Origin of the sequence: Rossellomorea aquimaris (genome assembly GCF_008180865.1) — a bacterium.
Lineage (GTDB): Bacteria > Bacillota > Bacilli > Bacillales > Bacillaceae_B > Rossellomorea > Rossellomorea yichunensis.
On the sequence record NZ_VTEX01000001.1, the window covers coordinates 807,401 to 922,743 of the forward strand.

Annotated in this window: 111 protein-coding genes, 1 riboswitch and 5 other annotated features (2 of these 117 running past the window's edge); of the genes, 75 read left to right on the forward strand and 36 right to left on the reverse strand. The window is 39.6% G+C overall.

The window, feature by feature from the left end; genetic code table 11:
* From FZC88_RS03975 to FZC88_RS03995, 6 genes are all read left to right on the forward strand, one after another.
* Window positions 1–226 carry the final stretch of an alpha/beta fold hydrolase gene (locus FZC88_RS03975; protein WP_148969195.1) on the forward strand. 572 nt of this gene lie to the left of the window's left edge, so only the last 226 of its 798 coding nucleotides appear in the window; its start codon lies beyond the left edge, outside the window; the stop codon is at window positions 224–226.
* 290 nt (window positions 227–516) lie between these two features.
* Window positions 517–1,242 (forward strand): YwaF family protein, encoded by a 726-nt coding sequence (locus FZC88_RS03980; protein WP_262371788.1) that lies wholly within the window; start codon window positions 517–519, stop codon window positions 1,240–1,242.
* Between the two features lie 57 nt (window positions 1,243–1,299).
* Complete coding sequence (locus FZC88_RS03985) at window positions 1,300–1,851, forward strand: glycerol-3-phosphate acyltransferase (protein WP_262371655.1); 552 nt, start codon at window positions 1,300–1,302, stop codon at window positions 1,849–1,851.
* Between the two features lie 35 nt (window positions 1,852–1,886).
* On the forward strand, window positions 1,887–2,780 hold the full coding sequence (locus tag FZC88_RS24300) for a GNAT family N-acetyltransferase (protein WP_262371656.1): 894 nt from the start codon (window positions 1,887–1,889) through the stop codon (window positions 2,778–2,780).
* Between the two features lie 19 nt (window positions 2,781–2,799).
* Window positions 2,800–3,498, forward strand: coding sequence for an aminotransferase class V-fold PLP-dependent enzyme (locus FZC88_RS24305; protein WP_262371657.1), 699 nt, complete (start codon window positions 2,800–2,802; stop codon window positions 3,496–3,498).
* A complete protein-coding gene (locus tag FZC88_RS03995) occupies window positions 3,495–5,354 on the forward strand; it encodes an LTA synthase family protein (RefSeq protein ID WP_148993727.1) in 1,860 nt (619 codons plus the stop codon). The genes FZC88_RS24305 and FZC88_RS03995 overlap by 4 nt, the downstream gene beginning before the upstream one ends.
* A 48-nt stretch (window positions 5,355–5,402) precedes the next feature.
* Here FZC88_RS03995 and FZC88_RS04000 read toward each other — a convergent pair whose 3' ends face one another.
* Together FZC88_RS04000 and FZC88_RS04005 are read right to left on the reverse strand one after the other, a co-directional pair.
* Entirely contained in the window at window positions 5,403–5,780 is a 378-nt protein-coding gene (locus FZC88_RS04000) for a hypothetical protein (protein WP_148993728.1), read from the reverse strand.
* Window positions 5,781–5,911: 131 nt separating this feature from the next.
* Entirely contained in the window at window positions 5,912–7,165 is a 1,254-nt protein-coding gene (locus FZC88_RS04005) for an ATP-binding protein (protein WP_148993729.1), read from the reverse strand.
* 409 nt (window positions 7,166–7,574) lie between these two features.
* On the opposite strand from FZC88_RS04005, the gene FZC88_RS04010 reads away from it, so the two are divergent.
* The 6 genes from FZC88_RS04010 to FZC88_RS04035 all read left to right on the forward strand — a co-directional run bounded on the left by FZC88_RS04010 (window position 7,575) and on the right by FZC88_RS04035 (window position 13,142).
* Window positions 7,575–8,477, forward strand: coding sequence for a YitT family protein (locus FZC88_RS04010; RefSeq protein WP_187443370.1), 903 nt, complete (start codon window positions 7,575–7,577; stop codon window positions 8,475–8,477).
* A gap of 205 nt (window positions 8,478–8,682) precedes the next feature.
* A complete protein-coding gene (locus FZC88_RS04015) occupies window positions 8,683–8,994 on the forward strand; it encodes a hypothetical protein (RefSeq protein ID WP_148993730.1) in 312 nt (103 codons plus the stop codon).
* 45 nt (window positions 8,995–9,039) lie between these two features.
* Window positions 9,040–9,861 carry an undecaprenyl-diphosphate phosphatase gene (locus FZC88_RS04020; RefSeq protein ID WP_148993731.1) on the forward strand — a complete coding sequence of 274 codons (822 nt, stop codon included), beginning with the start codon at window positions 9,040–9,042 and terminating at the stop codon, window positions 9,859–9,861.
* A gap of 71 nt (window positions 9,862–9,932) precedes the next feature.
* Window positions 9,933–10,153: a binding site (T-box leader), on the forward strand.
* A 33-nt stretch (window positions 10,154–10,186) separates the two neighbouring features.
* Window positions 10,187–10,410: a binding site (T-box leader), on the forward strand.
* 51 nt (window positions 10,411–10,461) lie between these two features.
* A complete protein-coding gene (thrS, locus tag FZC88_RS04025) occupies window positions 10,462–11,685 on the forward strand; it encodes a threonine--tRNA ligase (RefSeq protein ID WP_148993732.1) in 1,224 nt (407 codons plus the stop codon).
* A 194-nt stretch (window positions 11,686–11,879) separates the two neighbouring features.
* Window positions 11,880–12,608 (forward strand): UMP kinase, encoded by a 729-nt coding sequence (pyrH, locus tag FZC88_RS04030; protein ID WP_148993733.1) that lies wholly within the window; start codon window positions 11,880–11,882, stop codon window positions 12,606–12,608.
* A gap of 45 nt (window positions 12,609–12,653) precedes the next feature.
* Complete coding sequence (locus tag FZC88_RS04035; RefSeq protein ID WP_148993734.1) at window positions 12,654–13,142, forward strand: GNAT family N-acetyltransferase; 489 nt, start codon at window positions 12,654–12,656, stop codon at window positions 13,140–13,142.
* Window positions 13,143–13,290: 148 nt separating this feature from the next.
* Here the strand turns inward: FZC88_RS04035 and FZC88_RS04040 are convergent, their stop codons facing one another.
* The 4 genes from FZC88_RS04040 to FZC88_RS04055 form a co-directional block, all read right to left on the reverse strand.
* A complete protein-coding gene (locus FZC88_RS04040) occupies window positions 13,291–13,584 on the reverse strand; it encodes a 4a-hydroxytetrahydrobiopterin dehydratase (RefSeq protein ID WP_148993735.1) in 294 nt (97 codons plus the stop codon).
* Window positions 13,581–15,308, reverse strand: coding sequence for an aromatic amino acid hydroxylase (locus tag FZC88_RS04045; protein WP_148993736.1), 1,728 nt, complete (start codon window positions 15,306–15,308; stop codon window positions 13,581–13,583). The genes FZC88_RS04040 and FZC88_RS04045 overlap by 4 nt, the downstream gene beginning before the upstream one ends.
* A gap of 93 nt (window positions 15,309–15,401) precedes the next feature.
* Window positions 15,402–15,611, reverse strand: a binding site (T-box leader).
* A 210-nt stretch (window positions 15,612–15,821) separates the two neighbouring features.
* Window positions 15,822–16,046 carry a hypothetical protein gene (locus FZC88_RS04050; protein ID WP_148969181.1) on the reverse strand — a complete coding sequence of 75 codons (225 nt, stop codon included), beginning with the start codon at window positions 16,044–16,046 and terminating at the stop codon, window positions 15,822–15,824.
* 226 nt (window positions 16,047–16,272) lie between these two features.
* On the reverse strand, window positions 16,273–16,740 hold the full coding sequence (locus FZC88_RS04055) for a DUF2062 domain-containing protein (protein WP_187443494.1): 468 nt from the start codon (window positions 16,738–16,740) through the stop codon (window positions 16,273–16,275).
* A 179-nt stretch (window positions 16,741–16,919) separates the two neighbouring features.
* Here FZC88_RS04055 and pssA point away from each other — a divergent pair, with 179 nt between their 5' ends.
* Window positions 16,920–17,594, forward strand: a complete 675-nt coding sequence (gene pssA, locus FZC88_RS04060) for a CDP-diacylglycerol--serine O-phosphatidyltransferase (protein WP_148969179.1) — start codon at window positions 16,920–16,922, stop codon at window positions 17,592–17,594.
* Between the two features lie 127 nt (window positions 17,595–17,721).
* On the opposite strand, the gene FZC88_RS04065 is transcribed toward pssA, so the two are convergent.
* The 3 genes from FZC88_RS04065 to FZC88_RS04075 form a co-directional block, all read right to left on the reverse strand.
* Window positions 17,722–18,906 (reverse strand): chromate transporter, encoded by a 1,185-nt coding sequence (locus FZC88_RS04065; RefSeq protein ID WP_148993738.1) that lies wholly within the window; start codon window positions 18,904–18,906, stop codon window positions 17,722–17,724.
* Window positions 18,907–18,925: 19 nt separating this feature from the next.
* On the reverse strand, window positions 18,926–19,234 hold the full coding sequence (locus FZC88_RS04070) for a PadR family transcriptional regulator (RefSeq protein WP_148969177.1): 309 nt from the start codon (window positions 19,232–19,234) through the stop codon (window positions 18,926–18,928).
* A 174-nt stretch (window positions 19,235–19,408) separates the two neighbouring features.
* Window positions 19,409–21,187 carry a dihydroorotate dehydrogenase gene (locus FZC88_RS04075; protein ID WP_148993739.1) on the reverse strand — a complete coding sequence of 593 codons (1,779 nt, stop codon included), beginning with the start codon at window positions 21,185–21,187 and terminating at the stop codon, window positions 19,409–19,411.
* A gap of 287 nt (window positions 21,188–21,474) precedes the next feature.
* On the opposite strand from FZC88_RS04075, the gene FZC88_RS04080 reads away from it, so the two are divergent.
* Together FZC88_RS04080 and FZC88_RS04085 are read left to right on the forward strand one after the other, a co-directional pair.
* The gene (locus FZC88_RS04080; protein WP_148993740.1) at window positions 21,475–22,956 is read left to right on the forward strand and encodes an esterase/lipase family protein; all 1,482 of its coding nucleotides are present in this window, start codon (window positions 21,475–21,477) and stop codon (window positions 22,954–22,956) included.
* A gap of 254 nt (window positions 22,957–23,210) precedes the next feature.
* Entirely contained in the window at window positions 23,211–24,260 is a 1,050-nt protein-coding gene (locus tag FZC88_RS04085; RefSeq protein ID WP_148993741.1) for a M14 family metallopeptidase, read from the forward strand.
* Window positions 24,261–24,301: 41 nt separating this feature from the next.
* On the opposite strand, the gene FZC88_RS04090 is transcribed toward FZC88_RS04085, so the two are convergent.
* Window positions 24,302–24,982 (reverse strand): SGNH/GDSL hydrolase family protein, encoded by a 681-nt coding sequence (locus FZC88_RS04090; RefSeq protein WP_148993742.1) that lies wholly within the window; start codon window positions 24,980–24,982, stop codon window positions 24,302–24,304.
* A 98-nt stretch (window positions 24,983–25,080) separates the two neighbouring features.
* A complete protein-coding gene (locus tag FZC88_RS04095; protein ID WP_148993743.1) occupies window positions 25,081–25,497 on the reverse strand; it encodes a universal stress protein in 417 nt (138 codons plus the stop codon).
* A 268-nt stretch (window positions 25,498–25,765) separates the two neighbouring features.
* On the opposite strand from FZC88_RS04095, the gene FZC88_RS04100 reads away from it, so the two are divergent.
* The 8 genes from FZC88_RS04100 (at window position 25,766) to FZC88_RS04135 (ending at window position 32,615) form a co-directional block, all read left to right on the forward strand.
* The gene (locus FZC88_RS04100; protein ID WP_148993744.1) at window positions 25,766–27,247 is read left to right on the forward strand and encodes a SulP family inorganic anion transporter; all 1,482 of its coding nucleotides are present in this window, start codon (window positions 25,766–25,768) and stop codon (window positions 27,245–27,247) included.
* Window positions 27,248–27,482: 235 nt separating this feature from the next.
* On the forward strand, window positions 27,483–27,827 hold the full coding sequence (locus tag FZC88_RS04105; protein ID WP_148969171.1) for an ArsR/SmtB family transcription factor: 345 nt from the start codon (window positions 27,483–27,485) through the stop codon (window positions 27,825–27,827).
* A 14-nt stretch (window positions 27,828–27,841) separates the two neighbouring features.
* Window positions 27,842–29,140, forward strand: coding sequence for an arsenic transporter (locus FZC88_RS04110; protein ID WP_148993745.1), 1,299 nt, complete (start codon window positions 27,842–27,844; stop codon window positions 29,138–29,140).
* A gap of 28 nt (window positions 29,141–29,168) precedes the next feature.
* On the forward strand, window positions 29,169–29,588 hold the full coding sequence (gene arsC / locus FZC88_RS04115; protein ID WP_148993746.1) for an arsenate reductase (thioredoxin): 420 nt from the start codon (window positions 29,169–29,171) through the stop codon (window positions 29,586–29,588).
* A 135-nt stretch (window positions 29,589–29,723) separates the two neighbouring features.
* Window positions 29,724–30,086 (forward strand): arsenite efflux transporter metallochaperone ArsD, encoded by a 363-nt coding sequence (gene arsD, locus FZC88_RS04120; RefSeq protein WP_148993747.1) that lies wholly within the window; start codon window positions 29,724–29,726, stop codon window positions 30,084–30,086.
* Window positions 30,087–30,101: 15 nt separating this feature from the next.
* Window positions 30,102–31,874: an arsenical pump-driving ATPase gene (gene arsA / locus FZC88_RS04125; protein WP_148993748.1), complete on the forward strand. Its 1,773-nt coding sequence runs from the start codon at window positions 30,102–30,104 to the stop codon at window positions 31,872–31,874.
* Window positions 31,875–31,886: 12 nt separating this feature from the next.
* Window positions 31,887–32,303 carry a protein-tyrosine phosphatase family protein gene (locus FZC88_RS04130; RefSeq protein WP_148993749.1) on the forward strand — a complete coding sequence of 139 codons (417 nt, stop codon included), beginning with the start codon at window positions 31,887–31,889 and terminating at the stop codon, window positions 32,301–32,303.
* A 36-nt stretch (window positions 32,304–32,339) separates the two neighbouring features.
* Window positions 32,340–32,615 carry an adhesin gene (locus tag FZC88_RS04135; RefSeq protein ID WP_148993750.1) on the forward strand — a complete coding sequence of 92 codons (276 nt, stop codon included), beginning with the start codon at window positions 32,340–32,342 and terminating at the stop codon, window positions 32,613–32,615.
* Between the two features lie 133 nt (window positions 32,616–32,748).
* Here FZC88_RS04135 and FZC88_RS04140 read toward each other — a convergent pair whose 3' ends face one another.
* The 3 genes from FZC88_RS04140 to FZC88_RS04150 all read right to left on the reverse strand — a co-directional run bounded on the left by FZC88_RS04140 (window position 32,749) and on the right by FZC88_RS04150 (window position 37,280).
* Complete coding sequence (locus FZC88_RS04140; protein WP_148994276.1) at window positions 32,749–34,326, reverse strand: M4 family metallopeptidase; 1,578 nt, start codon at window positions 34,324–34,326, stop codon at window positions 32,749–32,751.
* A 369-nt stretch (window positions 34,327–34,695) separates the two neighbouring features.
* On the reverse strand, window positions 34,696–35,910 hold the full coding sequence (locus tag FZC88_RS04145) for a S8 family peptidase (protein WP_148969163.1): 1,215 nt from the start codon (window positions 35,908–35,910) through the stop codon (window positions 34,696–34,698).
* A 554-nt stretch (window positions 35,911–36,464) separates the two neighbouring features.
* Window positions 36,465–37,280, reverse strand: a complete 816-nt coding sequence (locus FZC88_RS04150) for an STAS domain-containing protein (protein ID WP_148993751.1) — start codon at window positions 37,278–37,280, stop codon at window positions 36,465–36,467.
* A gap of 145 nt (window positions 37,281–37,425) precedes the next feature.
* Window positions 37,426–37,671: a binding site (T-box leader), on the forward strand.
* A 53-nt stretch (window positions 37,672–37,724) separates the two neighbouring features.
* Here FZC88_RS04150 and FZC88_RS04155 point away from each other — a divergent pair.
* Window positions 37,725–38,285, forward strand: a complete 561-nt coding sequence (locus tag FZC88_RS04155) for a GNAT family N-acetyltransferase (RefSeq protein ID WP_148993752.1) — start codon at window positions 37,725–37,727, stop codon at window positions 38,283–38,285.
* Between the two features lie 246 nt (window positions 38,286–38,531).
* Here the strand turns inward: FZC88_RS04155 and FZC88_RS04160 are convergent, their stop codons facing one another.
* Complete coding sequence (locus FZC88_RS04160) at window positions 38,532–39,077, reverse strand: GNAT family N-acetyltransferase (RefSeq protein WP_148969160.1); 546 nt, start codon at window positions 39,075–39,077, stop codon at window positions 38,532–38,534.
* A 311-nt stretch (window positions 39,078–39,388) separates the two neighbouring features.
* On the opposite strand from FZC88_RS04160, the gene FZC88_RS04165 reads away from it, so the two are divergent.
* The 14 genes from FZC88_RS04165 to FZC88_RS04230 all read left to right on the forward strand — a co-directional run bounded on the left by FZC88_RS04165 (window position 39,389) and on the right by FZC88_RS04230 (window position 50,302).
* On the forward strand, window positions 39,389–39,655 hold the full coding sequence (locus tag FZC88_RS04165) for a CD3324 family protein (RefSeq protein ID WP_148969159.1): 267 nt from the start codon (window positions 39,389–39,391) through the stop codon (window positions 39,653–39,655).
* Between the two features lie 181 nt (window positions 39,656–39,836).
* Window positions 39,837–40,475, forward strand: a complete 639-nt coding sequence (locus FZC88_RS04170; RefSeq protein ID WP_148969158.1) for a FusB/FusC family EF-G-binding protein — start codon at window positions 39,837–39,839, stop codon at window positions 40,473–40,475.
* Window positions 40,476–40,636: 161 nt separating this feature from the next.
* The gene (gene rlmN / locus FZC88_RS04175; RefSeq protein ID WP_148969157.1) at window positions 40,637–41,707 is read left to right on the forward strand and encodes a dual-specificity RNA methyltransferase RlmN; all 1,071 of its coding nucleotides are present in this window, start codon (window positions 40,637–40,639) and stop codon (window positions 41,705–41,707) included.
* A gap of 143 nt (window positions 41,708–41,850) precedes the next feature.
* On the forward strand, window positions 41,851–42,897 hold the full coding sequence (locus tag FZC88_RS04180) for an ArsR/SmtB family transcription factor (protein ID WP_148993753.1): 1,047 nt from the start codon (window positions 41,851–41,853) through the stop codon (window positions 42,895–42,897).
* Window positions 42,898–42,911: 14 nt separating this feature from the next.
* Window positions 42,912–44,138 (forward strand): MFS transporter, encoded by a 1,227-nt coding sequence (locus FZC88_RS04185; RefSeq protein ID WP_148993754.1) that lies wholly within the window; start codon window positions 42,912–42,914, stop codon window positions 44,136–44,138.
* Between the two features lie 180 nt (window positions 44,139–44,318).
* Window positions 44,319–45,668 (forward strand): NAD(FAD)-utilizing dehydrogenase, encoded by a 1,350-nt coding sequence (locus tag FZC88_RS04190; protein ID WP_148993755.1) that lies wholly within the window; start codon window positions 44,319–44,321, stop codon window positions 45,666–45,668.
* A 513-nt stretch (window positions 45,669–46,181) separates the two neighbouring features.
* Window positions 46,182–46,622 carry a hypothetical protein gene (locus tag FZC88_RS04195; RefSeq protein WP_148993756.1) on the forward strand — a complete coding sequence of 147 codons (441 nt, stop codon included), beginning with the start codon at window positions 46,182–46,184 and terminating at the stop codon, window positions 46,620–46,622.
* 13 nt (window positions 46,623–46,635) lie between these two features.
* Entirely contained in the window at window positions 46,636–46,920 is a 285-nt protein-coding gene (locus tag FZC88_RS04200; RefSeq protein WP_148993757.1) for a hypothetical protein, read from the forward strand.
* A 49-nt stretch (window positions 46,921–46,969) separates the two neighbouring features.
* Complete coding sequence (locus FZC88_RS04205; protein WP_148993758.1) at window positions 46,970–47,431, forward strand: DinB family protein; 462 nt, start codon at window positions 46,970–46,972, stop codon at window positions 47,429–47,431.
* 158 nt (window positions 47,432–47,589) lie between these two features.
* Window positions 47,590–48,324: a hypothetical protein gene (locus tag FZC88_RS04210; protein WP_148993759.1), complete on the forward strand. Its 735-nt coding sequence runs from the start codon at window positions 47,590–47,592 to the stop codon at window positions 48,322–48,324.
* Between the two features lie 63 nt (window positions 48,325–48,387).
* A complete protein-coding gene (locus tag FZC88_RS04215) occupies window positions 48,388–48,579 on the forward strand; it encodes a hypothetical protein (protein WP_148993760.1) in 192 nt (63 codons plus the stop codon).
* A 304-nt stretch (window positions 48,580–48,883) separates the two neighbouring features.
* Entirely contained in the window at window positions 48,884–49,318 is a 435-nt protein-coding gene (locus FZC88_RS04220) for a MarR family winged helix-turn-helix transcriptional regulator (protein ID WP_187443495.1), read from the forward strand.
* 26 nt (window positions 49,319–49,344) lie between these two features.
* Complete coding sequence (locus tag FZC88_RS04225; RefSeq protein WP_148993761.1) at window positions 49,345–49,980, forward strand: nitroreductase family protein; 636 nt, start codon at window positions 49,345–49,347, stop codon at window positions 49,978–49,980.
* Between the two features lie 25 nt (window positions 49,981–50,005).
* Window positions 50,006–50,302 (forward strand): putative quinol monooxygenase, encoded by a 297-nt coding sequence (locus tag FZC88_RS04230; protein WP_148993762.1) that lies wholly within the window; start codon window positions 50,006–50,008, stop codon window positions 50,300–50,302.
* Window positions 50,303–50,385: 83 nt separating this feature from the next.
* On the opposite strand, the gene FZC88_RS04235 is transcribed toward FZC88_RS04230, so the two are convergent.
* Window positions 50,386–52,059 (reverse strand): ribonuclease J, encoded by a 1,674-nt coding sequence (locus tag FZC88_RS04235; protein WP_148993763.1) that lies wholly within the window; start codon window positions 52,057–52,059, stop codon window positions 50,386–50,388.
* A 167-nt stretch (window positions 52,060–52,226) separates the two neighbouring features.
* Between FZC88_RS04235 and FZC88_RS04240 the strand changes: the two genes are divergently transcribed.
* From FZC88_RS04240 to FZC88_RS04255, 4 genes are all read left to right on the forward strand, one after another.
* Window positions 52,227–52,886, forward strand: coding sequence for an O-methyltransferase (locus FZC88_RS04240; protein WP_148993764.1), 660 nt, complete (start codon window positions 52,227–52,229; stop codon window positions 52,884–52,886).
* Window positions 52,887–52,943: 57 nt separating this feature from the next.
* Window positions 52,944–53,155: a binding site (T-box leader), on the forward strand.
* Between the two features lie 249 nt (window positions 53,156–53,404).
* Window positions 53,405–54,652: a tyrosine--tRNA ligase gene (tyrS, locus tag FZC88_RS04245; protein WP_148993765.1), complete on the forward strand. Its 1,248-nt coding sequence runs from the start codon at window positions 53,405–53,407 to the stop codon at window positions 54,650–54,652.
* 154 nt (window positions 54,653–54,806) lie between these two features.
* On the forward strand, window positions 54,807–55,127 hold the full coding sequence (locus FZC88_RS04250; RefSeq protein ID WP_148993766.1) for an ArsR/SmtB family transcription factor: 321 nt from the start codon (window positions 54,807–54,809) through the stop codon (window positions 55,125–55,127).
* Between the two features lie 112 nt (window positions 55,128–55,239).
* A complete protein-coding gene (locus FZC88_RS04255; protein WP_397541165.1) occupies window positions 55,240–56,100 on the forward strand; it encodes a permease in 861 nt (286 codons plus the stop codon).
* A 203-nt stretch (window positions 56,101–56,303) separates the two neighbouring features.
* Here the strand turns inward: FZC88_RS04255 and FZC88_RS24310 are convergent, their stop codons facing one another.
* A complete protein-coding gene (locus tag FZC88_RS24310) occupies window positions 56,304–56,858 on the reverse strand; it encodes an STAS domain-containing protein (protein WP_397541166.1) in 555 nt (184 codons plus the stop codon).
* A 2-nt stretch (window positions 56,859–56,860) separates the two neighbouring features.
* A complete protein-coding gene (locus FZC88_RS24315; RefSeq protein WP_262371668.1) occupies window positions 56,861–57,166 on the reverse strand; it encodes a hypothetical protein in 306 nt (101 codons plus the stop codon).
* A gap of 254 nt (window positions 57,167–57,420) precedes the next feature.
* Between FZC88_RS24315 and FZC88_RS04265 the strand changes: the two genes are divergently transcribed.
* Window positions 57,421–58,383 carry a GNAT family N-acetyltransferase gene (locus FZC88_RS04265; RefSeq protein ID WP_148993767.1) on the forward strand — a complete coding sequence of 321 codons (963 nt, stop codon included), beginning with the start codon at window positions 57,421–57,423 and terminating at the stop codon, window positions 58,381–58,383.
* An 81-nt stretch (window positions 58,384–58,464) separates the two neighbouring features.
* Complete coding sequence (locus FZC88_RS04270; RefSeq protein WP_148993768.1) at window positions 58,465–59,379, forward strand: ferritin family protein; 915 nt, start codon at window positions 58,465–58,467, stop codon at window positions 59,377–59,379.
* 485 nt (window positions 59,380–59,864) lie between these two features.
* On the opposite strand, the gene FZC88_RS04275 is transcribed toward FZC88_RS04270, so the two are convergent.
* The gene (locus FZC88_RS04275) at window positions 59,865–60,482 is read right to left on the reverse strand and encodes an acetate uptake transporter (RefSeq protein ID WP_397541167.1); all 618 of its coding nucleotides are present in this window, start codon (window positions 60,480–60,482) and stop codon (window positions 59,865–59,867) included.
* Window positions 60,483–60,934: 452 nt separating this feature from the next.
* On the opposite strand from FZC88_RS04275, the gene FZC88_RS24705 reads away from it, so the two are divergent.
* The 6 genes from FZC88_RS24705 to FZC88_RS04300 all read left to right on the forward strand — a co-directional run bounded on the left by FZC88_RS24705 (window position 60,935) and on the right by FZC88_RS04300 (window position 67,863).
* Entirely contained in the window at window positions 60,935–61,021 is an 87-nt protein-coding gene (locus tag FZC88_RS24705; protein ID WP_397541018.1) for a putative holin-like toxin, read from the forward strand.
* Between the two features lie 233 nt (window positions 61,022–61,254).
* Window positions 61,255–64,419: a DEAD/DEAH box helicase gene (locus tag FZC88_RS04280; RefSeq protein ID WP_148993770.1), complete on the forward strand. Its 3,165-nt coding sequence runs from the start codon at window positions 61,255–61,257 to the stop codon at window positions 64,417–64,419.
* A gap of 303 nt (window positions 64,420–64,722) precedes the next feature.
* Complete coding sequence (locus tag FZC88_RS04285; protein ID WP_262371669.1) at window positions 64,723–65,343, forward strand: TetR/AcrR family transcriptional regulator; 621 nt, start codon at window positions 64,723–64,725, stop codon at window positions 65,341–65,343.
* Window positions 65,344–65,370: 27 nt separating this feature from the next.
* A complete protein-coding gene (locus FZC88_RS04290) occupies window positions 65,371–66,255 on the forward strand; it encodes an ABC transporter ATP-binding protein (RefSeq protein ID WP_148993771.1) in 885 nt (294 codons plus the stop codon).
* Between the two features lie 6 nt (window positions 66,256–66,261).
* The gene (locus tag FZC88_RS04295) at window positions 66,262–67,053 is read left to right on the forward strand and encodes an ABC transporter permease subunit (RefSeq protein ID WP_148993772.1); all 792 of its coding nucleotides are present in this window, start codon (window positions 66,262–66,264) and stop codon (window positions 67,051–67,053) included.
* Window positions 67,054–67,068: 15 nt separating this feature from the next.
* Window positions 67,069–67,863: an ABC transporter permease subunit gene (locus FZC88_RS04300; RefSeq protein WP_148993773.1), complete on the forward strand. Its 795-nt coding sequence runs from the start codon at window positions 67,069–67,071 to the stop codon at window positions 67,861–67,863.
* A gap of 73 nt (window positions 67,864–67,936) precedes the next feature.
* Here FZC88_RS04300 and FZC88_RS04305 read toward each other — a convergent pair whose 3' ends face one another.
* The 3 genes from FZC88_RS04305 to FZC88_RS04315 form a co-directional block, all read right to left on the reverse strand.
* On the reverse strand, window positions 67,937–68,431 hold the full coding sequence (locus tag FZC88_RS04305; protein WP_148993774.1) for a DinB family protein: 495 nt from the start codon (window positions 68,429–68,431) through the stop codon (window positions 67,937–67,939).
* A gap of 129 nt (window positions 68,432–68,560) precedes the next feature.
* The gene (locus tag FZC88_RS04310; protein WP_148993775.1) at window positions 68,561–70,012 is read right to left on the reverse strand and encodes an MDR family MFS transporter; all 1,452 of its coding nucleotides are present in this window, start codon (window positions 70,010–70,012) and stop codon (window positions 68,561–68,563) included.
* Between the two features lie 130 nt (window positions 70,013–70,142).
* A complete protein-coding gene (locus tag FZC88_RS04315; protein WP_148993776.1) occupies window positions 70,143–73,202 on the reverse strand; it encodes an efflux RND transporter permease subunit in 3,060 nt (1,019 codons plus the stop codon).
* A gap of 212 nt (window positions 73,203–73,414) precedes the next feature.
* Here FZC88_RS04315 and FZC88_RS04320 point away from each other — a divergent pair, with 212 nt between their 5' ends.
* A complete protein-coding gene (locus FZC88_RS04320; protein ID WP_148993777.1) occupies window positions 73,415–74,296 on the forward strand; it encodes a TetR/AcrR family transcriptional regulator in 882 nt (293 codons plus the stop codon).
* Window positions 74,297–74,488: 192 nt separating this feature from the next.
* The gene (locus FZC88_RS04325; RefSeq protein WP_148993778.1) at window positions 74,489–82,051 is read left to right on the forward strand and encodes a carboxypeptidase regulatory-like domain-containing protein; all 7,563 of its coding nucleotides are present in this window, start codon (window positions 74,489–74,491) and stop codon (window positions 82,049–82,051) included.
* A gap of 64 nt (window positions 82,052–82,115) precedes the next feature.
* Here FZC88_RS04325 and FZC88_RS04330 read toward each other — a convergent pair whose 3' ends face one another.
* The gene (locus FZC88_RS04330; protein ID WP_148993779.1) at window positions 82,116–82,550 is read right to left on the reverse strand and encodes a VOC family protein; all 435 of its coding nucleotides are present in this window, start codon (window positions 82,548–82,550) and stop codon (window positions 82,116–82,118) included.
* A gap of 94 nt (window positions 82,551–82,644) precedes the next feature.
* Here FZC88_RS04330 and FZC88_RS04335 point away from each other — a divergent pair, with 94 nt between their 5' ends.
* The 9 genes from FZC88_RS04335 to FZC88_RS04375 all read left to right on the forward strand — a co-directional run bounded on the left by FZC88_RS04335 (window position 82,645) and on the right by FZC88_RS04375 (window position 89,974).
* Window positions 82,645–83,280 (forward strand): RNA polymerase sigma factor, encoded by a 636-nt coding sequence (locus tag FZC88_RS04335; RefSeq protein WP_262371671.1) that lies wholly within the window; start codon window positions 82,645–82,647, stop codon window positions 83,278–83,280.
* A gap of 12 nt (window positions 83,281–83,292) precedes the next feature.
* Window positions 83,293–83,766: a GyrI-like domain-containing protein gene (locus FZC88_RS04340; protein ID WP_148993780.1), complete on the forward strand. Its 474-nt coding sequence runs from the start codon at window positions 83,293–83,295 to the stop codon at window positions 83,764–83,766.
* A 597-nt stretch (window positions 83,767–84,363) separates the two neighbouring features.
* Window positions 84,364–85,014, forward strand: coding sequence for an ABC transporter permease (locus FZC88_RS04345; RefSeq protein ID WP_148993781.1), 651 nt, complete (start codon window positions 84,364–84,366; stop codon window positions 85,012–85,014).
* Window positions 85,015–85,032: 18 nt separating this feature from the next.
* Window positions 85,033–86,025: an ABC transporter ATP-binding protein gene (locus FZC88_RS04350; RefSeq protein ID WP_148993782.1), complete on the forward strand. Its 993-nt coding sequence runs from the start codon at window positions 85,033–85,035 to the stop codon at window positions 86,023–86,025.
* A gap of 4 nt (window positions 86,026–86,029) precedes the next feature.
* Window positions 86,030–86,767, forward strand: a complete 738-nt coding sequence (locus tag FZC88_RS04355) for an ABC transporter permease (RefSeq protein WP_148993783.1) — start codon at window positions 86,030–86,032, stop codon at window positions 86,765–86,767.
* 24 nt (window positions 86,768–86,791) lie between these two features.
* The gene (locus tag FZC88_RS04360; protein ID WP_262371673.1) at window positions 86,792–87,697 is read left to right on the forward strand and encodes a glycine betaine ABC transporter substrate-binding protein; all 906 of its coding nucleotides are present in this window, start codon (window positions 86,792–86,794) and stop codon (window positions 87,695–87,697) included.
* Window positions 87,698–87,851: 154 nt separating this feature from the next.
* Window positions 87,852–88,589 carry a glycosyltransferase gene (locus FZC88_RS04365; RefSeq protein WP_148993784.1) on the forward strand — a complete coding sequence of 246 codons (738 nt, stop codon included), beginning with the start codon at window positions 87,852–87,854 and terminating at the stop codon, window positions 88,587–88,589.
* A 185-nt stretch (window positions 88,590–88,774) separates the two neighbouring features.
* Window positions 88,775–89,347 (forward strand): sugar O-acetyltransferase, encoded by a 573-nt coding sequence (locus FZC88_RS04370; protein WP_148993785.1) that lies wholly within the window; start codon window positions 88,775–88,777, stop codon window positions 89,345–89,347.
* A gap of 129 nt (window positions 89,348–89,476) precedes the next feature.
* Window positions 89,477–89,974, forward strand: a complete 498-nt coding sequence (locus FZC88_RS04375; RefSeq protein ID WP_148994282.1) for a GNAT family N-acetyltransferase — start codon at window positions 89,477–89,479, stop codon at window positions 89,972–89,974.
* A gap of 38 nt (window positions 89,975–90,012) precedes the next feature.
* Here FZC88_RS04375 and FZC88_RS04380 read toward each other — a convergent pair whose 3' ends face one another.
* On the reverse strand, window positions 90,013–90,648 hold the full coding sequence (locus tag FZC88_RS04380) for a glycosyltransferase (protein ID WP_148993786.1): 636 nt from the start codon (window positions 90,646–90,648) through the stop codon (window positions 90,013–90,015).
* Window positions 90,649–90,933: 285 nt separating this feature from the next.
* Between FZC88_RS04380 and FZC88_RS24320 the strand changes: the two genes are divergently transcribed.
* The 3 genes from FZC88_RS24320 (at window position 90,934) to FZC88_RS04390 (ending at window position 93,242) form a co-directional block, all read left to right on the forward strand.
* Complete coding sequence (locus FZC88_RS24320; RefSeq protein WP_262371676.1) at window positions 90,934–91,068, forward strand: hypothetical protein; 135 nt, start codon at window positions 90,934–90,936, stop codon at window positions 91,066–91,068.
* Window positions 91,069–91,379: 311 nt separating this feature from the next.
* Complete coding sequence (locus FZC88_RS04385; protein ID WP_148993787.1) at window positions 91,380–92,795, forward strand: N-acetylmuramoyl-L-alanine amidase; 1,416 nt, start codon at window positions 91,380–91,382, stop codon at window positions 92,793–92,795.
* A 132-nt stretch (window positions 92,796–92,927) separates the two neighbouring features.
* Entirely contained in the window at window positions 92,928–93,242 is a 315-nt protein-coding gene (locus FZC88_RS04390) for a DUF3892 domain-containing protein (protein ID WP_148969120.1), read from the forward strand.
* Between the two features lie 107 nt (window positions 93,243–93,349).
* Here FZC88_RS04390 and FZC88_RS04395 read toward each other — a convergent pair whose 3' ends face one another.
* Window positions 93,350–94,111: an AAA family ATPase gene (locus FZC88_RS04395; protein WP_148993788.1), complete on the reverse strand. Its 762-nt coding sequence runs from the start codon at window positions 94,109–94,111 to the stop codon at window positions 93,350–93,352.
* 99 nt (window positions 94,112–94,210) lie between these two features.
* Window positions 94,211–94,447: a hypothetical protein gene (locus tag FZC88_RS04400; protein ID WP_148969118.1), complete on the reverse strand. Its 237-nt coding sequence runs from the start codon at window positions 94,445–94,447 to the stop codon at window positions 94,211–94,213.
* A 205-nt stretch (window positions 94,448–94,652) separates the two neighbouring features.
* On the opposite strand from FZC88_RS04400, the gene FZC88_RS04405 reads away from it, so the two are divergent.
* The 3 genes from FZC88_RS04405 (at window position 94,653) to spoIIP (ending at window position 97,998) form a co-directional block, all read left to right on the forward strand.
* Window positions 94,653–96,128, forward strand: coding sequence for a flavin monoamine oxidase family protein (locus FZC88_RS04405; protein WP_148993789.1), 1,476 nt, complete (start codon window positions 94,653–94,655; stop codon window positions 96,126–96,128).
* A 131-nt stretch (window positions 96,129–96,259) separates the two neighbouring features.
* Window positions 96,260–96,733 (forward strand): DUF2975 domain-containing protein, encoded by a 474-nt coding sequence (locus tag FZC88_RS04410; protein ID WP_148993790.1) that lies wholly within the window; start codon window positions 96,260–96,262, stop codon window positions 96,731–96,733.
* Between the two features lie 101 nt (window positions 96,734–96,834).
* Window positions 96,835–97,998 (forward strand): stage II sporulation protein P, encoded by a 1,164-nt coding sequence (gene spoIIP, locus FZC88_RS04415; protein WP_187443367.1) that lies wholly within the window; start codon window positions 96,835–96,837, stop codon window positions 97,996–97,998.
* 82 nt (window positions 97,999–98,080) lie between these two features.
* Here the strand turns inward: spoIIP and FZC88_RS04420 are convergent, their stop codons facing one another.
* Entirely contained in the window at window positions 98,081–98,650 is a 570-nt protein-coding gene (locus tag FZC88_RS04420) for a TVP38/TMEM64 family protein (RefSeq protein ID WP_262371677.1), read from the reverse strand.
* A 221-nt stretch (window positions 98,651–98,871) separates the two neighbouring features.
* On the reverse strand, window positions 98,872–99,087 hold the full coding sequence (locus FZC88_RS04425) for a Fur-regulated basic protein FbpA (RefSeq protein WP_148993791.1): 216 nt from the start codon (window positions 99,085–99,087) through the stop codon (window positions 98,872–98,874).
* A gap of 105 nt (window positions 99,088–99,192) precedes the next feature.
* Window positions 99,193–99,300: riboswitch (SAM riboswitch) on the reverse strand.
* Window positions 99,301–99,535: 235 nt separating this feature from the next.
* Here FZC88_RS04425 and FZC88_RS04430 point away from each other — a divergent pair.
* Window positions 99,536–100,933 carry a protoporphyrinogen oxidase gene (locus tag FZC88_RS04430; RefSeq protein ID WP_148993792.1) on the forward strand — a complete coding sequence of 466 codons (1,398 nt, stop codon included), beginning with the start codon at window positions 99,536–99,538 and terminating at the stop codon, window positions 100,931–100,933.
* Between the two features lie 87 nt (window positions 100,934–101,020).
* Here FZC88_RS04430 and FZC88_RS04435 read toward each other — a convergent pair whose 3' ends face one another.
* From FZC88_RS04435 to FZC88_RS04465, 7 genes are all read right to left on the reverse strand, one after another.
* A complete protein-coding gene (locus FZC88_RS04435) occupies window positions 101,021–101,935 on the reverse strand; it encodes an NAD-dependent epimerase/dehydratase family protein (RefSeq protein WP_148993793.1) in 915 nt (304 codons plus the stop codon).
* Between the two features lie 48 nt (window positions 101,936–101,983).
* A complete protein-coding gene (locus tag FZC88_RS04440; protein WP_262371789.1) occupies window positions 101,984–103,252 on the reverse strand; it encodes a glycosyltransferase family 4 protein in 1,269 nt (422 codons plus the stop codon).
* A gap of 29 nt (window positions 103,253–103,281) precedes the next feature.
* Window positions 103,282–104,343: a phosphotransferase gene (locus FZC88_RS04445; RefSeq protein WP_148969111.1), complete on the reverse strand. Its 1,062-nt coding sequence runs from the start codon at window positions 104,341–104,343 to the stop codon at window positions 103,282–103,284.
* Window positions 104,344–104,345: 2 nt separating this feature from the next.
* Window positions 104,346–105,524 carry a carboxylate--amine ligase gene (locus FZC88_RS04450; RefSeq protein ID WP_148994285.1) on the reverse strand — a complete coding sequence of 393 codons (1,179 nt, stop codon included), beginning with the start codon at window positions 105,522–105,524 and terminating at the stop codon, window positions 104,346–104,348.
* Window positions 105,524–106,858 carry a glycosyltransferase family 4 protein gene (locus FZC88_RS04455; protein ID WP_148993794.1) on the reverse strand — a complete coding sequence of 445 codons (1,335 nt, stop codon included), beginning with the start codon at window positions 106,856–106,858 and terminating at the stop codon, window positions 105,524–105,526. The genes FZC88_RS04450 and FZC88_RS04455 overlap by 1 nt, the downstream gene beginning before the upstream one ends.
* Window positions 106,855–107,511: a PIG-L deacetylase family protein gene (locus FZC88_RS04460; RefSeq protein ID WP_148993795.1), complete on the reverse strand. Its 657-nt coding sequence runs from the start codon at window positions 107,509–107,511 to the stop codon at window positions 106,855–106,857. Before FZC88_RS04460 ends, FZC88_RS04455 begins: the two co-directional genes overlap by 4 nt.
* Before the next feature lie 92 nt (window positions 107,512–107,603).
* On the reverse strand, window positions 107,604–109,577 hold the full coding sequence (locus FZC88_RS04465; protein WP_148993796.1) for a hypothetical protein: 1,974 nt from the start codon (window positions 109,575–109,577) through the stop codon (window positions 107,604–107,606).
* 162 nt (window positions 109,578–109,739) lie between these two features.
* Here FZC88_RS04465 and FZC88_RS04470 point away from each other — a divergent pair, with 162 nt between their 5' ends.
* The 3 genes from FZC88_RS04470 (at window position 109,740) to FZC88_RS04480 (ending at window position 111,502) form a co-directional block, all read left to right on the forward strand.
* Complete coding sequence (locus tag FZC88_RS04470) at window positions 109,740–110,834, forward strand: hypothetical protein (protein WP_148993797.1); 1,095 nt, start codon at window positions 109,740–109,742, stop codon at window positions 110,832–110,834.
* 112 nt (window positions 110,835–110,946) lie between these two features.
* On the forward strand, window positions 110,947–111,153 hold the full coding sequence (locus FZC88_RS04475) for a hypothetical protein (RefSeq protein ID WP_113967737.1): 207 nt from the start codon (window positions 110,947–110,949) through the stop codon (window positions 111,151–111,153).
* A 160-nt stretch (window positions 111,154–111,313) separates the two neighbouring features.
* The gene (locus tag FZC88_RS04480; RefSeq protein WP_113967738.1) at window positions 111,314–111,502 is read left to right on the forward strand and encodes a hypothetical protein; all 189 of its coding nucleotides are present in this window, start codon (window positions 111,314–111,316) and stop codon (window positions 111,500–111,502) included.
* A 171-nt stretch (window positions 111,503–111,673) separates the two neighbouring features.
* Here the strand turns inward: FZC88_RS04480 and FZC88_RS04485 are convergent, their stop codons facing one another.
* Window positions 111,674–112,222, reverse strand: a complete 549-nt coding sequence (locus FZC88_RS04485; protein WP_148993798.1) for a kinase — start codon at window positions 112,220–112,222, stop codon at window positions 111,674–111,676.
* An 842-nt stretch (window positions 112,223–113,064) separates the two neighbouring features.
* Here FZC88_RS04485 and FZC88_RS24205 point away from each other — a divergent pair.
* From FZC88_RS24205 to FZC88_RS04500, 4 genes are all read left to right on the forward strand, one after another.
* Window positions 113,065–113,664: a collagen-like protein gene (locus tag FZC88_RS24205; protein WP_222928928.1), complete on the forward strand. Its 600-nt coding sequence runs from the start codon at window positions 113,065–113,067 to the stop codon at window positions 113,662–113,664.
* Window positions 113,665–113,708: 44 nt separating this feature from the next.
* Window positions 113,709–114,143: a hypothetical protein gene (locus FZC88_RS24210; protein WP_222928929.1), complete on the forward strand. Its 435-nt coding sequence runs from the start codon at window positions 113,709–113,711 to the stop codon at window positions 114,141–114,143.
* A gap of 241 nt (window positions 114,144–114,384) precedes the next feature.
* A complete protein-coding gene (locus tag FZC88_RS04495) occupies window positions 114,385–115,230 on the forward strand; it encodes an aminoglycoside adenylyltransferase domain-containing protein (RefSeq protein WP_148993800.1) in 846 nt (281 codons plus the stop codon).
* Window positions 115,231–115,292: 62 nt separating this feature from the next.
* Window positions 115,293–115,343: the 5' portion of a diacylglycerol/lipid kinase family protein gene (locus FZC88_RS04500; RefSeq protein ID WP_148993801.1), read on the forward strand. The gene runs 837 nt beyond the window's last position; only the first 51 of its 888 coding nucleotides appear in the window; the start codon lies at window positions 115,293–115,295; its stop codon lies off the right edge, out of view.

Genomic DNA, 115,343 nt, shown 5'->3' on the forward strand with positions numbered 1-115,343 from the left:
ACAAGAAAGGGCTTCTCATATTCCCAAGCTTTACATATCCGGGAAAGAAGATCACCTATTTGTACAGTCTCTTGATCAGGATACAAAAGGAGACCCATCTGCTACGAAAGTGTTCATTGAAGATTGCGGCCATGTTTGTAATGTAGAGAAGCCAAGGGAATTTAATCGACTGGCACTTGATTTTATTTATAAGAACCAGGGTGTACCATTACGCAAGGTTCAATAAAAACAGATGTTACCCATTTCTTTATCGAGATGGGAATTTTTTTGTTAATGTCTGTATTCCCATGGAATGAATATGAGAGAGTAGAGAAATCTCTGTTAAGTAATCTGATGGTTCTTAACAGGGATTTTTTTGTTCTCTGGTTAAGGAATTAGAGAAAGGGAATAGGGAGGGAGGGCGATGATTAGGTGATATTTCTTTTGATAGTTCCGTCCCTTAAAGGATTTATGAAACATTAAGAGAATATAGTACCTATGGGTGTGCTAAAGGCGGGTGAGGGTTTCTTGAAAGAGATGATGAATTTCAGGTATGAGGAGTATCCTTTTGTGTTGTTTTCCGTATCCCATGTAGCAGCGATGATTGTCTCGTTGGGATGTATGATCGGTTTGTATGTGCTCAGAAATAGATTAAGCTGCAGAGGTAAGGCTGTTTTAAAATGGCTTCTCATGGTGCTCCTGGTTTTGAGTGAAGCATTATTTCAAATTTGGTACATTATCAATGATCATTGGGATGTAGCCATAAATTTGCCGTTTCAATTATGTTCCATCTCATTGTATTTGTGCACGATCATGCTTATTACGAAAAACTATAAAATCTTTGAAATCAGTTTTTTTGCCAGTATGACAGGTGCTATTATAGCCATCGTGACGCCAGAGTTATTTTTTGGTTTTCCCCACTTTCGTTATTTTCAATTCTTCTTAGCACATTTGGGGATTGTATTATCCTGTTTGTACATGGTATGGATCGAAGGCTTCACATTGACGTTCCGGTCAATGGTGAGGGCATTCATTGCTTTAAATCTAATCGCTGTCATCGTGTTCATGGTGAACAGATTGGTAGGAGCAAATTATATGTTTCTTTCTCATAAACCGTATAATGCAAGTCCCATAGACTATTTAGGCGAGTATCCCTACTATCTCCTGGCTCTTGAAGGTGTCGCCATTATATTATTCAGCCTTCTTTATTTACCGTTTTATCTCTTAGAAAATAGGAAAAGTGGAAGAAATGTAAATACATGAAACTTTCCTGGGTTTCAATTCGTCTATTACATATAAGAAAAGTCAGGTGTAGGAATGATGAGTAATAGTATAATCATAAGTATTATCATTTTGGTTTCTTACAGTCTAGGGAGTATGACGGGTGCTTATTATATAGTGAAAATGTTTACCGGTGAAGATATCCGTTTACTTGGAAGCGGAAATGTCGGAGCGACGAATGCAGGTCGAGCTATAGGGAAAAAAGGTTTTCTTCTGACGTTGCTGATAGATGCCGGGAAAGTGATTCTTGCATTAATGATAACGGCACAACTGGCAGAAGGTGAGGGTTATTTTGTTCTCAGTTCTATATTTGTCATGATCGGACATCTGTTTCCAATCCAGCTTGGGCTTCACGGGGGAAAGGGAGTAGTTGCTTATTTAGCAACTGCATTATTTCTTAATCCCCTTACAATTGGGGTTTTCGCCATCACTATGGGAATCTCATATATGATTTTGAGAAAATACACCATTGCAGGTTTTCTTTCAATGGCAACCATTCCGATTACGGCATATGTGATTGAGGGTTCATTCACCATTTTTATCGGATTATTGTCACTTTTTGTGACGGTTCTGTTGGTCCATAAACGATAACTGATGCAATCTGCGGATACATAGGAGGTACGAGAATGGAAAACCTTTCTCTTCATTATAAAATTGCAAGTGAATCAAATGAGTTTCAACAAATCTATACATTAAATTATCAGACCTTTGTAGAAGAAATACCCCAGCACGAAGGAAATCCAGAACGCAAATTGATTGATAAGTTTCACGATGAAAATACATACGTTATTGCTAAAGATGAAGATGAAGTCGTGGGCATGATCGCGGTTCGTGCCAAGCGTCCCTTCTCTTTGGATTTAAAACTGAGTGATCTGAATGAATATTTGCCGGCCAGTGCCGTTCCTTGTGAAATTCGCTTATTATCTGTAAAAGAAGCATATAGAAGTACAAGGGTATTTTATCAATTATGTGAGCGTTTAGTATCTTTTTGCTTGGAGAAAGGATATACGATGGCTCTCATTTCAGGAACGGTTCGTCAGCTAAAGTTGTATAAACGAATCGGCTTTCAGCCTTTTGCTGATCTCGTGGGGGAGAAAGGGGCAAAATTTCAGCCAATGTATTTAACCCGTTATAGCTTCGAAAATTCGACGAAAGCCTTTCAGCGATTAATGATTCGCAAAACAGAAAGTTCAGTTCCGCTTTCCTTCCTCCCAGGTCCGGTTCAACCTCATGAAAACGTAGAAAAAGCTTTCAAAGGTGAAGCCATTTCTCATAGAAGCAGCTCGTTTATTCATGAAATGGAAGAAGTAAGAAGATCATTATGCGAAATAACAAACGCAAACTATGCAGAAGTTGCAGTGGGAACGGGCACCCTATCTAATGATATGGTTGCGGCTCAGCTGAAATCTTTGTCAGGCAGCGGTCTAATTCTTGCAAACGGAGAATTTGGGTTCAGGTTGATTGATCATGCAAACAGATTTGATTTACATTTTCATACGTTAGAAAGGGGACTGGAATGAAGCGATTTCATTAGGCGAAGTGGAAAGTTTACTCCGGGAAAATCAAAATATTAAATGGCTTTGGACGGTTCATTGTGAAACGTCGACAGGCTACTTGTATGATCTGAAAGGCCTACTTTCTCTGTGCAAAAGGTATGGAGTGGAGCTATGCGTCGATGCCTGTAGTTCGGTTGGGACCATTCCGGTGGACTTTAAGGAAGTGTACTTTGCCACAACGGTCAGTGGGAAGGGGTTAGGCTCTTATCCCGGCCTCGCCATTGTATTTCATCGAGATGAAATACAGCCCAGCCCATCAATTCCAAGGTATCTGGACATGGGAATGTACGAGGTGAATGCAAGCATCCCATATACCCACTCATCTAATCTAGTAAGGGCGCTAAAGGAGGCACTGCATTTTATTCAGTTTGAAATGCATGAAAATTTAGCTCAAAGAGTAAGGTATGTGCTAACTCAAGGAGGATTTCATATATTAGGGGATGAAAACTATTCTCCTGGAGTGATTACAATTGCACTGGAGAGGGAACAGTGTAGTAGGCAGTTTGGTGATGTTTGTAAAGATAGAGGTATTTTATTAAGCTACGAAAGTGACTATTTAGTAAAGAGAAATTGGGTTCAGGTAGCACTTATGGGAAGAAAAAACGAACGAAAGGTTTTGGAAGCAATGAACATACTCAACAAAGAATATCAAAGCAATGTCGATTCAAGGGTTGTGAAATGAACAGGTTATCCCGTTTTATTTCTCGCTTTAAGACATATAAATTAATTGGGTTTGCACTCATAACCTTATGGTTGAAGACCGTATTAGTTTCTTTTATTGGGTTTAATTTACATATCGAATCCTTATTGGACTTATTACTCATCATATTCAATCCTCTTGGTTCGTTAATGCTATTAATTGGTTTCAGTTTTTACTTCTCTAAGAAGATAAAACCCGCTGTTGTCATCCTTGTTATGGGGATTGCAACCGGGCTTTTATACGGTGATCTTTTATATTTTCGATTTTACTCAGATTTTGTTACTGTTCCGATTTTATTTCAGTTTAAAAATGTGGGGGGGATCGGACCAAGTACCTTTGAACTGATGAGTCCCTGGGATCTCCTTTTAATTGTAGATTTCCTGATTGTCGGGTGGTTATTAAAAAGAAAGTGGACGGCTACCTCTTCCATTAAGGTCTCAAAGAGGTGGAAACTTTCATATATCGGGTTGAGTCTAGTGTTACTACTTGTAACCGTAGGATTAGGGCTGATGAAATCCCCATATTTATTTGCTGAATCATATGATAGAGAGCAAATGGTCAAATCAGTGGGACCATACAATTATCACCTATATGATATTGGGGTTGAAGCTACGGTACCCTTCACCAAGATGCTTGCCAGTAAATCAGACACAGAAGCGTCCATTAAATATACACAATCCAAGAAACATAACAACTCCGATTTGTACGGTGTTGCCGATGGAAAAAATGTTGTACTGATCAGTATGGAATCTACCCAAAATTTTGTCATCAACCAAAAAGTCGATGGGGAAGAAATCACACCTTTCTTAAATTCATTAATCAAGGATAGCTTTTATTTCAATCAAATTTATGACCAGACAGCTCAAGGGAAAACCTCAGATTCTGAATTCATGATCGATACTGGTTTATACCCATTAGCAAGCGGTTCAGCATTTGTTCGCAAACCGGATAACCGTTATAAAAGTATGCCTCATATTTTGGAAAAGAAAGAAGATTATTATGCGGCAGTTTTTCATGGGAATGATCGCACTTTTTGGAATCGTGAAATTATGTACGAATCGTTAGGCTACGACCGCTATTTTTCAAAGAGAGATTTCAATGTTACGGAAGAAAACTCTGTTAACTACGGATTAAAGGATATCCCGTTCTTTGAGCAATCCATTTCGTATCTTGAGAATTTACCTCAACCGTTTTACACCCGTTTGATTACGCTGACCAATCACTTTCCTTTTTTATTGGAAGAAGAGGATAAACTTATTCCAGAGGCTTCAACAAATGAGGATGTTGTGAACCGTTACGTAACAACCGTACGTTATGAGGATGAAGCGATTAAATCATTGTTTAACAGGCTTAAGAAAAATGGTTTATATAAGGACACGATTTTTGTACTATATGGAGACCATTATGGCATCTCCGAAAAATATGAAAATGGAGTGTTCGAACTTTTAGGGCAGGAAGACACCCCGGTGAATCATGTAAAACTTCAACAAGTACCACTCATTATCCATGTACCTGGTGAAAAGGGAAAAACAATCAAAACGATAGGTGGAGAAATCGATATTCGTCCAACCATTCTCCATTTATTGGGGATTAAAACGAAGGATAATCTTTCCTTTGGACATAATCTGTTCACACGAAAAGAAGATCACCCAGTCATTTTCAGGGATGGTGACTTTGTAACTGAAAAGTACGTCTTTAAAGACAATGTTTGCTATGATAAGAGCAGTGAAGCAACGACTTCTGAATCATCATGTGAGCCATTTAAAGAAACCGTAAGAAAAGAATTAGGCATGTCTGATGATATTATTTATGGAGATTTGTTGAGGTTTTTAGATTAGACGAAGAAAACCCGGCTCTATTGTAGAGTCGGGTTTTGGATTGGTCATTTAATTATCGATAATATTATTATGTAAACTTAAGTCATTCCTTTTAGAATTCATTTCATAGAATCTTCCATTAAACCCGATCACTTCTAGACTAAATATACGGTTCGGGTCATTTAGGCTTATGTAGTGTCTATTTATACGTAATGTAAATAGTCCAGGAGAATAGGCTCCGTTTCCATTTGCAAGTTTAATTCTCTCAGTAATGTTCCCATTACCATTTTCCAATTCAATGATAGAGCAGTCTTTATTGCAATCCATATTGTATTCTTCATGCAGCCAAAGGGTAAAATCTTTTTCTGTAGGCTTATTGAGAATGGTTATTATGCAAAGGGTTACGATTACACCTATTAGAAATAGGAATGTCCATTTTTTACTCATTGTATTTAGCCTCCCACCAGGTTGTAAAGCCCTGGAAAATCTTGATAAATTAAGTGTATCACAGATTAAGAGAGATGAGATTACTCTAATATAAAAGCTTAGGATAAAATATCCTAAGCTTTTGGTTATGTTTATTGTTTGGTTGTGAGAGGGAGAAGAATTTTCACAATGGTACCCTTATTCAACTCACTTTCGTACTCAATCATTCCACCCATTTCACGAATGATTTTATTCGTCACCATGCTTCCAAGGCCGGTGCCCTTTGTTTTCGTGGTGTAAAAAGGTAAGCCGATCTTTTTTAACTCATCCCCAGTCATTCCTTTTCCCGTGTCTGAAATATTGATTACCACATTGTCCCTGAAAGAGTCTTCTTTTATAAAGATGGTGATTTCTCCATGTTCCTCAATGGATTCAATTCCGTTTTTGATGACGTTCATAATCGCTTGCTTCATATGATGTTCATCACCCTTAATATAATGGTTGTCGTTTTGCTGGAATAGTATCGTTGTATTCGAATAGGAGGCAAATGGTCTTAGTAAATCGACACAGTCCTGAATCACTCTTTCCAGGTTGAGTGTAGACAGTTGAAATTCACTAGGCCTTGCTACGCTAAGATAGTCTGTGATGATTTTATTCGTACGATCTAATTCATTCAGAATAAGAGGGGAGTACCTTTTAAACTGTTCATCCTCGGTGTCCTCGCTTAGATGCTGTATGAATCCTCTTACGGTTGCAAGGGGATTGCGAATCTCATGGGCAATTGAAGCCGCCATCTGTCCCACCATATTCAATTTGTCGAGATACACCATTTCTTCGATCTGTCTGTTCGTGTGAATCAAATGTTCAATAATGAATACAAGAGCCACAAAAGTAAAATAGAAAACGGTGAAATAAATAAAATAAAAAGTCAAATGAAGAATAGGAATAAAGCTGTTGATAATCGTGATATAAAACAATGAATGAACCAGGAAAATAATTGTACTGCCTAATAATTTATATTGTGTATTTAAAAGCATCCTACGAAAGAGAATGCCTATTACAAACGCAAGGACCGAGACCGTTATTCCAACCATGACATATGGACCGCCTATTAAATAGCGGAAGATGATCACGCAACCTAAAACGATCGATCCTGATAATAATCCGGCGTAGATCGTTGCTATTAAAATGGCGATCATGCGTAAGTCAAAATGAGTTTTTCCAAGGGTTTCAATCGGATAAAGCATACACAATAAAGCCCCAAAGGATGCTATAAGACCATAAGTGAGTTTATGTTTAAAATGTGGAACTTGTTTTTCTTTAAATGGAAATAATACGTTAGCATTATACGTAAATGAAAACAAAATTGTAATATTGACCAACAAAGTTTTGATTAATGTAATCAAAGAAAAGCCTCCAAAACCTAATTTACCTGGAAACAGAAAACAGTTCCAGCTTATCCAAAATATGAATATACAAGTATTAAAAATACTTCATTTTCCCCTTTGAGTCAAATATAATTGGCTGAGGGACGGACCTTGAAATGATAAATAGAAAATGGCTGGATAACTTGATTAGCATGATTAAAACAAGGTATTCGTTAAGCCAATGGAAGTTGGGCTGTGCTCATTTAGAGGTCCGTCCCTCACTATAAGCAGGTATTTTGGAGGGGATAATAGAATATATAAGTTATACAAGCTTGTTTTAGGGAGCTTTAGGGTATTGGTTTTCTGTTTGTTACATAGATCATTTTGATTCCAGTGAGATGAGTTCAGAAGTTGTCGCGGGATGTTTATCTTTGGAGGAGGAATGAAGATGATTGAAGGACAGGTAATAAATCAATTGCAGCAAGTGAAAGTAAAGCATAAGAAGATTCCCCTTAAAGAGGTAGTGAAAAGAGCTGTCCTCATTACCATCGGGGCGATGATCATGGCGGTTGGCCTTGAAATATTCCTAGTCCCAAACCAGGTCATTGATGGAGGAATCGTTGGTGTCTCGATTATGCTCTCCCATATTACAGGCGTTAAGCTTGGTCTTTTCATCTTTATCCTTAATATCCCCTTTTTCTTCATCGGATATAAACAAATCGGAAAAACCTTCGCATTCTCTACACTATACGGAATTATCATATTATCGATTTCAACTACATTTCTTCATCCGGTAGCTGCCTTCACCCAAGATATTCTGCTGGCTTCTTTATTCGGAGGGATCGTCCTTGGAATAGGAGTGGGTATGGTCATTCGTTACGGCGGATCACTTGATGGAACGGAAATCCTTGCTATTTTATCAAGTAAAAAGCTGCCCTTTTCTGTCGGTGAAATCATCATGTTTGTCAATCTGTTCATTTTGGCTTCCGCCGGATTTGTATTTAGCTGGGATAGAGCCATGTATTCACTTCTGGCCTATTACGTAGCTTTTAAAATGATAGATATTACGATTAAAGGACTGGATGAATCCAAATCGGTTTGGATCATAAGTGAAAATTACAAGGAAATCGGTGATGCCCTCTTACACCGACTGGGGAGAGGAGTGACGTATTTGAAGGGAGAAGGTGCTTTTTCAGGAGATGATAAGAAAGTGATATTCTGCGTCATCACTCGTCTGGAGGAAGCGAAACTTAAAGACATCGTTGCAGAACATGATCCATCCGCCTTTCTAGCCATTGCTGATATAGCAGAGGTAAGAGGTGGAAGGTTTAAGAAGAAAGATATTCATTAGACATGAGAGAAAGCGCCGTAGAGGGGAGCCCTTTACTGTGCTTTTTATTGATTTAAACTGAAAATTGATCGATTATGCTCTTTTCGTGACCATTCAGGCTAATGATTCATTGGAAGTGCTCTGTTCGGTAGCGTCCAATCTCTTATTGTCGTCCCCTTTCCGTTATAGTATGATAAGCTAGATTATCTCGAGAGGGGGGAAGAGAGTGAAGAAAATTATGCTGCTTGTGCTATTTTGCTCTTTTGAATTTTTCCAGCAGATGAACGATATTCAGGCTCATAGGGGAGATGAAGTCATTCAGGATCAAGCTCAGATTGCCTATCTTGACGATGATTCTTTCTCATTAAATCCTTCTCTTGTGATGAAGAAAATAGAAGATAAAGGCAGGATTCCTTTTAAAAGAATTCTGCCTCTAATTCCTCTGACTCTTTCCTATGAAGGACTATATGCCCGTTATCGTGGTGATTCAACCGGGTTTGGGGTCATCGTGAAATATCACTCCAACTATCTTTCATAACTGTCATATTCACAGCATGATTAAAAGATAGAGGAGAAATGATAAATGGACGTCATCATGTTAATAAAAGCATTTATATTGGGAATGGTCGAAGGGTTAACGGAGTTTGCTCCTGTATCTTCCACTGGCCATATGATAGTAGTAGACGATTTATGGATCCAATCGAAAGAAGTATTGGGTAAATATCCAGCAAATACGTTCAAAGTTGTGATCCAACTAGGCTCAATTTTAGCAGTTGTCATTGTATTTAGAGAAAGATTTAAAGATTTACTCGGATTTAAACACCGTACCGCAAATAAATCATCCAACTTAAAATTAACACATATACTGGCTGGATTAATTCCTGCTGTGATTCTAGGCTTGTTATTTGAGGATTATATCGATGAGCATCTTTTTTCGCTTAATACGGTCATGGCTGGTTTAACAATCGGTGCATTCCTCATGATTGCAGCGGATTTGTTTCGTCCCAAGATTGTCACAGTGGAGAACGTCGATCAGATAACACATAAAAAAGCGCTGGTGATCGGGCTTATTCAATGCTTATCATTATGGCCAGGTTTTTCGCGGTCTGGATCGACCATTTCTGGAGGAGTTTTACTTGGATTAAGCTACCGGGCAGCATCAGATTTCACATTCATTATGGCGGTTCCGATTATGTTGGGAGCAAGTTCGCTTTCTCTTATGAAGAACTGGATGTATTTTACCCCTGAGTTTTTACCGTTTCTATTGGTTGGGTTCTTAAGTGCATTTCTATTTGCCTATCTGTCGATACACTTTTTTCTGAAGGTGATTAATAAAATCAAGCTAATTCCTTTTGCGATCTACCGACTTGTTCTAGTCGCAATTATTTTTCTTGTTTTTATTTAAACACTCTTGACAGTTAGAAAATACTACCATATAATTTCAATAACAAATTTATTCTAAATTGAATATACTATACGAAAGCAAAGATGAGGACATGATTCATTCCGTTTTTCTTGATCAGAGAGCAGGGTCACCGGCTGAGAGCCCTGAAGAGAAAAGAATGATTTACCACCTCGGAGCTATTATGGTGAAATGTCAGTATCCATAATCGGGAAAACCGTTATCTTACTTAAGCGAAGAGTAATATTTTACACTTCTGAATTAGGGTGGAACCACGACCGCACTCGTCCCTTGGTTAGGGATGGGTGCGGTTTTTTATTAATTGAATAATAAAGTGATGAAGAGGACACGAATCATTTGCTGTTTTTCTTACCAGAGAACAGGGTCACATGGCTGAGAGCCCTGAAGAAAAGGAAAGGATTTACCACCTCGGAGCTATTATGGTGAAACGTCAGTATCCATAATCGGGAAAACCGTTATCAACTTTGAGCGGAGGGCTTTTGTTTAGCACTCCGGAATTAGGGTGGTACCACGACCGCATTCGTCCCTTGACAGGGATGAATGCGGTTTTTTATATATATAAAATGATTAGGAGGAAACAAAATGTCAATTCAATCTGAAGTGGAAAAACGAAATCACAGGAAATTAGGTCAGGAGTTGGAGCTGTTTGTATCGATGGAGGAGGCACCCGGGATGCCCTTTTATTTACCGAAAGGGATGCTATTACGAAATGAGTTAGAAGAATTTTGGAAGAGGGAACATCGGAAAGCTGGATACCAGGAGATTAGAACTCCCATTATGATGAAGCAGGAGCTATGGGAAAAGTCAGGTCACTGGGATCATTACCATGAGAATATGTATTTCTCAGAGGTAGATGATCAGAAATATGCGATCAAACCAATGAGTTGTCCAGGGGCAGTATTAATCTATAAAAGCAAGAGAAAAAGTTATCGGGAGTTACCCCTTCGATACGGTGAACTGGGATTGGTTCATCGACATGAGCTATCGGGTTCATTAAGTGGATTATTGAGAGTCCGTTCCTTCACTCAGGATGATGCTCATCTATTTGTTAGGGAAGATCAAATTCGGTCGGAGCTTCATAAAGTATTGGATCTGATCGATCTTTTCTATAGTAAATTCGGATTTGACTATAAGGTTGAGCTTTCGACTCGTCCGGAAGATTTTATGGGCTCCGTTGCATTATGGGATCAAGCTGAAGGAGATTTGGAAGATGTGCTGAAAGAGAGAGGTGTCAATTATCATGTTAATAAAGGAGACGGTGCTTTCTACGGGCCAAAAATAGATTTTCATATATTGGACGTCATTGGTCGAAGCTGGCAATGTGGAACAGTTCAACTTGATTTTCAAATGCCTGAAAAATTCGAGTGTGAATATATTGGGGAAGATAATCGAACAGTCAGACCGATTATGATTCATCGAGCGATATACGGTTCAATCGAACGCTTTATGGCAATCATCATTGAACATTTCGGAGGAGATTTTCCGCTTTGGTTAGCCCCACACCAGGTCAAAATCCTTCCGATCTCCGACGCACATTTCCAATATGCTCAAGATGTGAAGTCTCATTTAGAAAGAGAAGGGTTTAGGGTAGAAATCGATGATCGTATAGAAAAAGTCGGTATGAAAATCAGAGAAGCAGAGATGCAAAAAGTTCCTTATATGATGGTAATAGGAGATAAGGAGGTCGAGAGTGATACTATTTCGTTACGTAAGAGGAAGGAAGGAAACATAGGTATGTTGAAGATAAAAGAGGTTATGTTGAAATTACAAGAAGAGGTAAAGGGCTTGGGTGGTAAGGAGAACTAAATGAAAAATCCACTTGAACATTTCCTGTATTTTCTATACAATGAGAGAAGGAAAATTCTGAATAGTGCGAGAGGGGGAGAAGGTATGTTAATCAATCGTCAATCATATTTCAGCATTTCTTCCCCTATAAAAAGAACTAAAAGGGTATTCATTCCCTTTTTAGTTCTTTTTTTATGTCCAGGGGAGGAATATAGATGAGATACAAGCGTGTATTAATTAAATTAAGTGGTGGAGCGTTGGCGGATAAGGAAGGAAATAATTTTGGCACTGAAGAGCTTGATCACATTGCGGGCGAAATCATGTCGATCGTCAATATGGGGATTGAAGTTTCCATAGTTGTGGGCGGTGGCAATATATTTCGAGGAAGTCTGGCAGATACTTGGGGAATAGAGCGGGTAGAAGCGGATAGTATCGGAACTCTCGGAACCATCATCAACAGTTTGATGCTTAGAGGTGTGTTGAAAAGTAAGACCGACAAAGAAGTTCGGGTGATGACTTCAATCCCTGTTTCAACGGTTGCAGAACCGTATATTCGCCTTCGCGCCGTTCACCATCTTGACAAAGGATACATTGTCATATTCGGTGGAGGAAACGGTCAACCCTTTGTGACGACGGATTACCCCAGCGTTCAGCGAGCCATCGAAACGAATAGTGAGGCTATCCTGGTAGCAAAGCAGGGAGTCGATGGTGTTTTCACAAGTGACCCTAAACAGGATAAAAAGGCGAAGATGTACCATAATTTAAATTATGATGACGTTGTAACGAATAATATTAAAGTCATGGATCAATCAGCTCTGCTTTTAGCAAGGGACTATAAACTCCCTGTACACATTTTTAATTTCGACCAGGCAGGAATCATGTTGGAAATTTGCTCCGGTCAGAAGCGGGGGACGCTAATCAACCATGAAGAGACGAGACTTTGAGAATGGCCATTTTATTTACATAAACAAAGATGGGGGCAGTAAAAGATGGATTTCTCTTTTCAAATCATAACTCAGGAGCAAGCTGAGGATATTGCCTACAACTGGAAATATGATGGGGAATATGCATTTTATGATCTTACAGCAGATGAAGAGGATTTGGCAGAATTCTTAGATGGTGATCAACGTGGAAACACAACCTATGCTGTACTTGATCAAGGGGAAATGATTGGTTTTTACACATTTAATGAATTAATTGAGTCGACTATTGATATCGGTTTAGGCATGCATCCGAATCGTACAGGAAAGGGAAAGGGAGAAGCGTTCACGAGGGCGGGAGTTGATTTCTCAATCGCGAGGTATGCTCCTGAAACCTTGACTTTGTCCGTAGCAGCCTTCAATAATCGTGCGATCAAGGTGTATAAAAAAGTCGGCTTCGTTCCCATAGGAGCATTCATTCAAGAAACAAATGGAAGTTGCTATGAATTTATTAAAATGAGTTATCCCCTTAGTAAACAAAGAATAGGGAGAGCATAATGGATATCAAGATTCATAACAGATTTGATCCGGAAAAGCTAGATGAGATATGTGCTGTGTACCAGTCAAAACTCAAGTGTGACGGATGAGTATTTAGAATAAGGTCCTATAAACAAAAGAGACAGCCGCTTGGGACCGTCTCTTTTGATTACACCATTTCCTTATAGAGCTTTTCATACTGATTGGCCATTTCAAAGTCCAAATCTGTCAGACCATTTTCACTCCAGGAAGTCAACTCTACAATAACCAATTTGTATTGAATCGTTAGAAAAGGATGGTGATTCCTTTCCTCGGCTGCCTCTGCGAGTTTGTTGACGAACCGTATTCCTTCAAGGTAATCTCTGAACCGGTAGCGCCGTTCAATCCATTTCTCTTCTTTAATGCGCCATTTCTCAAGAGTTTCAAGTTTATGAGAAATGGCAGCTTCACTTAACTTCTTCATACCATTACTCCTTTCCTTCCATAAATGACATCAAGGCCATTTTGAATGAGACGTGCAAACCGATCCTGCTTACTTAAAGCATATAAGTCTTTCAGAATCTCTTCCTTTAACTGAGATCCTGGCTCGTGAATCTGCAGTAATTCAATAATTTCAAGTCTAAGCAGCCACTCTTCAGGGAAATCATCTTTCAGCCTGCCTACTATACTATGAATAAGATCTCTAGAAAAGGCTACTTCTCTCAGTTCTCTTACCTCTCTGAAGAGACTGTCCAATGGCGTAAAATCATGAGATCCGCCATCCTTTTCTTCGATAAGAGGTGTGTCCCCGAAGAAAGCATCATAATCTGCCGCATGTGGCCGTGCTGAAACGATTTCACTGCCTACTGCCAAATCGTAAGTTCCCCATGAAGGGTGGAATAAAACGTGTTCACCCAAAGTCACCATACATTCATCAATTGATATGAGAACAAGATGATGATGGTGAAAGACGATATTCGTCACATGTCCAGAAACTTCAATCTCACCATCAAATGTGATTTGCACCATTTTATTCATCTCAATGCCAAGCTTCCTTAAATCCGCTTCGGTCTGGTTCTCAAGAATGGTACCATCCTGAAGGATACCAATTGGTGCACCGAAGCCATCAGCATGATGATCTGTCCCGTGATGATCCAGTTGCTCGTTTTGGATGGAAAGTGAAGTAGGTCCTACGGTTTTGACGTAGATAGCTTCACCATGCTCATTTTTTATGACTTCTTTGAAGATGCCGGTGACTTGTAATCCTGAATTGTATTCGATATGAGCAAGTTGATTAGAATGAATCGCTTTATCTATAGCTTCTGTTCCACCTTTACGGAAAGCCATGGTCTCTCCGAATTTCTCGACTTCTTCAATGAGTTGTTCGAAACTTTCACAAACAAATAATTGAGTTTGCATGGAGGTAACATCATAGCTGGTATGGATGGCGTCTTCGATGGAGAACGGCCTTTTGATCACTTCACTTGATAAACAGTGCTTGCTTTCTCCAACCGATGAAAGCAGTCCTGCACCGAAGATCTTCGGTTGATGAAAATCACCAATTAATCCGAATTCGACAGTCCACCAAAAGATTCGTGAAATTTGTTCTGCTTCAGAAAGACCGGAAACGGCCTCTTGCTTTTCAATTAACACCTGCTTTGCTTCTTCAATTTCTTTCTCAGTGGAGCATGGATCCTCCATCACAATGGATAAATGCCTGGTTGCTTCAAATGCTTCGTGTTCTTCTTCAGTGGCAAAAGCGTTCGCTCCGATATTGCCGATTATCTTTACAAATCGGGAATAGGTTTCATCAAACAGAATGGGGGCGTGTCCGGCTGCTTCATGCAATATATCAGGAGCAGGGGTGTATTCGATATTCGATTTTTGACGAATATCTGTTGCTATTGGGAGAATACCGTGAGCTTGGAAATCAAAGAACGCTGTACCAGGGATCAAACCGTCTACAATTGCAGCGCCCCAGCCAATTTTCGCTAAGTGCCGGTTCATATCACTTACCTTAGGAATTTCGTGTATGTTAATACCGGAGGCTTTTAATCCTTCAGTGAAAGCTTCATGTGCGGTATCTTCAAGAAAGTGATGATTCTGTCTCATCACATAACGCCACACGGCATGATCGATAGGGGTATATGAATGATAATGTTGTTCAGCTACAAATTGGCGTAAATGACTTGGAATGGTTTGGTTCATATTAAATTCTCCTTATTTCAAGATATTGTTTAGTGCTTAAACGCTTTTATGCGCGAAAGTAGATACATACAAAAAATCCCTGCTGAATAAATCAGCAGGGACGAAAAAGATCGCGGTACCACCCTTGTTGTAAGCAAATTGCCTACCACTCGAATTGATAACGGACAATAACCGTCTTGTTCCACTACAGAACAAGAAGCTCAAGAAACGTAATTCATGATTTTCCTATGTACTAGTTCCCAGCACCACTAGCTCTCTATAACAGGGAGGAGATCACTACTTCAAATCCATCACAGCTCTTCACAAATATGTATGATCAAGATGCTTTATATCTTAAACGCTTTTATGCGTTAAAGTCAAGGGGGTTTTTTACGTGTATATGATGTTTATTTATGAATGAATAAAGGTGCTGGTAATTTCAATTAAAGGAATATGTCAGAAATAAAACTGAAGTTAACGTGCTTAAAAATAGCCCCTCAGATAAAAAACGCCAGAAAAACCTGGCGCTATTAGTTATAAAATTTGTGTTTTTTCCTGGTGATCCTGAAGTTTCATCTGTTCTAATTCCAGTCTCATTTTCTGGGTTTCAATCACAAAATTTTCGTGTTTCAGTTTTTCCAGTTCGAGTTGGTCTTCTATCATTTTTTGTTTCAGCTTGGATTGTTTTTGGAAATGGTCCGTTATGATTCCGAGGATGGGTATTGAAAAGATCATGATAACAGCAATGGTTCCAGTCATGACAATCCTCCTTTTTCTCCTAATCGTATTCGTTACTTAATAGTTAAATTATAACAAAACACGAGGTGGATTAGTATATAGTGTGGTAATGTTAAGATAGAATCTTCTTAGAAGAATATACGAATAAAAACATAAAAGAGTTTCATGTTTTCTAAATAAAGAGGAGAGTTTCAGTAACAATTATTTTTTCGCAGAGAATATCTGGACAAAGACAAAGTGGAATAAACTATAAGTTCCACTTCTTATGCACATACGTAAGCATCGTCTCCCGGTATTTTCTAACTATTGAATTCATGATGAAGTACGTGAGGATGCCGAAAATGGGGAGATTGATGAACATCCCGATAAAAAATGCTTTCCCCAATTGCAGCCCTACATCTACTGCTTCACTGGAGTAGTCTATTGACGGATCGATTACATCAATGGGGTAGAAGAGATATCCTACAACAAGATTCAAGTAAAAGAAAAAAGGGAAAGCCCAAATCAAGGAAACCCCTCCTACTAATCCAGCGAATGAGTTGCCTTTAAACACCTTTGCAATTGCTGTGGAAATGAATGGACCTATGCCAAAAGAGGGGACGAAGTTGATTAATAATCCAAACGTGAATCCTAATGCAATACTGTGGGAGTTATCTTTAAGACGCAATAGTTTAAGAGTAAGACATTTACATTGACGAAGCTTTTTTCTAATCATGAGATCAACACCCATTATCGTTTACTTTCATACTCAGTAAATAGTATGGTCAACATTCTGTTTTCTAAATATAAAATTTCATAAGGTTTTTTAGAAGTTTTTTCACAACATTTCTTTAAGAAAATCTGTAACATGGTATCCTAGAAGTAATAGAATTTTTGGTAGAGTGAGGATAAAAGATGAAACTAACGAAAAAAATACCCAATATGGTCACGTTGGGAAATCTGTACTGCGGTTTCTTATCAATTGGGTTTGCCGCTAGCGGACAATTTAAAAACGCAGCGATACTAATTATTATTGGCATGATGCTTGATAGCATGGACGGCAGACTGGCGAGGATGCTGCAAGCGGATAGTGTACTAGGAAAGGAATTGGATTCATTAGCCGATATTGTCACGTTCGGAGTCGCACCTTCTTTTCTTGTGTATTATACATATTTCTTTCAATTTGGATTATTAGGATTTATCGTGGCAGGGTTATTTCCATTATTCGGAGCCTATCGCCTGGCAAGGTTCAATACCAGTCCGCCAAAATCGTCTCTTCATTATTTTGTAGGGGTTCCGATTACGGCAGCAGGTGGGATCCTGGCGCTCCTCACCCTGTTTGGAGACTTTATACCGAATATCGTAACAACGGTCATTTTCACAGCAATGTGCTTTCTCATGGTGAGCCGTATTCGAATCCCGAGTCTCAAGGAAGTGCCTTTACCTAAGTACGGAACGATCGTGACTCTCTTCATTGGAGCATTGCTATTTGTCATCTACAAAGGGACCTATGAGCAGTTTCCCTATTTGATTTACATTGCCACACCCCTGTATATCGCATATCTGACGTATCGATTCATAAAAAGATAAAAATAAAAATGATCCAGGCATTCATTGCCCGGATCATTTTTTATTTTCCACTATGCAAAACCGTTTCCTTAAAATTCATAATATCAAAATGCAAGGACCAGGTCCCTTACAAAGTCAACTTAACGACTTATATAAAACCCATAACGAGTCCACCCACTGCTCCTGTCATCACGACGATCCAAGGTGGAAGTTTCCAAAAGACCAGCATGCTAAACAAAACTGAAGCAAAGGCAAAATCCAGTGGAGCAAGGATGGATGAAGTCCAAATGGGGTGGTAAAAAGCTGCTATCAGAATTCCAACGACAGCGGCATTGACTCCCATCAGCGCGCCTTTTATCTTAGGATTTCTACGGAGGGAATCCCAGAATGGAAGCGTCCCTAAAATGAGTAGAAAGGCTGGAAGGAAAATCGCGAAAGTCGCAAGCAATCCTCCCTGCCACCCATCAATCACAGCACCAATATAAGCTGCAAAGGTGAAGAGAGGACCTGGAACCGCCTGGGCTGCACCATACCCTGCCAAAAACGCTTCTTCCGTTAACCATCCGGTAGGAACAAACTCCCGTTCAAGCAGAGGCAAGACAACATGACCTCCACCAAAAACCAATGACCCGGAACGATAGAAGCTATCGAATAAAGCGATCCATTCAAGGGAGGTCAATTCCCTTAAGAACGGAAGAAGAAATAGTAAGCCGAAGAATATAACTAAACAAATCACTGCGAATCTACGAGAAATCGGGAAGTCAATTCGGGCTTCATCGTCGGGTTTATGTTGTTTAAAGAGTAGAAATCCAATGAAAGCTGAAAGAAGAATGACCCCAATTTGTGAAAACGCTGTCTGCCATAATGAAATGACCACTAAAGCAAACAATGCAATCGCTTTTCGTTTTAAATCAGGCGTCAACTTTTTTGCCATTCCTAAAATAGCATGAGCAACGACTGCAACTGCGACAATCTTTAACCCGTGGATCCACCCGGCATCTGCCACATCCAATCCTTGAAGAATAATGGCGAAAAGAATCAATGCAATGACAGAAGGGAGTGTAAAGCCTATAAATGAAACAATTCCTCCAAGAACTCCTGCCCGCATGATACCAATGCCCATTCCGACTTGAGAGCTTGCAGGACCGGGGAGAAATTGGCAAAGAGCGACCAAATCTGCGTAACTTTTTTCATCCATCCATTTTCGTCTCCGAACATATTCTTCATGAAAGTATCCTAAATGGGCAACCGGCCCACCGAAAGATGTTAGCCCCAACCTTGTTGAAATAAACAGTATTTCAATCAGGGACTTTAAACTTCTAGATGTTTTCATTATAATTTCACCTTCTTTGTTAGTCTTTGATTTCTTTAAATAGCTCATAGGCTTTATCACGTGCTTCACTGAGTACTTTATTGCCTTTATCTGTAGTCGAATAATACTTCCTGATCTTTCCCTCCACGTTTTTCTCTTCTTTTGTTAGTAGTCCGTCAGTCTCCATTGAGTGAAGAATAGGGTACAGTGTACCGGAGCTTATGCTATATCCATGTTCTCTTAATTCTTCTAACATCCACGTACCATAAATTGGCTCTTCTTTGGCATGATGGAGTATATGGATCTGGATAAACCCCAGAAAGAGTTTCCGTAATACTTTGTCTTCCAAATAAACACCTCCCAATATTCAAATCGAAATCCAATATCGAAAGTCGATATCAAAATATGATACAAAGACTGTAACATGAAAAGTGTGCTGATTCAAAGGTTTGACGGCAAATTTACAAACTCTTAACAAAAGGTATTTACGAATGTAAAAAAGCCATATCCGCAATGGATACAGCTACCGTTCATCAATATCTATATCTTGATAAAAAAATGAATAGGTTTTGACTAAGCCAATCAAAAATAAGCCAATGGCAAAGTAGGCGGGCAGAAGATGGATAAACGAGGTGTACCCGATAGCAAAATGAATATATATCCCCGAAATAAAGGCAGGAAGCCCCCCTATCAGAAGGGTCCGCCATACCCACTTATTTCCTTGCTGAAAGCCCCAAAGTGAGAGAGTTAAGACTAGTAATCCCACACTTAGTAAAGCACTGCCGAATCCCGCTCGATCATGTGCAATTACGGGAATGAGGTTCTGATTGAACTCATGAAGAATCTCCGGTGGCATACAGAGGTAAAGAAGATCTGTCGGAACAAAAACAGAAGTAACCCCAAAGTAAGAAATGACAAGACCTCCAAGAACAAAAGAAAATCCAAGTACGACAAATGCAAGTTGACCATACAGGGATTGCATCCATATGTTATGATTTCTTCGATTTCGAGATGAGGGAGTTCCTTTTATGCCCCTTGTATGAATCCAGCCATATACGTAAAAGGGTAGCAATATGAGCCAAAATAAAAGATGAAGCCAGTCAAAATAGCCATACCCGATAAATAAGAAAATTCCCAGAAATCCTGTAATAGCGGCAATATCTATGGACTGTTTGGCCCATAGGAGACCTCTCCTGACACCATGGAAGGAGAGCTGCATATACACAATCCCTCCTGAAATCATAGTTCCTGCTAACGTCATCCGATCATGAGCCATAAATTTTACAATACGGTCGTTGAATCCAGCAATCGATTCCCTCTTCATCCCCAAATAATGTTCATCATAGGGCAGAATCACCGACGTTAAACTAAATAGGAAGGCCAAGAGTCCTCCTATAAAAATAAATAAACCAAAATACCAGTAAGATTTCCATCCTTTTTGAGGGGGGAGCTGATCGTTCAAATCATCCAGTAATGCTTCGTTAATGCGTTTGGTTAAACCAGGACCCGAAAAAACATAACCATCTGAAAGAAGAAGGAGGTCTGCACCCGCACTTAGTAGAGATAGTGCCTGACTTGGTTCACGAACTCCACCTGAAGTGATGATTGATAGAGCCGGGATTGCTTTTTTGTATGAACGAACAGTTGAAAGGAGGTCGTTGAATTCATCTTCTTCTACAACGATTCCTGTAATATCCTCGACGTTTAATTCGTAAAGAAGTTCTAACGTTGGATTTAAGATGAAAATCGGTTTGTCACTATGTATAGTAGCGGGGATTTCTTCACTTTCAACAATATAACCATCTGAAAATCCATCTAATTTTTCAATCATAATAGATATTTCCTGGGGTGTCCCCGACAGTCTTATGATGAAGGGCTGTTTTTTTCTAATCTTCTTTAATTTCTTCAGAGTCCTCTCTAACCCAATAGATTCAAGTGGGTCCGAGAACTGTATACGCTGCTCATTATGATCTGCATTAGGGTAAGCGAATTCTGATGGTGTCTGTAAAGTCACCGGACCAATTTCTATAAAGCCAAAGCCTAAATGAATAAAGGCAGAGGTTCCGGTCAGTAAGGGATCAATTTTACCGGAGAGACCAACAGGGTTGGTAAATTCCATCCGTTTGATTTGTCGATACAGGAGAGGGGAACACTCTTCTCTTCCTAGGAAATGGATGATGTTAGGACCCAGAGGGAGAGAAGCGATCGTCCCCATTCCTCTATGTATAAGCTCTCTCGACATGTAAGCAGGGAGTTTGGATAAAGCGGGTTTAAATATTCCGTGATAGGACCAATCAGGCATAGCACATTCCTCGCAATATATTGTAATACCATCATTCTATCAGGGATTTTGATAGAGTGGGTGGTGAATTTAAAGTAGGAGTCAGTTACGTGAACAATTGAATTACTTTTTTGAAGAAAGAACGTGATATAAATAATATTGTGAATAAAGATTTCATAATGATTGTTTATGGGAAAGACCAGAACATTTTTTAGTTCTTTCTTCCTTAATTCCATTAGAGCGGTTATATCTTCTGATTTCCGTCGATATACTTTACAGGTTTATTTCAATGGAAAAGGAGAGAGTGTATGATTAAAAAGATTTGCATGACCGTTTTTGCACTATTATTATTGCTGCCGTCGTGGGGCCATGCAGGTTCATTCGGTAAGGATGATCCTTCTGGAGTTCCCGGGCAGTGGTATGTAGGTACAACTCCCTCGTATGTAGCCCCTTCCAAGCATCCTATCCTCTTTGTACACGGATTAAATAGCTCTTCTAACACATGGTGGAATGAAAATAATATGTATGACACAGCCTATCAAAATGGTTATGAAACCGCTTTTATCGATCTGTATCCAACAAAGAATATGTGGGATAACGGTGCCCTACTTGCCCAGAAAATTTGCGACATATACAATTACTACGGTGAAAAGGTAGTGGTTGTGGCCCACAGTAAAGGGGGAATCGATACGCAATCAGCACTTGTACACTATGGTGCTTATCCGTATGTCTCAAGGGTGATCACCCTTTCCACACCCCATTATGGTTCCCAACTGGCAGATCTTGCTTATAGCAGCTGGGCAGGGTGGTTGACAGGCATTTTGGGAAGTAAGAATGATGCCACCTATTCACTGCAAACAGGGTATATGAGTTATTTCCGCTCTGAAACGGATCATCATTCGAATGTAAATGGAAATCCAATCTATACGTTTGGCGGGACCAAATGGGGAAGCTTCGGAAGCTCACTATATTGGGGAGGATTGTACCTGGGTACTTATGGAAGCAACGATGGTGCCGTTACGGTCAATAGTTCAAGACTTCCCTATGGAACAGAGCTGAGAGTGGGGGATTGGAATCATTCGACCATCAAAGAAGGTTCCTCTACCTTTAATTTGTTCAGAAATTATTTGAATGAAGCGACCAATACCTCGGGGTTTAACCCGCAAAGTGAGGTCGAGACAAATGTTGCAGAGAACGCTGCCTCTTTTGTTAGAGGAGGAGAATATATTGGAAAGAAACATGAAAAGGTCTTTGTAGAACAAGGGGCTCTGTCCGTAACATTTGACTGGATTAGTAATAAGCCTTCGTCACAATTAATCCTAAGAGATCCTGGTCAAAAAACAAGTTCAATCTTCAAGGTGAAAAAGGATGAAAGTGAATACTTTAACGGTGCGTATCACCATACGGTAACCGTAAATGATCCTGCACCAGGGCAGTGGACGGTTGATGCATCGTCGTCTTCAGAAGAAAAATATCTCTTACACGTGTCTTTTGAAAGCACGATGAATGATGTAATGAGCATCCAATTAGCACAGGATGAAATCAATTTGAAAGTTAAGGACAGTAAGGTAAAGCATAAAACTGACATGACAATTGAATATTACAAGAATGGTAAGTTGAAGAAAAGTAAGGTGAAACCAAAAAATGACTCATTAAATCTTCCGAAGCTTGGAGAAGGAATTTATAACGTGACCATTGATGTAGAAGGAAGCAAGGACAAAAATACGTTCCAAAGAACCTTCATTAAAACGATTTACGTTAATGATTCTGGGAAGATTTATGGACAGTAGGATAGGTTGGGATTTTTTGGTGAGAAGCTGATATTTCATTAGCTTCTCTTTTTTTATAGAGGATAGGGACTGAATAATTAGTCTCCTGCTATTAGTTTGACAAAACTCAACCATTTCCGAAATGTCATAGGAACTTATATTCACACTCAGTTCCATAATTCGGTACCATAGTTTCATTTTTGCAAATGGAAAAGGGTTTCAATCCTTTTATCTCTAAATAGATTAGGGAGTCGAAATAAAAGGAGGAATACATAATGAAGAATAAATTAATGGTTGGAGCACTTTCGGGTGTGCTGGTAGCTTCAGGGATCGCTTTCTCTGCACCGGGTGCATCTGTACTTGCAAATGGTCCAGGATATAATGGGAACGAGACGATCAAAAACGAGCGATTACATAATTATGAAGAAATGGTGAGTATGCTTCAACATTTAGATCAGAAATCGGATGCTCTTTCCTTAGAAGTGTATGGTCAATCCGTCAAGGGACGAGATATTTACCTTGCGAAGTTTGGAACAAATGAAAACAATCCTACGATCCTTTATTTAACTCAGCAGCACGGAAATGAAACATTGACGACTGAAGGGGCTCTTCAGTTCATCAAGCACCTTACATCGAACTCAAAAGAAGTAAAAGAAATGCTCGAGAATGTGAATATTTTGGTTGCTCCGAGATTAAATGTGGATGGAGCAGAAGGAGACGTTAATTTCTCCCTTGAGGATTATGTTTCGGGGACTCACACCCGCTACAATGCGAATGAAGTCGATTTAAATCGTGATCACGTGGACCGCTTACAACCAGAAACACAAGCTCTTCATGGTAACGTCCTCCAAAAGTACAAACCTGATTATATGATCGATCTTCATCATCAAGGAGCCGAAACAACGCTTGGAGATACCGATGAACTCGTATCGGGATCTATACTTTACCCTACGAATGAAGAAGTGGATCCTGAAGTAGTGGAGAAATCGAAACGGCTGGGTACTGTTCTTTACAACACGGTGGAAAGTCGTGGATTTGGTACGTTATCAAAATACATCGGTGGCACAGCACCGACGATTAGCCGTAACGGACTGGCGGTTGAATATGGAATAGCAACTCTTCTTTTTGAAATGAGAGGAATGGCTGATCATTATCGCGATGATTATGTTCTGGGTCAAAAGAGTAATGGGTATCTTATTAAGCAAGCGGTCATTAGTTTAGAAGCTACGGCAAAAGCCATTGCTGACGGATCAATTGAAGATGCTGATACTTCTTTCTGGGACACGCTTCCTGAAAGCTCATACAATCGCAGTGAAAGTGAATAAAAATGTTGAAAAGGGGCCCTTCTTGACGGAAAGGGCCTCTATTAAGTTTGGAGCAATTCTTCAATATACTCTCCGTATTTTTCAGCAACGATCATGGCGCCGTGACTATTTAAATGAATACCATCTATTGTATACTTCAATCCCCGTTTATTAGAAAGGTGGTCAATTCGGGGAGGACTCTTATAAAAAAGAGCATCTTTCATGATGCTAAAGATGCTGGTGTTGATAAAATTGCTGCTGTCTCCAGTGGATAAATGTTGAAGGAAAACCTCTTGCATATTTAGAAAATGGATGGAGGGATTGTTGCCCGTGATGAATTGGATTATGAAAGATAGTTCCTTTAATTCCATGTTGAATTCGTTATCGAGACGCTCACCGATTATAGCTGGAGAAACCGCGATGGTGTATCGGGTTGAGGAAGAAATGTTCTTAAGTATGTTTCGATAATAATCTTTAAACTCATCATGATCTTTTACAACTGGCTGCGACTGAATTTTTAACAGCTTGGAGTATACATCGTTCACGCCGATCCAGAGAAATGTAAGGTCATAGTTTTTTTGTAAAGGGCTATCAGTGAGACGGTTATTTAAACTCTTAACAGTTTCACCAGGTTTTCCAAGATTGTCAAAAAGATAATTTGGATACTTTTTTTGAAGAAATGAGACGAATGATACCCCCGGTCTGCCTTCCGTTAAACTATCTCCAATAAGTCCAATTTTCATGGGATGCCCTCCTTTGTTTATATTAGAGCGGGTACTGATGATTTTTGATTATTTGTAAGGTTGAAATAGAGGAAGACTTCCAAATAGGAAGTCTTACTTTATTTCACGATCATCACTGGGCATTTAGCCCTCTTTGCAACTTTATGGCTTACGCTTCCCAAGACCATTTCCTGAAACACATTTAATCCCCGGCTTCCGATGACTACTGCATCGAAGTTGTTTTTGTTTGCATGCTCAACAATGGTTGGCCCCGGTTCTCCGTGTAAAAAGATAATCTCATAGTCGATGCCTTCATGCTTGGCTTTTTGTTCTATCATTTGCAGTTTCTGCTTCCGTTTATCTGCTGCATCCAGTCCCCAATGGTGCAGAACATCTTCCTTGGATTGCTTCCCATCTACAACGTATACAATATCTATTTTAGAGCCTTCATGGCATCTTGCGAGAGCAATCGCTTTTTCTCCTGCCCTTAGAGAGTGTTCAGATCCGTCTGTTGCTAGAAGAATATGTTTGAACATTGCTTTTCCTCCATCCGATGAAAGCGTTTAGTATTTAGTTCTATATTATTATTCAATTTCCTCTTCGGAACTTTAAGATTTATTTACATGTTTTTGAAATGATGCAGATTATCAGTGAAATTAAGAGTAAATGAAAGTTAAATTGTTATGTTTGCGCTTTCATAACCGTTTCACAAATTAAATCATCCATTATATAATGTCCCTTGTGTTAAACGGCCCCGACTTTCATGAGAGTTGAAAGTCATAATTAAACAGGAAGAGGTGCATTATGAGTTTAAGTCAAAAAATTAAATATGAGTGGTTTGGTAATATCCGTGGAGATGTGTTAGCCGGTTTAGTCGTGGCTATGGCATTGGTCCCGGAAGCAATTGCATTTTCTATCATCGCAGGTGTCGATCCAATGATCGGGTTATATGCTTCCTTCTGTATTGCAGTAGTGATTGCCTTTGTAGGCGGTCGTCCGGGAATGATCTCTGCCGCCACGGGTGCTACAGCACTGGTGATGGTGACGTTGGTCGCAGATCATGGATTACAGTATCTGTTAGCAGCGACCATCCTAACAGGTGTGATCCAGATTATCATGGGTGTCCTTAAACTTGGCCGCTTAATGAAATTTGTACCACGTTCTGTTATGGTTGGATTTGTGAACGCCCTTGCCATCTTGATTTTCACTTCACAATTACCACACTTTGTTGGAGAATCGTGGATCATGTATGCTATGGTGGCTGGTGCGTTGGGGATCATATATATTTTACCCCGCTTTACAAAGGCAGTTCCATCACCATTAGTGGCAATTATCGCTGTTACTATTTTCGCGGTGATGACAGGAAGTGGAGTACGTACAGTTGGAGATATGGGGGAGCTTACTCAAGCATTACCTATCTTCTTGATTCCTGATATTCCATTTAACTTCGAGACATTGCAAATCATTTTCCCATATTCTTTATCCATTGCAATTGTAGGGTTAGTAGAGTCTCTGTTAACTGCGTCTATTGTTGATGATATGACAGATACCACAAGTGATAAAAATAAAGAAGCAAAAGGTCAAGGGATTGCGAATATCGTATCCGGTCTTTTCGGTGGAATGGCTGGCTGTGCGATGATCGGACAATCTGTTATTAATGTTAAGTCAGGTGGACGAGGACGTTTATCAGCTTTTGTGGCTGGTACATTCTTGATGACCTTAATCCTATTGCTCAATGATTTCTTGGTTCAAATTCCAATGGCAGCTTTAGTTGGTGTTATGATCATGGTATCCGTTGGGACATTTGATTGGTCTTCGGTGAAAAACTTACACAAAACGCCGATTACAGACTCTCTTGTTATGATTGCAACAGTTGTCACTGTATTGTTTACTCATGATTTATCTAAAGGTGTTCTTGTCGGGATTATCTTAAGCGCTGTATTCTTCGCTTCCAAAATATCAAAAGTGAAGATTACCACGATGGCTTCTGAAGAAACTCATAAGAAGGTATACCGTGTGTCAGGTCAATTGTTCTTTGCTTCTGTTACGGAATTTGTTGAAAGCTTTAATTTCAATGAAGATGTGAAGGAAGTAACACTGGATTTAACTTCCACACATTTATGGGATGATTCAGCCGTAGGAGCTATTGATAAAATCGTTATCAAGTACCATCAGAATGGCGTGAAAGTAAATCTGATTGGTCTGAATACTGAAAGTAATAAATTAATTGACAAATTGGCTGTGCATAATAAGCCGGGTGGATTAGATAAAGCCGTTAACCATTAAGTAAGAATTTGAAAAGTCCTTGGTCAAGTGATCAAGGACTTTTCTAATTATATTTATTTGTACAATTTGCGCCCCAAAACTAAAGAATCATGAAAAAAGGTTGAAATAAGCATATAAGTATTTTATTATATAAGCAAGAACTTATATGAGAGCCTTTTGAAAGGTTCTTATTTTTTCTTATTATATAAGTAAATAATAATATGCTAATAAAATAAGTGTTTGAGGAGGTGTTTACATGCTTAAATCAAAAGTTGATATTGAAAGGGCGGCAACAATGTTAAAGCTTTTAGGGGATAAAACCCGTCTTACCATGGTGAAACTATTAGAATCCAATGACTGCTGTGTGTGTGAATTTGTCGAGATATTCAAAATGAGTCAGCCTGCCATCTCACAGCATGTTCGTAAATTGAAAGATGCAGGACTTGTGAGGGAATTAAGAAGGGGTCAATGGGTCTTTTACTCTCTTAACAAAGAAAGTGATGCGTATCCGTTTGTTCAAAGCTTGATGGAACACTTGCCTAATCAGGATGATCGATTAACAGCATTAGAAAAGCAAGGATTACGCATTTCTTGTAATTAGGAGGAGGGTTTCCCGTGTTATCAGTAATTTTAGCTACCATGATTTTTGTGGCCACATTGGTCCTCGTGATTTGGCAGCCTAAAGGATTGTCCATTGGCTGGTCTGCTTGTGGAGGAGCGATCCTTGCCTTAATTGTAGGGGTTGTCGACTTCCAGGATGTTGTGGCTGTGACAGGAATAGTATGGAATGCGACTTTAGCATTCATTGCTATTATCATTATCTCTTTAATTCTGGATGAAATTGGATTCTTTGAATGGTCTGCTCTACATATGGCGAGAGCAGCAAAGGGGAATGGCGTTAAAATGTTTGTTTACGTCTCCCTATTAGGTGCGGTTGTTGCAGCGTTTTTTGCGAATGATGGAGCTGCGTTGATATTGACTCCAATTGTTTTGGCAATGGTAAGAAACTTGAATTTTGAAGAAAAAATGGTTTTTCCATTTATCATGGCAAGTGGATTCATCGCCGACACGACTTCATTACCGCTTGTCGTGAGTAACCTTGTGAATATCGTATCAGCCGATTTCTTTGATATCGGGTTTGTAGAATATGCATCAAGAATGATCATTCCAAACTTCTTCTCATTGTTTGCAAGCATACTGGTACTGTATCTGTTCTTTAGAAAAAGCATTCCAAAGAATTATGATGCCAGCCAGCTAAAGAAACCGGTTGAAGCGATTAAAGATCAGCGTATGTTTAAGCTATCATGGATTGTACTTGGTATCTTGCTTGTTGGTTACTTTATCAGTGAATCACTGCACATTCCTGTATCGATCATCGCAGGTATCGTGTCAATTTTCTTCTTATTAATGGCTAGGAAAAGCTCAGCTGTCAACACGAAAACGGTCATTAAAGGTGCTCCATGGGCGATTGTATTCTTCTCGATTGGAATGTACGTGGTAGTGTATGGTTTGCGTAATGTAGGACTGACGAATGTGTTAACCGATGTTATCCAAGTTGCCGCTGATCAAGGGCTGTTCGTCGCTACGATTTCAATGGGATTCATTGCAGCGATATTGTCATCGGTGATGAATAATATGCCGACCGTTATGATCGATGCGATTGCGATAATGGATACGAACACTACAGGGGTTATTCGGGAGTCCCTTATTTATTCCAATGTCATTGGTTCTGATCTTGGTCCGAAAATCACCCCAATTGGTTCACTGGCAACCCTCTTATGGTTACATGTCTTATCATTAAAAGGCGTGAAAATCTCATGGGGGCAATATTTTAAAACAGGAATTATTTTAACCGTACCAACGTTACTCATTACCCTTATTGGTTTATATATCTGGTTAATGATCATATCTTAAAACTTACAACAAAAGGAGCTCGATTATTATGTCTAAAAAAACACTATACTTCCTATGTACAGGTAACTCATGCCGCAGCCAAATGGCAGAAGGTTGGGCGAAGCATCATTTAGGAGAAGATTGGGATGTGAAAAGTGCCGGTATTGAAGCGCATGGATTAAATCCTAACGCCGTTAAAGCAATGAAAGAAGCGGGAATTGATATTTCAAACCAAACGTCTGACATTATCGATCCTATCATTTTGAACAATGCAGACTTAGTCGTTACACTTTGTGGTGATGCAGCTGATAAATGCCCAATGACTCCTCCGCATGTCAAGCGTGAGCACTGGGGCTTCGATGACCCGGCAAAAGCCGAAGGAACGGATGAAGAAAAATGGGCATTCTTCCAACGCGTACGTGATGAAATCAGCGACCGCATCAAAACATTCGCTGAAACTGGAAAGTAAACAGAAATAGAGGGACGGACCTCATTGTGAATTGTAAATATGAGGTATTGTACAATAGGTCCGTCCCTCCTTATAAAGCCGAGAGATTCTTCTCGGCTTTTTTCATACAAGCTTAGTAAAGGGAGAGGGATTTTGATGGTTAAGGTTGAAATTTTTGATCCGGCAATGTGTTGTTCGACGGGGGTTTGTGGTCCCAGTATTGACCCTGAGCTTACTCGCGTCGCGAATGCTGTATATTCACTTGAAAAACGAGGGTTTGATATTAGCCGATACAATTTAGCGAATGATCCAGGGGCATTTGCTGACCATGAAGTGATCAACCGTATTTTACACGATAAAGGTCCGGATGCTTTACCTGTCACGCTTGTTGATGGGAAACAAGCCGCTGTTGGAAAATATCCTTCAAATGAAGATTTTTCAAAATGGTTTGAAGTACCGGCTGAGGATTTGAATGAGAAAAGAAAAGTACGACTGACATTGGATATTAATAAGAAATAAGAAAGTTGGGGTAGAATGTTCACATCGTTTCAATTAGAGGCTGTCCATCATACACCATTCCTCTTTTTTACAGGAAAAGGCGGAGTGGGGAAAACGTCTACGGCGAGTGCAACAGCCATTGCCCTTGCTGATGAAGGAAAAAGGGTGCTGATTGTCAGTACAGATCCAGCTTCCAATTTACAGGATGTATTAGAAACCGAACTTACCAATCAACCAAAACAAGTTCCAGGATTACCGAAATTATCCGCTTGTAATCTTGATCCGGAAGAAGCAGCAGCTTCATACCGTGAAAAAGTTATTGGACCATATAGAGGGAAGCTCCCAGAATCTGTAGTAAGTAATATGGAGGAACAACTGTCTGGTGCTTGTACAGTTGAAATTGCCGCTTTTGATGAGTTTACAAGCTTGCTTTCAGACCCTGCCATAGTAAATAAGTTTGATCATATTGTATTTGATACGGCACCGACAGGTCATACACTCCGATTACTGCAGCTTCCAACAGCTTGGACGGGATTCTTGGAAGAGAGTACACATGGAGCTTCTTGCTTGGGACCTCTTTCAGGGCTTGGAGACAAGAAGGATATGTATTCTTCCACTGTTAACGTTTTATCCGATAAGGAAAAAACAGCTCTTGTACTTGTTGCACGGCCGGATTCTTCATCGTTAATGGAAGCTGACCGGGCATCAACGGAACTCAAGGATATTGGAATAAAAAATCAAATGTTGATTGTAAATGGATTAATGGGTAAGCATCAATGGGATGATCCGATTGCATCGGCCTTTTACAGCCGTCAGCAAGAAGCATTACGTTCAATGCCGATTGCTCTTAAGGAAATTCAAACGTATTCGCTACCTTATGTAGCGTATTCCTTAACGGGAACGAATTCTTTGAGGCAATTATTCTCACATGTAGAGGTTAACCCGAATGCCGTAACTGTTGATGACGATGAATCAATTGAAATTCCCGGATTAATAGAAGTGATAGATGACTTCTCCAAGAATAACACCCGAGTCATTTTCACAATGGGTAAAGGTGGAGTGGGGAAAACCACTATTGCTTCTGCCATTGCTGTTGGATTGGTTGAAAGGGGACATAAGGTACATTTAACCACAACAGATCCTGCAGCCCACTTAACTCATATGTTCCAAGAAGAACGAGGGAAGGACGACTTAAGAATCAGCCGGATCGACCCGCAAGAAACGGTTGAGTCGTATAAAAAGTCTGTTCTTTCTAAAGCTGCAGAGGGTCTCGATGAAGAAGGATTGGCGTATCTGGAGGAAGATTTAAACTCCCCTTGTACCGAAGAAATAGCCATCTTTCAATCTTTTGCAGAGATAGTAGGGAAAGCGGATGAAGAAATAGTCGTGATCGATACTGCTCCAACGGGTCATACTCTGCTTTTACTGGATGCGACTGAATCTTATACGAAAGAAGTGTCGCGTTCAAAAGGAGAGGTGGAAGATCATGTGAAAAATCTTCTGCCACGTCTTCGTAATCCAAACGAAACGAGCGTAGTGATAGTGACATTACCTGAAGCTACCCCTGTTTTCGAAGCGAAACGACTCCAGGAAGATTTGCATCGAGCGGAGATTCACCCAAAGTGGTGGATCATTAATCAAAGCCTATCTGCAACGGACACAACAGATCCCGTGTTAAGAGGCAGGTCTGTCTCAGAGCGGGAATGGATACAAAAAGTGCATTACGACTATGCAAACAAGACCGCTCTCATTCCATGGATGAGTGAAGAAAAGATAGGGTACAAAAAACTGATGGACTTCTCTAAGTAAAGGTGGATAACAATGAATTATAATGAATTAGTGAAAGACCGAATTTATATCGGGGGTTTCGAAGATGTGGACTCAGTTCGTGATAAAGTGGATATAATTGTCGACTTACGAGCTGAAGCACCTGGAGTGGAATTTGATGATGTGTCCCGCATGCATCGTCCAATTGTAGAGAATGCTGATCAACAAGAAGAGTCCATAAGGCATGCAATCGATGAAGTGGTAACAGCCTATCAAAATGGCAAAAACATCTACTTCCACTGTAACGGAGGAAGTAACCGGACAGGCACGGTCGCAGCAGGAACTCTACTGTCACTGGGAGAAGCCTCCACACTCGAAGAAGCTGAAACGAAAGCAAAGAATGTCCGACCAAAAATCAACATCAAACCAGAACTGAAAAATGTATTAAAAGAGTTATATCCAAAGAATTGAGGGACGGACCTTAAAAAGAAATGGGGATTGTTTACAATGAATATTACGAATGAAGCAAAAGAATTACTGTTGAATGCAATGGAAGAGAACAGATCGGAAGGTATCAGATTTTTTCTTAATCAAGGGGGATGCTGTGGGCCACAAATTGGCGTTTCTTTAGATTCAGCTCAAGCAACAGATAAAGTGGAAGAAATTAATGGGGTTTCGGTTGCCTTTGATACGAATGTGATTTCTATGACTGATGATATCACATTAGATGTCCAAGATGGGGGATTAGTATTAGTGGGTGTTCCGGATAGCGGCTGCTGTTAAGGTCATCCTAAATAGAATAAGTCTGTTCTGGGTACTTTTGTACTTAGAAACAGGCTTTTTTTGATGATGAAAGAACAATTTCCAATGAAGAAAACCAGCAAAGGACATAATCCCTGCTGGTCTGGCAAACTCTTTAGTTAATTCCAACTGCATCAAATGATAGTTTAACAGCATTGACTTCGGCTGAAGTGCTTCCAAATAAATCGGTTGCAGCTTGGACTGCTGCAGCTCTTGCCTGACTGAAGGTTGAGGAAGCTGTCAGGTACACTGTATTCATACGATAATAAATATCCCCAAGCTTTTCACGGCCAATTCCGGGAACGGTTATTCCATAATGACTACCACCTTCACTTAAAAGGTAAGCCTGCTTATTAATGATTCCACTGTTTGTATGAACACCCCCGTTATCTCCTGTACCAGTATAACGTTTAGAGTAGTGGTCAGGGTCACCGTATTTAGCAGGGTTGCTCATGGAGCGGAGGGCATCACCGGATGTGCCAGGTGTATAAATATCTTCTCCAATTTCGAAATCTGGATTCGATCCATTCTCGTATTCTACCAATGTACCAAAAATATCTGAAATCGCTTCATTTAAGGCTCCCGATTCATTCTGATACACAAGGTCAGAAGTAAAGTCTGTCACCGCATGAGTCAATTCATGGGCAACAACGTCAATGCCGCCTGAAAGTGGGGCAAACGTCGTGCCATCCCCGTCACCATAAACCATTTGAGATCCATTCCAGAAAGCGTTATTGTAGCCGCTGCTGTAATGAACAGAAGACACCAGGCGAGCGCCTTGATTATCATAAGAATTCCGATTGTAGTTATCCTTATAGAAGTCATACGTGACACCTGCGAAATAATGAGCATCAACTGCAGGAGCATCGTATGCAGTATTAAGTACATTATCGCTATCTGACCACAATGTGCCCGGTAAGAAAAATTGTGGGAAGAAGGTACGATTGTTCATGTTGTATGTATACACACCATTTCCCCGAGTATTATCCTGCAAATAGTACTTTCCACTTGAAAGGGTTGTGTTCAACGGTTTAGAGTCACCCAATACGCCTTTACCGGTGCCTACTTGATTCGTTCCTGTGACTTCATGCATGTCATTGTATTTATTTAATATCTTTCCGGACTTAGAATCAATAAAATAGTTCCAGTTACCAGGAGACGGTTCTAAATAATTCAGGTTTACAAAATATGCAAAGGAAGCTGAATCACCATCTGTATAGACGACTAATTCCGGTTTAGCATCTCTTTCTAATTTTGGATGGAGTCCAAGGTCTTTCTTAGCAATCTTTAAGGCTTTTTTCGCGTTCACTTTCTTATTTAATGAGGTTATCTTTTGTTCCAAGTCAGCTACGACAGTACCGGAAAAAGCTTGAAGTGTGCCATCTTCCTTTACAACTGCTGACTGTGTGGAACCCCAAACAGGTACTCCATGGTAGGTTTGCTGAATGCGAACGACTTTATTTCCAAGTTCATCTTTTTCGACAGACAACACCTTGAACTGCTCGTCCGATTTCTTATCAGAAAGCTTGAATTTCGCCTTGTTCTTCTCTAAAAAGGAGAGGACGATTGTCTCCGCTTTTTTCCCGGATGGGGCAGATAGTAGTCCTGAAACAAATTCGGGTGTTCCTTCTTTTTTATTCATTTGAAAGAGAGCAGTGTCCGATGGTGCAGCTAAACTCCCCGTAGCCATCATTCCAGACAGTAAACCAATGGATAGCCCAACGCTAATGATTTTATTATTTTTCAAATCAATTCCTCCTTTTTTCTAAAAATTCTGTCAAAAATAGATTATCATACGAACGAAGAAGAAGGTATTGAGAAAATGAAGGACTTTTTGAGGATATAGAGTAGACCATTAATAGTAGTATTCAGGAAAATTTTCATGAAAACGAATCTTTATATAAGATATAAATCTTTTGTTAGAATTTGTAATTTTTTTAGTGTTAATATAAGCGGGTAGGGTTATAAAAGGAGAGTGGTTTTTTCTATTTTGTTGGGGAAATAGATTCAATCAATGTAAAACACCCCTCAACCAATTGGTTGAGGGGTGTTTTACACTTTTTTAGTATCTTACAGCATCGTAAGAGTTAATTCTTCCATGCTGGAAGTAAGAGCCTGTACCGCTGATAGGATCAGCTGTTTGTTCGATCGCTTGACGGATTTGAACATTGTTTCGTCCTTGCCCTGCAAGTAATCCCGCTAAACCTGCAACGTGAGGTGAAGCCATCGATGTACCTGACATGTATGAGTAGCCGTTGTTAGGTACGGTAGAAGCGATATCAACTCCTGGAGCGGTTACATCCACCCAAGTTCCATAGTTTGAGAAAGAAGCTTTACGGTCTCTGGAATCAACTGCTCCTACTGCAATGGCGTTAGGGTAAGAAGCTGGCTCAAACGTTGTTGATACTCCGTCATTTCCTGCAGCGGCAATGACGACAGACCCTTTGTTCCACGCATAGTCAACCGCACTTTTTAACGTTGTTGTATTACAGTCGCAACCAAGAGAAAGATTTAGAACTTCAGCGCCTTGATCTGCAGCGTAACGAATACCTGCCGCGATATCATCAAGTGATCCACTTCCGTTGGCATCTAATACCCGAACGGCAAGAATCTTTGTATTAGGAGCCATACCGGCAACCCCGGTTCCGTTGTTCGTTTCAGCCGCAGCGGTACCAGCTACATGTGTACCATGTCCATTTAAATCCATCGGATAATAATCATTGTCGACGAAATCATATCCACGAATCGTTTTGCCGTCTAAGTCAGGGTGGTTATAATCTACACCTGTATCAAGAACGGCGATTTCCTGACCGCTGCTCCCGCGTGCAAGATCCCATGCACTAGGTGTATACGTGTTTTGTGGTCCATATTGATATCCTTGGTAGTAATAATCATTTGGGGTCCAGGTGGCTGAGAAAGTATAGTTAGGTTCAGCGTATTCTACATTAGGATTCTTACTTAATGCTTTTACAGTTGCTTCTACATTTCCTACTTTTAACACTTCAAAAGGCTTCTTCTTACTAGCTTTTTCCTTTACTGCAGAAGCATTCACTTTTTTGAGAGTGTTTCCTTTTTCAGACTCTGCCACACCGTCTTTAAATTTTACAATAACCTCACCTTTTGTATAGCTGCCTTTTTCGAGGCTTTTACTGACAACTGTCTTTTTCGGGGCTTTCTCAAGAGGGTTTTGATCTTGTGCAAAGGCACTTCCTCCGAAACTAGGTACGAGAGCAAGTGAAGCAGCTAGAGATAAAGCAGCAATTTTTTTAAACTTCATAATAGCATTCCTCCGATTTTCTTTTTTTGGCTCAACGACAAATGAATGGATTAGTGAAACGTTTGCTTGTGGAATAACCTCCTCTTATGAAAATTCACAAGAATAATTGAGAGTGTGTATGAGAAAGTATGTATATGATTCTTGCTAACTAGGATTCTAGCAGACCCTTCCAAAAAACAGAATAGGTCAACAATTCAGAATATGTAAATTTTTGGGAGTTAAGGGGTGGCCAAATGCAAAAATCACCGAGATTCAAGAAAACTTTCCTCCACACTCCCACAAAAACAAAAATAACCATAGGAAAACAGTCCCGCATTTTCCCAACCTCATTATTAAAATTTTTGAGGGACGGACCTCCATTTTTATTGAAAAGAGTATGGTGATTATGCATAAATGCTAAAAATTGCATCATTAGAGAGATGGATTTAGAGGTCCGTCCCTCTAGGAAGGGGAGAGTGGAGGGCAACATTACTTATATTACTCAACATTACTTATATTACTTATAAGAAAAAGGACTTCTGTCTATGAAGTCCTTTAGGTTATGCTATATCATTTTAATGATTTTCTACTGCTTTATTTAAAGATTGATAGATTTTCAAGCTTGAAATGTTTATTCCCATCTGTACAAATTCGATACTCATTTCTGGGCGCATACCCGATAAAATCGGTTCGATTCCCAATAATTTAAGGCTGTCAATCAATTTCATGATTCCCTGTTGGAACAATGGATTCACTTCATACACACCGGAAAGATCGATGATTAATTTATGAATGGATAGCTTTTTACACTCAAGAAGGACATGCTCAGCCATCATTTCTCCACGTACTTCATCCACTTGTCCAATGAGAGGCAATACTGCCAAGTCGGAGAAGATGGGAACGACTGGAGTGGATAAGGACAAATACTTTTCTTCAGATATTTTCAGCTGTTCTTCTGCATACTCACTATATGCTTCACAAAAAGCAGAAATCATAGTGGTGAATGTGTGATCGATATCGTTTGTGATTTGCAGTAGGATATCTTTAGAAATGGTTGCTTCATTGTGCAAAACGATATTTTCTAATATCACTTTTTTATATAAGGATGATTTACTTATGGACATGTGCAAAGGAACTCCTTGGCCTGAAGCAAGTCTTCCAACTTCCTTTCCCCACTGACTTGATTTGTCTAAGTTATTTTCTCCCCTTAGCAAGCCTTCACCTATAAGTTCGATAAGCTGCTCAAAATAAGGAAGGCTTTCAATTCTTCGTGCTTCCACGTAAATTGTTGGATAAGCAGCTAAAAGCTCTGAGAAAATGTTATTGGCGATTTCATGCTTTCTCTCAATCAGTTGATCCCCAATAGAAGTAGTGATTGTGTGGTGAGTCATTTTTCTCCTCCAGATGTATGATTTTCCTTTATTATAAAGTATTATTAATTTTTAGTATAGGCTGGAAAGACTAGAATAATAGTATACCAGGTATATTGACAATATGATGTCATTACCTTATAATTTCATTAATTTAAAATATTTCCAATTAACGATGAAGAGAAAATTATAATGGAGTAATTGATGTACAGAGAGCTCTATTAGCTGAAAAAGAGCCATCATGTTCATTATGGTAAAAGACTTGGAGTTATGTATGAAGCTCTTTCAGGCAGTGAATACATCGGTTTCTCCCGTTATAGAGATAGGATATACAATGTATCCAAAGAGGTTGGTATGGTGACATGCCAACAAACTGAGGTGGTACCGCGAAAAATAAACTCTCGTCCTCAAGAATTATTTCTTGAGAATGAGAGTTTTTTATTTTGATAAAGAGGAGTGTTTTGTATGAACCCTGTATTACTTGAAGTTCCACCAGTGTTAGAAACGGAGAGGTTAGTACTAAGAATGCCTCAGCCAGGTGATGGCAGGTCAGTAAATGCAGCCATTAAGGCTTCACTATCTGAATTAAAGCCGTGGTTAGGATTTGCACAAAATGACCCTTCAGTAGAAGATACGGAAACGAACACCCGTGAAGCTCATGCGAAATTTCTAACAAGGGAAAGTTTGAGGTACCTCATCTTCCGAAAAGATACAAATGAATTCGTCGGTTCAACAGGCTTTCACAACATTGAATGGAGTGTTCCAAAATTTGAAATCGGTTATTGGATTGATACCAGAATGAGTGGGCATGGTTACATGATGGAAGCAGTTGGGAAATTGACCGATTTCGCCTTAACTGAATTAAAAGGAAAAAGAGTGGAAATCAGGTGTGAATCCACAAATGGGAGAAGCAGGAGAATTCCTGAAAGGCTTGGCTATATACTGGAAGGAATTCTGCGCAATGAGGATCTTTCGGTTGATGGGGAACGGTTAACCGATACGTGTGTGTATGGAAAATATAAATAGATGAAGCATGGTCTTAATTAAGACCATGCTTCATCTATTAACCGTCATTGAATTGACTACTTATTTTTAAGCAGATTCTTATGGTTTCGAAAGAATTTTTCTTATGAATGAATTTATATATTTTAGAAAAAACATGGGGACATTGCACCGGCAAAGGAGGAAGTGAAACCGCCTCGTTTACATATAGCAATTTTTAAAAGAAGAGGCGTTTCTAAAATGAAAACTGCCTATGTAATGAGTGACTCCTTAAGACATCTCCCAATCTTTTCTCAACAAACTATACGTTACAAGGTCTTCATAATGATCATATAACCATTGACCATCCCGCGTGATACCTTCCTTGTCAAATCCCAAACGTTCCGGGATGTCAATGCTTTTCTTATTGTTGATGGCACATTGGATTTCTACCCTGTTGATGCCCATTTCACTAAATAGATAGTTTAATAGAGCAGAAACGGCTCGTGTAATGATCCCTTTTCCTTCTGCTTCTTCCGAAAGAAGGTATCCAATACTGGTGCTCTTGCTTTTCCAATCAATATAATGCAGCCCGATCATACCGACTAATCTCCCTTGATAGCGTATTCCGGCATCGAATCCGTTGTTATCCGCATAATTCCGTATCCAGATGGGTATGATCGACTCTAAATCCTGTGGGGACTTCCGTTTATCGACCCAAAGAAGCCACTGGCGAAGATGATCCCGGTTGGAATCAATCAGTTCGTATAACTCCTCTTTGTGGTGCTGCTGAAATAGCTCGATCGAGATTTCTTGATCTACTTTGAAAGAAAACATGGGAACATCTCCTTTAATATATTTAGAAGATTATACCATATGTATGTTGCTTCTTTCTAGGCTTTTTATCATAATGTGATTCAACCGAATTTATTTTATAATAGAAGAACGAACAACAACTTAAAGGAGGTGGTGACATGGTAATGAAAACAAACTTACCAGAGTCCAAAGCGTCTCATGCAAAGCCTATTATTAGAAAGGCGATACTTTGCATGGGGGGACGCTGACTGATCGCCCTTAAAGTTCATTTCTAGTAAGTCGGCTTTGCACCTTATTTACTTTATTAATCAGAAAATAAGGGGCTGACTGAAATGAAATATGTGAAAGCTGAGAGTGTTTTACCACCATCGCTTCTTGTTGAAGTCCAGAAATATGTACAGGGGGAAACTCTTTATATTCCTAAACCTAAGGTGAAATACCGAAAATGGGGTAGCCGTTCTGGAAGTAGAAAAGAAATTGATGAACGAAATGGTGAGATCAAAGAGGCTTTTTTGAATGGAAAGACGATTCAAGAATTAGCCGAACATTATTATCTTTCAACGGAAACAATTAAGAAAATAGTGTATAGAAAGCGCTGATGATTATGTCAGTGCTTTTTATCTTGTATAGATTGATTCTGAACCAAACTCTACATATATTTTTGACATGTACCGGTTTATAGTAAAAATAGGGTTGCACGGAATAACTGTGCTCCTTGACTCATCTTAAAAAGCCGATTTAAGATGATGATAATGACAAATGTTTTTAGGAGCGATTAACATGGAACCATTTATTCGAAATGATCAATATAATTTCATAACGTATCAGACTCAAGTACTGATCAATGGATATTCAACAGTGAATGATCTAGGTGTCCTTCAAGCTTTGAAAGGACTTGTGAAAGATAAGGTGACAAATTTGTTCGATGAACTGTCTCAAGCTCAACTGCACATACTTGATCCAATCGGGAATATCAGGGATTCTGACCAGGCGGAGGATTATTTAATTGGATTAAAACCTTATGTAATTCCATTTCCAACTGTTTCTGAAGCCTCATTAAAAAAATTATTCCCCAAAGTGAAAAAACTTAAGTCACCTGATTGGGGAAATATCGATTTCAGGGATCTCTCCTATTTAGGCTGGAATGATTACGGACAGGAGCGAAAATATATTGTCGCTATGCATGAGGGTAAATTGAAAGGATTTAAGGGTACCTTCAAAAGCAGCAGCAAGAAGGGAATTTGCACGATTTGCAATACCTTTGGAAGCATCGGATTTTATATGTCTGAATCGAAAACTTCATCTCAAGGAACCTTTGTGAAGAAAGGGAATTACGTCTGCCAGGATAGTCATGAGTGTAATGAAAAGCTTAAAGACAAAGAGAAATTGGATGATTTTATTCAGAGAATTAATCATTAGTAGGGTGCGCCGAGCAAGTGTCTCGGCGTATTATTATTGTATTTATACTAAATTACGGAATTCCAATTCTTCTCAACACTTATAAATCCCTTGAAACATTACCATACTTTAAGTAGTATAGATAAGTAGAAAATTGTAGAGTTTCGAAATGAGGGTTTTAAATGGAAAAGAAATCCATATACGGATTAACATTAGATCAACTGACAACATGGTTGGTCGAGCACGGTCAAAAGAAATTCCGTGCCGCCCAGGTGTGGGATTGGTTATATAAAAAGAGAGTGACAAACTTCGCGGATATGAAGAATCTGAACGCGGACTGTGTACAATTGCTTGACGAACACTTCTATCTTCATACACTCACTCAAGAGGTTAAACAGGAATCCAAGGACGGCACCATTAAATTCCTGTTCAAGCTTGAAGATGGTAACTTAATTGAAACGGTTCTAATGCGATTCAATTATGGACTAAGTGTTTGTGTGACGACGCAGGTCGGGTGCAACATCGGTTGTACATTCTGTGCAAGTGGACTGCTGAAGAAGAACCGTGATCTTTCAAGCGGAGAAATCGTAGAACAGATCATGAACGTTCAACATCACTTGGACGAAGCAGGAAATGGGGAACGTGTCAGTCATATCGTCGTAATGGGGATCGGTGAACCATTCGATAACTACGATAACATGATGGACTTCTTCCGAGTAGTGAATGACCAAAAAGGTCTTTCCATCGGAGCTCGTCACATCACCGTTTCAACAAGTGGTCTGGCAGATAAGATTTATAAATTTGCCGACGAAAACATTCAAATCAACCTGGCCGTTTCCTTGCACGCACCAAACAATGAATTGCGTACGAAGATTATGAAAATCAACCGTGCGTACCCGTTAGAGAAATTAATGCCAGCAATTGATTACTATTTAGAAAAAACAAATCGACGCATTACCTTTGAGTATATCTTGTTAAGTGATGTGAATGATCATAAAGAAGAAGCCATTCAGCTGGCCAAACTGCTGAAAAACAAGCGTCACCTTTCTTATGTGAACTTGATACCTTATAACCCGGTTGACGAACACAACCAATATCAAAGAAGTACGAAAGAAGCGATTGTCGAATTCTACGGTACATTACTTGAACATGGAATCAATTGTGGAGTCCGTGTGGAACAAGGGACGGACATTGATGCAGCTTGCGGTCAGTTAAGAAGTAAGCAGATCAAGAAGGATAAGGTTAAATCTTAATACTTTTTATATGGAGCACATAGATTCCTAAGTGGAATTTGTGTGCTTTTTTTGTTTACTACATTCGAAAGTTATTGAATTAATAATTCTATAAGTATAGAATTATTTACAAGGTACAAATTTTGGAAATGAGGTGTTTCTATATGGATGTGCTCCATTTGACCAGTCGGAAAAGAGAGACGTATGAGGTAAGAATCGAGGCTTCTCTTCTATGGGAATGCGCTTTGGGGATTGCTGCAATCACAAATACAAAGCTTATTGATACATTAGAGAAACCAAAAGAGTCATGGGACCATTTGAAAAAATCTTTATCTGAACCTTTGATTGAGGATTTGAAAATGGTTGAAGAGAACAATACCTGGAAATCTCTACTCCTTTTGCTTCATCAAAGTGAGTTTAGGGATCTATCTGAATTCATTCTGTTTATAGATGCATTGGGCGATGAAAAACTAAGATTTATCTGCATTCCATACATAGGGATGAAATATCAAGAACTTCGAACGCATGCTTCAGAAGGAGATGAGTCATCAAGAAACAGTTTGAAAAAACAGACAGAGAATAACCCGTTTTTTCCAGATTATATTGATTTCATCTGCACGACCAATATTCATGACCTTAGGAAACATCTGACGAGTGTCATGACCCGATGGTATGAAGAAGTGATTTATCCTCAAAAAGAAACACTATCTCAAATATTGTCAAGAGATAAACAATCCAAGGAGAAGATGTGTGGAAATCTAAAGTCCGATGCGTTGGTAGAATGGGCAACGGGCGGTATCACTTATTTGCCTGAGCCAAGTGTGCATACAGTATTGTTGATCCCCCAGTCGATTTATCGCCCTTGGAACGTAGAAGGGGATGTTGAAGGAGTAAAGGTGTTTTATTACCCCGTAGCCAATGAAAGCATCTATCCTGATGATAAGGATATGCCAAGTTATTTTCTGGTTCAAAAACATAAAGCACTTGGTGATGAGGCGCGCCTCCGAATGGTGAAATTGCTGAAAGGTTCAAACCGTACTCTCCAGGAAATCACGAATGAACTGAACATGGGGAAGTCGACGGTCCATCACCATTTGAAAATTCTCAGGTCAGCAAGACTCGTAGAAACGCAGAATGGGAGGTATCGCCTGAAAGAGAATGCTGTTCAAGCTTTATCAAATGAATTGATGCAGTATTTAAATGATTATTAAAAGGGGAATTTGATATGGGAGAGCGTGTGGTCAAGGTGAATCAATTGAAGGATTTCCCACCCTTAAAGAAAAACTATTCTGTTTTCAGATTTATGGGTGGGAACCTTATTTCATTTTTCGGGGATCAAATATATTTAATCGCGATTCCTCTTATGGTATTAGCTATTACTGGATCACCTGTGAGTATGGGAATTGTAGCGGCTCTTGAACGGCTGCCGATTCTATTGCAGCCCTTCGCGGGTATCATGTCCGATAAATTCAACCGGAAGCTCCTGCTCCTTTTGTGCGATTTAGGACGATGCTTACTTGTTGGTGTTATTGGAGTTCTATATATCATGGAGATACTTGAGATGTGGATGGTATATCCGGTAGTATTCGGTATTGGCTTATTAAGCCAAATCTACAATACATCTCAATTTGCTTCAGTACCAAGCCTGGTGAGAAGAGAAGACCTACAGGCTGTAAATTCACTGAATACCGGTATATTTAATTTAGCGGTTTTTTTAGCACCAGGTTTAGGAGGGTTGCTCATTTCCTTTTTTAATCCCGGATATGCTCTGTTGGTGAACAGCGGAAGCTTCCTGGTATCTTTTCTTGCCATTGCGGGTCTTCGCATGAAGATGAAGGAGAGGGTTTCATCTAGCATTTCCATATGGGGGGATATAAGGGAGGGATTCGTATTCGTCGCAAAGACCAAGCCGATCTTGTATACCAATCTTGCCATGATATCTTCTGTGTTCGGAACTACATTATTTCTCACATTATTGGTGTTTCACCTGAAAGATTTCCTCAATGTAAATACGGTCATGATTGGCTGGCTATTATCAATGGGTGGAGTGGGTGCGATTCTCGGCGCTGTTACGTCAAACCTTTTTCGGAAGCGGTTTTCGTATCGGAGCATTTTATTTACAGCCTCTGTCATTGGAGGGCTATCGATCTTGTGTTTCGGCTGGGTAGAAACCTACTTTTGGCTTGTGATCATGAATGCAACCGGGACCTTCTGTGCTTCGATGATGAGCCCGTGCATCATTACGATCCGGCAAACGCTGACACCCGATCACTTATTAGGAAGGGTCCAGGCCACTAGCCGCCTCATGACATGGGTATCCATGCCCCTGGCCGCATTTCTTGCAGGAATATTGGCTGATTCCATAGGTACAGACCTAACCATCATGCTCGCTGGAGCCATCTCTACACTGGCCTCCATCCCTTATCTCCATCACAGTTTGAAAGATAAATAGAGGGACGGACCTCCCACAACTCTGTTTTATGGTAGGATGGAAATGGAAACTAAATTGGTGAGGCGAATGCAGATATGATCACTGAAAGACAATTGAAAGAGAAATTAAAAAAGATCGTTTTTATCCGTTTTAATATAAAGTGGCATAAGCACCATTACAACTAAGAAAGGGGAGCAGAGGATGCAATCGAATCATTATGACATCACGATCATCGGAGCAGGAGTGAGCAGTGTGTTTCTCGCTTACACCTTGATGAAGCACAATGAACATATCTCCATCCACATGATTGATCTCGGCAAAAAGCTGAGTGAACGTACATGCGGTTTAGATGAGGGGCGCGGGTGTACGTGTGAAGGAGTGTGCAGTAAATACATCGGATTTGCGGGTCTTGGAAAATCAGAGGGGAAATTTAATTACACGAATGATTTCGGAGGAGAGCTTGGCAGGAAAATTGGAAATCAAACCACACTTGATTTGATGAAGGAAGTAGACGATATTCTCTGTGAGTTTGGCGGTGACATCATCCCGTCCTATAGCACGAAAAATGAAACAGTATCAAAGCGAGCCAGAATGGTGGATGTGAAGGTTCTTTCAACTGAGGTCCGTCATTTAGGAACACGTTTAGCGAGTGATATTTTTCAAAGAATGTATGAAGTGCTCAAAAATCGCATTACGTTTAGTTTCGAAACTCATATTGATACAATTTCAAAACATGATCCGGGCTTTCACTTGAAATCTAATAGCGGTGACTTTACAACGGAGAAATTAGTGATCGGTACAGGAATGAGCGGCAGCACGTGGCTGAAAAAACAAGCAGCATCACTTGGACTTTTTCCAGGAAAGACACGTCTGGATATGGGGGTTCGGGTGGAAATGAAAGGGGATCAGCTTCAATCGATATTAGAAGATACGTTTGAAACGAAGCTGAAAATCGAAAGGGATTCATTCAGCGCGACGACCTATTGTATGAATCCGCGAGGGAGGATCATACGGAAACACCAACATGGACTCGTGATGCCAGACGGACAAAATGCCCGTGAAGAAGATATACCAAGTGCAAATTTGAACTTCAGTTTGTTCGTTCCACGTTATTTTCATTCCCATGGTGAGGCAATGGATTATGCAGTGAGCACTATAGGAGGGATTAATCAAGGAAGAGAGCGGATTGTCGTTCAGAGATTGGAAGATTTCAAATTACATAGGAATACAGAATCGCTAGAGGGGAACCTGATAGGTCCGTCCCTCAAAGCGGAATGTGGGAATCTTCGGGAAGAGGTTCCGGAATTATATAGTATTGCGCTTAAGGAATTTTTTGCTTCTTTGGAAAGCCTTATTGGGGAACCGATACACCATGATACGCTTCTTTACGGGTTAGATGCGAAGTATTATGAACCGAAATTACCGACGGATAAGAACTTTGAAACAGATGTGTCAAATCTGTATCTCATTGGTGACTGCTCGGGGGAAACCCATTCCTTATCGCAGGCAGCTGCAAGTGGTATTTATTTGGGGAAACATCTGGGGATATAGGGCTTTTACCAGTTAATAATAAATTTGGAATAATTTGAAACCTTTCTGTTTGTTTTTTCGTAATAGTAGAAAAGAACAGGCAGAAAGGATTTTTTTATGGGGTTGCGAGTAGAAAAAAACGTTTTGGAATATGAAACGAATGTAGATAATCATCCAAAAAAGGAGATGAGTATGTACTCGCTCCTACGTTTATTGGGTATTTTTATTTTCGTTGGGTGGGGAGCCATATTCTTCACAGTCCCCCTGGATCTGAACCATAAATTCGAATGGGTTCAAGTGAAGGGCATTCATGTAGATAGGCAAAAAACGATAGAATTCTTTCTATGTCTGATCACTGTTGGATTTATATATTTTGGGTTGCTATATTTATATTTTAAAAAATTGTGGGGAAAAACTTTTTTACTGATCTCTCTGTTATGTCTCGGAGTAATCGATGGTCTCTTTTTTTTCCTTTCATTATAAATTTTTTATTCATAAATATAATCATTTTCTAATGAACGGAGGCAGCTCAAATTGAATTACTATGTCAACCTATTAATAACGATAATCATCCTAATTATTGGAACCGGTACGGCATTCTTCATTGACCAATTCAGCAAACAATTAGAAAAATTTATTTCTTCAAGGTACTTATCCTTCACGATCATCATGATCCTCTTCACCCTAATGACTGGCGCTACGGTAATGACCAGCTCATTAGGAGGGTGGAGCATAATGGATACGGCTTTCATTTCCAGCCTTTGCTTTTTTGCACTGGGATGGCTCACCAATATTTCAAAACGAGCTGGAATTAATCAGGCATCAACGGCCGCTAAGTTCATCACAAATAATCAAATTAAATATGAATATGAATCAGCGAGTTCTTCTAATAAGAGTCCATATTTTATTGCGAGTCTCCTTTTTCTAGTTATGAGTTGGAATATCATTTTGGATGGCTTACAGTTAATTGAATGAGGAGGAATGTTTTTTGTCTGATTGGGGTGTCTTGATTCTATTATTCATGATCATTATGACAGTACTGGCTTTAACTGATTATACGATTATGAAAGTTACCGGACAGGATAAGAAGAAGAGAATTTGGGCGGGAGTCATATGTTTACTCCTTACACCTGTGGTTTTTATCTTGACTGGTTTATCCGTAAGTCCATTTGATCCTTCTGGGTTTGGAACAGGTATGGTCATGATGATATATGGAACTTTTTTCGCATTGAATGCCATAGGAATCATTGTGGTTGGATTGTTCACTGAATGAGGAAGTGGGGCTTTAAGAATTCTTACAATACAAAGGAGAGGTTGAGAGCATGTTAGAACTTTTTTCTTATAATTGGGAAATACGCGAAGAATGGTTTAATTGGTGCAGGGAAATTGATCCGGATGAACTGACGAAAGAGCGTACAGGCGGGATGGGGAGCATTCTGAAGAATCTCTTTCATGTAGTGGACTGTGAGCAAATTTGGATGAATCAATTACAAGGGAAACCCGTGATAAAAAAGGATTTACATACTATTTCGACACTTGACGAAGTCATTGAGTTTTCAGGAGTGACCAGGCAGCAAACGGAAAACTTTCTGTCATTATGGACTCCTGCCTATGGAAAGAAAGAACTCAATATGACAACAAGGTCAGGTGAAACATACCTCTTTACATACCAAAAAGTTTTGCAGCATGTAGTGACCCATGAGATCCATCATATTGGTCAATTATCCGTGTGGGCAAGGGAGATAGGTAAGAAACCGGTGTCGAGTGATTTGATTTTTAGATGAATAAGTGACTCCGAGGAAGAGGTTGGCTTATGAGTTTTTGGTTATGGGTTGCTATTTTCACAGTATTATCTGTAAGTATTGCTGTAGCAATCACTGCTGAAAAAAAGAATTAAACTTGCTTTCAAAGAATTTACATATAGGAAAGAGGAGGATATACAGTGGTAAATCAACGGAATTCACTGATCGAAAAAGTGAAAATCATTCATGGTGACAATTATGCAACCATTGAGGATACAAAGGAATTATCCACAGAAGAAATGAAAGAGCTCGTCAGATTTCTGGAACAGAATCCAGCCTATCATTCCTTGTCTACCCTAAAGATTCTTGTGAATCAAATATTCTCCCGGGAAGTAGATGAATATTTAGTGGAAAAAGGATATGAAATGGTTGATGAATTTGTTACAGTGTATAAAAAGCTTGAGAAGTCGGAAATCGAACACTCTTATACTTTGAAGAATTTACATGAGATTTCAGAAAATGAGTTTGCTCATATCTGGATGCAAACGATGGAGGGCTCCCTTAATGTCCAATCTTCCTTAACCATGGAAGAACATATGAAAAGTGTCACGGTCGAACTGGGTGACAGCTATAAGGATTCCTGTATTGCGATTTATGAAGGAGATCAGGCAATTGGCGTCTTAATGCCACATATAGAACCGGGCACGATAGATGAAGGAAGGTTGTTTTATTTCGGATTGATTCCTGATGAAAGAAGCAAGGGAAAGAGCAAGAATCTGCATAAACTGGCACTTAGTCTGTTAGCTAGTGTGTTTCATGCAAAAAAATATATTGGGGGGACGAGTAAAAATAACGCTCCGATGATCCGAACATTTCTTGCCAATGGGTGTGAAGTGAAGGATGTGAACAGGGTCTTCCTTAAGAAATCCCTTTAGTACTGTGACAAGCAATGTTATACTTGATGAATTGTTCAACAAGAAAAGGGGAGTTAAAGCCTTATGAAATATATGAAATCACAAATGAAACTGTTAATCAAAGATAATAAAGAATTGCAAGCCCGCCTGAAAGTATTGATGGATGAGATGAACTTAGAGCGTACGTTTGCTCTTAAAGCATTGTATCATTCAGAGGTAGCAGAAGGCGGAAAATATCAGGCTGCCTATCAAGCGTTAGACCAACCAAAGGAGTAAATCTTTTTTCTGTGAAATTCCGTATAGTACATTCATACAAATGACATAATCAGCGTTTTTATAGTGCATATAGACGGCAAGGTAAGAGAGGACATTCCCTCATTATCTTGCCTTTTCATTTTTCATTCAGAATAAATCTCCTGTTTTCACTCATTTCAGACTTTCCAAATTTGTAAGAAGGTTCCCTTCAAAATCATTAGGGTTTTCTCCCAAGATCTATATGTTTGACTTATAAAACCATATGTATTATATTAATTGACAGGTCAATGATTGACCCATCAATTAAATTAAGGAGGAGGATGCTTTGTCCATCTCTTGTCGTGAAGAAGAGAAGATAATCGTTCAACTAAATGATATATATAAGCAAATGAGTCCTAAGTTTGAGCGCTGTACCGGAATTAGTCAGTCTCGGTTGGATCTTTTGCACAAGTTGTTCGAAGTGGAAGAAATTAGTCAAACGGCTTTACAAAGAGAAGTGAATATTGATAGTGCAGCCGTGACGAGACACTTAAAGCAGCTTGAAGGAAAAGGGATGGTCTCCCGCCGTAAAAATCCTGATGATAACAGGTTTACATTTGTCCGGTTGACAGAGGAAGGCCGTCAGAAAATAGAAGCTTATCGTGAAGAGAAAGAGATCTTTATCTCTAAAGTCTTTAAAAGCTTTACAAAAGAAGAACGTTCGGTTTTATCCGACATGCTTAATCGTATTCAGGATAATGTACAGGACATTGAATACTAAATTTTACTCATAAAGGAGAATGCATCATGAATCAAACAAAAATCAATGACTTTAACCAAATCATCACAGGTCGTCGTTCCATCCGTAATTATGACCCGTCTGTGAAAATCAGCAAAGAAGTAATGACAGAGATACTAACCGAAGCCACTCTTGCACCATCATCTGTAAACTTGCAGCCATGGCGTTTTGTGGTCATCGATAGTCCAGAAGGGAAAGAAAAACTTGCACCACTTGCGAAATTCAATCAGACGCAAGTCAAAACTTCATCTGCAGTGATTGCGGTATTTGTAGATATGAACAGCCTTGACTATGCGGATGAGATTTACAATAAAGCAGTAGAAGAAGGGTATATGCCTGCAGAAGTAAGAGACAGACAGCTACCATCTATTAAAGGATTACTACAAATGATGACAACTGAACAGTTCAGGGAAATGAACCTCATCGACGCAGGGTTAGTATCCATGCAACTCATGCTTTCTGCACGTGCTCACGGATTTGATACGAATCCAATTGGTGGATATGAAAAAGATCAAATTGCTGAAGCATACGGGATGGACAAAGACCGTTACTATCCAGTCATGCTGATTTCAATCGGAAAAGCGGCAGATGCAGGCTACAAATCTGTTCGCCTGCCAGTAGAGTCCATCACAGAATGGAAATAAAAGATAAGAAAAGAGGAGAAAGTATATGATTATTATTCATGCAGAATTTCATATTAATCCAACAAAAGAACAAGCATTTTTAGAAGAGATTCGCCCACTTGTAGCAGCATCCAAAGCAGAAGAGGGAAACATCTCATATGACTTAATGAAAGATACTGAAAGAGGAAGTGTCTATACTATGGTAGAAGTGTGGAGGGATACTGCTGCCGTTGAGATTCACAATGCGAGTGAGCATTTTACTTCATTTGTTGGGAGAGCACCTGAGTATTTAGCGGCTCCTTTAGATGTGAAGATTTATGAAGGAAATAAGATAGAGAAATAATTAATTTTATGGGCATCTGACTTTTGGTTGGGTGCTTTTTTTATATAAAAAATGCCAGGCGCATAAGCACCCGACATTTCCAACTACACTTCGATAATAACTGGTAATATCATAGGTTTCCTTTTCAAATGCTTGAATAGGTATTGACCTACGTCTTTTTTGATCGCCTGTTTCATTTCTTTCCAGTCGCGAATATTTTCTGCAGACAATTCATCTACAACTTTTTTAACGAGATGGTTTATGTCCTTTAATAGGTCTTCTGAGTTTCGTACAAAAACAAATCCCCGTGATATGGTATCAGGCCCAGAAATAATCGAATGCTCCGACTTGCTAAGGGTAATGACAATGATAAGCATTCCATCTTCAGAAAGCTGTTTTCGATCACGTAACACAATTGATCCGATATCTCCGACGCTCAAACCATCTACAAAGGTGTCTCCTGCAGGAATGGTTCGCGTTTGCCGGGCAACGGAATTCTCGAAATCGACGACTTCACCGTTTTTTATTATAAAAGTATTTCCTGTTTCTACTCCTACCGATTCAGCCAGGATTCTGTGATGATGCAGCATTCGGTATTCACCATGTATAGGAATAAAGTAAGTCGGCTTCATTAATGTTAGCATGAGTTTTAAGTCTTCTTTATACCCGTGTCCAGATACATGCATCCCTGTTGTACTTCCACTTCCGTAAATCACGTGGGCACCAAGTTGAAATAAATTATCCAGAATACGTGATACGTCCTTTTCGTTTCCTGGTATAGGTGAAGCTGCCAGAATGACAGTATCACCTGGATAAACGTATACGTCCCTGAAGCTTCCAGTCGATAGGCGACCCAGTGCCGCCCTGGGTTCCCCTTGACTTCCCGTACATAAAATCGCAACCTTTTCGGGAGGTAATGCATCAATTTCACGGGCATCGATCAGCATCCCGTCAGGCACGGTTAAATATCCCCGTTCCATGGCGACTGAAACTACATTGATCATGCTCCTTCCTAATAATGCCAGCCTCCTGTTTGTCTTGATGGAAGCATCGACTACCTGTTGGACCCGGTTGACATTCGAAGCAAAGGTTGAGACAAAGATTTTTCCAGTGGCTTTCAAGAACGCTTCATCCATATGATTCCCCACCATTTGTTCAGAAGGGGTCAAGCCGCCCCGCTCCGCATTGGTGCTTTCAGAAAGTAAGACCAATACCCCTTCATCACCGATCCTGGCCATTTTATGAATGTCTGAGTATTGATGATTGGCAGGTGTTAAATCGAACTTAAAGTCTCCAGTATGTACGACATTTCCTTCCGGCGTATGAAATACGATACCTAAACAATCCGGAATGCTGTGACTGACCCTGAAGAACGAAACATCGATCGTTCCTAAATTCAGGATGGAATTTGAGTCGATGGTTACAAGTTTTGTATCTCTTATAAGTCTATGCTCTTCTAATTTTAGTTCGATTAAACCCAGGGTGAAATGTGTAGCATAAATGGGCATGTTAATCTTTTTTAGAAGATAAGGTATGCCACCTATGTGATCCTCGTGGCCATGAGTGACGATTAATCCCCGTATTTTATCTTTGTTTTTTTCAAGATAAGTAACATCGGGAATGATTAAGTCAATTCCCAAAAGACTTTCATCAGGAAACTTACCTCCACAATCGATGATGACAATATCATCACGATGTTGAATGACATACATGTTTTTTCCTATTTCATTGATCCCGCCAAGTGCAAAAATGGATAATGCCTGTTCATTGGTATGCAAGAATGAACCCTCCAAGACAAATTGTTTTGGTTATTATGCCCGAATAGGTTGATTTCATTAAGATAAACTTTTTGTTTTGAGAGATAAAAAGTTACGTGAAATAAATATATATATGGTAAATTATGTTATTATTGTTTATGAATGATACATACTAAGGAGTGATGATGATGACATCAACAAATGCATGGGCAGAAGTAGATCAATATTTTACGAGTAAACTTCAAGTATCAGATCCACTTATGGATTCTGTATTGAAAGCAAATAGAGAAGCAGAACTGCCTGCAATCGATGTATCTCCGAATCAAGGGAAGTTTCTCTCGTTGCTTGCACAGCTTAAAGGAGCGAAACGAATATTGGAAATCGGGACACTTGGAGGCTATTGTACGATCTGGCTTGCCCGTGCACTGCCTGAGGACGGCCGCCTTGTAACCTTGGAATATAGTGAAAAACATGCAAAAGTCGCTGCAAAAAACATACAAAACGCTGGAATGGAGCGAAAGGTGGAAATTAAGGTAGGTGCTGCCCTGGATACGCTGCCGACTATTGAAGGTGAATTTGATTTCATTTTTATCGATGCAGACAAACAAAACAATGCAAATTATTTTAAGTGGGCACTCGAGCTTTCTCAACCTGGAGCTGTCATCATTACAGATAATGTGGTACGTGGTGGAAGAGTAATCGATGAAAACAGCGGAGATGAAAGCGTTCAAGGTGTTCGCCATTTTGTTGATATGTTGTCTAAAGAGCCCCGTATTGATTCAACGGCTGTTCAAACTGTCGGGTCTAAAGGTTACGACGGGTTTGTAATGGGGATTGTGAAGGGATAAAAAAATATTATTGTATTTTATGGCATTTTTCTGTAAAATAAATGAAAATTCATAATCATACATGTCATGATAGGAATGAGTAGTGACTTATCTCCCTGGTGAAGAGAGCTGATGGCTGGTGGGAATCAGTACAAAGATAAGCGCGAATTACCTCCTTAAACATTCTCTGTGAACCTTTCTTAGTAGCAGAGAACGGCCGATCCGTTATCCGTATGAAGTGGAAGAGAAATCTTCAATGAGGGTGGTACCGCGTTAACCACGTCCCTTTTTTTGGGGCGTGGTTTTTTGGTGTGATTTTTGGTTGAGAGAGTGGATAACAGCGAAAGGTTCATTTTTACGGCGGAAGTTGAAATATATAGGCGGAATTTTCGTATTAACGGCGAATTTCCGAATATATAGGCGAAATCACAAATTCGTCGTTTCTAATCAGAATATATCAGCGTAATTAAAATGATCTCAAAGAACACGTTCAACCTGACGAATATTTAAACGATCATATTAATCAAGGAGGAATCACCATGCAACACAAATGGGAATCACTTTCACAAGAACAACAGGCAGAAGTGGAAAAGCAGTTAACCGTATACAAAAATGGAGTTCATGAAATCATCCCAGAAGCAGAGTTAAGGCAAAAACTCGTCAAGTCAATTGCCACAGAAGTACCATTGAAAATCAAGCTTGGTCTAGACCCAACCGCTCCCGATGTTCACCTGGGTCATACGGTTGTTCTGAACAAATTAAGGCAGTTCCAAGAGAACGGTCATATCATTCAGCTTATTATCGGGGATTTCACAGGTAAAATCGGTGATCCGACTGGTAAGTCCGTTGCCAGGAAGCAGTTGACTGATGAAGAGGTGAAGAGAAATGCCCAAACTTACTTTGAGCAATTTGGGAAAGTCATCGACAAAGAGAAGGTGGAGCTTCATTACAATTCCAAATGGCTGTCATCGTTGAATCTTGAAGATGTGATTCATTTATCATCGAAGATCACGGTTGCTCGATTAATTGAAAGAAACGATTTTTCTAACCGGTTGTCAACAGGGAAGCCAGTCTCGCTTCATGAGTTTTTCTACCCGTTAATGCAAGGATACGATTCCGTCGCATTAGAAAGTGATGTGGAGCTTGGCGGGACGGATCAGCAATTCAATGTGTTGATGGGAAGGCATCTTCAGGAGCATTACAAACAGGAGAAACAAGTGGTCATATTACTTCCTTTACTTGAAGGTCTTGACGGCGTGGATAAAATGTCAAAATCAAAACATAATTATATTGGAATTGATGAAAATCCTAACCAAATGTTTGGGAAGACGATGTCGATTCCGGATGAATTGATCATCAAGTACTTCAACCTGATAACGGACTTATCTTTAGATGAGAAAACGAAAATAGAGAAGGAATTAATTCAAGGGACACTCCACCCCAGAGACGCCAAAATACGTTTAGGAAAAACCATCGTGTCTATGTACCACGGAGAAGAAGCAGCTGCACAAGCCGAAAACAATTTTAAGGAAGTATTTCAAAAAGGCGCACTGCCTGATGATATTCCAGAGATACAGTGGACAGGTGAACGCAGAATGACCATTATCGACTTACTTGTTAACTTAAACATGCAAGGTTCAAAGAGTGAAGCACGACGGATGATCCAAAATGGAGGAATCAGAATCAATTCAGAAAAGGTTCTGGATATGCAATTGGAAGTAGAGATTGAAGATGGACTGATTGTACAGGTAGGGAAGAGGAAGTATAAAAAGCTGAGAATAAGGTAACTCCGTAAGAAAGTCGTCTAATCAGTATGAATAAGATGACTTTCTTATTTTTTATTAAATCAATTATTTTTGATGTATTGTTGTTGCCTCAATGGAAGATCTTGCATATAATGAGGGTATATCAAATAAATTTGATTTAAGAGGAGCTGATAGCATGAATAAACAAATTCCATTAAAAGATATATCACTGGATTCAACCTTCAGTAATTATGAAAAAAAATTCAAGGCACTAGCAGATCAAAAAAGGTTATTTATCCTGCACCAAATTACTGAAATGGGAGAAGTGTGTGTATGTGACTTATCTGATAAATTAGACTTACCCCAATCTAAACTTTCCTACCATCTGAAGATTTTAATGGACGCTGAGTTGATCTTGAAAGAAACGCGGGGCACATGGAGTTACTATACATTAAATCACACTGAATTGAATCATTTGTTATCAGAACAACTTTGCTGCTTGTTTAGGCGTGAATAAAGTGATTAATTTGCATGGTGACATCTTATGATTTATTCATCAAAAAAAATTGATGTATAATATTCAATAATTAATCAAATAAATTTGATTAATTAAAATGGAGGCAGTCAAAATGACTATGTTTAAAGATTTTATCAGTATCGCCCTTGAACTAACTGTGCTGTTTGTTGGAATATCCTTTGTGATTCATCTACTTCAAGGAGTTATTCCTTATAAAAGGATGGAGGAGCTGATGGATAGAAGCCATCCTCTGTTGAGTGCTCTGATTGCTGTTGGTTTTGCATTCGTCACACCATTTTGCTCTTGTTCAACCATCCCTATTGTCGTAAATCTATTGCGAAACAAAGTTCGTTTTCCAATTGTGATGATTTTCCTTTTTGCCTCACCTGTACTGGATTTAACGATTTTGTCCTTGATGACCTATTTACTCGGATGGAAAGTAGCCATTGCATACACGATTTTAACCACTTCTTTTTCTATAATCATAGGATTTGCGTTGAGTGCATTTGGATTTGAAAGACAACTAAAAAATGTCATGGTAGAAAATTTCTCAGTCCCTGAGAATGGAATCGACATTAAGAAAGCGATAAGAGAAACACTTACACTTATGAGAAATGTCTATCCATTTCTTATTATCGGGGCAGGGATTGGTTCGGTTATTCATGGTTCTGTTCCAACTGAATGGATTACAACCTATTTGGGAGGAGAGAATTGGTGGCTGGTTCCAATAGCTGCGATTATCGGAATTCCATTATATATCCGACTTTCTACAATGATTCCCATTTCCCAAATTCTCGTTGCTAAAGGAATGGCACTGGGACCAGTAATGGCTCTTATGATTGCATCAGCAGGAGCAAGTCTTCCTGAGGTGACGTTACTCCATAGCATTTTTAAGAAGAAGCTTGTACTCGCATTTATTGGCTCTGTCCTCATTATGTCTACTATGTCAGGATTCTTATTTTACTTTGTATAAGGAGGTGAAGAAAATGAAATGGTTAAAGAGTGTGATAGGTCAGAAAGAACAGAGGGATTGCTGTAAAGTGAAGTTGGTAGAAGTTAAAGATGAAAATGCTAAAAAAGAATGTTGTCAAAAATGAAAAATGAAGCCCTTGTTTACTAACGTAGGGCTTCATCTTTTTTTGAGGGGATGTGAGCTTGCGACTATCCTCATTCAAATCAATGAGTAGGTGCTTCGGTTAAATTAAAGCCAATATACTTTAACGCAGATTCTAAATTGCGTACCTTAACAATAGGTAGTTGAGATAATTGTCCGTTATCCTTTTCGTGAATCGCAATATCAGGTGTAATTCCTGTGAGGATGCTTTCAATACCCATTACCTTCAGTGATTTTACTAAGTTAATAAATACCGATGGAAAAATTCCATCTAAAATAAGCAGTCCGGATAAGTCGATAATAAAGTACTCTGTATCGTGACTTGAGCCATATTCGAGAACTTTGTTTATTATTTTATCTGCCCTTATTTCATCGATGACTCCCTGAATACTAAGACAGGCAATTCCTTCTGTAATTGGGATAATCGGAACACTCAAGTAATTCATATTAAATTTGGTTTGATCCAAATCCAGGATATAAGACAGGATATCTGCCATGGATTGAAGGTATTCAATATCCGACTGACAGAAATTTTTCTCTTCTTTATCCATGACACATAATGTCCCAAATACATCCCCTTGTAAATCTCTTAGCGTAACCCCGAGAAATCCTTTCACCCCTAATTGAGAAGTAACTTCAACTCTTTGGTGATCGCATCTTCTGCAAGGTTTAACTTATGCATCTCATTGTTTTCATTCATTATAATCAACCTACAATATGTATCTCCATATTTAACAGAGTAACCCTCTGGAATGATCTCTTCTTTTTCGTTATAAGAACTTAAAACAGTCATGGAATCATCGCCTCGTCTTGTTACATAAGCCGTTTGAACATTTAAGTGTTTGCTTATGCTGTGGAACAACTTTTTAGAGGTGGCTATTAATGAATGGTATTCGGATGACGCTAAATTATACTCATTAGACACGAATCTTTCCTCCTCCTCTAAACTAGAAATCTAAGAACTATGTAAGCAATCAAAAAAATACAGTTAATGTAACTATATAGATAATGGGGATGGATGTCTAATAAGAGACCTTTTTAAAAAAATACTTATTTAAGTTATAATTTACCTTATATTGAAATCCGAAGAGAGGAAATGGAGTGTGCAATCAGTTATTTGTTATATTCAATGCAGATGAGTTGTCTAATAAGCAATAAGAGAGTAAGAGGAGAACAAAAATGAGTAGAATCACAATAGAAAAAGCAACAATACAAGATGAAGAAGCTCTTACCAATATAAAAAGGAAAGTCTTTGGTGCTGAAAAAGAGAAATGGCTTTCATATGCAGAGGATGTAGTCGATTACAATATCCAGCCACCAGGCTACGACTCCATTGAGATGGGGAAGTATATGATCCATGAATTGAATTATTTCAAAATTTTTTATCAAGAAGTGCTTGTTGGAGGTGTTATTGTCACGTTAGAGGGAAAGCGCCATGGAAGAGTCGACCGTATCTTTGTTGATTCAGATTACCAGGGAAATGGAATTGGTTCTGCTGCCATAAGATTAATAGAAGAGAAGTTTCCGCAGGTGAAATCGTGGGAGCTTGAGACATCCAGCAGGCAGCTGAATAATCATGCCTTTTACGAGAAATTAGGGTACAAGAAAGTCTTTGAATCAGAAGATGAATTCTGTTATGAGAAAAGGTTACAACTTGATGCGACAGAAGAGGTTGAGACGAAGGAGATTCACATTCAAGGTGATACCTTGAGACAATTTGACCTTTCCCGGCTTCAAGTGGAGCAGAGCAACATGACGGAAACGGATTTCTATGGTATTAACGGGAGTCATTCCACATTTAGTAACAGTAACCTAAAAGGCGCTCAATTTAGTAATTGCAATCTAAGTGAATCCCGCTTTCAGAATATTAATCTCAAAAAATCCCTGATTGCTGATTTGAATCTTTCACATAGTGAATTCGCCCATGTGACTTTCGGGGGCACTTATTTTCATGACACAACTCTTGGAGAAGAGGGTGAACCTATAATTTTTGAGCGCTGTGTTCTTAAAGGGTGCCAATTTAAAAGTTCCAATCTGATTGATGTTAGGTTAATAGATTGTGAGACGGAGGGAATGAGGATCAATAATATTTTGGTGAAGGATCTTTTGGATGCGTATGAAATAGTCCATAAGAAAAGGTAAAGAGTAAATCTTCTGACACCCACTTTAGGCTGAAGTCATAAGATACTTAATGACAGAGAGAAAAGAGAGGTGTCTTTCTAAATGAATCCTTATCAATTTTATCGTCAATTCAAACCTTTTCACTTAGATGGTTACTCGCGGGTTCAGGAGAATCAATCACTGATAAAAGATATACAAAAGGCAATTAACGGAGAATATAGTGCGATCGCTTGTTATAAAAAACTTGCAAAATTGGCCCCAACCGTAGAAGAGAAAAATCGCATTCGAGAAATTCGAAAAGATGAAATGCACCATTTCAAAGCTTTCAGTGATATCTATACGAATATAACAGGAGTCCCGCCCACCCCTCAATTGCAAGAAGGTTGTCCAGATGCATACAAAAGAGGTCTTGAATTTGCCATAAAAGACGAGCAAGAAACGGTTGATTTCTATTTAGAAATTGCAGATAGAGCCCAAGATACCAATATAAAGGAATCATTCCGTCGGGCTGCTGCAGATGAACAAAATCATGCCGTTTGGTTTTTGTTTTTCATTATCCCGAACCGTGGAAACAGGAGACAGGAGAGGCAAATGAATTACGGCGCAAAAGGAGCACTTGATGCAACTTCACTCACTGTACCTCAAATGCTCGTTTATGCCATGCAGGACGAATACTTGGCTCAAGCCAGATATGATCGAATCATTCAGAATTTCGGAAGTGTTCAAACCTTTATGAGAATAAAAGAAGCCGAGCTACGTCATATTACAGCTTTGCAAACCCTTTTTCAACGCTATGGTGTGCCCTTACCTGAAGATAATTCTCAAGCCTATACTTCAACTCCGGATTCGATTAAAAGTGCATACGCAGCAGGAGTTCAAGGTGAAATTGACAATATAGCTATGTATAATAAATTTCTGACTTACAATCTTCCTCAAGATGTAAGGATTGTCTTTACACAACTGAGAAATGCTTCACAGAATCATTTAGCTGCTTTTGAGAGAGGTTTAGCTAGATGATGTGACCACCTTTATGGGTGGTTTTTTTTATGAGATGGGTTTAAGGTTGGGAATGGGGTAAGGGAGGTGTTGATAGCACGCTAAAACCGTTGGATTTTGAATTTATTAAATCGCAGTTAAATTGAAGGTTCTCAAAATACCAGATGGTTTTATTCATTACTCAGCATATGAGGTATGTGAAGATCAAGCGATCCAGGATAATATGGAAAAGATCACGATTCCAGCAAAGAGTTATTTCATGACGCGCCATAAAAGGGTGATGATATTGTTCATACCTACCATCGTATTTACCAATGGTTCAAAGAGAGCGAATACCAACCTTATAAAGAACCGAATGTTGAATATTTCGATAGTCAACCGATCAAGCATGAGAGATACCCGAATGACCGAGATATAAATGATCCTCATTTCGACATCTTGTTTCCCGTATGGAAAAATAATGAAAAAAAGAGATAGATGAGCATTTCATCTATCTCTTTCTTCGCTTACTTAAATATCCCGAATGGCTTGCCTACAGGAAGTGTTTCTTTCCCAAAGTGAATGTTCAACACACTTGCCGCAGAGCCGTAGAAGCTGAATAATGCAATAAACAACTCAGAAATGGCCGCTAATTTATGCATGGCTTCAGGAGCGATCCCGAGTGTAGACAGGGAAAGTCCGATAAATAAGAAATCAATCAGTACAAAAATAATGAATAAGACCTTATGTGTTTCCATGGCGCCAACGGTCATGAAAATACTGAAAATCAGATAGCCGATATACGCAATCCCTAGTTGGTGTGGATCAACTGCCGCTGCCGCTGCTTCTCCAAACACACCGAATGAAATTAACCAGGATGTCCCGACACCAAGCCAAAATAAACCGAATGCCCCAAATGCAGTGGATCCGAATGTATTATTATGTTTTGCATCTCCAAAGCATGCAATCAGCTGTGCAATTCCTCCAAGGAAAATTGCCCATGGCAATACAAAAGAAACTCCATCCGTCCATCCAAGTTTCGCTGAAGAAGCGACAAGGGTAACCATAGCTAATCCAAAAAGTCCGATCGCAGATGGATCCGCTGTAGCGATTTGAACACGCTGAGTGTTTTGTGTTTGATTCATGATGATACCTCCTATTAAACATACTTGACTAATTTACATAAAAAAGTGTCAGTATGCAATAGAAAATATTATGTAAGCATAACTTTCATAAATATTGGCGGTATTTTAGATGTAGCTAAGGTGGGAAAGTGTGTATCGCTGATAAAATCGAAATTTCGATGATAAATTTAATATTTCGCTGATAAAATTTTCTCATACGCCAATCCTGCTCTCAAAACCTCTTCAAAGAAGTCGATTTCAGCAAGATTACGACTCATCAAATGATAATTCATCAAAAAACCCTCTATCTAATGAAGAAACTCCCGGTATATCTTAATAAAAGATAAACCGGGAGTCCTTTATTCTGTCCGTACACCCAATACACAACAAAAAAACGCATGAATTGAGTCTATCCTACATACATATCAACAGGGGACAAATATTTTACTCGAGCGATCCTCTAGAAGGAGGTGATGGTGGTGGAGAACTACTTTATTTTCATGCTGATGTTTCAAGCAGGGAGTTTCATCATTTCGTTGTTGAATCATATTGAAAAGTAGAGGGCTCCTTAAAGGTTTTTTCCGGACTATGACTGGCCTCATAGTTCGGTTTTTTTCTGTCGGATCGCTTCCCTTATAGTCTATGTAGATCATCTCGCGAATATACGTTTCTATTAATATAGTAATAGATGCCGTACTGTTTCTAAATTTGCCTATTGTTGTTATCATAAGAATATTGAAGAAATCCAATTAGGAAACATACATACAAACATTTCCAGGAAGGAATCAGACATTTGAAGGTCATACATCAAAAACTTATAAAAGAACGATGCGGTACCGTTTCTTTCAAAAGGGGAGAGGTCTATTATCGTTCCAATAAAGTGAAAATGGACGAGTTATATTCAAATTATTGTGAAGCGACGGTTATGGGGGAGGAAGATTTCTACGTAACCGTTACAGGGGAAGCTAATGGAGAACTCCATGCAAAGTGCAGTTGTCCCAAACTAGCATCGTTTGATAAAGATTGTCAACATATCGCTGCTGTCCTAATCGCCATTCATTATGAGCAGCGTAATGAAAATAGCCAAGGAAGGGAAGTAACAGAAGAATTTTTCACCTTGTTTCAAGATGAATCCATACGCTCCACTGGTCACCAGAGGCATTTTGAAAACAGACATGTTTTGCCATGTGAAATATTGATTAAGCCTGTCCCCGTAAAAACAGGTGGAGCATTGATCGGGATTGAATTAACGATTCATTCCATCAAGGTTCAACAGGTTAGAGAGTTTCTCCAGAGCATCAAAGAAGGAGTTCCCTTCCAACTTTCAGATTCATTCATTTTCAATCAACAACTTCATTGCTTTGAAATCGATACCGATACTGTAATCCAAAAGCTTATAAAGGTTGCCCAGGAAGAGAAGATATATTCTTCAACTGAAGAGAACAATATTGAACAATTGCTCATTCAACCTTCTTCATGGGAGGGGCTTTTACCACTTCTTATTAAAGCCCCAAGGGTTAAAGTGGAGCAAAGTCAGCACACCGTAGAGGGGATCAAGCTATTAAAGACCCCGCTTCCATTGAAGTTCCACTTTGGCCATAATGAGGGCGGAAGCTATCGATTACACATAACCGGGTTAAACAATATGGTCGTCCTGGATGAATATGAAGTCGTTCTTCATAAAGGAACATTGACCCAACTGAACACCAGGGATTGCAAGCGTCTTTCTGAATTAAAGCGACTTCTCACCAAATCAGGTACAGACTCGATTCCCATTCCTCAAGGGCAAATAGGCTTCTTTCTAGAGAAAGTAGCGATTGGTTTAAAGAAATTGGGGAAGGTCACAATCGCGGAAGGAATTTCCAGAAGGTTGGAAATGGCGCCACTTGTTGCAAAGCTGTATCTTGACCGGGTGAAGAATCGCTTGCTGGCGGGTCTTGAATTTCATTACGAAAATGTAGTGATTCACCCATTAGAAAATCGTGAACCACCTTCGGGATCCTTACTAATTAGAGAGGTGGAGAAAGAAGATACCATCCTTGAATTAATGGAAGAGTTCTCTTTTGGAAAAACAGAAGGAGGTTATTTTTTACACAATGAGGATTTAGAATATGAATTTTTAACGTACGGAGTGACAAAGATTCAGAATCTTGTCCAAATCTATGCGACTACCGCAGTGAGAAACCGTGTATTCAAGGGGAATAATGGTCCGAAAATCCGGGTCAAGGTGAAGAAAGAACGAATGAACTGGCTGGAATTCAAGTTTGAAATGGATGGGATACCTGACCGACAGATCATGGAAATCCTAGAGGCATTGGATGAAAAGCGTAAATATTACCGGATGCGAAACGGATCACTTCTGTCCCTTGAAACCAATGAATTTCAAGACATTCAGCGATTTCTTCATACATCACAAGCAGAGAAAAATGATTTAATCAAGGGACTCGAGCTGCCGTTGCATCAAAGTCTCCAACTCCTTGATTCAGTTGATGCGAGCAACACGTTCAAATTAGGGAAATCGTATAAAGAGTTCCTGCAACATATCATGAACCCTGGCAGTATGGAGTTTTCCATACCACCAACCTTGAACACACTGTTGAGAGAATATCAAAAAGAAGGCTATCGATGGATGAAAACTCTGGCCTTTTATGATCTGGGCGGGATCTTAGCCGACGATATGGGATTAGGGAAAACCATCCAAAGCATTTCTTTTATTTTTTCTGAGTTAGATGAGATTCGGAAGCAGAAACTTCCGTCTCTGATTGTTTGTCCTTCGTCCCTCATGTATAACTGGCAGAGTGAATTTACGAAGTTTGCGCCTGAAATTCAAGCAGTGATCCTGGATGGAAATAAATCAGAACGAATGAAGAAGCAGAATGGATTAAAGGATATCGATGTGATCATCATTTCCTATCCTTTACTTCGAAGTGACATCAAGTGGTACGAGCAGCAGAAATTTCACACGGTGTTTTATGATGAGGCTCAGGCGTTCAAAAATCCAATAACGCAAACGGCAAGAAGCGTAAAGAAAATCGAAGCCAATCACCGTTTCGCATTAACCGGTACTCCTGTTGAGAACTCACTCGAAGAGCTGTGGTCTATCTTTCACGTTGTATTTCCGGGGTTATTTCAAGGGCTTAAGGATTACAGTGGTCTTACAAAAAAAGATATCGCTAAACGAATCCGCCCGTTTGTCCTGCGCAGGATGAAGGAAGATGTTTTATCAGAACTTCCGGAAAAGCGGGAGATCATGGAATCGGCGGAATTACTGCCGGCTCAAAAGGAATTGTACGCTGCTTATTTAGCGAAGCTGCGTCACGATACGCTTAAGCACCTGGATAAAAATACTTTGAGGAAAAACAGAATCAAAATTCTGGCTGGTTTAACCAGACTTCGACAAATATGCTGTCATCCAGGATTATTTGTAGAGGGCTACCAGGGAACATCGGCAAAATTCATTCAGCTAATGGAGATTTTGGAAGAATCAAGGCTTTCAGGCAGAAGGGTGTTGATTTTTTCACAGTTTACTAAAATGCTTGAGCTCATTGGAAGTGAGCTTTCGGCAAAGGGAAAGACCTTCTTTTACCTCAATGGCTCAACACCTTCTGAAGAGCGGGTAGGCATGTGCGAAAGATTTAATGAAGGAGAACGCGACCTGTTTCTTATTTCATTAAAAGCGGGAGGTACGGGACTCAACTTAACAAGCGCTGATACCGTCATCCTCTATGATACATGGTGGAACCCTGCTGTCGAAGAGCAAGCAGCGGATCGAGCCCACCGCATGGGGCAAAAAAATGAAGTACAAGTCATCAAGCTCATTTCCCCCGGAACCATTGAAGAAAAAATGAATGAGCTTCAAGAAAAAAAGAGACACCTCATTCAAGAGGTGATCGATCCTGACGAGAAAATCGTTTCTTCCATCACGGAAGATGAGATTAGAAATATATTATCAATTTAAGATTTAGGGTTGTAAAGGTGGGGCCTTCTATAATGAAGCCCCACCTTTTATATTTTCAATCAGCAAGGTTTTTTATCAAGTGTGGGTCATTTATTTACATTCTATAAAGTTAAGACTGGAAGTTACAGAATAAATCTTTATAACAAACTCATCAGCAAAAATTTTGGGACCTCTCATATTTTCTTAAGCTGGGCACGCGTGTATTATTTTAGAATATTATTGACCACGCTGGTCAAAAGTGGTTATAATGAAATTGACCAACTCGGTCAAACGCCTGTCCCTAAGAAGGAGGATGAGAAAATATTGTTTAAAACATTAAACATAGATCCTGAGAAAGAAGAAAGGATCATAAATGCAGCAACTCATGTTTTTGCGAAGAATGGTTACCAAAATGCCTCAACAAACGCGATCGTGAAGGAAGCAAAAATCTCAAAGGGAATTTTATTTCATTATTTTAAAAGCAAAAAGGATTTGTATGTTTCACTGTATGAACATCTATCCGACTTATTCACTGAGAAGATTTATGAGCGTATTGACTGGAACCAGCGTGATATTTTCGTTACGATTCGTGCAGAAACATTGATAAAGTTTGAGCTTTTTGCCGTTTATCCACATCTGATAAATTTTCTTACTAGTGCATTTATCGAAGAAGCACCGGAAGTAAAAGATGATATCCAACAGATTAAAGCCAAAATGGTGGAGAACAGCTTTGCAAAATTATTCACCAATATGGATACATCAAAATTCAAAGAAGGAGTCGATGTGAAAAAGTCGATTCAAATTATTTATTGGACCTTTGAAGGAATTGCCAATCAACAGCAGCAAAAAGCTAAGACACTTTCCGTAGAAGAAATTAACCAAGAAGAAGTGCTGGCTGAAATTGATTCCTACATCGAATTATTAAAGGCATCATTTTATAAATAAGAAATAGGAAAAGGGAGGAAGAGATCCATGAATGTGATAGAAATTAATGAACTGACAAAAACGTACGGAAAGTCTAGAGGGGTTATCGACATCAGTTTCCAAGTGAAAGAAGGGGAGATCTTTGGCTTTATCGGGCCTAACGGGGCAGGAAAATCAACGACGATTAGAACTCTCCTCTCGCTGATTCATCCGACTAGCGGCAATGCGAGAATATTTGGAAAAGATTGTGTTGAGTTCGCTCCAGAGATTGCGAAGGAAGTAGGATATCTACCATCTGAAGTGTTCTATTACGACAATATGAAGGTGATGGATCTTCTCAAGTATTCTGCCAGTTTCTATAAGAAAGACTGCACAAAGAGGATTAAAGAATTAGCCGAAGTGCTGAACTTAGATTTAACGAAGAAAATTGATGATCTCTCACTTGGAAATAAAAAGAAGGTGGGAATTGTTCAAGGATTGCTCCATGAACCGAAGCTCATTATCCTGGATGAACCAACATCAGGTTTGGATCCTTTAATGCAGCAAAAATTCTTCGAACTGCTTCAAGCTGAAAATAAGAAGGGAGCCACCATTCTATTTTCTTCTCATATATTAAGTGAAGTACAGCGACTATGTGATCGAGTAGCGATCATTAAAGAAGGAAAAATCGTTCAAGTTGAAAAAATCAGTACATTAAAAGAAAACAATCATAAAAAATTCAAACTTGAATTGAAAAGTGGTGTAGATCAATCACACTTCGAGCTTGAAGGTGTGAGCAATCTTGAAATGTATCAAAATCATGTCAGCTTCCTGTTCAGGGGGAATATCAACACAGTGATGAAGAAGATTGCCGATGTCCAAATAGCTAATCTTTGGATCGAGGAACCGGATTTAGAAGAAATCTTCATGCACTATTACGAAAAGGAGGCTTGATCCTCTATGAATATCTTTTTATATGAGTTAAAGGCTTATCGAAAGTCAACGATTATGTGGACCAGTGCACTCGTTGTATTAGTGATCCTGTTTATGTCGATGTTTCCTTCCATTTATAAAGAGATCAATGAATTTAAGAAGCTCCTGGAAGGATTCCCAGAGGGGGTAAGAAAAGCGTTAGGTATTCAGGTGGACACTATAGGCTCTCTAAATGGTTTTTATTCGTATATATTTTTGTACATCACATTATGCGGTGCGATTCAAGCCGTGAATCTGGGAATCTCCATTAGCTCGAAGGAAATTCGTGAAAAGACAGCTGATTTTCTGTTGACTAAACCAGTTACCCGTACAAAGATCCTTTCTTCTAAAATATTCGCAGCTTTAACATCGCTGCTTTTTACAAATATCGTGTATGTGATTGCAGCAATCACTGTGGCTAATATGGTAAAAGTGGAGGATTTCAACCTGTATGTATTCTTGCTGATTTCTCTAACTCTCTTATTCACTCAATTGATTATGTTTGCTGTTGGAATCATCATTGCTGTTGTATTTCCGAAGGGGAAATCGGTAATCAGCTTATCACTAGGAGTCGTGTTTGGCTTTTTTCTAATAGGTATGGTTGCAGCTGCTGAGAAGGCTACTCGCTATTTATCTCCGTTTAAGTACTTTGACTATAGCTATATCATGAACCAAGAGGGATATGAATGGTCATTCCTGATCTTGGGGATGTTCCTGATTGTCCTTTCATTGATTGGAAGCTTCGTTATTTACAACAAAAAAGATATTCATACGGTATAAGGGGAGGGGTTCAAGATGAACGTATATATAAGAGAAATGAAGGCTCACCGCAAATCCCTCATCATTTGGTGTATAGGGATGATCGCCTTGATTGGTTCGGGAATGGGAAAGTTTGCAGGATTCTCTTCTTCAGGTCAATCCATGAATGAGCTAATGGCTCAAATGCCAAAATCACTCCAAGCATTTCTAGGGGTAGGCAGTCTCGATATGTCCACGGCCAGCGGATATTATGGAGTGCTCTTTCTGTATATAGTGTTGCTCTCAACGATTCATGCAGCAATGATTGGTGCAACAATCATCTCAAAGGAAGAAAGGGATAAAACCGTTGAGTTTCTGTTCGTAAAACCCATGCCAAGGAAGAGAATCATAGGGAATAAATTGTTGGCAGCCTTCACGCAAGTTGGGATTCTGTCGATCATCACATGGTTAGTTTCTTTACTTATGGTAGGAAGGTATAGTGATGGAGAATCCATTACCAGCGATATCGGGATTTCGATGATTGGAATGTTAATTTTACAAGTATTATTTTTAGTAATCGGTACAGCGATTGCTGCTTCGACCAAAAAGCCTGGAAAAGCCGCTACGTTAGCAACATTCGTTCTTTTAGTCACCTTTATCCTTTCCTTTGCCATCGACCTGAGCGGAAAAATCGAAGGCTTGAAATACCTCACACCATTCAAGTATTTTGAAGCGAAGAATGTGATGGATGCTGGATTGGAATTTGTATTTGTTGGGATTTCAGTTGTTTTGATAGGGGTTCTGGCGGTAGCTACCTTTGTTCTTTATGAAAAGCGGGATTTAAATGTATAGAAGTAAATAATCTAGTGAATTGCAAAGATAAAAGGAGCTTCTCCACTAAGGAGAAGCTCCTAAATTGATAGGTTTATAATTTTGCTTTTAGTTCTTCAATCTGCTCTAAATGCCTCTTCTCATGATACCCGATAAAAGGTACCCATTCATCTAATCGGATAAGTCCGAATATAGGGTGAGGATACGCTTTTTTCTGTAATTCTACTTTGCTTGTTGTATGGAGAAAGGTGAGAAGATCTTGACGAGAAGCTTTCAGTTTGTCCTTCATTTCTTGAATTGTAAGATTTTCTTCTGTAGGAACGACAAATGGAGGTGCATCTACTTTCGTCGTACGATCTACCGTATAGTGGATCGGCTTGGATGGCACTTCCTGTTCCTCACCTTTAGCTAACGTTGTTTGAATCGCTTTCGTCAACGATCTTTCCATTAGATACAGATGGTCCAGCACTTGAATGATTGTCCATCGGTCTTCTACAATTCTTCTGTTTAAATCCTCATTGGTTAAATCACTCACACTATTTAATAGGTCAGAACGGATGTCCTCAATTAGTTTCATCTCTTTGTCCATATAAATTCCTCCTCATGGGTGGTTTCAACATCCATTTTACTCTTTTAGGAAGATGGACGTACAGTAATAGCACTTTTGAAAAAAAAAGCTCAGGAATCTGAGCTTTTCAGGATTACGGAATTTATATACTTAACTTTCACTTCCAGCGTGTTCTACTTCTCCGTCAAAATCAGGAGCAACAGCTTTCCGGATGAACAACGAAATGAGGAAAGCGACAGCAGCCAAAGCAAGAGCAAACCAATAAGCATGATGTACACCGTAGGTCATGGCATTGTTTAAGAGTCCTTCTGTTAATTCACCCGATTTCCCTTCAATATACCCGGCCTGACTTTGTGTCATAATGCTGACAAATATTGAAACACCAAGAGCTCCTGCGACTGGCTGCAGGGTGTTTGCTATGGCGGTCCCATGTGGATATAGATGCTTTGGCAGTTCATTTAAACCATTCGTTTGTGCAGGCATCATGATGGCTGAAATGGATAGCATCAGAAGCATATAGACAAGAACGAATAACCAGATCGGTGTAGATGGATTAATCGTGCTAAAGAAAATCATTACTCCTACTAAGGTTAAGGTTCCTGGGATGATCAGTTTTCTTGGTCCGTGCTTATCGAATAGCGACCCCATCGTAGGAGACATCAGACCATTTAAGAGAGCCCCAGGAAGTAATAATAATCCGGCTGCTTTTGCAGAATATCCGAGAGGTCCTTGTAAGTACATGGGCATGACGATTTCGGATGCAAACATAGCCATGATGACAATGACGAAAATCGATACTCCTCTCGCATAGCTTTTATATCGGAAAACACGAACATCGAGAAGTGGTTCTTCAAGCTTTAACTGACGTAAGACAAATAGTACTAAGCTTATAACCGCAATTGAAATAATCACGATAATTTTCAGAGACGTAAACCCGGCAGATTCTTCTCCCGCCGAACTAAATCCGTAAACAATTCCTCCAATACCAATTGAAGAAAGGATAATGGACAAGATATCCACGCTGGGACGAGTGATTTCGCCGACATTTTGTAAATATTTTAATGCGAATAGAATTGAGAACACGGCGAAGGGAATGACCGTAATGAATAACCATCTCCACCCTAACAAGTCGACAATCACACCAGAAAGTGTCGGGCCGATCGCTGGTGCAAACATAATGACCAGTCCGAACGTACCCATGATTTTACCACGGACTTCCGGCCGGTAAATTAATAATAAGGCATTCATGATGACCGGAATGAGTAGACCGGTCCCAACCGCCTGAATCATCCGGCCGGCAAGCAACATAGGGAAATTCATGGCACATGCAGCAATCACCGTGCCGAGAAGAAACACACTCATCACACCGATAAACATTTGACGAGTCGTGAACCATTGGATAAGCAGGGCGGAGATAGGCATCAGCACACCCATGACGAGCATGAATCCTGTTGCTAACCACTGAACCGTGGGAGCATCGACGTTAAATACAGCCATTAATTCGGTTAGGGCGATATTTAACAACGTTTCATTTAATATGGCAAAAAAAGCACCGATCATAAAAGTAATGAGGATCGCTTTTGTATTGATTTTTGATGACATGTTGTTCCTCCATTAAAGATTAAAATAAAATACTTATCTATAATGCTTGATTTTGAATGATTTCTCAAGGGAATTGTTCCTTAAATCAAGAAAAAGAGGGGTGTCACATGGACACACCTCTAAAATATTCTTATGCTTCGCGCTTATTTCTTCTAAATCGGTGGAAGACAAGATACATCATCGGAACTATGATCAACGTTAATACAGCAGAGAACAGGATACCTGAAATAATGGTAACTGCAAGTGGTGTGAAAAGGGCATCTCCGCTGACTGCAACAGGAATTAGTGCCACAATCGACGTGAGAGCTGTCAGTAGAATTGGACGAATACGGGTACGCCCTGATTCTACAACTGCTTCCTTCAAGCTCATACCACTCTTCAATCCCTGTTCAATAAACTCAATCAACACGACAGAGTTCCTCACAACGATACCGGTTAAAGACACCATCCCCATGACAGCCAGGAAGCTGATCGGGGTTTGAGTAACGAATAACCCGAGAATTGCACCTGCAATGGCAAGATAAACAGCGACAAGCACTAAGAACGGAAGTGATAATGAATTAAATTGAAGAGCAATGACTAAATACACTAGGAAAATGACTATGGTAAATAGTACTGTGATCTCCGCGAAGAAGTCATTCTGAGCTTCATTTTCCCCGCCTAATGTAATGGAATAATTGTTGTCGTCTAGGTTTTCTCGTACATCTTTCACTATATCCTGGACATTTTCTTTATAATATTCCTCATTCTCAGGAAAAGCACGAATCGTGATTGCACGTTCCCCGTCTTTATGAGGGATGAGTTGAAGTTCTTCTTTCTTTTCAGGAGTCACCAGCTCTCCAAGGGAAATCAGCTTCGGTGGTCCAGCAGGATTAGCTGTTTCAGCGGGAACCTCTAGAGAAGACAGATTCACTTCATCATCATTTCCTTCTAATACCAGTGTCATAGCACGTTTCGTGACACCATTATCAAAGGCTTTCATCGGAATGCCTTCTGTAGCCAATCGGAGTTGTTGGCTGATCTGATTGATTGTAATACCATTTTCCTCGAGAAGCTCGCGGTTTGGAACATATTCAATTGTGGGCTCCATTTCCCCAACATTATCAACGACTAGATCAGTATCGAGTTTTTCAATTTCAGTTGAAATCCTATCACGAAGTTCAATCAATCGATCCATCTCAGGACCAGAAACCGTTACTGTGACAGGAGCCCCTGCCGGAGGACCTTGCTGGATCGTTTCCATGAAGATCAACGCATCAGGATATTCTTCTCTAAGTTTGTCAGTCCATTCGTCAATCAGACCTTGAGCCGTTTGATTTTCACGATCGACTCTCGCAACCAATTGACCTGTATTTTGACCGGAATTTGAAAGAGAGCTGTTAAATAAGTTAGGTAGTCCTGAACCAGCAAAAGCCGAGGTTTCATAGACACCCTCATCCGTTTTTAATAGTTGTTCCATGTCTTCTAAAGTGCTCGCTGTTTCATCAATCGTGGTACCGATTGGTAACGTTACATCAATCGTTACTTCTTCGCGGTCAGCTGACGGGAAGAATTCAAATGGTGTAAGAGCAATCAGACCGAAGATGGCGGTTGTGAAGATGAGACCGATGGCAGATACCAAGACAGGTCGTTTTGAAAACTTCTTTAGAATAGTATCAGCATAAAAGTCAGCCAGCCTATTCAATGGTTTTCCTAGTAAACCGGGTGCATCTGGTACTTTTTTCGTTGTTCTACTATAAAGCAGGTATCTCATGATCGGAACAAAGATCAGTGCAACAAGTGTTGATGCGATGATCGTCGTTATCAGCACAGTCGGCAATGCTCTTATGAACGCTCCGTTTCCGCCTGATAAAAATATAAGAGGAAGGAACGTGAATACAATGGCAAGAGAAGAGGTCACAATCGAAACCCAGATCTCTTTGACACCATTTACGGCTCCCATAAGCGCACGATCACCAAGCTTGTAGCGACGTTGAATATTGTCATTCACAACAATTGAGTCATCCACAAGGATACCGAGAGCAATGATGGCACCGATGACGGAGATCTGATTAAGATCCACACCGGAAAACGGCAGTGGAATCAACCCCATCAGGACGGAAATCGGAACGGCTAATGCAACCACGAACGCTCCAGAAACGGTAAGTCCCAATGCCGTTGTCAAGATAACAGCTACAACGGAAATAGCAAGGGACATAAATAATCCATCAAAGATGTCTGTTACAATCGTGGCCTGAGAGTAATAAGGTTCAAGATTCACATCAGAAGGAAGAGATTTTGCCAGTTCATCCACTTTGTCGCTTACTTTCTCATCCACAGAAGGGATATCTTCCCCTGCCTGAACAAATGCTGTAAAGGAGAGGGAAGGCTTGCCTTCAAATGTGACAATATCTTTATCCTCTTTAGGAGCAATTTCAACGTTTGCTATATCTTGTAAAAAGACCGATTCTCCATCAGGATTCTTGCCAACAAAAAGCTCGTTCATTTCATTAAGAGTTGAGTAATGATCAACCGTTAATTGAACGACTTCCTTATCGACTTCTTGTTTTCCTAGAGGAGTAGGATAGTATTCATCATTAATCGCACTCATGACAGTAGAAGGATTGAGTCCGGATTCTTTTAGTTTATCCTGTTTTAATTCTATGACAATTTCTTCTTCAGGTAATCCTTTTACCGTTATACTGGAAACACCTGAGATTTCCTCGACTTCTTCCTGCCAACGGTTCATTTCTTCACGAAGAGTAAGGAGGGATTCCTTATTATCACTTGTGAGGTGGTAGGAAACAATCGGCATTTTTACCGTGGATTCGTTAATTTCCGGATCGAATACCTCGTCAGGAAAAGAGGTGGAAGCATCTGAAACTGCTTGTCGCACATCTCCAAACACTTCTTTTTTGTTTTCTCCATCTTCAACCTCTACAATAATAGTAGAGAAACCGGCTGAAGAGGAAGAGCTGATTTCTTTAATTCCATCGATGGACTGCAGAGAAGATTCGATGGGATTGGTTACCGTCCTCTCAACAGAGTCAACGGTTGCACCTGGATAAACGGTGCTGACCGTTCCAATGTTCACGCTTGTTTCAGGTATTTCTCGCTGTGGTAATTGTAAAAAAGTAAAAATACCGATAATCACAAACAACAAGACAAAAATCAGTGTGATTTTGGAACGGTTTAAAATAGCTTTCAACATGAATGTTATCCTCCTTTGATAATGTTTTGACTCATGGGTCAAATGTTTTTTTATAAATTGAATATTTACTGATATAGCAGCTGTTAATCGGTTGACTCACTAGTCATTTTACATGTATTTTTTCTCTAGTCAAGAAATAATGCTCTTCTATTTTTTGGAGAGTATGGTTAAAATGATAGAGTGAATTTTCTCTGGATTTAGAGGTGTAGAAATTGGATAAACGTAAATCAATACTCGAATCAGCCGTAGAGCTCTTTGCAGAACACGGATATAATCATACATCCATGCAGCAAATCGCCGAAAGTGTCGGCATTTCAAAGGGCTCCCTATACTCATTTTTTCAATCAAAAGAAGATTTAATCATATCGATTTATGAACATTATCAGCAACTTGTCTTCGAACGGGCTTTTGTCGTCGGGCTAGAAGGGAATTTACCACCTCTTGAACGGTTCGCAAAGCAGTTTCAAGTCCAGTTTGAAGGGATACTTGAATATAAGTCATATATGAAGATGCACATGCGGGGAGATTCCTCGAAGAATAGTGAGAAATTGGCTGCAATGGAACACCGTATGAGAGGACGGTTATTTAGCTGGCTCGAGCATAATCTATTAGAAGTATTTGGTGGTAAGATCAAACCTTACATATGGGACCTCATGTGGATGACCCAATCCATCTATTCATCGTATATGATGCTTTTGATTTCTACCAACGATACCCTGGATCCTTCTGTTCTCGGGAAACATTTAGTGAGACAGATATCCCTTCTTGCTGAAGATTTTCTCGAAGGTAAGAGCAAGCCATTATTAAATGATAAGATGATGAAATCATTTTCTGTAAGCATGGATCGGGAAGGGGCCTTCATTTCATTTGAAAAGAGGGAGAATGCCTGGAAGGGATTGTATGAGAAAATAAGCGGGTTGAGTGTAGAAAATGTCAAGTATTACATGAATATCGCCAATCGGATTTCAGAGGAATGCCGCCAATCGGAGCCGGACGAGTTGATCATCAAAGGGTTATTTCGATTGTTGATGGATGCAGAGGAATTGAAAATAGAAGCTGAAGAGTTAGAGATGCAGCTCCTTCCTGATAAATAGGGAAGGAGTTTTTTTTGTTGAATAGTAGAAATAGATAGAATTAGAAATTTAATATCATCAAGAATGAGCAAAAGAGTTTCATTAGAACCAAAAAATCACACAATTCCAGTAGTTTTTCTAGACGTTTGGTAAGACAAAGCTCCTATTTTTCAATACCATAATTAAGACCATATCATTTAAAGGAGGGTTTTTATGGCATTTCCCAGTAATTCACAATATACCCCTGTTTTAATTGGGGGAACACCATTATTTGACGTCTTGGGAGATGAGAGTCCCGTATCGACGGATATAGTAGGAAATTCAACATTTCCTGCAGGATTCTTCGCATACGATGGGACCAATGTTTATTTTAGGTTAAGGCTGAATGGGGATCCACGAAATAATCAGTTAACAGGCTTCAGAAATTTCTCATGGGGGGTTTTGATCAACACTACTGGTGTGGCAGGAACGTACGATTGGCTCTTTAACGTTGATGGGTTGAATAATCGTGTAGGTTTGATTCAAAATACGGTGAAATTAGTAAATTCGTGGAATGATCCAGCAAAAGGGACTGGCGGCGGAAATCCTAATTTCGCCCAGAAGATTACCAATTTTGATTTTGCCAGGGTATCGCCTGCTGATTCCAGCATTGGTGGGGAGCAGGATTTCTTTCTTGATTGGTTTCTCCCGGCAAGCACCGTCTTCTCTTTCTTGGGCATAAATGCTTCATCAGCTATTCGTGCCGTGTATTTTACCTCTGCAAACGCTAATAACTTTAATAAAGATTCCTTAAGAACGAGCGAGGGTTTTTCATTTGCAAATGCATTGACAGACCCCATCACTCCAGCACAAGCTGATATAAGAGCAAAATTAACAACGAATAAGGTATTGAACACCGGGCCACAAACAGTTGTTCTTGGCCAGCAAGCAAATTGGAGCGGCTCCATTACAGTCACCAATTCCGGGCGTTCTCAAGCAACATCTGTCTTTCTGGATGATATTATCGGGCCTGATGTCGTTAACTCTTTTGTCGTGAATTCCACTTCACAAGGATTAACAACGTACAATTCAGTGACTAAATTGCTTACCTGGAATGTAGGGAATCTGAATCCCGGTGCCACTGCAACATTAACATTTACATTAAATGGTGCATTCACGACTAGTGGTTCACGGAATTTGGATAGGGTACAAGCTTCAGGTTTTGATACTTCATCAGGGAATGCAATACAATCAAACACATCCGTCGTCAATATCACTGTCCAGCAGACCGCCACAATCAATGGGATAATTACCGATCAATCAACAGGATTGGTACTCCCGAATACAACAGTGTCTCTTCTTCAAGGAATGAGCACGATTGCTACAACTCAATCAAACGCAAGTGGATTTTATACATTTACGAATGCAGTACCTGGAAACTATACAGTACAGGCTGCTTTAACGAACTATGTAACAGGATCAGCTAACGTAACGGCAGTAGGTGGTACATCGACAACGGCGGATATTGCACTTGTACCTCAGCCGAGTACGATTTCCGGAAATGTATCAAATGGCGGTCCCATTAACAATGCAGCCGTCCAGCTTCTCAATAATTCAGGAACCGTAATAGACACCACATCCACTAACGGAGCAGGAAACTATTCTTTCGTAAATGTAACTCCGGGTATTTATAATGTTTCTGTTATCGCAGCCGGTTTTCAATCTCAAGTAAAATCCGTCATGACAGCGCCCAACCAGGCAGCGGTCGTCAATTTTACCCTCTTTGCAAATCCGGGAGCTATTTCAGGTACAGTCCGTGATTCCTCCAATAATACAGCCATCCCACTGGCAAATTTAGAGTTGATTGATTCAAACGGAGTACTCATTGCCACCACGACGGCAGATGGAAGCGGTCAATATTCCTTTAATAATTTCGCTCCAGGGAATTATCAAGTCAGGTCTTTCGCTACAAACTATAGTACAACGACAGTATTTTCAACGGTTACAGCTGGCAATACCACAATAACCAACATTTTCCTTGAGCCCAATCCCGGCTCTATTCAAGGCACGGTAGTAGACGGAGATACCTTGATGGCCATTTCAGGAGCCTCAGTACAGGCAGTGAACGGTCAAAATGTCATCGTAGCCTCTGCAACAACAAACGGAAGTGGACAATATTCATTTGATAGTCTTCTACCTGGATCGTATTCTCTTATCTTTACAGCTGATGGGTTTGCGACCATAAACCTCGGTGCGGTTGTTACATCAAACACTTCTACAACTGTGAATGCGTATTTATCCAAGCTTGCTGGAGCACTTCAAGGAACAGTACTGGATCCCAACGCCGCCGGGATACCAAGTGCAACGGTTACCATATTCCAAAATAATATTCAGATTAATTCTGTAGTAACTGACGCAAATGGTAACTACATGATCTCCGGACTGCCTCCAGGAAGCTATACGGTTGTTGCTAGTGCACCCAATTACACCACTGAAACCGTTGCAGCAATGATTGTAAATGGTCAATCCACCTCGTTAAATATTACGTTAAACGAAGATCCAGGTACATTGACGGGGTTTGTTAGAGACACGAATAATGCCCCGATTGCCGGAGGAAGTGTTACGGTTCAAATCAGTACCGGGGCAGGAATCATTGTTGCTACCACTGTCACGTCACCTGACGGATCCTATACGGTTCAGAGCCTTGCCCCCGGGAATTACACCGTTGTCGCAGCAGCATCAAATTTTCAGGCTGCCACTCAAGGGGTGACTGTTGTTTCGAATATGACCTCTAACGTGAACTTTAACTTGGCAGCTGATCCAGGTTCAATATCTGGAATCGTATCAAATGCCCAAACAGGCACGCCAATAGTTGGTGCAAATGTGGAGGTAAGAATTGTTGATTCAAGTGGAGCAGTCATCGCGACCGTTTTGACAGATAATAATGGAGAATATGTTGTAAATGGATTGGCTCCAAGTATTTACTCGGTCCTGGTTTCAGCACCAGATTTTCAAACCAATGCCGCTACTGTACAAGTCACCTCAAATCAAACAGTGGATGGAAGCATCGCACTTGAACCTGATCCCGGTCAGATAACGGGGACAGTCTTAGACAGTGTTGGGAGTAACCCTATCCCTGGAGCAAGTGTCAGCATCGTGAATAGCTCAGGAACACTGATTACAACGGTATTAACGGATCCAAACGGAATATTCATGGTTCAAGGACTCGCACCTGATAACTATACAGTGAATGTATTTGCAAACGACTTCCAAAACGGGACAGTGGGAGCCCTAGTAAATTCAGGGCAGACAACGCCGGTTTCGGTTTCACTGGAACCTAATCCAGGAGCGATAACGGGGACCATCAGCCCCCTTGTAACGAATACAACTATTCAACTTCGGAATGTTAACAACGTATTAATCGATTCAGTCGTGCCAAATCAGGATGGGACATTTTCATTCAATAATTTAACGCCGGGAAACTACACTGTTTTAGGATCGGCTCCTAACTATTCAACTGCCCAGGCTGGAGCTTTCGTCCTGGCGAATCAAACTTCAACCGTGGATCTGACTCTTACCCCAAACCCAGGCACAGTGTCAGGGATCGTGACGGATAATCTTGGAAATCCACTTGTAAACGCCATTGTACAAATCCTTGATCAAAATAATAGTTTAATCGGTTCAGGATTCACTGACTCATCTGGACAATATATTGTCGGAAATCTTCCAAGCGGATCATTCAATGTGGTTGTCAATTCACCTGGGTTCGGGCAGGTCATTACAGGGATTTTCGTAGAGGTGGGTCAAGATTTAAGTGATGTAAATATTTCCTTGATACCGAACCCGGGCTCCATCAACGGTCAGATCACTAATCGAACCACAGGAGAACCGATTTCAGGAGTAACTGTAATCATCATTGATGGAAGTTCTCAAATTCCAGTCGCAACAACAACAACTTCAGTATTTGGAAACTATTCAGTTAGTGGCTTATCACCGGGCTCATATATTGTCTCAGCAACTAAAATGAATTTTACCACAGAGCAGATTGGAGCCATTGTCATTAGTGATACAGATACGAGAGCCGATTTGTCACTAGGAGAAAATCCAGGTGCATTAGAAGGAAATGTTGAAGACACCAATGGAAATCCAATAACAGGAAATGATATTCAGATTTCAGTGTACAATGAAAACAATGTTCTGGTAGTTGCATTTTTTGCAAATTCAGACGGCACATACACTGTTCCATCTCTCGCGCCGGGTACGTACTTCATTACAGCTACGGTACCGAACTTTTCTTCCTCAACCGTTTCAGCAATCGTAGAATCCAATCAAACTAGTACTGTAACAAACGTATTAGCTGCAATTCCAGTAATGTTAACCGTTCAAGTCATGATTGAAAACACTGCGAATCCAATCCAAGGAGCAACGGTCACGGTGAGGCACGCCAATAACATCCCAATTGTAACAGGAATCACAGATGAAAGTGGATTTGTCACGTTTTTCTCTTTACCAACAGGCACATTGAATATCACAGCTGATGCTTCTTCGTTTGGAACGGATACGAAGTCTGTTATCGGTGGCCCTGGGGATATTCTATTTGCATCCCTGAATCTGGCGCAAAATCCTGGTCAACTCCAAGGGTTTATTTCAAATCTTACTAACGGAAATGCAATCGCTAACGCCGTCATTCAACTATACGATTTCACGAATGTTCTCGTCCAAACCACATTATCTAATCAAAACGGAGAATATACCTTCTCGAGAGTAACTCCTGGAGTGTACACGGTCATTGCCAATGCATCAGATTTTGGACCGGAGACGGCTGGTGCCATCGTAGAATCCAATCAAACCAGTTTACTAAGCTTTGCATTAAGTGCAAATCCGGGTATCGTACAAGGATTTGTCCGGGACTCGCTCACGCTTAATCCGATTCCAGGTGCAAACGTCGAAGTCAGGGAGCTTTCCGGATCGGGTCCAATCATTTTTACCACGATTACGGATTCGAATGGGTTCTTCCAGACGACGACCCTCTCCCCAAGGGTATATGTATTAGTCGGAAGCAGTCCTGGTTTTGGCACAAGCGCTGTATCGGCAGAAGTGATGAGTGGAGGTGTTACTGAAATTGAGCTTCTTCTTACGCCCAATCCGGGGTCCCTTGTCGGAACTGCTAGAGATGCTGCGACATTACAAGCCTTGACAGACACATTAATCAGGGTCATCGACAACCAGGGAACAGTAGTAGCGACCGTACAAACGTCTGTTGACGGAACATATCTTATCGAAGGTCTTGCTCAAGGAAGCTATTCTGTAGCCGCCATTAACCCTGACTATCAATCCGAAATTGTTCAAACAAACATTCAGCCTAATTCTACGACATTATTAGACTTTAATCTTCAGGGCAATCCCGCGACTCTTAGTGGAAACATCGTTGATGCATTCGATCAGTCCCCTTTAACCGGTGTAATTGTTGAAGTTTATTTAAGTGGAACCGACATTCTGGTGAGACGTGTCCTTACTGACGAAAACGGAAACTATTTAATCGAAGGACTGCCGCAAGGAACCTTTGACGTGAAAGCTCAGCTTCAAGATTACGCCATAAATGTGAATACCGTATTTTTATCACCTGGTGATAGTGAAGTGCTAAATGTTGAACTTGTTCCATTCCCTGCAACGGTTAAAGGAACGATTAGAGATGCAGACACATTTGATCTACTTAGCGGTGCACTTGTACAAGTGGTTATACCAAATACCGACATCGTTGTTGGGAGCATCATTACATCCAGTGACGGTACGTATTCTATCGGTAATTTACCACAGGGAAGCTATAATGTAGTCATATCAGCAGACGGCTATGCCACTGAGGTTGTACCGGTCATCCTTGCTCCAAAAGGGACAAAAACGGTGAATGCGAATCTTGACCCGAATCCAGCAACCATTTCCGGCGAGGTATTAAATGCTCAATCGGCTGCCGGAATACAAGGTGCGTTAGTGAGAGTTTTTAACTCTGACGGCGTGTTTATTACAAGCATTTTAACCGATGAAAATGGTTTCTACTCAATTTCAGGTTTGGGAGCAGGTCAATACACTGTTATAGCGAGTGCACCCGGTTTCGCAGATGGCATTAACATCGTTACGCTATCACCGGGTGAATCCGAATCACTGAATTTCAGCTTATCAAACCAAACCGCAACTCTTAGAGGAATTGTACGGGATAACGTGAACAATCAACCGCTTCAATCCGCTCTTGTACAAGTTTTCAGAATAGGTACAGCGATCCCGATTGCCTCTGTCCTTACCAATGGCTCTGGTGAGTATGTGATTGAGGGGTTAGATCCAAGAGAATATCGAATCGTCTTTTCGGCTGATGGATACACAAGTGAAGTCTTCAGGATTTTCCTTACCAATGGTGAAGACCGGACACTTAATGTGAATCTCCTGCGCCAGCCAGCAACCATTGCAGGTAATGTAACCGATGCGACAACAGGACTGCCGATCCAAAGTGCCGGCGTCATTACGGTGATCAGTGGAAGTGGAATCGTAGTAGCGTCCACCTTGACGGACCAAGAAGGAAATTATATATTAACTGGTCTGGCACCTGGTGATTACAACGTGATCTTCTCAGCTGATGGATACGTCAGGTCGACGTTCAAGATCACATTAAGCCCGAATGAAACAGCCATCCTCAATGCCGCTTTAGAACCAAATCCCGCTACCATTACGGGAAATGTACGTGACGTGAATACGCTCGATCCGATCGGGAACGCAATCATCCAAGTATTCACACTCGATGGAATATTACTGGGAGTTACCCTTACAGATATGAATGGTAGTTACATCATTTCTGGTTTGCCTGGGGGAACAGTCGTACTGGTCGTGCGTGCACAAGGATATCAAAGTCAAATGCAAAATGTCACCGTGACAAGAGGTAACACGACGACAGTCAACTTCTTATTAGAGGATAATCCGTCAAGCATAAGTGGGATTGTCACTGACATTCGAACAGGCGAACCCATTTCCCAAGTTCTTGTTCAAATCTTCCCGATAGGTTCCATTGTTCCGATTCGTTCTACCTTAACAGATCCAAATGGATTCTATATCCTAACGGGATTACCTGCAGGAACCTACGTGATTCGATTCACTGCAGCAGGCTACCCGGTCAAAGAGATTTCCATTGTACTTGGAGAAGGCGAAAGCCTACAGTTAAACGTTCAATTAGGAGAAGAAGCCCCACCTCCGCCACCAGGAAGTATAAGACCTGAATGCATCTCTGTAGAAAAAGTGTATGACTGGGTCATCGCAACCCATAACACCACTCAATCCGTCAGTCTCTCACCTGATTGCAGGGAGTTTGTAGATGAACTCGTGGCAAGAGGAGATGGAATACATGTAGAGTGTCAGCTCAATCCAAATACCGAGACGAGATGCTTGCTCCTTTCGTTCGAAACTGGAACACCGGGTTATGTAGTGATACGGGGGCAAGCGTTTTTGCTTGTGACCATCCAATCCTTATTTAATGAAGAAGATTTCTGCACCATGGAAGTACCAATCTTCTTTGATAAAAAACTAGCCGTATGCTTACCAGAAGGAATGGATGCAAGCAATGTGAACTGCTCTCTTATGGATATCAAGTGTCGTGAGAAAGAGGGAAGCCTCACTCGTGAACAAGTGAAACTTCAACTCATCGCATGCCTGGAAATAGAAATACTTCATCCAGTCGTTCTTGAAGTTTTAGGAACTTTCTGTACACCAAGGACCAATGTCAAGCGTGTGGAAGAAGAAGAAAAGGATATGTGTTAATAATAAAAAGAGGTGCCCTTCAGTGGAGAGCACCTCTTTTTTATGGGGAATTATTAAAGATGAATCAGTAACTTGAACTTCCTTTTTTTGTTTCTTGAGATTTTCTAATGTTTTTTCGATGGAAGGGAGAATCTTCTTGTTCATTTACGACACTAAAGGGATTGTTGTCTAGATCAAAGAAATCAAACCCTTTCATACCACCAAAGTCCTCAATAGGGGTAGTGACAACACCTGCACTCTTTAACTTCTCATGCACAGCCTCAATATTGTCTACTAAAAAATTAAAGTACACATTTTTCCTCTTCCCACTGATGACAAATTCAGTAGGCTGAGGGGATTCCACCTGAACCAATCCTATTTGAGTGTCACTATTAGGGAAATAAAAACCTGCACCACTATCCCAGGTATCAATCTTTCTCACACCTAAATGCTTTTCATACCATTTCATCGATTTCTCCATGTCCGTCACCGGGATAAATACACTACCGACTTTAAACAAAAAACTCACTCCTTCTATTTGGAATTCATTGGTATAACGATTATACTAGAATAAAAGTTACAAATGTTTTTAAATTTTTTTTGAAAGGACGAAAATGTTGATTTTTGAGGAACTGGAAACTACGATTCTAAAACTTTATAAGTATTGTATGAAGCTATCTGGTTCTATTCCAGAAGCAGAAGACCTTGTTCAGGATACCCTTTTGAAAACTTACAGATTGATGAAGTCAGATCCCGAACGAAACTTATCCATGTCCTTTCTCTATACCATCGCCAAAAACCTTTTTATCGATGGTAAAAGAAAAAGCAAAGATGTGGTTTGCTTTCATGAAGAGTATCATTTCGAATCATATGACTTTACCGAATATGACTCTCTGTTGGAATGTCTATTTACAGTGTTACCCCTTAAGCAAGCTATGCTTCTCACATTGAAAGACGTGTATGGATACTCATCTAAAGAAATCGCCTCAATGCTTCGAATCAGCGATACATCGGTCAAGACCGCTCTTCACCGTGCCAGAAATAGACTGATGAAGGGTGCTCCATATGCAAATTCTGATAAACAACTCCTTTTTGAAATAACAAACTCTATCAAGGAATCAAATACATTACGATTATTTCAATATTATCGACTGCTAGAAACCAAGTATTACAGTGCCTCGAGAAAATCAGTGAATACTATTAGCTATGTTGTTGATCCAGATGGAAATGTGTTAGAAATCATCAGTTGAGGAGGTATAATTATGATAACGCGTAACATAAAAGTGAAGAAAATTGGTGAATTGAAATTAATAGGTATTCGAGTCGTATGCCCCGGTGACCAGTACATAATAGAGATTCCAAAAGCTGCTTCTAAATTGAAAGAAAGGGTCCATGAGATTAAGGATCTTATAAATAAGCAGATTCAACTTGGTGCGTTCATTGCAGAGGACACTACTGGCGACTTGGATGGATACTGGGTAGGGATGGAAGTGGAGAAGATTGAAGTTATTCCCCCTGGCATGGTGTCATTAACGATTCCGCCACAAACCTATGTAAGTTCCTTTTATCAAGGGACGAATCATGGAATTAGAGATGCATATCGTGACATGCATGAATGGGCAGGGATAAATGGATATGCAAGACGTAGAGATTTATGGCACTTAGAGAAATTTTATCGTTTTGATAGTGGTGAACAGGTAGAAGTGGAATTGTTGGATACAGTTGAATCGAAGTGATTGGATGGCTGACTCTATAATAGAGTCGGTTTTTTTGATTGGACGTGAGTGGAGAGGGGCATATCGTGTTATAAATTTTGCAGAAAAGGTTGGAAAGCTTGCAATCATGGGTTTGAGACCGATTCGCCGTTAAATTAGAAATATCGCCGATAAAAGTAAATATTTCCCATTAAAATAAAATTTTCGCCGTTAAAACGAAAATATCGCCGTTATCTCCTTTTTCAGCACATGCATCATCATGAAAATTAAACCCTAACGGACCCAACCGACCGTTTCATAACTCTTTCACTAAAAAATTCTAATTTTTAAAAAATTATTATATAATTCCCAAAAAACCAAAAAAGACTACACAATGATAGGTATCGCATACACTCCACACCTCTCATTACACCTCTTGATCCAACAAAAATTCACAGCCAAAACTTAACCTTTTCCACCACTATTTTCCGACATAATGTTTCAAAATTCCACAAATGGGGTAAAAGAATGTTGGCGCAATTATACGGTTATACTAAATCCGTGGGTCGTCAGGACTAGATTAGATCCTGGACGGCTTTTGTTTTGCCCAAAATACATAAATAAAGGAGGGTGTAAACTGTGGAGAAATGGATGAAGTTTCTGGAGGTTAATGCACCTCGAATTCTTGACTTGACGATTGAGCATGCAGTGCTCGTCGGACTTGCGATTTTCGTTGCCCTTTTAATCGGGATACCTTTAGGGATATATTTAACAACCAATGATTATTTGGCGGAGACCGTGCTGCAGATTGCCTCGGTTATGCTGACTATTCCCAGCATTGCCTTGTTTGGGGTGATGATTCCGATTTTTTCAATCATCAACCAGGGAATAGGATTTGTTCCGGCCTTTGTGGCATTGGTTCTTTATTCTCAGCTACCTATTATACGGAATACATATACAGCGATTCGAAACGTAAGTCCTGAGATGCGTGATGCGGCGAAGGGGGTCGGGATGAAGACTCATCAACGTCTGCTGCGGGTGGAGATCCCAAATGCATTCCCTGTAATCATGGCGGGGATCAGAACAGCCGTCGTCTTAAACATAGGAATCGGTGTAATTGCAGCTTATATCGGAGCTGGTGGCCTCGGAGTCCTTATTACTCAAGGGATTTCCAGAGGAGACAATTATTTAATTATTAGTGGATCTGTAGCAGTGGCGATATTGGCTATGATTGCAGATGCAATCCTATTATGGATTCAAAAGCGATACACACCAAAAAGCATTGCATAAAGTGGAAGAGGTGAAGAGATGATTACATTTGATCATACAACGAAAACTTACGAAGGCGATGTGACAGCGGTTAAAGGTGTCGACTTTACCGTTGAGAAAGGTCACATAGTCGTATTATTAGGTCCATCAGGGTGTGGGAAAACCACCTTATTGCGAATGGTGAACAGGCTGGAATCGATTACAGACGGAAAAATCATCATCGACGGGCAGGACTCAATGGATTTAAATCAAATTGAATTGCGTAGAAAAATCGGGTACGTCATTCAAAGTAACGGACTGTTCCCTAATATGACGATCGAGGAAAACGTTATGATTGTTCCTGACATGCTAGGCTGGAGCAAAAAGAAAAAGAAAGAGCGGTTCAATAAGCTGATGGAAATGATCGGCCTTAACGGAGATAAGTTCGGTAGGAGATATCCACATGAGTTATCCGGAGGTCAGCAGCAAAGAATTGGTGTTATTCGTGCGCTGGCAGCAGATCCTCCAGTAATGTTGATGGACGAACCGTTTGGGGCACTTGATCCAATCATTCGTGAAAAAATACAGGATGAATTTCTGCAGATACAGCGTGAAGTGAAGAAAACGATTCTTTTTGTGAGTCATGATATCGATGAAGCGATTAAAATGGCAGATAAGATTGTTCTATTGCGTGGAGGAGAAATCATGCAGTACGACACTCCATCAGAAATGCTCGTCCGTCCAAAAAGTGATTTTGTATATGAGTTCTTTGGTAAAGATCGTGCCATCAAAAGTTTAAGTTTACATACGATTGAAAACTTGAAGAACATCATAGGCTTAGCTGACTTTGATGAATCCATTCCTGATACGAAAACGATCAATATTCGTCATGATCTTCGAAATACCTTGTCAATGCTTTTAAATCAGGAAGCTGACCAGGTCATCGTGACGGATGACGCAGGTATTAAACAAGGGGCCATTACGATTGATCTTGTACAAAAATATCTACACTATGAGATCAAAGGAAAAACGAACCTGGTTCAGAAAGGATGATTCTGTGAATACAAAAAAGGTTGTCAGTAATGTCGTTCGGTATTTCGTATATGCACTGGTCATCCTTTTCTTTGCCTGGGCTATTAAAAATGAATACTTCGATTATATGTTCAGTCAATCGAAAACGTTTCTCCTTTTATTGAAGCAGCATTTACAGCTGGTATTTGTTTCTTCCATATTAGCTCTTATAGTCGCGATCCCGGCTGGAATCTTGATTACACGAAAGCAGTTCAGACGAGCAGAGTGGATCGTGTCTAATACAGTCAATTTTGGCCAAACGATTCCTAGCTTAGCGGTTCTTGCACTTATGATCAGTATATTAGGAATCGGTTTTAAAACAGCCATTTTTGCACTGTTTATTTATTCCCTTTTACCGATTTACAGAAATACGGTTGCTGGAATTGACTCAATTGATGAAAATCTTATCGATGCTGCCAGAGGAATGGGGATGAAGCCGTATCAAATCCTCTTCCGTATTGAATTACCCAATGCAGCATATTCGATCCTGGCTGGAATCCGAACAGCGGTCGTATTGAACATCGGTACAGCTGCCCTGGCTTATGTCGTCGGTGGTGGAGGATTAGGTGTATGGATTTTTACAGGTATTCAATTGTTCGATAATGGATACTTAATCTCAGGTGCCATACCTGTAACGATACTAGCGATACTGGTAGATTTACTACTGCGATTGGTGGAGAGAATCGTCGTTCCAAAAGGTACGAAACAAACATTAGAAATGTAATTCATAAAGCAGGAGGTGACGATCGTGATACGGTATTCAAAATGGATAGGGATTCTCATCCTGACTCTTATGCTAAGCGCCTGTTCGAACGTAGGGATAGGAGGCAAACAAATTTCTGTAGGTGGAAAGAACTTTACGGAGCAATATCTTCTTTCAGAGATGACCGCTTTTCTATTAAAGGAAGAGGGTTTCAAAGTAAAGCAAATGAACAACCTGGGAAGTACGGTTGTTCGTAAAGCATTGGAAAACGAGCAGGTGGATATGATGTGGGAATACACGGGAACGGCCCTTATCACATATATGGGACAAGAACCGATGTCAGACCCCGAAAAGACCTTTCAAAAAGTGAAAGAGCTTGATGCGAAAAGGAACATTCATTGGATGAATATGTCCAATGTGAATAACACATACGCACTAGTCATGAATAAGGATCAGGCAAAGGAATTGGATATTGTATCAATCAGTGATCTGGCTGATTATGTCAATAACAATCCTGGCGAATTAACAATGGCGTCTGATGCAGAATTTGCGAATCGTCCGGACGGTCTTCCAGGAGTAGAGGAATTGTACGGTTTCAAATTCGGTTCGGGACAGATCAAACAGATGGATCTCGGCCTGACCCAAAGAGCACTGAATAACCGCCAAGTCGATGTTTCGGTTGCCTTTGAGACAGATGCAACGATTGTAGATTATGACCTGGTGACGTTGAAGGACGATAAGAAATTCTTTCCACCGTACCGGGCCGCCGTAAGCATAAATAAAAACGTTTATGAAAAATACCCGGAAATCAAAGACATCACGGCTAAATTAGCCGATAAACTTAACAGTGATATTATGAGGGAGCTAAATTACAAAGTGGATATTGAAGGGAATAGTGTATCCGTTGTGGCTCATGACTGGCTTGTTGAGAATGAGTTGATTAAAGAATAGATCAATGATAAAAAAAAGAACTAAACCGCCTTTGGTTTAGTTCTTTTTTGAATATGATAGCCACTTTATAGCTCATTCGTCTAAGCATAAAACAATGGAGTGAATAGTCTATAGTAATTACGTCTTTGTTCAAGGCAACATTGGAGGAGTTTTCTTGAAACCTACTGTGTCTATTGTTATACCTTTTTATAATTGTTCATTTGTCGATCAGGCGATTCGTAGTGCATTGAATCAATCTTACTCGAACGTTGAAGTAGTTGTAATTGATGATGGATCAACAAAAGAAGTTGAGAGGCTAACACCCTTTTTAAATCAAATTAACTACTTCAGAAAAGAAAATGGAGGAACGGCATCGGCTGTAAATGAAGGAATAAAGAGAGCAAGTGGAGATTATATCGCTTGGTTGAGTTCAGATGACTATTTCGATCATCTGAAAATAGAGAAGCAATTGGATTATATGTTACGAAGGAGGGCTAAGGCAAGCTTCCATAATTATGATGTTATTAACCAAACAAATGAAGTGTTGCTCCCCTGCATTGGAAAGAGATTTACCAATGCAGAAGAAATATATCATACCTTTTTGACTATCAATCCTGTCAATGGGTGTTCCATCATGGTGCATAAAGATGTGTTCAGGGATATAGGATATTTCAGTACAGAATTTAAATTCACGCAAGATTTTGAGATGTGGAACAGGATGTTAATCAATGGGTATGTCATATATTATTTAGATGAGGTTTTATTGAAGTATAGATCACACCCTGAGTCGGGAACGAGTAAACATTCTGACAAATTGAAGAAGGAGGTATCCATTATTAAACAACATTATCATCATAAGATCCTTCATTATCTGTCAGAAAATGGGGCTGCATTGAAGAGCATCAGATTCTAAGAATGAACTGATCATGAAGAATTTACTGGACTCCTAATACCATTTACCACATACAGAATACTGATCAATTCATATTTGTCAGTTTAAATCACCTTGGCAGACTCCCAACCGAGCCAGAAGAGACACTCTTCTGGTATATTCAATTTAAAAATAGTAAACTTACTACATATTAAGGAGGCACTTAAATGAAAACTGAAAAACAGAAAATGCTGGACGGTGATCTTTACGAACCATGGGACCCGCAATTAATGAGTGAGAGAAAACAAGCCCGTTTTTTAACTCGTATGCTAAATCAAACCACAGAAGAAGATGATGAGAAGAGAGTGGATGCCATAAAAAGGTTGTTCGGATCTACAGGGGAAAACGTATATTTAGAGCCTGACTTCAGATGTGATTATGGATATAACATTCACGTCGGCAATCATTTCTTCGCTAATTTTAACTGTGTGATTTTGGATGTGTGTGAAGTCCGCTTCGGTGAAAATTGTATGCTCGCACCTGGAGTACATATTTACACAGCGACTCACCCAGTGAATCCGATTGAACGAAACAAAGGACCGGAATTCGGGAAGCCTGTCAAAATCGGAGACAACTGCTGGATCGGTGGAGGCGCAATTATCAATCCCGGAGTGACGATAGGTGATAATGTGGTTATTGCTTCTGGTGCAGTTGTGACAAAGAATGTCCCGTCTAATGTAGTGGTGGGTGGAAATCCTGCCCGTATCATCAAGGAGATTGACTTGGAAGATAAGAGGTAATCTTTTTCAAAAGGTTGTTTCTTAAAGGTTGCAGTTTAACGAACTACGTAATTCATTGGACCTGAGAGGCATTACTTGCTTCTATTCAAAATAAAATTGGTCAACTTTCTTCTTGAAAAGGGTGAAATGATGAAAATACAAGCCATGCTCCCGTCAGTTTGGGAACAAGTTAGTAACATTTATTTAGAGGGGATCAATACAGGAAACGCGACTTTTCAACACGTAGTACCTTCTTGGGAAGATTGGGACGAAACACATCTTAAGGATTGTCGGATTGTAGCAATCATCGATGGGCAAATAGTTGGTTGGGCCGCCCTGAGTCCCATCTCAAGTAGGTGCGTATATGCAGGCGTCACTGAAGTCAGTGTGTATGTCAGTATGAAATATAATAGAAAAGGTATTGGGAGCGCCCTCATGAAATCATTAATTGAACAAAGTGAGGAACAAGGAATTTGGACCTTACAGTCAGGGGTTTTTCCAGAGAACCTTTCGAGTATTCACCTTCATAAAAAATATGGTTTTCGTGAGGTAGGCATAAGAGAAAGAATTGGAAGACTGGATGGAGCCTGGCGGGATGTGGTGCTGCTTGAAAGAAGAAGTGACAGAGTTGGTAATGAAGATTATTAAAAGCCAGGATGGCTCGATTCACCCTAGCTCTGAAACAATTAAAACTTCTCCGGAAACTGCTTTACAATTCCAGCTGTTAGGGCATCAGACAGGTGAAGAATATGGGCTCTCCCTTTATCGAAGCTTGTAATGTTTCCTTTCCAGTCTTTCTTGATACGTGCGACTGCTTCATCGCTGACGAATTGCAAGTGCATATATAACAGGTCTTTTAGCGCATTTTCAGACAAGTAAGGATTTGCTTTTGCTAAAAATCCTGCAATGTCATCTGCATTTCGATACCATTCTTTGTTTAATTTCTCCACCGCTGCTTGCTTTCCATTTTTTGCGGCATCAACGATTTTTCCTGCCAATACAATATGCTCAGTCAACAAATCAGCCAGCTTATTACCAGCCTCTTCGCCGTAAAAAGGTTTTATTGCATTCCCGATGTCTTTTTGATTTTGAAGTAATCTTGCAAGGACCACATCCTGATCCTCTAATCCATCAACGGCACTTATAATATAATTACGGGTATAGATGACATGCTCGTTCCATAAGATTCTCATGTCTTCTTTTGCTTTCACGTTGGCTTCGCTTACACATTCAGCCTGCTTAGCTTCTGCTGAAGTACTGAGTGCAGGTAAGAAAGAAAGTGTTATCATAAACCCCACCACAAGAATTCCAATCTTTTTCACTAATACTCCTCCATTCATTTTGCTTTCGCCTTTTATTATTCACTTCTTTTCCCCATTCACTCATAGAAACCTAATTGGTAAAATGTGCTGATATATTTGAAATAGTAATCGAGGATGGAAGGTACGTAGAATGGATGCGGATTTCTCTCTTTTTTAGGGAAGCCGTAATTGAAAAGAGATTCAATTTTTTTTTTAAAAAAAGGCTGTCCAATTTCTATAAAAACTCGTTGCTTGTCCTCACCTTCCACTCACTCTCGGCATAAAGTATTCTATGGAGGTGATGCATTGGCAAGAAAATTACAAGTGTATCTTTTCAGCAGTCCACCAGCAACTCATTCCAAGTATGACTTGGGATCTCCTTCCCTCTCAAATATGTACGTTGCACAGTTTGGGGTAACTCTTCGACTCCTGACTCATTAAAAGAACAATGGTTATAAGATCAACAGTTCATACTGAAAAAAATGAAGCGAGCACCAGTATGAACCTCCGCCGGCCAATTGATACAAAATGATGAATAAGAACGAGAGTAAAGAAATAAAATAAAGAAATAGAATAAAAACACCTATAAGAAAGTTTCCTCCATAAAAATAGAATCGTGCATAAAAAATGTTCCCTTCACTACAGGGAACATTTTTTCGTATTATCTTAGAGGAGAAAGCAGGTAAAGTCCAAGCAGGCTTGTCCATATGTGAATATAGTACTATATGTCATACTCTTAGGAGGATATAATATTGAAAACTATAATGATTGATCCTGGTCATGGAGGTACTGATCCAGGTGCTGTTTACAATGGGAATGAAGAGAAAACCTTCAATCTCTCAACGGCACTCATTGTAAGAGACTATTTGTTGAAAAACTACAATGTGGACATTTTGATGACGAGAACTGGTAATGAAACGCTTTCTTTAACGGAAAGATCAAACTTTGCCAACCGTACTAATCCTGATTTTTACTTGTCCATCCATCATAATGCTGGGGGTGGAACCGGATTTGAGAGCTATGTGTATAATGGCAGTGTTCCTTCCCAGACGATTACCTATCAGAAAATCATTCACGATGAGGTTACTTCAGCTATTCAATCATCTTATAATGTGATTGATAGAGGGAAAAAGAGAGCGAATTTTCACGTATTACGTGAAACGAACATGTCTTCACTTCTACTTGAGATTCTATTTATTGATAATCCAAAGGATATTGCGTTAATGAACAACGCTGCATTTAGAAAGACTGTAGGTGTGGCAATCGCAAGGGGTGTTGCTAAGGCTTTAGGTTTACCTGCGAAAATAGTGAATGAAAAAGAACTTTTCAAAGTGATCGCTGGATCATTTACGAAGCGTGAAAATGCTGAAGACCAAGTAAATGAGTTGAATAGAAAAGGTTTAAATTCATTCATTGATACAGTGGTGGTCTTGGGGAAAACGTATTACAGGGTTCAAACTGGTGCTTTTACAGAAAGAGTGAACGCAGAAAAACAAGTGGCCACACTAAAAAAAATGGGTATTGAAGCATTTATTTTAGTAAGAGTTGCCGATGATAGCCCCAAGCCCCCTGTACCATCTCCAACTGATCCGCCAAAACCGACACAGCCTCCTTTGCCGCCGGGAATACAGTATTCAATTTTGGGCCCATCTGTATTACGAACAGAACAATTGGATGACTTTGTGAAAACGATTAACCCGGATGCGCCACTGTTAGGGGGATTTTATCTCTTTTACGGGAATCTTTATGGAATTAAAGGTGACGTAGCTTACGCTCAAGCAATACATGAAACCAACTATTTCAGATTCACAGGACAAGTCAACCCAAATCAAAATAACTATGCAGGGATTGGTACTACCGGTCCTGGAAATGACGGAGCATCATTTAAGACTCCAGAAGAAGGGGTTCTTGCTCATATTCAGCATCTGTACGCGTATGCTTCAACCGATCCAATTCCACAAGGACAATCACTCGTGGATCCCCGTTTTTCATTAGTCACACGAGGGAGCGCCAAAAACTGGACAGATTTGAACGGAAAATGGGCAGTACCGGGGACAACCTATGGACAAAGTATTCTTTCTGTTTATAAAAGAAACATCCAAGATGCGATGAAAGCTATAGAGGAACAAAAAATTGAGTTAAATGATACTCTTGAGAAACTGAAATGATGATAGTGGGGTGCCGTGATGGATGGCACTCTTTTTTTGAGTGGAAGAGGAAGCAGTGTATATTTGTCTTTTTTTTATCATAATCCTGTGCTCCAGAGCAAATACTAAACGTATGTTCGGGAGGTGAACCAGATGGAAAAGAAGAGCTTTGAACAGGTTTATGAAGAATACAAGAAGCAAGGTGAATTTCAAGCTGAAGTAGAAATGGCTCAGGAGATTGCAACTGGAGCAGAACAGATTGTAGCCGTTCGCCGAAACGAGGACGACGATCTCATCGCTTTTAAAACCGAAAGCGGGAGGGAGTTGGATTATATCACTGCACTAGAAGAAGCAAAGTCAGGAAAACTAGCTCATGTCGATGTGATTCATCGGTATGGGAGAGATGTTCTTCGCAGTGAACCCGATGGAATAAAAGAGAATAATCTAAGTGAACTTCCTTCTTTTTAACAATAATAAAATCGAGCATAAAACCAGTGTTGGTTTTATGCTCGATTTTATTATTAAGGGAATGCTTCATCAATCAACAACTTTATGAATAAATCCTATTCCCACGTTCAGTCCTCATCTTTCAATAGATGATAGATCATTCGTTCCCGCTCATCAAAAAATTGCTTCATAGTCTTATAATGGCTGGTTTCTTCCAATGAAGACTCTTCTAAACCTTCTTCTGTTAATTCAATCAGGGAAGAAGAAGGGTATGCCATCAGAATGGGTGAGTGAGTGGCAATAATGAACTGTGAGTCATCATTCACAAGTTCATGTATCCTGGAGAGCATGGATAACTGCCTTAAGGGGGAGAGTGCGGCTTCCGGCTCATCCAATATGTAAATCCCTTTACCTCGAAAACGATTCATAAAGGTTGAGAAAAAGGCTTCTCCGTGTGATTGCTCATGGAGAGATTTCCCTCCAAAAGAATCAATCACTCGCGGCCCAAAAGAGGGCTGCTGATCCAATTTTTCTATATTCGTCGCAACATTGTAAAAGCTTTCTGCTCTCAAGAAAAAACCATCCTTTGGTCGTTCGACGCCTCTCACAATCCTTAAGTACTTATCCAGATTCGAATACGAATCATACGTGGAGAATGAAAAGTTCAGCGTACCTCCTTCAGGATTAAAACCAATGGCCATTGCAATGGCCTCAAGGAGAGTTGATTTCCCCATTCCGTTTTCCCCCACAATAAATGTAACATTTGGGTGAAAGGAGAGGTCTGTCAGGCTCCGAATACTTGGAATATGAAAGGGATACGAATGAAAAGAAGGAACGTTTTCCCTTTGAAGTGACACTTTTCGAATATAAGATTGAGAAGATAAAGACATAATGTCCTCCTTTTTATCTATAGGTTAGCATAAAAAAACAGAATCCGGGTACAAAAAAATGCCATCACGATTTACGTAATGGCATTCCATTTTATTATCTTATCTTGAAGGTTCGAGAAGAACAACACTTTCTATAGTTGTAGCCAAAAGACTAATGTCTGTAAACTCTTCAACTTTCATTGAATCCATATATGTGATTTGAAAGCAATCCCTGTCCAACTGGTAGGTAACGGTCATAACGGGTGAGTGATCATGACTTGATATCGTATGAACGATCTCACTATCCTTGAATTCCTTAAGAGTATTGAGCATGGTTACGATATTTTCTAGTGACATATAACATGTCTCCCTTCTACTTGCTCGAGGGATTGACTAAATACAGTCTCGTAGACCCAATGAAACTTAAGTATAACACATAAACGTATAAATAGAAACGTTTGTTCTGAAAATGACTGGAAATGAGCTTTTTGTCACAGATATCATACGTATACCCCCTTTCTTGACGTCATATGATGTAAGAAAAAGGGAGGCGGGTGATGAGATGGTAAATCAACTTTCAAAAGATGACCCCTCCAAATTGAACTATCCAGACGATATGCTGGCCATTATCCGGAATGGATTAAATCCAACCAAACCCAAAAAAGTGATAATCATTGGAGCAGGAATGAGTGGTTTAGTCGCAGCTTCTCTACTGAAAAAAGCCGGACATGAGGTAACGGTTTTAGAAGGAAATAAACGGATCGGGGGCAGGGTATATACAGTTCGTAAGCCATTCACACCCGGTAATTATTTGGACCTGGGAGCCATGAGAATTCCCGATAACCATCAGTTGGTGTTTGAGTATATCCGAAGATTCAAGCTTCCTTATCATGAATTCATTAATAATTCCCCAAGAGATTTACTATTTGTAAACAATATCCTTACAACAAGGGAGCTATACGAAAATAATCCAGCCATTCTACAGTATCCTTTACCAGAAGGTGAGCAGGGTAAAACGGCTTCGCAATTATTCCTTGAAGCAACCAAACCCTTTATCGAATTGTATAATAACAGTGACCATGAGGAACAACAAAATTTAATAAAAAAATACTCTGGCTATTCGATGGGACAATTTTTAGCAAATAACCCATACGGTAAATCATTATCCTATAATGCAATCCGGAAAATCAATGTCATTCTCGGGATAGAAGGATTCCCTGAATTCTCCTTCGTCGACATATTAAAAGACATCATCTTTCCTATATTCAGGAAACAAACAAAATTTTATCAAATAAAAGGAGGAAACGACCACTTACCTTATGGATTTGTCCAAGAGATTGGGTCACACATTCTACTGAATCAAAAAGTGACCCACATTATACAATCCGATGGCGGAGTAAGCGTTAGATCAGTAAACTCCGCAGACGGATTGGTACGGGAATACAATGCCGATTATGTCATTGTAACCATACCATTTACTGTCTTCCAGTATATCGATGTCGTACCTTATGATTCAATATCCTTCAAAAAGTGGCAGGCGATCCGGGAAGTAACGAATATTCCATCCGTCAAAATAGGAATCGAATTTCGTCGTCGCTTCTGGGAAGATATGGATTACGGAAACATCGTGTCAGATCTCCCCACACGCTTTACGTATATGCCGAGTCACGACAAGGGTAGCAATAAACCAGGGGTCATGTTAGCGAGTTACAGCTGGGGACAGAATGCACTCTTATGGAACAGTAAATCAAAACAAGAAATCATCAAAGAAGTATTAGAAGACCTATCTAAAATATATGGCGAACAGGTGTATACTGAAATGCTGAATTATGTAGTCTACAACTGGAGTAAAAACCCATTCTCTGCAGGATGTTTTACCCTTTATACCCCTGGTCAGGCAAGTGATATCGGGGATTATATCAAGATACCCGAAGGCAGAATTCATTTTGCCGGAGAGCACACATCCTCTTTTCATGGTTGGATTGAAGGGGCGATAGAGTCGGGGGTAAGGGCAGCCAATGAAGTGAATAGCAGATAAGGGATTAAAATGCATGAGTTTACTCATGCATTTGTTCGTATAGAAGTTTTTATAAAAAATCAATAATATTTTATTGGAAAACAATAAATCTCATTATATAATTTAGAAAAACATGGTATCAGAGGTGTGTTATGAAACGAGGAACGACGATTTTTTTAAAAGGGGCAGTAATGGCAATAGGAGCGATTGTATTCATCCTTTGTATTGTCTGGTTGCCAACCATGGCGAAGCATTCGGCCGATCTATTTCCCCAATTCGCTTATTTGAAATGGCCGATTTTAATAGGATTATACTTAACAGCGGTTCCATTTAATTTAGCGCTGTACCAAGCTTTTAAGCTTTTAACGTGTATTGAAGAGAACGCTTTTTCGACGAAGGCAATAGTGGCTCTTCATCGAATAAAACTGTATGCCTTACTAATTACTGCCATTTATGTGTCAGGAATAGTGTTTCTACTAATCCAAAATGCTCTTCATCCGGGTATTGCTATGGTCGGGATCATTATTAGCTTTGCGTCTGTCACCATATCGATATTCGCAGCAGTCCTACAAGAATTACTGCGGAATGCACTTAAACTAAAAGTTGAAAATGATTACACGGTATGAGGTGAAATAGGAAATCCGACCGAATCCCGGAAAAAACCTTCTACTCTATCAACACCCTGCATAAAGTTAACTATTAAATACTTTATATAGGGGTACTGATGATGTCGTATAAGTCTCGAAACAACAATAGCTTAGTCCCACTAGTATTCGTCTCTATGAAGGCCATCATTCGGGTAGTATTGATCGGTATCGTACTCATGTACTTGACCGTATGGTTGATCTCGTCAACTGCCATAAAATTGAGGGTGGATAGTTTACTGTATTCATCAATGTCGGAACTAGTACCGAAGGAAACGTTTCTTATGTTGTTGTCACAGGAAATGACAGGATTGCGGGTTACAAATGAGGCAGCATTAAACAGTGATTTTGATTGGTTGGAAAGCGTCACGAATGTTTCACTCCTTGATCCGCGAAGTTTATTTGGACGGGAAATCCCGGGAATCGAAAATTATCATACTCACATAGCCGTTGCGGGGAAGGGGACTGACATTACGAACCTCCCGAATGAATCACCGGCGCCAACAGAAGATCAGTTGAAAGATCAGGAATTCGATCAGAGCCAAATTGATCAGGCAAACAACAACTCGGGAGACGGAGTTCAAGAGATTGATGAAAAATCCGTCTACATCTATCATTCACACAGCTGGGAAGCGTTCAGCCCGCTAATTAAAAATAACGATTCGAAAGATCCAGCGAGTACCAACGAGAAGGTCAACGTCATTGCTGTAGGGTCCAAATTAAAGCAAGAACTTGAAGCAAGGGGGATTGGGGCAGTTCAGGATAAGACAGATGTAAACAAAGCACTCAAAGACAAGTCATGGACATATTTTGAATCCTATCAGTTATCAAGGGGACTAGTACAAGAAGCCATAGCCCAAAACGATGACTTAACGTACCTGATCGATATTCATCGGGATTCTCAGCCGCGGAGCATCACTACCAAAACCATTAACGGTAAAAACTATGCACGCTTATTTTTTATCGTAGGAAAAGAAAACAAAAACTTTGAAAAGAACCTTAAGATCGCAAAGGAATTGAATGCTAAACTGGAGGAAAAATATCCTGGCATCAGCCGGGGAGTTTTCATCAAAACAAGAGCAGAAGGTAACGGGGTTTACAATCAGGACCTAACCGAGAGAGCCATGTTACTTGAGTTTGGCGGAGTTGAAAATAATTTAGTGGAATTGTATAACTCTACAGAAGCGTTTGCGGAGATTTTTGCAGAATATTACAAGAAGGATGCTGTCGAGGTAAATGCACAATAATTGAAAGGGAGAAAAGACGTATGCCGTGTGGTAGACGTCTTTTTTCTTTTCCTGAGGAGATTGGTTTCCGTAACTGACACAATTATAATCTATTGTTCTTTCTCCAACGATATGCCAAATAAAACATCCCAACCACCACCGAACCTGCCAATAGAATAACCGTACCCTTATCCGCATCTAACACATTCATTACCACGAATGCCTCAATCAACAACGAAGGAATCTTCCCGCAAGAACTGATCACAGAAAAGGCAACAATAGAAATAGAGCTAAAAGCAGCGGCAACGGTTACCACACTTGAAGGCACAAATGGAACCATGCGGAACAAAAATAGAAGAAAGATCCATTCCGTTCCAGACGCTTCTTTTAATTTAAGAAAGTATTTGTTTGACAGAATCTGATCAATACCTGCAAACTTCATTCCTTTTCGGTACAAATAAAAACTAACAATGGCCCCTAGGGATTCACCAAGTATGGAAATCACGATTCCTGTCCAAAACCCAAATGCGGAAATATTAAAGGCCGTTAAGAAGACACTTGGCAGGAAACCAAGGATACTGATGAGTATATTAATGAATATACTGATAAAAATGAGAGACCAACTATCTAAGCCGATGAATTCATTCATGAAATGTTGCAGGGTGGAAGTCATATTTTAATTCCTTTGTAATAGATTATAGATTATCAGAATAAGACATCTGGAATGTTTTTGAAAGAATTTCTTTAAAAATGGATTAGATAATCGTCCATATATGAATCAACTTTGTCAAAAAACTAGAATCACAACGAGGAGGATGTGCAGTTGAATGCATACATTTAATTTAACTATAGAAAAAAAGGAAGCAGCATTCCATAACCTAGGATTGCTGCTTTTTAACTGCTTAATTTTTCACAATTTTTCCAATGGATGGACCCAACATCACTATGCGGATGGCATTCCTTTTGAAGATATTTGTATTCATCCTCAAGTTCTTGCAGCGTCAGCTCGAATAATTGTTTGTCGCCTTTTTTGAAAATGTTGTGGACAATTAATTTGTTTATTAACTCATTTCTACGATTTTGAATAGCTTCCTGGAGAATTTCCCCCATATTTGATCACTCCTCTTATTAGTATTCGAACATTGGAAGTGGCTCCTTCATTGAAAAGAGCCCTCTTCCTAGTAGATAAGAAGAAGGCTTTATGTATCAAACTTCAACTCATCTTCCAAGCTCAATGCTTGTGGAATTAGCACAGTGTTCTACGATGTAGAATCTGTTGCTGAGGCATCATCGGGCCAGTCCCTCTACCTCTCTGGATAAGTAGCTATATAGTTGTCATGGAATACTTATATTATATATATGAGTATTCATAGTTGTCAACTAGGAATTGAGAGATAGATATAGTTAATAGGATAGAATAGGGATATTGAAAATAAAATATAAAGGTTTAAACTAACCTTCATTCCGATTTATTCCCAATTCAGACACAGAATCTTTTTCTAATCAACAATAAACATGATAATCTGTATACATAAACGCAATTATTGGAGTGAAACGTATGAAGACAGTGGTTGTCGTAGGTGGAGGAATTACAGGACTAACAGCTCTGTACCATCTTCAAAAAATATCCATAGAACGAGAAATAGATATCGAGTTAATCTTAATCGAGCGAGATCGGCAGCTTGGCGGCAAAATAAGAACTATAAGAGAAGGCGAATTCATTATGGAAGCAGGAGCAGATTCCATCGTAGCCCGAAATGAAGGGGTTCTTTCTCTAGTTGAAGAACTTCAACTTCAAGAGGAATTGGTCTATAATGAAACAGGCACATCCTACATTTATACAAATGGGGAATTACACGAGATTCCCCAAGATACGATCTTCGGAATTCCCATGTCAGTTGAGTCACTTAAAAGTAGCACCCTGGTGTCAGAAGAAGGGAAGATTGACGCTCTTAAAGACCTCGAATCGGAAAATACACATTTTACAAAAGAGAGTTCCATCGGTGAATTTTTAGAAGCATTCCTGGGTAAGGAACTTGTCGAGAAACAGATAGCTCCAGTATTATCAGGGGTTTATTCCGGTAATTTGCATAAACTCACTATGGCTTCAACACTTCCGTACTTACTTGATTATAAAAATGATTACGGCAGTATCATTAAAGGTTTATCAGCAAATAAACAAAAATTCCAAGGGGCATCCAAAAGAAAGTTCATCTCGTTTAAAAATGGTTTATCAACCATCATCGAACGGTTAGAAGAAAAATGCTCAGGTGCCACAATTTTAAAAGGTGTAGAAATAAAAGCTTTTCAAAAAACGGGTGATAAATACAAACTCACTCTTAATGGTCATGGTAGCATTCAAACGGATTATGTAGTTTTCGCAACACCTCATGATGTAACCCAAAAGATACTGACTCATGAACAACTGGAACCCGATTTTAATAAACTGAAAAACTCATCACTGATTTCGATCTACCTCGGATTTAACATTCCAGATGCGGACCTTCCTGCTGATGGGACAGGCTTTATCGTATCAAACGGCCGAGATGTGAAATGCGATGCATGCACATGGACTAGTCGGAAGTGGAAGCATACATCCAATAACCAAAAACTATTATTGAGGCTTTTTTATAAAAGTACAAACCCCCATTACAATGAGTTGAAAGAATATAGCAAGTCAGAACTTGTAAGTACGGCACTAGAGGATATCAGAAAAAGCATAGGTATAGACTGTGACCCGGTTTCTGCTGAAGTAACGAATTGGAAAGATCTGATGCCAAATTATCATCTTGAGCACGGTCAGTCTGTCCAATCTTTAGATAACAACCTGGCAAACGAGCTACCAGGCGTGAAGCTGGCCGGTTCTTCATATTATGGAGTGGGTATAGGTGCCTGCATTCAGAACGGAAAGAAAACAGCCGAATGGATTGTAGATTATTTAGAGAAGAATACATGATTTATATTGACTAAAATTCGACATTAAAGGAAAAAAGCCTGGCATCCAGGCTTTTTCTTTTAATTAATGCGATTTATGATAGCATAACTACTCTTTCTTTTTGAAATATGCAGCCGTTTTCTCTAGTCCGGAAATCAGATCATATTCAGGTTCCCAGTTAAGGTTTTTAAGCGCTTTCGTGTTTGATAGATGACTGTGTAAAATATCTCCTTCCCGTTTCGCTTCGTAGTTTGGCTTTTGTAAAGAGTGGATTTGGTTAGAAAGCAAGGTATAGAGTAGATTGATGGATGTTTGGGTGTTGGTGCTGATATTGAGAACTTGGTTGTCAGCATTTGTGATGGCAAGAAGATTCGCCCGGGCCACGTCTTCTACGTATACAAAGTCCCGTGTCTGATTTCCATCCCCAAAGATGATTGGTGTCTCATTGTTTAATAGTTGCTCAATAAAAATGCTTATGACTCCGCCTTCACCATCGGATCTTTGCCTTGGTCCATATACATTGGCATAACGCAAAATGGTATACGGAAGATTGTAGAGCCTATTAAATAGTTTGATATAAGTTTCAGATACTAATTTTGAGGTGCCGTAAAAGGAAATAGGACTAGTGGAACTCTCTTCCTGAATCACCTCATTTGTATATCCATATACTGCACTCGAAGAGGAGAAGATGAATTTTTTCACATCGTATTTAATGCTGTACTCCAACAACTTTACGGTTCCTAATACATTGACTGCGGCATCTTCTGCTGGATTTTCCAATGATTTGGCTACGCTCACTTGGGCAGCGAGATGCATGACGATGTCGGGTTTTTCTTTTTCGAAAATTCGTTCAACTTTATCAGATAATAGATTTTTTCTATATATTTTGACTCCATTTGGCACATTTTCCTCCCTGCCATTAGAAAGATTGTCGAGGATAATAGGTGTGTGACCCTCAGCGAGCAGTAAATCTATAATTTGGGAGCCAATAAATCCGGCACCGCCTGTAACTAAAATTTTCATTTTTGATCCTGGATCAGTTTATTCTCCCTCATGATGAGTCTCCTTTCTTCATAAATATGTTTGATAGATCTGTTCAATCTTTCTCGTCATTTCTTGGCTTGTTAAGTGTTGACGAGCATAGGATTCAGCGGCTTTAGCAAACCTATCACGTTCTTCCCTGTTGGTAATGAAACGCTTTATCGCTTGTGACAGCTGTTCGACGTTACCAGGTTCACAAAGGATGCCTGTTTGTTCATGTCGGATCATTTCCGGGATTCCCCCGCATGTAGTGGAGATGACCGCTTGCCGGGAAAACATCGCTTCCATGACGGATAGGGGGAAGTTATCATTTACAGTTGCTAACACATAGATGTCCGACATCGAAAGAATATGGGGTATATCGTGTCGTTTTCCAAAAAAGATCACGTTATCTAGCTTAAGCTCTTTCACTTGTTCAATCAGTTTTTCCTTCATAACACCATCTCCGACAATCCATACTTCTACATTGGTCAGGTGTTCCCGAACCTTGGACAATGCTTCTAGAAGAAATCCATGTCCTTTGCGTGGAGATAATCGGGAGACGCATGTCAGGATGATGTTTTCATGAGTTTTATGAGGAAGTGGTTTGAAATCTATCCCCGTATGAACAGTGACCATTCTTTCATCTTTTGCACCGAAGTCCATTAAGTTAGGTCTGAAGGAATCTGCAATCATAACGATTTCAGTACTTGATCCAATACCTATTTTTTCAAGCTCAGTAAAGTAGGCTTCTTCAATGGAACCTTTCTCCATTTTATTGAATTTCAAGCGGCTTTTCGTAAAGAAGCCGTGTGGAGTAAAGAGTAAAGGTTTTTTGTACGTTTGATTTAAATGTCCCAGAATGAAAATGGCAAATAGGTCTTGAGCGTGAATGATGTCATATTGATGGAGATTTTTTTCTTTGAGAAAGTGTTCAAATACATGAAGGTAGCTAAGATTTTTTACGATTTTTTCATTTGCGTTTCCGTAGCGGTTAAGCATAAAGTTACGGGCTTCAGAGGCAGCTTGGGGAATCCATACTTCCAGCAGTTCTGAAGACATATGGTTGGGCGCAAGTACATCTACAATATGACCGACCTTTTCAAAGCCGTTTTTTATTGAAGTGATGTAATGTGATAATCCCCCTGTATGAGGGTATTGAAAAAATGTAACGTACAAGATTTTCATTGGCTTTGAATCACCGCCTTTTGTCTTCTGACCGAATGGTTGGAGAGTGAGAGACTCTTTAGAGTCTCTTTTCACATCATAATATTGATCCATAATGGTAAGAAGAGAGGGATGAATGTTGAAAGGGGGCATTCGACTCAAGTTTTTTCATCCTTTCGTGTCTATTTATAGATTCCCAGTTCACTTCCCCAGGTTGATATTTTTTCTAAATGGTAGGGAAGAAGCTCACCTCCGCGGTTGTCAAAGATCCTTCTCAGCTGAGTGTGTAATCCTTTTTCGAGGGTTCGTTGAAGGTACGCCATTTTGTACAGGTGAATCGGTTTGGTTTTAAACTCGATCCCATATTTCTTCATTTCATTCGTGTACACGTCGACTGCATGGGTACGAATTTCTTCCGCATTGCTTTGCCAATCCTTCCGAAAACCTAGTAAAATTTCTACGAGGACAATCATATCAAACCATGTAGGGGAATACTTGGCTGATTCCCAATCGATGAATTGAATCGCCCAGGGTTCATTTTTGCTGACATCTTTAGAACAGATATTCTGCATATGAAGATCTCCATGAGTAATGGAGGAGCCGCTTGCCAATAGTTCGGGAAAGAAGTCAGGACCTTTACTGTATAAGTTTTTTAGTGATTTATAATGTGGTTTGATGATGTCCTTCAAATTTTTATCCTTCTTGGCATTGTCTAGAAATGTCATTGTATTAGAAATGAATTTTTCCCTGTCGTCTTTCATTTTTGCCGAGTTGTAAATGGGAAACCAATTTTGAAAAGTGTTTTTTTCTTTCTTGAAATTTTCTTCGTACGTGTGGGCGTGAAGTTTTGCAAGGGTTGGGATAATATAATCAAAATGTTTGGGTGTAAAGGTCAGCTGTCCACGAATTTGACGGACAAACTCCATGAACACCCACGTATCACTTCCATGTTTCACAATTAAGTAGATTTCAGGAAGAAACTCTTTTAAAAAAGGGTAAGCATGACTGTAGACATTAATCTCGACTTCATTTTTGTATTTGGTAGAATGGTAGATTTTAAAAATGATAGGGAAGGTGTCTGTGTGTGTTTGTAACTGAAGCTGATAAATGCTGCTTCTCTTAGTTGATTTAAGGTTTTGTATTGATGTAGTAATGATGCCTACTTTATTCCCAAGGGATGTGGAGAGTTTTTCTTCAATTGAGTGTTTTTGAAACATAGAATTCAGTTCTTGTGGTGTGTACATATTCAATCACTCCTTCGTTTTCTTTTCCACGCATTCCGCAGGTGAGACAGGGTACTCCTGATAAAGGGCATAGGGTCATCAAAGGCAAGAAGGGCGAATACCTTTTTTCCTCTGAGTCCATAAAAGAAATCTTTTAAACTCATTTCCCCATATCTTCTTTTTTCAAGAAAGGTAAGGAAGTACCGTACCAGGTAAATCCATTGAACCCCGTCAATTTGCTGCAATTTTGGAGATGGGTGTTGGCCTGTAAGATACAGGTAATATTGAAGGGTGAAATCAACTCCGGAGGGACCGGTTAAACTATGGGTCAGCCAGAACCTGGGATTGATTTCAATGAGCTTATATTGCCCATCCCGTGGATCTTTTTTATATTCGATCATACTTACTCCTTTTAGTCCCAACTCTTTCAATAGTGGAACACCAACATCGACCAGATCAGGTATTCGTTTGCTCACGATATGTGCTCCCGTTCCGAATTGTGCAGGGAATTGGTGGTTTTTTTGGAGAGTGAAAAGGGCAAGTAATTCCATTTCATCATCGAAAAATGTGGCAACTTTATAAAAGCATTGGTTGTCTCCAGGAATGATTTCCTGAATAATAAGCTCACCGAACTTGCGATAAACAGGATAGATTTTCTTTAATTGGATTGCGTCTTGAATATGAATGGCTTTCTTATTTACATGTTTTCTGAATTCATGTCCGAACACAGGCTTTAAAATACAGGGGAAATCTAATTGAGTAATCGCCTCATCAAGCTGCTCTTCATTTTCCACAAAAAAGGTTTTGGCTGTTGGAACATTATATTCCAATGCTAATTCATAGGTTTTCTTTTTATCTAATAAATCCATAATTAATGAGTGATCAGGATATAAAAACAAGTAGTACTGGGATAATTCGTTCCTGTATTTTGAGATGAAGACAACATAATCATCTGCACCTGCGTAAAGCACAGGCTTCATACCAAGATTCACCGCCATTCCTTTTAAAAAAGAAAGCAGCTCTGCTTCTTGGTTTAAGGGGCTTGGACATACCCCACATGTTGCAAGTCTTGATTTTCCCTTTGAATAGGGACCTTCTGTATCAAATGCATATACATCAATTCCTTTTCGGGAGAGGGCATGGATGATGCCAACTCCATTAGCGCTTAAATCGAGGACAACAGCTGGATGTGATGACAACATCATTCATCCCCCGAATCTATTAGATTTTGGTAAATCCCTTCAATCTTGCCAACCATGGCTTCCCGAGTGAGATGATTTTTGGCATATCGATACGCATTTGCGCCCAATTTCTTTCGCAATGCTTCATTTCCGATCAAATGTTTTAGTTGAGTTGTTAACTGGCTGACATTGCCTGGCTCAACAATGATTCCCGTTTCATTATGATGAACAATTTCCGTAATACCACCGCAATTAGTTGTTAGGATCGCTGCACCGCTATGCATGGCTTCAATAATGGAAATGGGAAGGTTGTCATTTATGGTTGGAAGAACAAATATATCCGTTTTACTTAATATGGTAGGGACATCATCGCGTTTACCTAAGAATCGAACGTTTGGTAGTCTCAATGATTTGACTTGAGTTTCAAGCGCTTCACGCATTTCCCCATCCCCGACAATTTGCACCTCAACCTGAGAACTTGTTCCATTAATTCGGGAAAGGGCATTAAATAAATCCGAATGTCCTTTTCTAGGTCCAAGTCTTGCGATGCATGAAATCACAATTTTCCCACTCGTTTTACCACGTTCAATGGTTTTAAAATCAACTCCTGTATTAACGGTTGTCAGTTTTACAGGTTTCGCTCCCAGTGAACTTAATGGATCACGGAAAGAGTCACTTAAAATGACCATATGGGTCGCGTATTCAATCGCTTTTTTCTCAATCTCTTTGTAATACACTTCTTCTACAGACCCTTTTTCAATTCGGTTAAATTTGACCCTGCTAAAGGTGAACATTCCATGTGGGGTGAAAAGAAGAGGTTTACCTAAATCTTCATTGAATCTCCCTAAGATATTGGCTGTGAATAAATCCTGAGCGTGAAGTATATCGTATTTTTCCAATTTTACAGATTTCATCATCTGTTCATAGATGTAGAGCAAACGACAACTTTGTATGATTTTACTTGTGTATGAACCGTATCGTTGCTCAAAAAAAGTCTTTAATTCAGGGACGATCACCTCACGCAGCTTTTCTACATTCACTTGTGAAAACTGATTCGGAGCAATGACATCCACTTTGTGACCTAAAGACCTCAATCCTTCTCTTAGAGTAGTAATGTAATTTGAAAGACCACCTGTATGAGGATAGTCCCAAAAAGTCGCTATCAAAATGGACAGTTTCTTACTGCCAGGTTTACTTTTTTTCTTTTTCGACTTTAATTTCTTTTTCCGTTCTTTTTTTCGTTTAGAATCTTTACCCTTATCCTTTATTTTTGCCGTTATGGGTTTTGACTTTACTCCATAATAATTATCGAGAGCAGAAACAAGGTAAGGATAAGGAAAAAATAGTTCTTTCATTTCCAGACCCTCCTTATAACTTCAAATGCTTCAGCATACGGTACCCCAATCGTCATGCCTCGGACACTTGCTAAATTTTTGACACCTTCATAGGAACGCGGATGTGGAAACTCTCGCATTTCCACTTCATAATGTTTTAAGGAAGCAATTTTTTGAACAATCTCGGATGAAATGTTCACATAATAATTCGGTTTAAATTGCTTATCATTTGTATGGGTATTCCATTCACTTGAGGATACCGTTTCAAATGTGATCAATTCAATCGACTGTCTATTTGGTAGAGGACGCACTGCTGTTAATACGGCTTGAAACGTAATTTGGTGATCGATATTCAAATCGCCGTAATGATGGGTAAAAATCTTAGTAGGCTGATAGATATCGATTAATTTTTCAATTTCCTTGGTAAATAGATGAAGAGGCATCATTTCTAATTCCAGGTTCGGATGCTCCAGAAAAATAACTTCTTTAATCCCAATCTCTTTGTTTGCTTTCCGGGCAAGCTGTTGAATGTGATGGGCCTCTTCTTTTCTTCCGTTTGCTGTAATGATCGAGACGACTCTATTTCCTTGATCCACTAACCTCTTTAGCGTTCCAGCTGTCCCAAGTAGTTCATCATCTGGATGTGCTGCTATGACCAATACAGTTTCTTTCATTCCCTTCACCCCATTTTAATCTCTATTACATTACTATATGTATCCTTCTATATTGTCGAAACAGACACCAGCACAGGGCTAATGTCTGTTTCTTATTTTTTCTTTTTTGTTTGACCGATACTAATTCCACCGCTGATAATTTGTAATCGTACATATCCATCACCATCAATCCATATGAAGAAATCTGGTCCGGCTGTTAAAAATGTTCCTTGCTGATCAAGTAGTTTACTTCCCGCATATACATTGATTTTGTCACCAAGTGTGAAATATTTATTCAAAATCGTGGTATGGAAGTCGTTTTTATCCTTGACATGAGAAGAAGGTGAGACTGGCTTACTAACCTTTTCATTAGTTTTCTGGTGGAATGATTGTAATTTTGATTCTTTAATTGGGTTGTTGTTGTGTAAGATATCGAAATCCTGCTCTATAGTAGTTTTAACTTCATCTTTTACGATGTTTTTTTGTTTGTGATTCCTGTATTCTACTTGGTTATTAGTGCGATTTAGTTTGTATTTCACTTCATTCCCTGGTGACTTGGAACTTAAGATATCAGATTGAACTTTTTTAATAGATGGAGTAGATTTTGTTTCGTTTTTTTTCATTTTCACAGGTGAAAAGTCTGTTGGCTTGACGTCCTTTTTGACTTCTTTGACAGATGAAGCAGAGTGTAAGATATCAAAGTGAGTTTCTGCAGTAGGTGCAGGGGAATTTGATTCATCACTTGCGGATTCTAAAGATGAGTGATCTCCGCGATTGTCTTTATTATTTCCTTCTTTAGCTGGTAAGCTCGAGTTTAAGTTTTCATCAGCACTTTTCTCATATTCATCAACGATCTTTTTTGTTCTTAATTCAGTGCGATTTAGTTTGTATTTCATTTCTTTACGAGGAGGGCTTGAGCTAAGGATCTCGAAGTTGAATTCAGCAGCAACCATCTTATGTTCACTAACGATTTTCATAGCCCTGACGCAAGTGCGATTTAGTCTATACTTGACATTTTTCGCTGAAGGAATCGAGACTGGTATGTTGTTTTCGGTAGAAGATTTTATATTACTATCTTCGTTTACGTTTTTATTCGATTTGTTATCGAATCTTGATGTGTATGGGGTTGTTTCATCATACGAATTCCCGGGTTGTAGAGTGTCAGTATCCATTGTAAATGATGATTGGTTAGAAAAATCTTTATCAGCTTCATTTAAGCTGGTATGAAGCTGCTCATCATTTTTATCTTCCAGAAGGTCATCATGTAAAACTGCTTTCATTTTTTCTGCTGCTTTCAAACTCATGTCATGAATACCATCTTCAATAAACGAGCCGGCAGAGTAAGTTTGTTTCGTAACATCTGATTCTAATAAGTGTGAGGGACGCATAGATTTCATTTCGTGCTTTTTTATGTCATGTGGTTTTTCCTCATTAGAAACAATATCACTAACTGGTTCATCAACCTGACTTTTTATATAGGTATTTTGATCATTTTGATGAATGTCTTTCCTAGTCTCTTTTCTTAATACTTTCTCCTGCTCGTGCTTGATTTCGATAAACTCTTCTTTACATTCTTCATTGTCACATTTACTGTACGATGGATTATTTTTTTGTAAGGGTTGTAGGGTTGGTGCGCTTGCTTGATATTTTAATTGGGGAATACTGTTGTTGGGATCGATATAATTAAATCTTTCGAATGGTCGCACCTCTCGGGACAGTAAGCGCGGACATTTGCCACGTCTTTTACGGAGTTTTGGCTTAGATACTCGAGAAAGTACTATGCTGGGTTGATCTTCTGTTGTCAGAGTGATGTCGAAAGAAGGTCGCTCAGTCGATTGATGGTGAGTATTAGTTTCGTTCAAGCTGCTCATCATACTGTGAATGATTTGAGATACATGAGTTTGATTTAGAAAAGGAGCATCTTGCATCTGTTCTACTACGGGAAAAGTAACAGATTCTTTTTTGGGTTTTTGGTAGCTCACAAAGATGGATTGATTGTGACAAGGTACCATAAAGTCATCGTAATAACAGGAGGAAAAGATCCTTGGCAATATATATTCATTAATAAAAAGATAACAATTGGGCATGTGCTTCACTCCACGTCTCTGTATCTATTAATAACCTATTCAAAAGCCGGGTTAGAGTGAGCGGAATTTGGGTTAATACGATAAAAATAGGCTATACATTCCTTTTTTACATACATATATTGATTATGAATTGTAGACAAATTGTAAAGGAGTGGAAAACCTATGGTAGAAGATTATGATGATTACACTAGAAAATATTCCGATCATCATGACGATGAAGAGCATTGTGAGGGGGACCCCGATGAGCAAGAAGAGTTATGCTCAGAAGGCGCCGGGGAAAAAGAAGAACCAGGCAATCAAGATCTTCCAGAAACAGATGAGAACTGTACACACGAACATGAAGAGCATTGTTCAAATCAGGATCTTGACGACCTCCCGTGTAAATCCGTTGAAGGCGTGTTAAATTCAATGTTCCAACTTGGAGATCATCTTGAAGTTTTCTTTGAGGATGAAATGATTGACAGCGGCGGGACATTCGTAGCAGCATTCGACAATATCCTCATTTGGATGGATTATAATGCAAATGTCAATTTCACAGATTTATGCGGTCCGATCAGTGTAAGAAAAATTGGCTCCAAGAGAAAGAAAAACCGGAAGCACTATGACAAAAACAAAAATGAGCCTAAACATAAAGGTGATAACCAGATCGAGAAGAAGAAAAAAGGCAAATCGGAAAAGAAAGAACAAGGTCCTCGGAAAAAGGCTGAAAAGAATAAACAGTCCGACGTTAATGAAGAACTGCTGAACTTCGTAAAGCTTGAGAAAGAAGAACATGAGACTGAGGGAATGTCCCAGGAGAGTCTAAATCTTCAACACATACACGAGGACAATGAAACAATTGAAAATGAGAGTATCACTGTAGAAATTGTTGATTCCTCTGGTGATGAAGGAGAAGACTACGATCCCGATTCAGTTGATGAAAAAGTAGGGTTAATCAATTTGCTCGTTGAAGATTACTCGAACGATTCAGATGAGGAAGAAGAGGAGTACACTCCACCATTGGAAACAGATGAAGATCATTCTGAGGAAAAAGAGTCAGATGCAGGCAATGAAGAGAAAGCAGAAAACGAAAGTGACTCACAAGAGGTATTAGAGGTGGAACTGGCCATCGATATCCAAGAGGAGAGTCAGGCTTCTTCACTGGTAGAAGAGTTCGAAAGCCAAGAGGAGACCCTATTCAGTATAGAGGAAAGCCCTTCAGAAGATACCTTGGAACATTCACTAACCAACTCACCCCTTGAGAATGATAAAGAATAATTAATCTAGTAAAAGACTAATTCGAAATATTTTTATGAAATCTAGTTATCTGCCTTTACGCATTTAACGGTTCAGCATAAAAATAGAGTAAACACCGAAAGGAGGAAACATAATGTCTAATTTGTTCAAAGATGGTAATATGGCTGATTTTCTTAATAAAATTTTATCTTTAGGTGATAAAATCGAGGTCCTATCTGGTGACGAAGAAATCGAAGAGGGTTCATACGTTTACGCAAGCGATAACTTCGTTGTATGGGCTGATGATAACGGCCATATGAACACGTCTAACTTAAATAATGTTACAGTTCGTAAAGTTTAGTTAACATTATTTAGAAACGAAGAAAATGACTGGACGCAATCCAGTCATTTTTTCTTTTGAAGGAAAAATGAAAATGATAGGTAAAAGCCCTATCATTTTTCGTGTATTTTAATATAAATATATAGACTGTTGAATGTTAAAAGAGAAAGGAGGAGGCATTATGGGATTTTCCGATAAACTTAATAAAGTACTCAAGCTTGGTGACAAAATCGAGGTTATTTCAGGAGCAGAAAAAATAGACTGTGACGGAACATTTATAAAAGCTGAAGATCACTATTTAGTATGGTCCAATGGTAATGGTGACGTTTTATTTACTCACCTGGATAGGGTAACGGTGAAAAAAGTATAATCATTTTTGATAAAAATTCCAGGGATAGTACTTTATTTGGGAGTACTATCCTTTTTTTGATTCAAGGTGCTTGTCCTAAAACTTATTAATAAAACATTCTTTCCTTATTGATTAAAGGAAAGAACGTTCTTGTATCTATGATATTTTAGTGAGGAACTTCATCATATGGAACTACTTATGTTTCTTCCAAGCATCATGGAGCTCAGGATTTAAATTCTTTACATTTTCCAGGAATGCGCCTGTTAAACCAAATTTCTTCATTCCTTTTAACAACTTCGTTGGAACAGGTGAGTCGGATGTAAATGCTCGCTTGTGATCAATCACTTTGAATTCACCATTTTCATCCATTAACATATGGCGAACCTCCGTATCCCATCGAGTAAAGCCTAATCGTTTAAATTCTTCTAAGACGAATAATATTTTTTTAGTCATTTCTCCATCAATATAGCCGTGTCGTTTCATATGACGGGCAAGGGATATTCCTTGTACAAACTCCATGACAATGTAATTATCACCAAATTCATAAAGACGAGGCATAATGGCCGATGTCTGACCTATCTTCATCGCTTCTAGTTCCCGTTGATGTGTTTCTTCCTTAAAGAAGTACTTAACAACTTTGTCCTCAGCTACCTTATAGATTTCCCCATCTTTCCCATCACCAATCATTTCAAAGGCTTCCAGGTCTTTCTTTGAAATTTTTCCGTTAAAAAAGTTCTCCATTGATCATCACTCCTTTACATGGTAGACTTTCACTTTTTTATATTGTATGGAAATAGATTCAGTTTCGTAACCGAGCAAAATGCTGAAATTTCTTAGAACTTGGATTAAAATAATGCTTCTTAGCAAAGTGTGTTGTTTAGTAACATACGATCCAGGGGTTCAATCAATCAGAGTGCGCTTGATATAAAAACTTCATAAATTTAATCGTATGAATTAAAGGAGGAATTATTATGGGTAGTAGCAACTGTGCCAACAGCAAAATAAATGAGTTACGAAGAAGCAGGATGAAAAGGAGCAAAAGCTACTTCTGATAATCATGGCATGAAATTCCATCAAGAAATTGGACCAAAGGGAAGCAGCATTTCCAGTAACTCAAAGAAAAACTAAAGATAATGAAAAAAGGAAGTTGTTAATAGTAAGCCTATTCTCTTTCTCTATTAATGAACAATAAAACCGAAGGAATGAAATAATCTCTTTAGTATTGATATATCAAAAGCTGGCTCATCCTATAGCCTGACGCTTTCTCAGCAGAGGCTGCCATATTATAGTATTCTTCCAATATAATAGACTATCGTTTATTTATAGAACCACAGGATGTTTGTCTACACGTACTATTCATATCTTTCATAAACTATAGTAATTCTGTTTAGTTATTCATCATTTGATTAATAGGATTAAAATATTGATATATGAAAAGTAGGTGAGTAAATTGGGATCTAAAAGAGGTCATGATAAGGAAGACAAGCATAAAGTGTGTAAGAAAAAAAGCGAGAAAAGCAAAAAACGAGGAAAGCGAGTACCTCAAGAAGAGTTAGAACCCCAGGATGTCCAAGTAATTCAAGGTGAACAAAGGCTTCAAGGCGAACAAGGACCTCGAGGCGAACAAGGGCTTCAAGGCGAACAAGGGCTTCAAGGCGAACAAGGGCTTCAAGGGGAACAAGGGCCTCGAGGCGAACAAGGGCTTCAAGGCGAACAAGGGCCTCGAGGCGAACAAGGGCTTCAAGGGGAACAAGGGCCTCGAGGCGAACAAGGGCTTCAAGGCGAACAAGGGCTTCAAGGCGAACAAGGGCCTCGAGGCGAACAAGGACCYCAAGGGGAACAAGGGCTTCAAGGCGAACAAGGGCCTCGAGGCGAACAAGGGCCTCAAGGGGAACAAGGGCTTCAAGGGGAACAAGGGCTTCAAGGGGAACAAGGGCCTCAAGGGGAACAAGGGCTTCAAGGGGAGCAAGGGCTTCAAGGGGAGCAAGGGCTTCAAGGGGAGCAAGGGCCTCGAGGCGAACAAGGACCCCAAGGGGAACAAGGGCCTCGAGGCGAACAAGGGCTTCAAGGGGAACAAGGACCTCAAGGCGAGCAAGGGCCTCGAGGGGAACAAGGCCTTCAAGGCGAACAAGGACCTCAAGGGGAATCGGGCCCTCCAGGAGAGCGTGGAATACAGGGTGTAACAGGTCCTCGAGGGGAATGTACATGCAATAGTAAGTACTGTAATGTGTATAGAATTGGTGGAGATCTTATAATACCTGACCAACCTGTTTCCTTTAACCATACTGGCATTAGTTCTGCTGGGGACTTTATTCACTTGGGAACTTCGATAATCGTAGTAAATGAAGGAGACTACAAAATTAACTATAACGTTGTATTTACTAGTGGTAAAACAGGATTTAGTAGAGGAGGAGCATACGCATTATTCGTGAATGGTTCAATAGTTGCATCCAGCAGGTATGGTAACCAACTAGGCATCTTCACAAGTGCACCTGTGACCCTCGATTCCATTTTTCAAGTTAATGGAGAAGCGATTGTTCCTATACCAGCAGGAGGAAAAGTAGAACTTAGAAATATTGGGCATACGACAGATAACCTCATTGGTAATGTGGACAATACTCCAACTAATAGTGCAGGATTAACAATGTTAAAGCTAAATTAATAGTAGGAATTAACTATCTGGAGGGCGCTGACCGGACATGCGGAGGTCAGCGTTTTTTTATACTGTTCCAATTACCTCACTGCTATTTTCCAATTCTTCATTAACCTCCCACATTTATGGAATTAAATGTTAATATATTTACTGAGTGATCTCTCAATGTTATTGATACTATAAGCATAAATTAGAGATGGATAATAATGAGGACATCGTATAATTAGTATTTTAAAAAGGAGGAAATTCAATGGCCAGATTACCAAGGGTTGTCCAAGCAGTATTAAATGACTACCTGATTTTATTTAACAAATACTTGCCAAATACGATGGAAGGGTTGTATTTACACGGTTCCATCTCGTTGGATGCGTATGTGAATAATTCCAGTGATATCGACTTTATCGCAGTTACCAGCCGCCGAATGACACCTGAAGATGCTGAGAGTTTATATCTTATACATAAAGAATTAGCGTTACAATACCCTAAGCCGGAAATGGATGGAGTTTATATCATTCAAGGGGAGATAGGGAAACTTAGCACAAGCGAAACAAACGAGTATCAAGAAAATGCATATTACAATAATGGTGAATTATATTTTGGCGAATATTTTAATTTCAACCCAATCACTTGGTATTTGATTAAGCATAAGGGGATTAGCTTTATGGGACCTGACACGGCTTCTTTTGATGTAACTATTTCTTTACACCAATTAAGCTCTTATGTTCTTTCCAATATGAATTCGTATTGGGCGGGAAGAACCCGTGGGATGGAAAATTCAATCGAGGACATTATGAAATATCCGACTGAAATCATTGATAATGAGATAGAATGGTCCGTCCTTGGTTTGCTTCGTCAATACTATACATTAAGAGAATCTGGAATTACCTCCAAGCAGGAAGCTGGAGAATATGGACTGCAACATCTTCAGGATGAATGGCACAACATTATAAGGGAGGCCATGAATATTCGTGATGGTTTGAGAGTGAGTCTCTTTAACACAGAAGAAGAACGGATTAAACATACCCTTGGGTTTGCAAAGTATTTAATTTCTAATTGTAATGATATGTTCTTTCCTGCTAATATTAATCATACATAAGGTTCCAATTCCCTAAATCAGGGTAAAGATATCGTATACATACTTAAAAGGAGGATAACGCTGTGAAACAAGCCATGCTTATCGTTAACCCCTCTTCTGGGAAGGAAAAAGGG

Bases quoted from the DNA above. Each gene is read 5' to 3' on its own strand.
- FZC88_RS04300 (WP_148993773.1), top strand. From the start codon at position 67,069: ATGAACGTATATATAAGAGAAATGAAGGCTCACCGCAAATCCCTCATC.
- FZC88_RS04430 (WP_148993792.1), top strand. From the start codon at position 99,536: ATGAAGACAGTGGTTGTCGTAGGTGGAGGAATTACAGGACTAACAGCT.
- FZC88_RS04265 (WP_148993767.1), top strand. From the start codon at position 57,421: ATGAGTAGAATCACAATAGAAAAAGCAACAATACAAGATGAAGAAGCT.
- arsD (WP_148993747.1), top strand. From the start codon at position 29,724: ATGGTTAAGGTTGAAATTTTTGATCCGGCAATGTGTTGTTCGACGGGG.
- FZC88_RS04250 (WP_148993766.1), top strand. From the start codon at position 54,807: ATGAATAAACAAATTCCATTAAAAGATATATCACTGGATTCAACCTTC.
- FZC88_RS04180 (WP_148993753.1), top strand. From the start codon at position 41,851: ATGGATGTGCTCCATTTGACCAGTCGGAAAAGAGAGACGTATGAGGTA.
- FZC88_RS04100 (WP_148993744.1), top strand. From the start codon at position 25,766: ATGAGTTTAAGTCAAAAAATTAAATATGAGTGGTTTGGTAATATCCGT.
- FZC88_RS04225 (WP_148993761.1), top strand. From the start codon at position 49,345: ATGAATCAAACAAAAATCAATGACTTTAACCAAATCATCACAGGTCGT.
- FZC88_RS04315 (WP_148993776.1), bottom strand. From the start codon at position 73,202: ATGTTGAAAGCTATTTTAAACCGTTCCAAAATCACACTGATTTTTGTC.
- FZC88_RS04095 (WP_148993743.1), bottom strand. From the start codon at position 25,497: ATGTTCAAACATATTCTTCTAGCAACAGACGGATCTGAACACTCTCTA.
- FZC88_RS24705 (WP_397541018.1), top strand. From the start codon at position 60,935: ATGGTGGTGGAGAACTACTTTATTTTCATGCTGATGTTTCAAGCAGGG.
- arsA (WP_148993748.1), top strand. From the start codon at position 30,102: ATGTTCACATCGTTTCAATTAGAGGCTGTCCATCATACACCATTCCTC.
- FZC88_RS04240 (WP_148993764.1), top strand. From the start codon at position 52,227: ATGACATCAACAAATGCATGGGCAGAAGTAGATCAATATTTTACGAGT.
- FZC88_RS04085 (WP_148993741.1), top strand. From the start codon at position 23,211: ATGAAGAATAAATTAATGGTTGGAGCACTTTCGGGTGTGCTGGTAGCT.
- FZC88_RS04020 (WP_148993731.1), top strand. From the start codon at position 9,040: ATGGACGTCATCATGTTAATAAAAGCATTTATATTGGGAATGGTCGAA.
- FZC88_RS04495 (WP_148993800.1), top strand. From the start codon at position 114,385: ATGGCCAGATTACCAAGGGTTGTCCAAGCAGTATTAAATGACTACCTG.
- FZC88_RS04050 (WP_148969181.1), bottom strand. From the start codon at position 16,046: ATGACTGGAACCATTGCTGTTATCATGATCTTTTCAATACCCATCCTC.
- FZC88_RS04290 (WP_148993771.1), top strand. From the start codon at position 65,371: ATGAATGTGATAGAAATTAATGAACTGACAAAAACGTACGGAAAGTCT.
- pyrH (WP_148993733.1), top strand. From the start codon at position 11,880: ATGAGATACAAGCGTGTATTAATTAAATTAAGTGGTGGAGCGTTGGCG.
- FZC88_RS24300 (WP_262371656.1), top strand. From the start codon at position 1,887: ATGGAAAACCTTTCTCTTCATTATAAAATTGCAAGTGAATCAAATGAG.
- spoIIP (WP_187443367.1), top strand. From the start codon at position 96,835: ATGTCGTATAAGTCTCGAAACAACAATAGCTTAGTCCCACTAGTATTC.
- FZC88_RS04255 (WP_397541165.1), top strand. From the start codon at position 55,240: ATGACTATGTTTAAAGATTTTATCAGTATCGCCCTTGAACTAACTGTG.
- FZC88_RS04000 (WP_148993728.1), bottom strand. From the start codon at position 5,780: ATGAGTAAAAAATGGACATTCCTATTTCTAATAGGTGTAATCGTAACC.
- arsC (WP_148993746.1), top strand. From the start codon at position 29,169: ATGTCTAAAAAAACACTATACTTCCTATGTACAGGTAACTCATGCCGC.
- FZC88_RS04035 (WP_148993734.1), top strand. From the start codon at position 12,654: ATGGATTTCTCTTTTCAAATCATAACTCAGGAGCAAGCTGAGGATATT.
- FZC88_RS04010 (WP_187443370.1), top strand. From the start codon at position 7,575: ATGATTGAAGGACAGGTAATAAATCAATTGCAGCAAGTGAAAGTAAAG.
- FZC88_RS04480 (WP_113967738.1), top strand. From the start codon at position 111,314: ATGGGATTTTCCGATAAACTTAATAAAGTACTCAAGCTTGGTGACAAA.
- FZC88_RS04470 (WP_148993797.1), top strand. From the start codon at position 109,740: ATGGTAGAAGATTATGATGATTACACTAGAAAATATTCCGATCATCAT.
- FZC88_RS04305 (WP_148993774.1), bottom strand. From the start codon at position 68,431: ATGGACAAAGAGATGAAACTAATTGAGGACATCCGTTCTGACCTATTA.
- FZC88_RS04145 (WP_148969163.1), bottom strand. From the start codon at position 35,910: ATGAAGTTTAAAAAAATTGCTGCTTTATCTCTAGCTGCTTCACTTGCT.
- FZC88_RS04205 (WP_148993758.1), top strand. From the start codon at position 46,970: ATGTTAGAACTTTTTTCTTATAATTGGGAAATACGCGAAGAATGGTTT.
- FZC88_RS04230 (WP_148993762.1), top strand. From the start codon at position 50,006: ATGATTATTATTCATGCAGAATTTCATATTAATCCAACAAAAGAACAA.
- FZC88_RS04405 (WP_148993789.1), top strand. From the start codon at position 94,653: ATGGTAAATCAACTTTCAAAAGATGACCCCTCCAAATTGAACTATCCA.
- FZC88_RS04400 (WP_148969118.1), bottom strand. From the start codon at position 94,447: ATGTCACTAGAAAATATCGTAACCATGCTCAATACTCTTAAGGAATTC.
- FZC88_RS04065 (WP_148993738.1), bottom strand. From the start codon at position 18,906: ATGAAAACATCTAGAAGTTTAAAGTCCCTGATTGAAATACTGTTTATT.
- FZC88_RS04350 (WP_148993782.1), top strand. From the start codon at position 85,033: ATGATTACATTTGATCATACAACGAAAACTTACGAAGGCGATGTGACA.
- FZC88_RS04045 (WP_148993736.1), bottom strand. From the start codon at position 15,308: ATGAACCAAACCATTCCAAGTCATTTACGCCAATTTGTAGCTGAACAA.
- FZC88_RS04475 (WP_113967737.1), top strand. From the start codon at position 110,947: ATGTCTAATTTGTTCAAAGATGGTAATATGGCTGATTTTCTTAATAAA.
- FZC88_RS04090 (WP_148993742.1), bottom strand. From the start codon at position 24,982: ATGAAAATTGGACTTATTGGAGATAGTTTAACGGAAGGCAGACCGGGG.
- FZC88_RS03995 (WP_148993727.1), top strand. From the start codon at position 3,495: ATGAACAGGTTATCCCGTTTTATTTCTCGCTTTAAGACATATAAATTA.
- FZC88_RS04140 (WP_148994276.1), bottom strand. From the start codon at position 34,326: ATGATGGCTACGGGGAGTTTAGCTGCACCATCGGACACTGCTCTCTTT.
- FZC88_RS04310 (WP_148993775.1), bottom strand. From the start codon at position 70,012: ATGTCATCAAAAATCAATACAAAAGCGATCCTCATTACTTTTATGATC.
- pssA (WP_148969179.1), top strand. From the start codon at position 16,920: ATGAAACTAACGAAAAAAATACCCAATATGGTCACGTTGGGAAATCTG.
- FZC88_RS04130 (WP_148993749.1), top strand. From the start codon at position 31,887: ATGAATTATAATGAATTAGTGAAAGACCGAATTTATATCGGGGGTTTC.
- FZC88_RS04340 (WP_148993780.1), top strand. From the start codon at position 83,293: ATGATAACGCGTAACATAAAAGTGAAGAAAATTGGTGAATTGAAATTA.
- FZC88_RS04165 (WP_148969159.1), top strand. From the start codon at position 39,389: ATGAAATATGTGAAAGCTGAGAGTGTTTTACCACCATCGCTTCTTGTT.
- FZC88_RS04080 (WP_148993740.1), top strand. From the start codon at position 21,475: ATGATTAAAAAGATTTGCATGACCGTTTTTGCACTATTATTATTGCTG.
- FZC88_RS04185 (WP_148993754.1), top strand. From the start codon at position 42,912: ATGGGAGAGCGTGTGGTCAAGGTGAATCAATTGAAGGATTTCCCACCC.
- FZC88_RS04370 (WP_148993785.1), top strand. From the start codon at position 88,775: ATGAAAACTGAAAAACAGAAAATGCTGGACGGTGATCTTTACGAACCA.
- FZC88_RS04075 (WP_148993739.1), bottom strand. From the start codon at position 21,187: ATGCCTGATTGGTCCTATCACGGAATATTTAAACCCGCTTTATCCAAA.
- FZC88_RS04105 (WP_148969171.1), top strand. From the start codon at position 27,483: ATGCTTAAATCAAAAGTTGATATTGAAAGGGCGGCAACAATGTTAAAG.
- FZC88_RS04420 (WP_262371677.1), bottom strand. From the start codon at position 98,650: ATGACTTCCACCCTGCAACATTTCATGAATGAATTCATCGGCTTAGAT.
- FZC88_RS04445 (WP_148969111.1), bottom strand. From the start codon at position 104,343: ATGTACACACCACAAGAACTGAATTCTATGTTTCAAAAACACTCAATT.
- FZC88_RS04465 (WP_148993796.1), bottom strand. From the start codon at position 109,577: ATGCCCAATTGTTATCTTTTTATTAATGAATATATATTGCCAAGGATC.
- FZC88_RS04215 (WP_148993760.1), top strand. From the start codon at position 48,388: ATGAAATATATGAAATCACAAATGAAACTGTTAATCAAAGATAATAAA.
- FZC88_RS04425 (WP_148993791.1), bottom strand. From the start codon at position 99,087: ATGGGGGAAATTCTCCAGGAAGCTATTCAAAATCGTAGAAATGAGTTA.
- FZC88_RS04150 (WP_148993751.1), bottom strand. From the start codon at position 37,280: ATGACTCACCACACAATCACTACTTCTATTGGGGATCAACTGATTGAG.
- rlmN (WP_148969157.1), top strand. From the start codon at position 40,637: ATGGAAAAGAAATCCATATACGGATTAACATTAGATCAACTGACAACA.
- FZC88_RS04395 (WP_148993788.1), bottom strand. From the start codon at position 94,111: ATGTCTTTATCTTCTCAATCTTATATTCGAAAAGTGTCACTTCAAAGG.
- FZC88_RS04410 (WP_148993790.1), top strand. From the start codon at position 96,260: ATGAAACGAGGAACGACGATTTTTTTAAAAGGGGCAGTAATGGCAATA.
- FZC88_RS04155 (WP_148993752.1), top strand. From the start codon at position 37,725: ATGAACCCTGTATTACTTGAAGTTCCACCAGTGTTAGAAACGGAGAGG.
- FZC88_RS04435 (WP_148993793.1), bottom strand. From the start codon at position 101,935: ATGAAAATTTTAGTTACAGGCGGTGCCGGATTTATTGGCTCCCAAATT.
- FZC88_RS04390 (WP_148969120.1), top strand. From the start codon at position 92,928: ATGGAAAAGAAGAGCTTTGAACAGGTTTATGAAGAATACAAGAAGCAA.
- FZC88_RS04190 (WP_148993755.1), top strand. From the start codon at position 44,319: ATGCAATCGAATCATTATGACATCACGATCATCGGAGCAGGAGTGAGC.
- FZC88_RS04160 (WP_148969160.1), bottom strand. From the start codon at position 39,077: ATGTTTTCTTTCAAAGTAGATCAAGAAATCTCGATCGAGCTATTTCAG.
- FZC88_RS04275 (WP_397541167.1), bottom strand. From the start codon at position 60,482: ATGAATCAAACACAAAACACTCAGCGTGTTCAAATCGCTACAGCGGAT.
- FZC88_RS04375 (WP_148994282.1), top strand. From the start codon at position 89,477: ATGAAAATACAAGCCATGCTCCCGTCAGTTTGGGAACAAGTTAGTAAC.
- FZC88_RS04055 (WP_187443494.1), bottom strand. From the start codon at position 16,740: ATGATTAGAAAAAAGCTTCGTCAATGTAAATGTCTTACTCTTAAACTA.
- FZC88_RS04450 (WP_148994285.1), bottom strand. From the start codon at position 105,524: ATGTTGTCATCACATCCAGCTGTTGTCCTCGATTTAAGCGCTAATGGA.
- FZC88_RS04460 (WP_148993795.1), bottom strand. From the start codon at position 107,511: ATGAAAGAAACTGTATTGGTCATAGCAGCACATCCAGATGATGAACTA.
- FZC88_RS04455 (WP_148993794.1), bottom strand. From the start codon at position 106,858: ATGAAAGAACTATTTTTTCCTTATCCTTACCTTGTTTCTGCTCTCGAT.
- FZC88_RS04135 (WP_148993750.1), top strand. From the start codon at position 32,340: ATGAATATTACGAATGAAGCAAAAGAATTACTGTTGAATGCAATGGAA.
- FZC88_RS04040 (WP_148993735.1), bottom strand. From the start codon at position 13,584: ATGAAGAAGTTAAGTGAAGCTGCCATTTCTCATAAACTTGAAACTCTT.
- FZC88_RS03985 (WP_262371655.1), top strand. From the start codon at position 1,300: ATGAGTAATAGTATAATCATAAGTATTATCATTTTGGTTTCTTACAGT.
- tyrS (WP_148993765.1), top strand. From the start codon at position 53,405: ATGCAACACAAATGGGAATCACTTTCACAAGAACAACAGGCAGAAGTG.
- FZC88_RS04170 (WP_148969158.1), top strand. From the start codon at position 39,837: ATGGAACCATTTATTCGAAATGATCAATATAATTTCATAACGTATCAG.
- thrS (WP_148993732.1), top strand. From the start codon at position 10,462: ATGTCAATTCAATCTGAAGTGGAAAAACGAAATCACAGGAAATTAGGT.
- FZC88_RS04270 (WP_148993768.1), top strand. From the start codon at position 58,465: ATGAATCCTTATCAATTTTATCGTCAATTCAAACCTTTTCACTTAGAT.
- FZC88_RS04335 (WP_262371671.1), top strand. From the start codon at position 82,645: ATGTTGATTTTTGAGGAACTGGAAACTACGATTCTAAAACTTTATAAG.
- FZC88_RS04485 (WP_148993798.1), bottom strand. From the start codon at position 112,222: ATGGAGAACTTTTTTAACGGAAAAATTTCAAAGAAAGACCTGGAAGCC.
- FZC88_RS03980 (WP_262371788.1), top strand. From the start codon at position 517: ATGATGAATTTCAGGTATGAGGAGTATCCTTTTGTGTTGTTTTCCGTA.
- FZC88_RS04440 (WP_262371789.1), bottom strand. From the start codon at position 103,252: ATGCCCCCTTTCAACATTCATCCCTCTCTTCTTACCATTATGGATCAA.
- FZC88_RS04325 (WP_148993778.1), top strand. From the start codon at position 74,489: ATGGCATTTCCCAGTAATTCACAATATACCCCTGTTTTAATTGGGGGA.
- FZC88_RS04295 (WP_148993772.1), top strand. From the start codon at position 66,262: ATGAATATCTTTTTATATGAGTTAAAGGCTTATCGAAAGTCAACGATT.